The sequence below is a fragment of the Roseimarinus sediminis genome (assembly GCF_050433125.1).
Taxonomy (GTDB): Bacteria; Bacteroidota; Bacteroidia; order Bacteroidales; family Prolixibacteraceae; genus Roseimarinus; species Roseimarinus sediminis.
On sequence record NZ_JBNPXV010000003.1, the window covers coordinates 230,687 to 346,029 of the forward strand.

Here is a 115,343-nt window from a genome sequence, read left to right on the forward strand (position 1 = left end):
GGAGCTTCTTCCGAAAACAATTCAACCCAGCCTCCCACTTCTTCCTGGCTGTCGATAATGCCCTTGCCTGCTCCATAACTCCCTCCAAAAGTGGCAGTACCAGTGCGGGTCTCCTCAATGTAGCGGATGTCGAAGGTGTCCCGTTTGGGAAAATTACAGCCCACATTGGCCAAAACCGAATCGTAAGCTGCTTCGGCAGTTTGCGTTACAATGTTGCCGGTAGGAAAAGGAGTTTCGGCCTTCAGCTTGTCGAGGCTTACCTTGGCTCCCTGCACTCCACCATTCCAGTTATTGGCAGTAATGAGCGGGCTTCCATGTACATAGTTTCCTTCGATGAACCATTGACTCACCGGATTTTGTGTCGAGGCATCCGAAGGATTAATTATGCGGTAGCGCTTATCACTGCTTGTGGCAGGTCCATATTTATAATAGTTGTTCACCATGTTGTGATTTCCGCTTTCACCACCATAGGCACTGTTGAAACCCCAGTTGTAAATTACATTGTTTCTAAAATCGACAATTTCGGTTTCGGCTGTAGTCATATGATAACGTGCACCACAGAAACGCGGATTACGACTGGTATGATGCGCAATCAGGTTATGATGAAACGAAGCATTCATTCCACCCCAGATTCCTCCATAGCCATGATTTCCCTTTTCGTGCTGCGATTTGTACAAACTTTCGGCAATCAGACACCATTGCATGGTAAAATTCTCATTGTCGTAAAACGAAGCACACTCATCGACCGACCAGCTCATGGAACAATGATCGATGATGATGTTCTTCTTTCTCCGACCATTCATCGCATCGTCTTCAACGGCGGGTATTGTATCCCCCAGGCGGGTTCTGATATAACGTATGATTACATTGCTGGCATCGACTGTAAGTGTGTAGTTACGAAGGGTAATCCCGTCGCCGGGAGCTGTTTGTCCTGCAATGGTAAGATTACCGTTTTTGATGCTTAATTTGCTTTTTAACTCAATATTGCCCGACACCCTGAATACCACGGTACGCGCACCACTGGCACTGATGGCAGCACGCAAACTTCCTTCACCACTATCGTTCAGGTTGGTCACTTCAATTACGCGTCCACCGCGGCCGCCGGTAGTGTATGCACCATGTCCTTCGGCACTTGGGAAAGCCAAAGGTTGTGCCCCGGCAAGCAATACGCCGGCAAGCAGAAACAACAAAAGGCTGCCCTTTTTCAAGCACTTGTTCATTTTACTTTTTAAATGTTTGGTCATTATCTGAAATTTTCTGATTAAGTAAGAAACGAATTAACCAATTTTTCAGGAGAAAAAGGGGGCAATATTGACCAAACATAGCAGGCAAATGATCGCGGGGTACAATTCATTGCATTTATAAATAAGAAATGCGGCCAAGAAAATGCCCCACCAAATATTACAAGCTGACAGTCAGCCCCATAAACACATTGCGTGCCTGTCCGGGATAATAATAACGGGGAACACTGCCACCGAACGAAGGTGCATTTACAAGCACCATTGAAGCATAATTGACATTGAAAAGATTATTTACACCCGCAAAAAGTGCAATTTTGGCACGCTGCAGGCGAATAAAATCGTAAGCAATTTTTGCATCCACCAGCTGCCAGGCATCCGCTTGCTCTGTGTTGCCATCGTTCAACCACTGACTGCCGGTAAACCGATAGTGTACATTTGCTTTGAGGGAAGAAAAAGGCTGCCACGCCATTCCTGCATAAACCATTGCTGAAGGAATGCCCGGCAACACATTGCCCGCATAGTCATTTCCATCGTCAACAAAGTCGACAAAACGGTTTCGTCCCAAAGTCAGCGAGCCGTTCAGTTTCAGACTACCGGGAAACGTTTCCTGATCGAGCAGGCGGTATTCACTCTGGAACTCAAGCCCCGAATGATGGCTTCGTCCGGCATTGATCCCGGTAAACTGTTCTTCGGAAATGCGCTTGGTCAGCAACAAATCGCTCAGTACAATGTGGTAGGCACTCAGGTCGAAAAAAAGCCGGCGGCTTGAAAAACGAATTCCGGCATCGTACATCCAGCCTTGTTCGGGTTTCAACTCAGGATTCTTTTCACCATCGGGGAGCAGGGTTTCTTCGAGCGACGGCGCAGAAAATCCATGACCCGCCGAGCCATAAAGATGAAGCCTTTTTGCTACTTCGTAATTGAGTCCCAAACGGGGTGAAAGGATCAAGGGATAAGCATAACTCCCCTCCTGCCCCTCGCCCTGATAGGCATAGGAAATGCGATTGATATTTGCTCCGCCTGACAAATAAAGCCGATCGTTCAAGGTATAATTCATTAACAGTGACAGGTTGAGATAATTACGATTTTCGTCAATATCGTTCACCGTTTGTTCCTGATTGTTTTCAACACGATAGGTACGCCAATTGTATTGTTCGGTAAACAATTCAGTGCCCAGCACAAGGGCCAGATTTTTCCTGTGATAACGCAACTGGTTGCGAAGTCCGAAACGCTTGTTGTCATCGTCAAGGTCGTTGAAGGGACGTCGTTCAAAAGCCTTCGATCCACCGCCAAACAGCGTAGTGCGGTTCGAAAAGTTAGTTCCGATTGACTGATCAACAGTCAAGCCGGCCAGCCATTTTTGCTTTTCTTCGTACCCTCTAACAGCCAGCCAGTTGGAAGCCGCATTTTGCGGTGAATTGCGATACGTTTCAAAATCGAGCGAACTGGGAATCTGCCCATAATCGTTCAGTACCATCAGGGTCAGTTCTACCCTGGTGTTTTCATAGTTGCTCCCGGCAGTAATTAAGGCACTTTGCTTACTGTAGCGGTTGTTTTGCCGGTAACCGTCGGTGCGGGTATCGTGGTACGAAGCGCTCAGCTTTACTTTTCCAGGCGCAAAACCTGAAAATACATTCAGCCTTGAACTGTTAAACGAAGCCCGTTGGTAAGTCACTTTGCCCAAAGAACTGACATCGCCGGTGCTTAGTTTCAATGTTCCTCCCATGCCGGCACCATACAGTGCCGACGAGGGGCCTTTGATAATTTCCATTCGGGAAATCCGCTCAGGATCGATGTCCTCGATGCTGGTTACCCCGTTGCCATCGGTTAGCGGAATGTCGTTCAGATAAGCCCGGATGCGATTGGAAGAATAAGGCGTTCGGCTCCCAATGCCCCGTATTACCAGCCGGTTTGTGCTGTAAGTCCCACTTTGCATGTACACCCCGGGGATGCTGTTGAGCTGCGATGTTAACTGCAGATCGCCATGCCCCTCCAGAGAAGACTGACTGACCACATTGACACTGGCCGGAATTCTGCTGAGTTGACCCTTGAAAAGGGTAGCCGTCACTTCGATTTCCGAAATGCGTACGGTATCCTTCACCCCTTCACCCATCAACCAAACAGGTACGAATGAAACGATGAAAAAAGTAAGAAAGAAAAGTTTCAACATTAAAAAGGTGTTCTGTTTGCTTCGTTTATTCGTTTACAGGAATGAGCCGTACAATTTTTCCGGGTGTTTCAATGGCCACATAAATGTAGCCGTCGGGGCTCATTTTCACATTGCGTACACGTCCGATGTCTTCAACAAGCTGTTCTTTTTTCACTACTTTGTAGCCATCGAGTACCACCCTTTCAACATTTTTAAAACGAAGTGAACCAATCAGAATGTTGTGCTTCCATGCCGGATAACGATCGCCTGTAACGAAGGTCATTCCGCAGGGAGCTATCGAAGGATCCCAGTAAGTTACCGGCTGCTCCATACCTTCTTTCTCTGTGAGTTCGGTAAAAGTGGTGCCATCGTAGTTAATGCCGTACGAAATAACCGGCCATCCATAATTCAATCCGGGTTTGATCAGGTTGAGTTCGTCACCGCCGCGAGGTCCGTGTTCACTTTCCCATATTTCACCCGTTTCGGGGTGCATCACGTTTCCCTGCGGATTGCGGTGACCATAGCTGTAAATTGAAGGCATGGCACCAGGCTCGTTCACAAAAGGATTATCGTCCGGGATGGAACCGTCGTCGTGAATACGGTGAATTTTACCATTGTGGTTGCTCAGACTTTGCGGATTGAACTCGCGGTACCCACGGTCGCCAATTCCAAAATAAAGGTAGCCTTCGCGGTCGAATACCAGTTTGCAACCAAAGTGGTGTGCCTTGTTGGTGTCGGGTTCTCCGTTGAATATTTTTTCAACATCCACCAGCCGGTTCCCGTCAAGGCGGGCACGGATAATGGAGGTATTTCCGCCTTCCTCACCCGCTTCGTCGGCCACGTCGGAAAAGGCAATGTACAGCCAGCCATTTTCACGATAGTCGGGGTGCAACTGAAGGTCGAGCAAACCGCCCTGCCCTTTTGCAAAGATGGGAGGCAAACCGGCAATTTCGATCAGCTCGTTGTTGGTAAAACGGTAAAGTATGCCCGATCGTTCCGAAATGAGCAGGTCGCCATTGGGCAGGAACTCAAGGCCCCAGGGAATATTCAGTCCGCTCACCACGGTATCGACCACATATTTCAAATCGTCCGATTCGTGAATCTGCGGGGCGTTGGCAATCAGGTCTTCGGTCTGGTTCTCGGGGATTCCCTTTTTTACATATTCGGCCAGGGCCTCAATTTCGGCCTCACTGAAGGTTTTCTTAAAGGCTGGCATGCCCATGTCGGGCCGTCCGTCTACGATTGATGAAACAATTGCTTCGTTCGAATTGCCATACATCCATTCCTTCTTTTCAAATTTTTCGAGTTGAATACCATGACAACCGGCACAGTAGTTTTGATAATTGGCTGCAGCACTATTTTCATCCGATCCGTTTTGGCTCGACGAATGGTTGCACGAAAACAGCAAAAAAGAAAATGCCGTTAGCAACAAAGGCAGCATAAATTTTGTAAAAACAGGAGTTCTCATAACACAGCACTTAAGTTTTTTAAGATTGAACATAAAATAAACAAGCAGCATTCGATGATGTTTAAAATGATCTGTTATTCTCTTGTTAAACATTCGTGGAATGTGCCCGCCTTTTGGGCAAAGTTTGGCAAAGTATTTGTGTTAAACACCAAATCAGAACAGCAACTAAAAAATGATGTTATGCAATTCAGAATACTTACTTTATTGATACTCCTTTTTACACTGACTGCAGCACCTGCTCAGAAAGCCCTTGCTTTCGCACAGCAGGATGAATTAAAGCAAAAGCTGAATATTTATCCCAATCCGGCCAACAACAAAGCGAGCGTTCGTTTTGAGCTGGAGAATCCTTCGGAAGTAGTCGTTGAATTTTTCGATTTGAGTGGGAAAAAGGTGAAGGTGATCAAAAAGGAAATCAACGAAGCAGGAAAGCAGAAACTTGATTTCGAAGTAAATGAATTAAACGAAGGTGTTTACCTGTGCAAAATCATCACTGCCGAATGGGTAAAGGCCGAACGATTTTTAATAAGGCGCTAATTTTCCATAAACACAAACATTATTGCACGAAGGCCCGGAATTTCCGGGCTTTTTTATTGCTACATGCCTTCTGGCGCCGAATCCTTTTTTTTCTAACTTTGCAGCTTACCAATATGAAAACAAATGTCAGTTCATAAAGAAATACGGAAAGTAACCACCCATGTTCTTTCTGAAATGAAATTACGCGGGGAAAAGATTTCGATGTTAACCGCCTATGATTTCAGTCTTGCCTACCTGGTCGATCAGGCCGGAGTGGACGTGATTCTGGTGGGCGATTCGGCTTCGAATGTGATGGCCGGCAACGAAACCACCCTTCCCATCACACTCGATCAGATGATTTACCATGGCAAATCGGTTGTTAAAGCCACCAAACGTGCGCTGGTAGTAGTCGATCTGCCTTTCGGAACCTATCAGGGCAACTCGAAGGAAGCGCTGCATTCGGCCATTCGCATCATGAAAGAAACCCATGCCGATGCCGTAAAAATGGAAGGCGGAAAAGAAGTCATTGAATCGGTCAACCGCATACTTTCAGCAGGCATCCCGGTGATGGGGCACCTTGGACTGATGCCGCAGTCGATCCACAAATACGGCACCTATGTGGTGCGTGCCAAGGAAGACGAAGAAGCCAAAAAACTGATCAGCGATGCCAAACTGCTGGAAGAAGCCGGTTGCTTTGGCCTTGTGCTGGAAAAAATTCCGGCCAGTTTGGGTGAAAAAGTGGCCACCGATCTGAAAATTCCGGTCATCGGGATTGGTGCCGGAGGCGATGTCGACGGCCAGGTACTGGTGTTGCACGACATGCTGGGAATAACCCAGGAATTTTCGCCCCGCTTTTTACGCCGCTACCACAACCTGGCTGCTGAAATCAAAGGAGCAGTGGGAGCCTACGTCGATGATGTGAAATCGAGAGATTTTCCCAACGAGAAAGAACAGTATTAGAAAGAATTGAGTCATTAGGAAATAGTCGCAATTAGGGAGTTGGCTCAATACAGCTTCATGAAATTTAAAGCATTTTACACAAGCAATATTCATACGTTGAAACAAAAAAGCCGCAGAAATGAAAATTCTGCGGCTTTTTTGTTTCACCTCACTTCTATTTAGAAGATATGATAAGTGAACGAAAGTGTCAGGCTTTGGCCAAATTCATGGGCTGTTTGATCGATGTTGTAACGATGATTATACGGATTGTAAAGGACTGAAAACGCTCCGTTGAAACGCAGGCGGTCCGACAGGTAATAGTAGCCCGAAAGGCCAAGGCTTGCATTGACATTAAAACCAGCCTCATCATGCTTATGCAGCTCATAAAGTTCAACTTCGGCACCTGCATTTGCCGATAAATAAGTCCGTGTATCGGGGTAATATCCGATTGTATATCTGGCTGAACCCCTCATGGTTCCCTCGTTTGTTTCAGTATAATCGTATTCCTCGTCCTCGTTTTGAATATTATCGTACTGGCTCCAGGCCCGGTTGTATTCTGCAAAAGCATTGATGGTCGACTGCCATTTGATAGAGATCGGATTTTGATAAACATAATCGAGCCTGAGCGCCAGCACTTCGTCAAAATCCCGATAGGCATAGTCAAATTGCTGCTCTTTCTGACGCTTCAATGAATTGATTGAAAACCTTGGATTAAGCGAAAGCAACAGCCGCGATCCTGATGTTCGGTTGGCCATGCCGGCATAAAAATGGTAATCGGCTATGGTGTTAAATGTTTCCACAGAGACATCATCGATGATACCTTCTTCCATTAATAAGGCGGTCAGTTCACGCATCACCATTCGCCGGTAAATTCGGGAGTCGAAATAACGCTGTTCATTCAAACGAATGATTTTGTCGGCCAGTAAAGTAACTTCGCTTTCGCTGATGCTTTTTAAGGTATTGCCTGTTTTCTGCAATTCATCCAGAATATATATTGCTTCAACAGCCCCGCCAATGTGTTCAAGCCGTCCGATACCAAAGCCCAGCTCCAAAGCTGCACTCAGTGGCTGCATAAAACCCGATCTGCGTTGATCTAAGGTTTCTGCAATCATTTCACCATTGGACTCTTGCATGTTCTCCTGGTAGTTAGAATAGTCGCTGCTAATCAAATTGAAATTGCCGCCATAATGTACGAAAGCCTTTCTTTCATTTCGAAGGTAATTGTTGTTGAAATACGAAAAATAAAGCGCACTGGTAAAGCCCTGACTTTTTGAAAGCACATCCTGCGTTTCATCCTGATAATTTCTGTTCCTATTTGAAAAAGACTCAGCTACAGCAAGCTGGCTACTTAACGTTTCAATCTTCTCCCGACTGAACCAAACTTTACGATAAGCGGCATGAAGATTAAAATTGAAATTAAACGAAGTATCCGACAATGGGTTTCCATTGAATTGGTTGGCATAGTCATTTGCGTTGAAAGCTTCCCTAAGGTCAGCATCGAGATCAAGTTGTGCCCTTGAATAATCGGGTGTTTGGTACTTTTTCAGATCAAATGCTATTTCCTGTGCCTTGGTATTTATAACAACACCGCACAAAAGTACAAGCATAAAAATACAGGCTCTCATGTTACAGAAGATTAAATGATTAGTGTTTAATAAAAGGGGAACACATCCATTCGAAATACTAAATGAAGTAAATGTATTCAAAACATACTACGTATCAACCGATCGATTATTAACGCTTTTTGATAAAACAAACACCGTACCAAAATAAACATAATCTTTATTCAATTAGTAATATTCAAGTGTGTGGCAAGCCTGAGTATCATTCCTAAATATAGCTGTGGCTGAAAAACGAAAGGTACTGAAGGCAAATAAGGTTTTAAAAGTCATTGTGTGTTTTCATGTCTCCATGAATAGTCATTAGAAAAAAGTCATTGGTGAGTGATATGCACTGAATACCGGATCGGGAAAGCTTATCCGCAAAAGGTTCAAAAAACAAGCAATGGCAAGCGGAAATAAATACTATCAGCTACAGCAGCTTAGCCCGGGTAGCAAGCCTGCCCAAAACGAAACTTCATTTCAACCGGCTGCTTTTATGCAGCAATGTTTAACTTTGCCAAAAATGTTGAAAACATGCAGGTACTATACGAGGACAACCACATCATTGCCATTAACAAAAGCGGAAACGACCTGGTACAGGGCGACAAAACCGGCGACACGCCCCTGAGCGAGCTGGTTAAGGCGTACATCAAGGAGAAATACAACAAGCCGGGGGCTGTATTTCTGGGGGTTACCCACCGGCTCGACCGCCCCACCAGCGGGGTGTTGTTATTTGCCCGCACCAGCAAGGCTTTGACCCGTTTGAACGGGATGTTTCAGCAGAAAGAAGCCATCCGAAAAATATACTGGGCCGTGGTGGAGCAGCGTCCCGAAACCAACCAGGCCACATTACAGCACTGGATGGTACGCAATAGTAAACAAAACAAGTCGTATGCCTCCGACCTTGAAAAACCCGACAGCAAACTGGCTGTTTTAAACTACCGCTACCTGGGCAGCTCCGATCGCTATCACCTGCTTGAAATTGAACTGATCACCGGGCGGCACCACCAGATAAGGGCCCAGCTGGCGGCCATTGGATGTACGATTAAGGGAGATCTCAAATACGGAGCAAGCCGCTCCAACCCGGGAGGAAGCATTCACCTGCACGCATGCAGCATCGAACTGATTCATCCGGTAACAAAAAACAAGCTGCAAATTACGGCGCCTGTGCCCGACGATCCGCTTTGGAAATTTTTTGAAGCCAACTTTTCCTGAATTGTCGAGTGAAAATGCCTTCTTTAAAGATCGTCCTTTCCGAAGCTCAGTGGTAAGAGGTTGGTAATTCCGTCGATGATGTTGATTCCGTTTTTCCCGTCGAGCAGCAGCCTGATAGGATGCTCAAAACGCAGCTCAGCTTCCAGAATGGCCTGACGGCATGAGCCACAGGGCTTTACCGGTCCTTCCACCTGCCCCTTGCTGTTAAAGGCCGAAATGGCAATGGTTTTCACCTTCGACTGGGGATAATTGGCATTGGCTGCAAACAGGGCTACCCGCTCGGCACACAAACCCGAAGGATAGGCTGCATTTTCCTGATTGTTTCCGGTTACAATTTTACCATTCGACAGTTCAACCACTGCACCCACCAGAAAACCCGAATAAGGAGCCCAGGCATTGTTGGCCACTTCGCGTGCCTTAGCAAGCAGGTAGGCATCATCGTTCGACAATTCATCGATCGATGAAGCCCTTTGATAAGTGATTTCTATTTTATGAAGTTCCATAGTGTACTGTTTTATCGTTCGCTGCGTTGATGCAGAACGCACCTTTCAATTTTTCTTATCGCGTGTTGGCAGGGTGAACCGATGTCCAAGCCCCACATTAGCATCATTCAAAAGTACAACTTTTTTATAGTTATCAACATTTCCCGATGCAGCATGGCATTTTTTTTAAATTTGTTGCCAACAAGCTTGTACAGTACATACTAGTTTAAAGCATTTTTTGTTTATTTATTGAACAACAAATACGAAATATGAAGCAGGTAATACTGATCACCGTTCCCGTTTTATTGATGATTACACTTTTCGCCAACTCACAAACCAAGATGTCGCGAAAAGAATACATCGACACCTACAAAACCATCGCCATACGCGAAATGCACCGAAGCGGCATTCCCGCCAGCATCACCATGGCCCAGGGCTGCCTCGAGTCGGGAAACGGGAACAGTGCACTTGCCCGTAAATCGAACAACCACTTTGGCATAAAGTGCCGGAACGACTGGAAGGGAGCGCGTGTTTATCACCACGACGACAAGCTGAATGAGTGTTTCCGCAAGTACCGCACGGTGGAAGAATCGTACATCGACCACACCGATTTTCTGGTGCAAAATACCCGTTACGGAGCGCTTTTCAGCCTAAGCCACACCGACTATGTAGCATGGGCTAAGGGCCTGAAAGCAGCAGGCTATGCCACCGACCCCAAATATGCCGAACGACTGATTAAAATAATCAAAGACGAACAACTGCACCTGCTCGATGATATCAGCATCGATCAGCTGGCCGAAAGTTACGATACCACAATCACCCGCAACGACGAACTTCCGTTTGCAGGTGCCCGCGATAAAGTAATTAAAAGCATCGAAAGCATCCGGCTCAATCCATTTGCCGACAGGGAAATAAAAAACATCAACGGACTCGATGCCATCACTGCCCGGGCCGACGACACTTACGAAAGCATTGCCCGGGAATTTGAATTGAAAAACTGGGAAGTGCATCACTACAACGATCTTAATCGTGATGAGGTACAACCCAAAGTAAATGAGATTGTTTATCTCGAAAGGAAGCGCTACAATGCCCCCAAAGGCTACGACTTTCATGTGGCAAAGCCGGGGGAAAGCATGTGGAGTATTTCACAAAAATACGGAATGAAACTCAGCAGACTTTACCGCCTCAACCGGATGGAAAAGAATGAACAGGTAAAAACCGGCACCCGGCTTTACCTGCGTCGTAAAAAGCCCAAAGAGTAAAGCTGTTTATTGGCCAAAAGCCTTGTAGTTGGTTATCTGCTGAAAGCCACGAAGAAAATCTTCAGTCTTCATTCGTTTTTTCCCGGCCAGCTGTACTTCTTTAAGCGAAATAAAACCATCGGCGGCTGCAATTTTTAAATCGCCTTTTAAATCGCTTTCAATACGGCCAGGTTCAGGGTGCTCGCTGGTGTTTTCGATTTCAACCTTGTAAATTTTCATGCTGGTTTCTTTCCCTTCTCCATCGGTAAGCCGGGTCCAGGCTGCGGGATACGGACTGAGTCCGCGTACAAGGTTCTTAATTTGAAGACAAGTGCAGTTCCAGTTGATCAGGCAATCGTCTTTGAATATTTTTGGTGCAGGGGTGGGCACTTGTCCCTGTGCAATGAGTTCTTCCTGAGCTTTCATTTCAAGCTTTCCTCCGGCCAGGGCATCCACCGTGCGAACAACAAGGCGGGCGCCAACGTCCATGAGTTGGTCGTGCAGCACTTCCACATTGTCATCGGGGCCAATTTCGACCTTTTCCTGGAAGATGATGTTGCCTGTATCAATTTCGTGTTGCAGTTTGAAGGTAGTCACGCCCGACTCCTTTTCCCCCTTAATGATGGCCCAGTTGAGCGGTGCGGCACCACGGTATTTGGGCAGCAGTGAGGCATGAAGGTTAAAGGTTCCCAGGCGGGGCATGTCCCACACCATTTCGGGGAGCATACGAAAGGCCACCACCACCTGCAAGTCGGCTTTCAATGCAGCCAAAGCTTCAATAAAAGCCGGATCTTTAAGTTTTTCGGGCTGAAGAACAGGCAGACCCTTTTCATCGGCATAACGTTTCACAGCCGACTGGTTCACCTTTTGTCCTCTGCCGGCCGGTTTGTCTGCGGCTGTAACTACCCCAACCACCTGATAGCCTTCGTCGACCAGCTTTTTCAAACTGGCCACCGCAAAGTCGGGTGTTCCCATAAAAACGATCCGTAGTGCTTTTCCATCCATTGTTTTCGGTTTTTCGACAAAGATAAAAGGTTGAAATCAAAGATAGGTCTATTTGTTGCGAAGATTGGTATTCCCTTTCACAGCCCTTGGCTGATAGGGACAATGCATGCAGCCGTTTCCGCAACACCATCCCCTTTCTTTCAGGTATTTTTCGGTCATGATCCGGTATCCCTGCTTACTCATGTAATAATCCACCCCTTCAACCAGTTCGTCCTGGTAGCCATAATCGTCTAAATAAAAAGTCATAGAATTGTTTCAATTTTTTCTGCCAGTTAAACAGCTTAAGCACATAATGGTTTAAAACATCCTGTAAACTCCAACAGTACACAACATTTACAGCTAACTGTCATCTGCCCTCTGCCATATAGCTCTCCTGCTGCACCTTATCGCTTTGTTAATAAAACGCCTTCAAAAAATTCATTTAGCTGATGAATTCCCTTATTTTTGCCTGCTTAAAATAAGATGATCGACAATGCAAACATGGTATGAATGTAAGGTTAAATACCTTAAAATTGATCAAAGTGGTCACGAACGCAAGATAAACGACAATTATCTGCTCGACGCGGTTTCGTTTACCGATGCCGAAACCCGTATTTATCAGCAAATGAACCAGCTCACCAACGGCGAGTTTCAGGTACAAAACATAAAGAAATCGAACATTTCGGAAGTCATTCCAAGTGAAACAGGCGAATGGTGGTACAAGGCAAAAATCAACCTGATTACCATCGATGAAGAAGCCGGGAAGGAAAAGAAAGTGACCAACTACATTCTGGTCATGGCCGACGACATCAACCACGCACTGAAACGGGTCGAGGAAGGTTTGTCGTACATGCTGGTGCCCTACGTGGTCACTTCGATTCAGCTGAGTACCATTGCCGAAGTATTTCCCTACGACTCAGAACTCGAACCGAAAGAGATAAAACGCCAGCCGGCTCCTGTTGAAGAAGAAGAAATTGCACCTCCGGGAGAACTGGAAGATCCTGAAGAAGAAGAATTCCTGTCCGACGAAGAGGAAGACGAAAACGAAGAAACACAGGAACAATAAGCTTACCCATAAATTTAAAAAGGCACCTGATGCGCTTGCATGCGGTGCCTTTTCAAAGCAAACCAACGACCTATGATCGGTCGTTTTTTATTTTCGTTACGATGGGAATTTCCAGATTCCATCGTTGGTCATCCAGGGCTCAATGCTGAGCGACGCTTCCAGATCATCGGCCATGGCTCCCTCGTCGAACTGCCAGAGTGCATCGTCGGTCATCCACGACTCAATATTCATGGGTGCTTCTTCAACTTTCGATGTGGCCAGTAAGGCTTCGGAAAGCTCACTTTTAGCAATTTTTTGGTAGCGGGCAGCAAGCAATACAAAAAGAACCAGCAGGGTTGAAAGGGCAATTTTTAAATTAACAGGTGTTTTCATAACTATTTATTTAAAAGCAAGGTAAAATGTTGTGTTGTGTTTTCAGTTATTAAGACGCTTTCGATGATGATTTGTTACACTACAATTCCTCTCAACTGACCAACAACGGCTATCTGTCGATCAACAAGCGCTCAGCATCGGTAAACGAAGAAAATATTTCATCACTGCTCCCTTCCGATCAATCAATCTTCTATTTCACCATTTCTTATATCTTTGCAGCCTAAAAAATTTGAAAATGGTTTCGGTTGAACAGGTAAAACTAAATTTTGGTGGCTTTGAACTTTTCAGGGATATTTCCTTCATCGTTAATCCACGCGACAGAATTGGTCTCGTAGGTAAAAACGGCGCAGGCAAATCAACGCTTTTGAAAATGATGGCCGGCCTGCAAATGCCGGGAGAAGGGAACATTGTGATTCCTAAAGATCACATCATTGGTTACCTGCCTCAGAGCATGGTGCTCGACAACAGCAAAACAGTATTTGCCGAAGCCGAAGAAGCTTTTGCCGAATTGCTTGCAATGGAAGCTCAAATTGAGCGACTCAACATCGAGATGGCCACCCGTACCGATTATGAAACAGAAAGCTACCACGACCTGATTCAAAAAATAACCGACCTTTCCGATCGTTACAACATGCTTGGAGGTCATTCTTACCATGCCAACATCGAACAAACGCTGATGGGGCTTGGCTTTAGCCGGAACGATTTTGAACGCTCAACCAGCGAGTTCAGTGGAGGCTGGCGCATGCGCATCGAACTGGCCAAACTGCTGTTGCGCCAGCCCGACGTCTTTCTGCTCGATGAGCCAACCAACCACCTCGACATCGAGTCGATTCAATGGCTCGAAGACTTTCTTAAAAATTACAGCGGGGCCATTATTCTGGTTTCGCACGACCGTGCCTTTCTCGACAATGTAACGAACCGCACCATTGAGATTTCGCTGGGAAAAATTTACGATTACAAGGCCAACTATTCAAAGTATGTTGAATTAAGGGCCGAACGACGCGAACAGCAAATCGCCTCGTTCCGCAACCAGCAAAAAATGATTCAGGATACCGAAGACTTCATTGAACGTTTTCGCTACAAGGCCAGCAAAGCAGTGCAGGTGCAGTCGCGGATCAAACAACTCGAGAAAGTCGACCGCATTGAAGTGGACGAAGAAGACCATCAGCGGCTGAATCTGAAGTTCCCCCCGGCACCCCGTTCAGGTAAAATTGTTGTTGAAGCCAAAGAAGTCAGCAAGTCGTACGGCAGTCTCGAAGTATTGAAAAACATTGATCTGTACATCGAACAGGGAGAGAAAATTGCCTTCGTCGGAAAAAACGGAGAAGGAAAAACCACCCTCGCCAGGGTCATTCTGAATGAGCTGGAGCACAGCGGTAAAATGAAGATTGGTCACAATGTTAAAATTGGCTACTTTGCACAAAACCAGGCCGATTTGCTCGATGGCGAACTCAGCGTACTCGAAACCATCGACAAGGTGGCGGTGGGTGAAATCAGAACAAAAATACGCGACATACTTGGGGCTTTCATGTTTTCGGGCGACGATGTTGATAAAAAGGTAAGGGTACTGTCAGGCGGTGAGCGAACCCGTCTGGCCATGGTTCGACTCATGCTCGAACCGGTCAATTTTCTGGTGATGGACGAACCCACCAACCACCTCGACATGCGCTCGAAGGAAATCCTCAAACAGGCACTAAAGGATTTTACAGGCACCATTCTGCTGGTATCGCACGATCGCGAATTCCTCGACGGACTGGTTAACGTGGTGTACGAATTCCGAAACAAGAAGATTGTTCAGCACCTGGGAGGTATTTATGACTTTATCAGAGCACGAAAAATTGAATCACTCAAGGAGCTTGAAAGGCAACAGACCGTTAAATCGAGCGTCGATGCCAAAGATCCGGGAGTGAAAAAAAATGAACTTTCGTTCGAAGAGCAAAAAGAAATCAACCGGCAAATCAAAAAAGCCGAAAAGCTGGTCGAAGAGATGGAAGCCAAAATAGCCGGACTCGAACAACAGATCAGTGAAATGGATCAACAGCTGGCCAATCCGCAAAATGCCAGCGATGAATTGTTCTCCTCGTACGAAAAGGTAAAACACCAGCTCGAACAAACCCTGTACGAATGGGAACTTTCGACCGAAGAACTGGAAGAATGGCAGGGAAAAAAAACCTGGTAGCCATCTGTTCATAAAGCAATCATTCATTTCAAAAACAAAGCAGCCAGCTTGCTGCATTCATTTCAACGAAAAGTATAACTTTGCACCATGGTAAACAGCAATTATATATTTGGCATCAGGGCCGTTATCGAGGCCATCCGATCGGACAAAACCATCGACAAGCTTTTAATCAAAAAAGGCCTGCAGGGAGAACTGTACAAAGAACTTCTTGAACTAATCAAGGAACACAACATGAATATTCAGTCGGTTCCCGAACAAAAGCTCAACCGCATTACGCGAAAAAACCACCAGGGAGTCATTGCCTTTGTATCGCCGGTTCCGTTTTACGATGTCGAAGAAATCATTGCCCAAACTTACGAGCAGGGCGAGAGTCCGTTTTTGCTCTACCTCGACGAAATTACCGATGTCAGGAATTTTGGAGCCATTGTACGCAGTGCTGAGTGCGCCGGCGTTCATGCCATTGTAGTACCCGAAAAAGGGTCGGCACAAATCAATGCCGATGCCATCAAAACCTCGGCAGGTGCCATCAACCATGTACCCATTTGCAAGGTACGCAACGGACGGCTCACCATTCAGAAATTTCAGGAAAATGGAATTAAGATTTTCGCAGCCAGTGAAAAAGCCGTTGACAGCTACCATCAAAGTGACTACCGGGTTCCCTGCGCCATCATTATGGGTTCGGAAGAAAGCGGCATCAGCAACGAGCTGTTAAAGATTGCCGATCAGCTGATTAAAATTCCTGTAAAAGGAAAAATTGAATCACTGAACGTTTCGGTTGCCACCGGAATTTTGCTTTTCGAAGCGCTAAAGCAGCGTTCCGAAGCCTAAATAATAGGCACTTCGCGCTTAAAGGTCTCCTCAAGCGATATAAAGGTCTCGGTACTCGACACGCCTGTAATCCGCTGAATGTTGTCATTCAGCACCACTTTCAGATGTTCGTTGTTCCGGGCATACACTTTTACAAAGATGGCATACTGGCCGGTAGTATAATGGCATTCCACCACTTCGGGAATGTTCTTCAGTTCATTGGCCACGTCCTCGTAGTTCCCGGCCTTGTCAAGAAATACACCAATGTAGGTACAGGTATGAAAATCGACTTTTCGGGGGTCGATGTGATATCCTGACCCGACAATCACCTCCATTTCAATCATTCTGTTAACCCGCTGATGAACAGCAGCCCGTGAAATACCACATTCGCCTGCCACATCCTTGAATGGCATCCTGGCATTTTTGGTGATGATATCCAGTATCTTTAAATCAATCTCGTCGAGTTGGTGTTTTAATGACATTTTTCTTTCGTATTAATCATTCACAAACACAAAATGTGCTTAAGTCGACAAATTTAAGCATTTGTTGTGCATATTCAAGACTTTTTAATCCTCTTGTGATTTAATTTATAAAAATGCCCCATTCATCCTGTCTATATCTTTTTGATATTCCTATCTACCCTCAACTATTTATGTATTATTGCAACATATCGACCTTACAAAAACCACGTCACCCCCACCACAAACACATCTAACTAATTTTTTAATAGTTTTTTCAAACATATACCCATATTTCAAAGACGCTCTATTTTGTATTTTTGTCTACAAAAAATCGATTTAAAATATTATTTTTCTATTTTTGTGCCGCTTTATGTATCTTTTTGAAGTTTTATTGACAAATTATGAAGATTTATGAAAAGTAAAGGAAGTTGGTTCATGATATTGGGCCTTATAGTAATTGCAGCAATTTTGGGAATTGTATTTCCCGGTAGTGGTGAATTTACCGACGATCCCAATTTAAGTACCGGAGATACAGCCTGGATGTTAACCGCAACAGCACTGGTCCTGCTAATGACGCCGGGGCTTGGTTTTTTCTATGGCGGGATGATCCATCCGCGGCACATCATTTCAACCATTCTGCAAAGTTTCATTGCCATGGGAATAGTAAGCATTCTTTGGGTGGTAGTGGGCTTTAGTCTCGCATTTGGCGACAGCCTTGGCGGTGAAGGTGCAGGCATTATCGGAAATCCGGCCACCTTTTTCATGTTCCGGGGCGTACATGGTCAAACCCATACCGACCTCGCCCCTACCATTCCACTGGCGCTCTTTGCCATGTTTCAGTTAAAATTTGCCATCATTACACCGGCGTTGATCACCGGCTCGTTTGCCGGAAGGGTGCGCTTCAGGGCCTACATGCTTTTTATCTGTCTCTTCACCCTTTTCATTTATGCACCACTGGCACACATGACCTGGCACCCCAACGGCTTGTTCCGCAACTGGGGCGTACTCGATTTTGCCGGTGGTACGGTGGTACACATGTCGGCAGGATTTGCAGCCCTGGCCGGAGCCATTTTCCTGGGCAAACGCAAGGACTACAACAAACCCATGCAACCTGCCAATATTTCGTTTGTATTGCTTGGTGCCGGATTGCTCTGGTTCGGATGGTTTGGTTTTAACGCCGGATCGGCACTGGGAGCCAATGCCACAGCCACCCTGGCACTGCTCAATACCAACACCGCCTCGGCAGCAGCCATGCTGGCCTACATCTTTTTCGATGCCGCACGCGGCAAAAAACCATCAGCCATGGGAGCTTCCATCGGCCTCGTCATCGGGCTGGTAGCCATTACCCCGGCCGCCGGCTTTGTCAATGTGGGTTCAAGTATCTTTATTGGGGTAGTGGCAGCCATCATCAGCAACCTGGCCATTAACTACTTTGGGCATCACAAAAACATCGACGACACGCTCGACGTATTTCCGGCACACGGTGTGGGTGGCATCACAGGCATGATACTGACAGCTGTTTTCGCCAGTGGCACAGGGCTTATTTACGGTGAATTCCGCACTTTTGGATTTCACATTCTGGCGCTGATCATTGTGACTATTTTTGCACTCGGAGGATCCTTCCTGCTTTATTGGATCACCGATAAAATAATTGGTATGCGCGTTTCGGCCCACTCCGAAAAAGTGGGACTCGACCTTAGTCAACACGACGAGAGCTATGGTTTTGAATACAAAAAACCGTAGTAATAAAGTTTACATACGATTTATTCCGGTAAAGATATTTCAGCTGTTTTTTACAATGTCAGGAGGCGCGAGCTCCGACTCGCGCATTTTTAAGTATGCAGTCACTCAAACAAGGATGACAACCTTTTCTTTGTCAAAGTGGCAATTGTAATATTAGTTATGTGTTCGGCGAGTTGGAATTGAAAATCGGAGCGAAGCGGAGTTAGCTCGCCGCTCCCGGAAGTCCCATTTTCAACAGCCATACGAGGGTTAAAAACCAGCCCGCCGTTTTCAATCAGACAATTGTTTTCTATTGTGCTCTATTGTTTCTATTGTGATTTTTTTTGAGTGAATAAGTGCTTCAGCGAGTCGGAGCTTGCGCCTCCCAAACTAGCTTTCAACTTTAACCTTTGGAGATGAAGTCGGAGCAACCCGGCACAGATTAAATTGCGACTCCTATGCCTGTCAACATGAAGCCAAACGTAAATCTAATTATTTCTGCGTGACAACTATTTCCATTCACACCCCAAATAGCGCCATTCACTCAGGGAATCACGCAATTCACACAATTTGTTTCACAATCTCTTAAAAGTTAGCTTACCTAGGAGTGGAGAAGCATTCTGGATTGCCAATGGATAAATATTAAAATAAATACCGTATTCAATCAGCCAAAATACAAAACAGGGATTATGTGCCCGGGAAGCAGTCTTTTTCGTAACCATTTACACTGCAAACAGGGGAATATTCTTTGATAATAGTTGGATTGAAAAACGGCCAGTCACCATAAAAAAAGTACACATGAAAAGCTATCAGTTGATAATAATTATTCTAATCATTCTGTCTGCCTGCAAACATCAAAACAGGCAGTTAATAAATCCTGAGACTGCCAGTTATGAAATAAACGATACGATTTATTACCGATATCTAGTTACAAACAAGATGATTAAAGATTCAGCGATGCAAAGCTTTGTTGATTCTTTAAAAAAGCATACACTGATTCAAACACTGAAAACAGCTCGGTTACAATTTTCATCAACGATGTTATTAAAAAGAAAGATTCGCTGATTAGATGTTTCACCTACGATGTACGCATTGGATTGAAGTATCCCGTGCGATCACGGGAATATCCTAAAATTGGCATGTCTGTTCCTGAAAGAGAATTTACTACAATCGATGGTGAGCAAATTAAAATTGGGGGGATACAAGACAAGCCTACTGTTATTAATTTATGGTTTATTCGATGTGGAGGATGTGTTGCAGAAATTCCGGCATTAAACAGACTTTATAAGAAGTATAAAAACAAAATCAATTTTATTGCATTGACTTTTGATGACGAGAAAGAAGTCAGCGTTTTTCTTCAAAAGCAAGCTTTCAATTTCAAACACATTGCCAGTAAAAACCAGAAAGACAAGAAATTAAATATTGAACCTTTCATTAATACAATCGAGAGCTACCCCTACCCGGAAAATATTTTTATCGACCGATTTGGAACGATTCAATATATTGAAGGTGGCCTGGGCAACATGGATAATTTAGACCTGGCCATCAAGCATTTTGAACTGATCATCCAGGATTTGCTCCCCTACAAAACAGACGATGCAAATTCGTTGATAGAGGAAAAATAAACATCGATTGCAGGTTTTTGTACTTTTAAAAGATGGTGTCGATTACGACAAAAAAAATAAGTATTTATGGGTAAACGACTTGTGATGAGTACAGTTGAATTAAGAGACATTATTAAAGAACATCTTTCTCACATCGATGATGCATCCTTTTTGAATGCGATCAAAACGATTATTGAATCAAAACTTTCTGAGGGAGAATATAAATTAAGTGACTTTCAGAAAAAAAGAATTGATTCAGCAAGAAATGAATTAAAAGAAAGAAAGACAATCTCACACAACGACTTACAAAAAGAGATTGACCAATGGATAAATACAAAATAGAATGGTCAATTGCTGCAAAATCTGACTTATTCGACCTTCTGATTTTTATATCCAGAGAAGTAAAAGTGCGACCTATAGTAAAAAATTAAACGCTGAGATTGATAAAGGTATTAAATTGATTTCCCGAAATCCTTTAATTGGGACAAAGACTGATTACGATACCGCTAGAGCTTTAATTACAGGAAATTATCAAATTATCTACGAGATTTTTAATCAACTTCTCTTGATTATCATGATTTGGGATTGTCGGCAGGATCCTGATGACAAAAGAATAGGGAAAAGAATAAAATAACAACTGGCTCTGATAAGCAGCACGCTGAGCAAGGCCTGGTGTCCGGTGAGGAGTACCGTCGTTGTCAGGATTAAACCTCACCTGCCAGCTATCGCCTTCAGGTCGATGTACATTACAAAAACTATTTTATTATGAATAACATTATTTTATCCACATTTGTCCCCCTGCTCTCCCACGTTTAGCTTTAGCGCAACGAGGTGGGAGTCTTCAAAATCAGCATTTTTCAAGTGCCGGTTTTGAACTTCTAAAAATACTGCTAACTTTATTTGCTTTAAACCACTTAACACCAAAACCTGTTTATGAAAGCAAGTACCTTTACCCTGCTGACCCTGCTCGGTCTTCTTAGCTTAGCACTCACTTCGTCGGCCTTTTCTCCGGTTAAGAAATACGGACAATTAAAAGTTGACGGCACACACATCGTTTCAGAAAATGGAGAAATAGTACAACTAACCGGCATGTCATTGTTCTGGAGCCAGTGGATCGGTCAATATTACAACAAAGAATGCATTAGCTGGCTGAAAGAAGACTGGAAATGCTCGGTAGTGAGAGCCGCCATCGCCGTCGATCAGGGAGGTTATGCCAGCCACCCCAAAGACGAATTCCGCAAAGCGCAAAGAGTGATCGATGCTGCCATCGACCAGGGTATCTATGTGATCGTCGATCTTCATACCCATCATGCCGAAGACTATAGCAAAGAGGCCATCGAATTCTTCGGAAAGATTGCAGAAAAATACGGAAAGCATCCTAACATTATTTATGAAATCTACAATGAACCACTAAAAATATCATGGTCAAAAGTCATTAAGCCCTATTCCGAGAAGGTAATAGCCGCCATCAGACAATACGACAAAAACAACATCATTGTTTGTGGCACTCCCTACTGGTCGCAAAGAGTAGACGAAGCTGCAATGGATCCGATCGAAGGCAACAACATTGCCTATACACTTCATTTCTATGCCGGAACCCACGGCGAAGAATTGCGCAAAAGGGGCGACGAGGCAATGGCAAAAGGACTTTGTCTTTTTGTTACCGAATATGGCACCACCGAAGCCAATGGTGATGGAAACGTGTATAAAAAAGAAACCCGCGAATGGTACAACTGGATGGACAAACACCACATCAGCCACTGCAACTGGTCGATTGCCGACAAAAATGAAAGTTCGGCAGCCCTCGTAGAAGGTGCATCGGGAAAAGGTGGATGGAAAATGGAAGACATTAAACCCTCAGGGCAACTGGTTCGTAAAGAACTGATCAGCAAACACCAACAATATTTCGGGCAATAAAAACCCAAATAGCAATACCTCCGTTGAATTGCTTAAGCATCGTGTAATGAGAAAAATGCTTTTACTTGGATTGTGCGCATTGCTGTTCACCAACACCTTTGCACAAAAGGAGCTGAACACCGACGACGAAGAGCGCACCAACTGGGCGTGGCTGCTAAAGCAGTCTTCGGCCTGGTACCAATCGGACGAGGCCGCCCGAATTGGAAACAACATCCTGCTTTTTCAACGCAGCTGGGGAGGTTGGCCAAAAAACATCAACATGGCAAGGCAGCTTAGCGACGAAGAGGTACAGTTGGTGCTTGCTCAGAAGAGCAGGAAAGACGCAACCATCGACAATCGAAGCACCTATACCCATCTGCGCTACCTGGCCAAACTGTGCAGTGCCACAAACAATGCACGCTATCTCGAAGCTTTTAACAAAGGTTTCGACTACCTGATGGAAGCGCAGTACGACAACGGGGGCTGGCCACAATTTTATCCACTGAAGAAAGGCTACTACACCCACATTACCTACAACGACGATGCAATGACCGGCGTGATGAATCTGCTCTACGACATCGTTCGGCTGGCGCCCGAATTTGCACTCATGGACAATAAAAGGCAGGAGCTGGCCGCAAGTTCCTTCAAAAAGGGTCTTGACTGCATTTTAAAAACCCAAATCATAGTGAATGGTGAACCCACCGGTTGGTGCGCCCAACACGATGAACATACCCTGTTGCCAGCTCCGGCCCGTTCGTTCGAACCGGCCAGCATCAGTGGCATGGAAACGGTTACACTGTTAAGGTTTTTGATGAAAATTGAACAGCCCGATGACGCAATCAAAGGGGCCGTTATTTCAGCCTGCAACTGGCTCGATCAGGCGCGCATTACAGGCAAACGACTCATTTACATTCCCGACAGCACTGCTGCCGAAGGCTATGACCGCATACTTAAGGACGACCCCGAAGGACCCGACCTGTGGGCACGCTTTTATTCCATCGAAAACAGCGAGCCCCTTTATGTCGACCGCAGCGGAGAAGTTAAAAAGAACTACAACGACATCTCGTTTGAACGACGTAACAATTACGCTTACATCGAACAATTTGCAAAAGTATTGCTCGAGGAGGAATTGCCGGCATGGAAAAAGCGTCAGCAAATTGATGAATAGATTGCAGTAGCTGCTTATTTTTCAACTTGCCAACTTCTATGAATAAAAGACCTGTTCATTTCAATGTTTCGCTTTAGCGTTTTATCATTTTCCGGGTAAATAGTTGCCGATTCGTATTATTTTTAACAATCATCCTGTAGACATAAATACCCGTATTGCACTGAGCACCCCCCGAAACAGAACCGTTCCAGCTAAGCACATGACTTCCTTCGCTTTGAAAACCGGAATACAGTTCTGTTATTTTTTGCCCCATAAGGTTATATACCGAAATATCAACCCATGCTTTTTCAGCTAGCTCATAATTTATATAAGTTACTTCGTAAAACGGATTGGGATAATTCTGCGACAGGGTAAAACTCTTTTTCTCCTGAAAATCTACTATTTTATTGAATGAAGCCTTGTCGTCTTTTCCGGGCGAACCACCTAAATGAAATGAAGCACGCCAATCGCTATAATCCTTCTGATTACCAATCGGGTTAATATCCACCGGCACCAACGAATAACCTGTACCATCGGCATCTAAAGGCCATGGTGAATTATTCCCGTAAGTGAGATTGAATATTGTATCTCCTGCATTGCTTTCAAGAAGAAGCTGCTCACCACCATTATTAAGGTTACCACTGTACTCACCATCAGGAAGGAAGCCATATCGTTCATAAAAGTGCTCCCAATTGGATGCCAAAACAACAAAACTATCTGCCGGCAACAATGTTTCTGATGGAAAAACAAATTCCACACCATCAGTAAAAGAAGCGCCGCCCATATCAAGGGTGGACGAGCCTGTATTTTTAAGCTCTATAAATTCAAGATCCTTGCCGTCAACAACACCGTCTGCTAATGGATTATAATGAACTTCAGTCACTTTAATGTCTTCAAAATCATCAGCAAAAATGAACGAACCGCTCATCATGGCACTCCATGAACCGTTTGAATAAGTACGGGCTTTGATACAAGCCGTTGTTGTTAAACTTATTGGCTCACTATACATCTGCGCGCCATTGGTAATTGATGAATTAAGCTGATCACCGGTAGCCAAAGATGTTTCACTATGATCATCCTGCTGTTCCCACTTTGCCGGATCCTGTCCGTTGGTGGTATAATAGATCACACCTTCAGCTGATTTCATTGACAAAACATCACCCTTATCAATGTTGTTCTCAGGCGAAAAGGGCTGCTTATTAATAAAAAACTCAGGAGCTTCAATTGATGGATATAAACCGGCTGACCTCAACTGATCCAGTAAAACCTGTGTCCTTTCAGGGAAATAAGTGCTAAGCATAAAATCCCGTTGAGTTAACCAATGGTCGGTATAAGAATACAAATCGAAGGGCCCTGAAGTTTGATAAGGATGAACATCCCTTCGATAGTCGCCCCACCTCGCTGATTCAGCAGTTAAGGCTTTTTCAACTTGTAAGGTTCTGTTGTTCCATCGCTGTAATGCAGCTTCGGGTGTTAATACGCCCCCGTTAAAACAATGGTGTTGAACCCTATCCGAAAAAAGTCGTACAAAGGTTTCATTTTTCCTTAATTGTTGAAAGATTCGACTGGGACATTGGTCGTTATTCTCATTCAGTACATTCTGATCTACGCTTTTTAATATGTGCTCGGCATCCCAACAAAAGAAGTTAAACCCTTGCAAAGGGTTATTTCTGTTTTTTGCTGCCGCCCAGTTGTGATGATCCCAATCGGTATTCCCCCCATAAAAATTAAGCAACATGTAATCAGCAAGGTTCACCACATCAACAAGGTTTTCATATTCAGGGTTGTACGTTCCATCTGGGTTATTCCCCTGAATGCGCTGATAATTAACATCATCTACCACTCCGGAATTAACCACATTCATCAGTTTATTCCAGTTTTCAATAGTGCCATTGGCCACATCCTGATAATCTTTTATCACATCAAAATCTTCAGGTTCGCCCTTCAGGTACGATGCTGCAAAATCACTGTCCATTCGTTCGGAGGGAGCATAAATTCCCCAATAAATTCCATTGATAAAAAGATGCACGTAAGATGAACGACTCGACACATGCCCAATCGCACGTTGTGTATCTTTGATCCAGATATCGCGTTGATATTGGGCTAGTTTTCTTTCGCCATGACTATGATGAATCCATGAAAGTCCAAAACCAGCCCTCAGCACAAGCGAGTTGAACGATGTAGTTGCATCCTCGTCATCAAACAGTGGATATTGTAGTTTTGACGTACCATATTCATTTCGAAAAACCAGTCGAAATGAGTGTTTGGGCGATTTCTCCGGGAGTCTGGAATGACCTCCATGCAAACGTATACCACAATTAAGCTGAATCGATTCTGATTCGCCTAAAGGGATATACTCCATCGATGCCGGACGTTCCCAGCCTTTACCAATACCACTGCCAACGGGAGCCCCAGTATATATGTATATTCCTCCTGAATCGGGATCACTTGAATGGGAAAATAAATAATCAATATCAGCAACCAACGACATAACAGGAAGGCTTTTTAATCCTTCAATTACACTTGCCGCGAATACCGGATCCGACATCATTTCAGGGTCCATTTCATAATCCGCAACAGCCGTTCCGCTAATACCTGAATAGGATCCCCAGTTTACAGGATACCCGGCCGGAGTGTTGCCCTGGTGAATGACATCCCGGGGAAAAATATAGGACTGAGTAATTACGCGGCTGGAATTATTTCCATTGACAACAGCAACTGCGCGGACAATCGTTGTGGAATCAACAGGAATGGGCGAAGTATATAGTAATGCATCTTCAACAGAAGGGGTATTCCCGTTAAGGGTATAAAAAACTTTTGCATCTTCAACTAATGCTTGAATTTCCAGCATAAAAGGCTCATCAAATACACCATGCTTTGTACTAAAAATCGGATCGGGAACCAGCACTTCACCCTCTTTGTTATCACCCCCTGGTGTCGGCACTGCAAGCAGCTGGTATACTCCATCATAATAACCATAGGAAATATCTGATTTTTGTTCCGGGAAGGCAGGATAAAATTCATTTACAATGGTTCCATCAGGATCGACAAGCGCCAAATACTCGCCGCTGGCATTCAATTTAAAATTGGTATGCAACTCACTACCCGCCATTGAACGATCTTTGCCCGATGCGAAGATCAATAAAAAATCATGTGCTTTAATACTGATTTCAGGAAGCTTCCATTGGTGCAGCTGATTTCTGTCATCAGTCAGGTACCAGCCTTCTAGCTCAAGCGATTCACCTTCCGGATTATACAGTTCAATCCAGTCGCTGAAATCACCATCGGCATCCTGAATGATACTGCTGTTTGAAGCCATCAATTCATTGATTCTTACCTGCAATGTTTGACCAGATGATGCCAGTGTAAACATACAGTATAACAAGCTTAAAATTATCCTGAAGCTATTTTTAATTTGTTTAATCATTGGTCGTAAGTTGAGCTATTGCTAGGCCATTACCAGATAAACAGTGTAAGCCATAAAAACAAGCAGCAAAATAGCGGCTTCCCAGCGGTCGAGTTTTTTCCGTTGCCCCGTAAACATGGCCAGAAACAAAAAGAGCGTTCCACCGGCCAGCAGCAACAAATCGGTGTTAAACTTCGGATCAAAGCTGATGGGGCGTACAAAAGAACTTAGTGAAAGCACCAACAGCAGATTAAAGATGTTCGAACCCACCACATTTCCAATGGCGATGTCGCTGTTTTTCTTCAGGGCAGCCACCACCGAGGTCACCAGTTCGGGCAACGAAGTACCGGCAGCCACAATGGTGAGCCCGATGACCTTCTCACTCACCCCGATCAAGCCGGCAATTTTCACTGCATGATCGACCACCAGCTTACCTCCCAGCACCAGCCCTGCCAATCCGGCAATAATCATTCCCCACATTTTATACCTTGACAGACTTGTTGGTGTTGTTTCTTCCTTTTCGCTTCCTCCCGTTTTCAGCTGTCGGTAAATGTAATACAAAAAGGCACTGAACAAGAGCAAAAGCACGAGCCCGTCCCAGCGACTGATTGTTCCGGGAGTCCCGTCGATCAGGCTGCCGCTCAGCAGCAAAAGCAACAAGGCTGCCAGGAGCGAAAGCGGTACTTCCTTCCAAACGGTATTGCTTTGTACCACAAAGGGTGAAATGAGTCCGACCACTCCAAGGATTACAAACAGGTTGAAATTATTGCTGCCAATGAGGTTACCCAGAACAATGTCGGAATGATTGGCCGAGGCGGCAAAGAGGTTCACCACCAGCTCGGGGGCCGATGTTCCAAAAGCAACAATGGTGAGTCCGACCACCAAATCGGAAATCCCATAACGACGTGCCATGGCCGATGAACCATTCACCATCCAGCCGGCTCCTTTAATGAGCAAAACAAAACCTGATAAAATGAAAAGAATGGACAGAAACATATGGATGTATTTAAAATTACCGGGTGAAAGATAGTGCCTTTGGAGAAATAATTGAATGAATAGAACCGATTTTCACGAAGCAGCCAGCCTTTGTGCCAATTCGAAACATAGCGCATGGCAAAAACAAGAAATAAAAAACCGACTAAATGGCAGAAAAATCAGAAAAGTATGACACAAGGCAAGTCGTTTTTCGATCATCGGTGCCAATATTTCATAAAAATATCCCAATCATGTCATGGCACAATGATTGATCACTTGCCCCACATTGATCATTGAAAACATTAAAAAAACATTCAGATATTATGGGAAAAATTATAGGAATTGATTTAGGAACCACCAACTCGTGTGTTTCTGTAATGGAAGGAAATGAACCCGTTGTTATTCCAAACAGCGAAGGTAAACGCACTACCCCGTCCATTGTTGCTTTTGTTGAAAATGGCGAACGCAAAGTGGGTGACCCTGCCAAACGTCAGGCCATCACCAACCCGCATAAAACCATTTATTCTATTAAAAGGTTCATGGGTGAAAACTACCAGAACCTGGCAAAAGAAGTTAAACGGGTGTCGTACGAAGTAGTAAAAGGCGACAACGACACTCCGCGTGTAAAAATCGACGATCGCATGTATTCACCCCAGGAAATTTCGGCCATGACGCTTCAGAAGATGAAGAAAACTGCTGAAGACTATCTTGGACAAGAAGTTACCGAAGCCGTAATTACCGTACCTGCTTACTTTAACGATGCCCAGCGTCAGGCCACCAAAGAAGCCGGTGAAATTGCCGGGCTCACCGTGCGCCGTATCATCAACGAACCGACAGCTGCATCGCTGGCTTATGGTCTCGACAAGATGGATCGCGACATGAAGATTGCCGTATTTGACCTTGGTGGGGGTACCTTCGATATTTCGATCCTCGAACTGGGCGACGGAGTATTTGAAGTAAAATCGACCGACGGTGACACCCACCTGGGTGGTGACGACTTCGATGATGTCATCATCAACTGGCTGGCCGATGAGTTCAAGAGTGACGAAGGAATTGATCTGCGTCAGGATCCCATGGCACTCCAGCGTTTGAAGGAAGCAGCTGAAAAGGCAAAAATCGAATTATCAAGCTCTACTTCGACCGAAATCAATCTTCCCTACATTATGCCGGTGAATGGTATTCCCAAACACCTGGTAAAGACACTGACACGGGCCAAATTTGAGCAACTGGCCGACAAACTGATTCAGGCAACCATTGAGCCTTGTCGTCGTGCCATGAAAAATGCCAACATGAGCAACAGCGACATCGACGAAGTAATTCTCGTAGGTGGATCGACCCGTATTCCTGCAGTTGTCGAAAAAGTAAAGGAATTCTTTGGAAAAGCACCTTCAAAAGGTGTTAACCCCGACGAGGTAGTTGCTGTTGGTGCTGCAATTCAGGGCGGTGTTCTTACCGGCGAAGTAAAAGATGTATTGCTGCTCGACGTAACTCCGCTTTCGCTGGGTATCGAAACCATGGGAAATGTAATGACCCGTTTGATCGAATCGAATACCACCATTCCAACCAAGAAGACAGAAACCTTCTCAACAGCTGCCGACAACCAGCCATCGGTTGAGATTCACGTATTGCAGGGAGAACGCCCCATGGCCAGGGACAATAAAACCATCGGACGCTTCCACCTCGACGGCATTCCGCCGGCACCACGCGGTGTACCACAAATCGAAGTAACTTTCGACATCGATGCCAACGGTATTTTGCATGTTAGTGCCAAAGACAAGGCCACCGGTAAGTCGCAAAGCATTCGTATTGAAGCTTCATCGGGATTGAGTGATGCCGAAATCAAGCGCATGAAGGAAGAAGCCGAAGCCAATGCCGATAGTGACAAGAAAGCCAAAGAGCGCATCGACAAACTGAACCAGGCCGATGCCCTGATCTTCCAGACAGAGAAGCAGCTGAAAGAATTTGGCGACAAACTGCCGGCCGACAAAAAAGGCCCCATTGAAGAAGCACTCAAGAACCTGAAAGATGCCCATGCAAAACAGGACCTCGATGCCATCGACAAAGCGTCGGCTGAGCTGAACAACGTGTTCCAGGCTGCATCGCAGGAAATGTACAATGCCCAGCAACAGGCCGGAGGACAGGGTGCACCACAAGGTGAGCCGCAGGCTGATCCAAACGCCGGCAAAAGCAAAGGCGACGACGGTGAAGTAACCGATGTTGACTTCGAAGAAGTGAAGTAAGCAGCGAGCATTCACACACTATCATATATTCCACACCAGGAACCTTATTAATTAAGAGAGGCTGTCAAAACTGACAGCCTCTCTTTTTTTACCTGAGTAAATAAAAACCGATGCGCATTAAAAAAAATCCTATGCTTATAGGATTGTAAACCGATGCGCATAAAAAATAATTCTCTGCGCATCGGTTTTAAGGTCCATCACCAACAGTTTTAATCACCGGCATTCGAAACTAACTGAAGGCCGAATGAGCCTTGATAATGCACGGAACAAATGGCAAAAATTACTACACACTCTTCTGATATTCCAGCAATTCAAGCATGGTTTTAAGGTCTTTTCCGGGTGTAAAGATCACCTTTGCCCCGGTAATGATGTTTGCATTGACCTCATCGGCGGTAATTTTACCTTCACTTGAAAAACTAACACGTAAACTTCCCAATTCACCCATCCGCACAATGTTACCATTGGCCAGTGAATCTTTCATCACATCGACCATGGCATAAACCACTGCGCGAATGTCAGCACCACTTACGGTACAAATCTTTTCAATAGACTTTGTAAGTCCTGACAATGTCAACTCACCGCTCATAACGGGCGATGCGTAAAACTTTTTTTCTCCGCCACCAGGCACTCCCGGCTGGCCGCGTTCAATTACATTAAATTTGATACTCATAGTTTTTTGGGTTTTAATTATTATATATTCCTGCAGGGGCAAAGTCGTTGGGGCCCGGCCCGAAACAAGGGATGGTTTTCAATATGAGCACAAAGTTACCGACATGCGCCAACGACATTCCATATCATCGACATTCACATCCTGTAATCAAACATGAAATTAAAACATTGTATTGAATTACAGCACACAAGCGACCCGAAAGATGAGCACCATTTCACGAAGGGGCAATTTAAGCAGTCGAAATGTACATTTTTACCAGCTTTATGTAAGCTTTGCTTTTCTTTTGTATCTTGCAAATAAAAAATGCTTGTAGCCTTTGTTCAGAACGCCGCAGTGCTCATCACCCTTTCGGTTTTTTATGGTGTAATCAAATGGTACCGACCAGTAAACAAACACCTTTACCATTTACTTCAGGGAAGTTTGTTTGGAATTATCGCAGTGGCTGCCATGATGATGCCCTATGAGTATGGTGCCGGTATGATTTACGATGGCCGTTCAGTCATCCTCACGCTGGCTGGTTTTTGGGGTGGAGGATACAGTGCTGTTTTTTCGGTGATCATTGCAGGAGCCTATCGTGCTTATTTGGGCGGAGTTGGTATATGGGCCGGCCTGGCCACCATTGTTTTCTGCACCCTGTGTGGTTTTCTCATCAGGCAAACACTCAAGAAAAAGATCGACGAACTTGCTATTTACAGCTTCTGGCTTATTGGCTTTGTGGCCCATCTGGTGATGCTGGCCAGTCAGCTTTTGCTTCCCGCCAATTCACTCAGGGTGATACCAACCATTGCCGTGCCGGTGCTGCTGGTATTTCCCTTAACTTATGCTTTTATCTCCAAACTGATCCAGCTCATTGGCCGCTATATTCATAGTGAACAACGAATCAGAGCGTCTGAAACCTTGTACCGCACTACCTTAATGAGTATTGGCGATGCCGTAATTTGTACCGACCACAGGGGCATCATCTCACAAATGAATGCAGTAGCCGAAACCTTAACAGGCTGGAGCTTTGCTGATGCCAAAGGAAAACCCCTCGATCAGGTCTTTAAAATCATCAATGAAAACGATCGGCAAACGGTTGAAAGCCCCTTCTCGAAGGTGATGAGCAGCGGTTCGATTGTTGGTCTGGCCAATCATACCTTGCTCATCTCCAACCATGGCGAAGAAATACCCATTGCCGACAGCGGTGCTCCCATTAAAAATGAAAAGGGAGAAATTACCGGAGTTGTTTTGGTTTTTCGTAATCAGAGCGAGGAAAGAGCCTATCAAAAACAAATCGCCAAAAGCGAAGCTCTGTTCCGGGAGTTGGTCGAATCGACCGACTCCATTGCATGGGAGTATGACCCGGAAAACGACAAATGGATTTATGTTGCCCCCCAGGCAACTCAAAAGCTGGGCTATTCGCCTGCTGAATGGACCAGTTTGAATTTCTGGAAAGAAAATATTCATCCCGATGAAAGGGAAACGATGGCTAAGCATTTTATGGCCAACATGGCCCCTGGAACTTCTCATTCAATGGAGTATCGCTTCAAACGAAAAGATGGCAGCTACCTTTGGCTTCGCGATGTGGTGTCGGTCGAGATGCAGAACAATAAGGCCGTTAAAATGCGGGGCGTGATGTTCGACATCACTGAACGAAAACGATCAGAGCTTGAGTTAAAGGAAAAAAACACCTTTATCCAAACAGTACTCGACCAGCTGCCCATTGGCATTGCCCTCAATGAAATCGATGCGGGAAATGCCTTCTACATGAACCGAAAATTTGAAGCGATTTATGGCTGGGAGGCATCTGAATTGAAAAACATTCCTTCTTTTTTTGAAAAAGTTTATCCCCAACAGGATTATCGAGAGAAAGTTATAAAAATGATCATGGAAGGAATCGAATCGGGTGATCCGCAAAAAATGCACTGGGAAAACATTATGATTACCCGAAGTGATGGCAGTCAAGGCTATGTAAATGCTGTCAACATACCGCTTCCCGAACAAAACACCATGGTATCAACAGTAGTCGATGTTACCAGCCAAACCCTTGCTGAAAAGGAATTGCAGGAAAGTGAACAACGTTTTCGAAACGCCATTTTGCTGGCCCCCATCCCCATTATGGTGCACGACGAAGATGGCAAAGTAATGAATATCAGCGAAGGATGGAGCCATTTCTCAGGCTATGAACTCAAAGACCTGCCCACGCTGAAAGACTGGACATTAAAGGCTTTAGGCCCCAATGCCCGGGAGTTTGAACAGTTTATGCCTGGAAGCGAAGGCAATGAGACGGCCCTCTTTAACAAAGAATTTGAGATCACCTCACAGTCGGGAGAGCAACGCATATGGAATTTCTACACCACTTCGCTGGGCGAAAACGGAGGAAAGAAAATCAAACTCATTATTGCACCAGACATTACGCAAAGAGTGCGGGCAAAAGAAGAAATAGCAGAACAAAAGAAACTGTTTGAAACCATGTTCAACAGCATCTCCGACGGGGTGGTTATTACGAATGCGAAAAGAGAAATCATTCTGGCCAACCAGGGGATGAAATCGACCTTTGGCTACGAAAACGATGAATTAATTGGTAAGACGACCGAAATACTCTATGCCGACCAGGGACATTACAATGAAACAGGAAACAGTTATTTTAATGAAGAAGCCGGAAGTAAAGAGAACTGGTATATTACCTATTACAAAAATAAACACGGTATCGTCTTTCCGGGAGAGACTTTTGGCGCCAAACTTTTTGACAACAACAACCAATGGATTGGCAATATCGGCATTATGCGAAACATTTCGGAGCGCGAGAAATTGATTTCCGACCTTATTGTTGCCAAGGAAAAGGCAGAAGAAAGCGACCGGCTAAAAACAGCCTTCCTGGCCAACATGAGTCATGAAATTCGAACGCCCATGAATGCCATTATGGGCTTTTCGAGTCTATTGCCTGAAGAAGACGACCGGAAAAAATTGGCCCAATATGCTGCCATTGTTGTTAAAAACTCAGAATACCTGGTTCACCTGATCGATGATGTAATGCTTTATTCAAAACTTCAGACCAATCTGCTTAAGTTCAATCCTGAAAAGTTTGAAATCAACGATTTACTCAGCGACCTGCGGCAACTCTTCAGAACAAAAGAAATAGAAACCGGCAACCAGTTTCTGACCAGCATTGCCAACAAACTAAGCCTTCCGGTTTTCACCGATTACGACAAACTCAAACAACTGTTAAGTAACCTCATTTCGAATGCCTTTAAATACACCTTTAACGGAAGTATTACAATGGGAGTCGAAGAAAATGAGAACCAGCTTCTGTTCTTTGTAAAGGACACAGGAATTGGAATTCCTGAAACAGAAGCAAAGCATGTATTCGATCGTTTTTACCGTGCGCGCAACGTTCAAAAGGGTACTATTGGCGGAACCGGCCTTGGCCTAAGTATTGTTAAGGAACTTGCCACTTTACTTGGAGGTACTGTTTGGTTTGAAAGCAAACAGGATGAAGGAAGCACCTTTTATTTTTCACTGGAGACAAGAAAAGATACTGAAAAGTGATTTATCTCGATTACAATGCCACAACCCCCATTTCCCCGGAGGTTGTAGCCGAAATGCGGCCCTGGTTCGACACGAGTTATGGTAACCCTTCAAGTGCTTATGCCATTGGCCGAACCAGCAAGGATGCCATTTATAAAGCACGTAAGCAGGTCGCGCGTTTGCTCAATGCCAGGCCCGAAGAAATTGTATTTACAAGTGGTGCCACCGAATCAAACAATTTGGCCATTCAGGGTTTTGTACTTGCCAATAAAGAGAAGGGAAAGCACATTATTACTTCGGCTGTCGAACATCCGGCGGTGCTTGAAGTATGCAAACACCTGGCCACCCGGGGCTATGAAATTACCTGCCTTCCGGTTAATGCTTTGGGCCGGGTTGATCCTGCCGATGTTGAAAAGGCCATTCGCCCCGATACGGTACTCATTAGCATCATGCACGCCAATAACGAGGTGGGAACCATTCAAGCCATCAGCGAAATTGCCACCATTGCAAAGAAAAACCGGATTGCTTTCCACACCGATGCGGCTCAATCGCCGGGCAAAATTGAAGTGGACGTACAGCAACTAGGCGTTGACCTGCTCACCATTGCCGGGCATAAAATGTATGCGCCCAAAGGCATTGGCGCCTTGTATATCAGGCAGGGTGTTAAAATTGAAAATTTATTTCATGGCGCAAGTCAGGAAAAGGGCATCCGTCCGGGAACCGAAAATGTGCCTTACATTGTTGGGCTGGGAAAAGCTTGTGAACTGGCACAACAAAACCTTACGGCCAACAGCACACACCTTTCAATGCTCCGTGACCAGCTCCTTCGTGGCTTGCAGGAAAAATTGGGAACCACTGTAAAAGTAAACGCCGAGCTGTCGAGTTGCTTGCCAAATACCCTAAGCGTAGCATTTGAAAAAATCGAAGCACATACCTTGGCTTCAATCATTGAAAAAGAAGTCTGTATCTCCACCGGATCGGCCTGTCATGCCGATTCAATTGAAATATCACCAGTGTTGACAGCCATGAATATCGACAGGTTGACTGCTGCAAGCACGGTTCGTATTTCGCTTGGGAAACCAACTACTGAGGAGGAAATCATAAAGGCCATTGAAATCATTACAAAGGCAGTTAATCAATTAAAGAAATAAATGTATTAACATTGACAAATTTAATATCTATTTTACCGGGAATTTGTTGACTGACCTTGCCGATAACTTTGTCAAACCGGGCGGAGAATCACTTTATATCGACGAGGTACCCAAATAAACCGAAATCGATCGCAACAGCTATATTGCTGCCGACGGGATCGAATATGGATATGCCAATCATATTCCGCTTTGGCTTTTTGGCTTTTTATATTGATCCGTCTTGTTCAAAATCACTAACTTCGCAACATGGAAACTCGAAAAAAACCCAAATTTCATAAGCGTATCTTTTGGGATGTCGATTTTGAGCAACTCGATTATGATACCAAAGCCAATTTCGTGATAGAACGGGTATTTGAACGGGGCGATGTAGACGATATACGTCAGTGCCGCAGGTATTATGGCGATGAGAAAGTAACGGAGGCATTGCTGAATGCAAAATTTCTTCCTTTGCATACCATTTACTTTGCAAGTGCAGTAATAGATAAACCTATTGAAGAATTCAGATGCTACACACTGAGACAATTGAACCCGGAACTTTTTCCGTATTAACAGAACTGATGGGGATTGATGAACTCCAATCTTTTTCTTTGGTTGGTGGTACTGCCCTCGCACTGCGATTTGGTCACCGTAGTTCAATCGATATTGATTTATTTTTACACGAGAAATTTGATATTCCTAAAATTGTTAAAGTACTGGAACGAAATTTTGAAACTCGTTTCTCATACAAACAACAACATACGCAGTTTGGTATTTTTTGCTTTATCGATGAAGTGAAGGTTGATATTGTTTACTATCCACATCTGCCAATTTATCAAATTGAAACCGAACAAAAAATCAGAATGTACAGCGATGCTGATATCGCAGCAATGAAAATTCAAGCGATATTGGGTCGCGGTAAGAAAAAAGACTTTTGGGATCTTTATGAACTTTTACAACGATACTCTTTAAACCAGATCATCGATTGGCACAAACAAAAATATCCAAACCAAATGCTGACCATTAGCATACCCCATGCAATTACCTATTTTGTAGATGCCGATAACAGCGAAACTCCTGTTAGTTTTAAAGGTCAAACCTGGGAAAAAATTAAAAAGGGCATTAGTAAGGTAGTGCGCGATTATCTGAGCTGATCAGTATTTATTACTTCGACCAGGCTAAACGGAGTTGATCATACCTTACCCTTTTCCCAAACAAGCATCAATTCTGCTTACGAGCAGGTCGGTTTCTTCTTCGTCCCTGGTTGTAAGCCCCGCCTCTGGTATTTTCTCCGTTGGCTGCAAAAACCCGCTGTCGGTCTCCCGACTGACTAGAACGTTTTGCTTTCCTCTGATTCGAAGTTTCCCGCGTTTTTGGAGCCGATTCCCTTGAATCACCTTCCTCTTCATGCATAAAAGGATGCTTCTCAATTACAGGTATCTGCTGATCGATGAGCTTTTGAATGGCACGCAGATAAGTGCGCTCTTCGCGGTCGCAAAACGAGACCGACTCACCGCCTGCATTGGCCCGCCCGGTGCGTCCGATACGGTGCACATAGGTTTCGGGAACGTTGGGCAAATCGTAATTGATGACCAACGATAGTCCGGATACGTCGATTCCCCGGGCTGCAATATCGGTTGCTACCAGTACCTTCAATTCCCCTTTCTTAAAACTTCCCAGTGTTTTCTGTCTTTGTGTCTGCGATTTATTGCCATGAATGGCATCGGCCGTTACACCAGCTTTTTTAAGCACCCGCGCTATTTTATCAGCACCATGTTTGGTACGCGAGAAGACCAGCACACTTTCGTAATTTTCCTCTTTCAGTAAATGAACAAGGAGCTTTGGTTTATTGGGTTTGGTAACAAAGTAAGCCAACTGTCCTACCTTTTCGGCTGTTGTTTGTTCGGGATTGATGGTAATCTTTTTAGGATCACCCAGTATTTTGTGTGACAGGGCTACAATTTCAGCCGGCATGGTTGCCGAGAAAAAGAGCGACTGACGTTCGATGGGCAATTTGGCAATCACTTTCCGTATATCGTGTACAAAACCCATATCGAGCATGTGGTCGGCTTCGTCGAGCACAAAATGCTCCACATCGTTCAGGTGAATGAATCCCTGATTAATCAGGTCGAGCAGGCGTCCGGGAGTGGCAACCAATACGTCCACACCACTTTTAAGGGCCATTACCTGGTTGTTTTGTTTTACTCCGCCAAAAATCACGGTGTTTCTAAGACCGGTATAACGGCCATAATGGGTAAAACTCTCTCCAATTTGCAAGGCCAGCTCACGTGTTGGAGTGATTACCAGCGCATTAATTCTGCGCTTTCCTTTTCGTTGATCTATTTTCTGATAAAGCTGCTGCAATATAGGGATTGCAAATGCGGCTGTTTTTCCTGTTCCGGTTTGTGCACATCCCAGCAAATCGTTGCCTTTCAGCAAAATTGGTATCGACTGTTCCTGTATTGGCGTTGGATGAGTATAACCTTGTAGCTCGATGGCTTTTAAGAGGGGATCAATTAATGCTAATTCTTTAAATGTCATGTAAATTGTATAAGGGCGCAAAGATAGGTGAAAACTTTTGATTTATAACATTTTAAAAAAACAGCCCCGAAACCGGGGCCATCACCAAAAATCTTTTGCGCTTAAGTAACTGAATAGCTGACAACAGCATGTTTCAAATCAGCTATTTCTTTTTTCGCTTTTTCTTTTGTTCGTAACGTTCTTCTTCCAGTGCTGCCTTTTTCATTACGGCTTTCCAGTCGTTTTCTTCGTTTCCGCCAAGCAACAAAGTTGCTTTGTAGTCGCCTTTTGCTATTTCAACTTTTTCAATCTCCCTGCCGATGTATTCTTCAATTTCAGCCAACATGGCTTCCTCTTCTTCGCTACAGTACGAAAAGGCAGATCCCTTTTGCATCCCTCTGCCGGTACGGCCAATGCGGTGTACATAGTTTTCAGCCTTGTCGGGCAGGTCGTAATTAACCACCACATCCACATTGGGGATGTCGATTCCACGGGCACTGACATCGGTAGCAATTAAGACTTTTACCTCGCCACTTCTGAACAACTGCATCGAGGTATTCCGCTCTTCCTGTGTTTTTCCGCTGTGAATATTCACCGTATGAATGTTTACCCGTGCCATTGCTTTCATCACCCTTTCGGCCCTTACCTTGGTACGAACAAAAACAAGAATCTTGCTTTCGGGATATTCCTCAATCAAACGCTCAAGAAAGAAACGTTTGTCATCCATGGCAATGTGCGCCACATAGTGCGTAATATTTTTTGATACCAAATTCTCGGGTGCAATCTGAATGCGTATTGGATTGTTCACCAAGGAATAAGCCAGCTTTTTAATTTGCGGATTAATGGTGGCCGAAAAATACAATGTTTGCCGCTTTTTAGGCAGGAAGCGAATCAAATCAGTAATGTCCTTATAAAAACCGCGATCGAGCATCTGGTCGGCTTCATCCAGAATCAACAAGCCTGCGTTTCGCAAATTAAGGTGTTGCTGATGAACCAGGTCGAACAAACGCCCCGGGGTGGCTACCAGTACGTCGATTCCCTTTTGCAGCTTTTCAATTTGTGGATCCTGATCCACTCCCCCAATTAATGCCAGACTTTTAATGCCTGTACCTGTCGATAATTGCTTAAAAACCTGATCGATCTGCAAGGCCAGCTCATGGGTGGGAGCCATCACAACACAACGTATGCCGTCGACCTTCTTTTTTGTGAGACCAAGCAAGTGCAACACCGGAATAACAAAAGCCGCTGTTTTACCAGTACCGGTCTGGGCAATGGCCAGCACATCCTCCCCTTTCAAAACATGAGGTATGGTTTTGAACTGAATATCAGTAGGACGTTTAAATCCGGCAGCCTCAAGGTTCTGCTTTATACGTGGATGAATGGAATAAGCTTCAAACTTCATTGATTCAATTTTAAGCCGCAAAGGTACATTTTATTCTGTGCATGAAATACCCTGTTTCATTTTTCCCGCCTATACCAGCTGCAGCACCGCCACCCAAAACGGAATGGCCAGCAAACAAATGCCATAACTGATGAGCATGATGCTTCCTATGGTCTGCCGATCACCGCCATAAGCCCTCACCTGTAAAATCAACGCGGTTGCAGGTGCAGCTGCCGATTCAATCATTAACATATTTGCCAACAGTGGATTGATCTGCTTCAACCCGGTCAGATAAATCACTGCAAGCACAATCAAAGGCAAAAGCATGTATTTGATTACCGAGAGTTTAATCAAATCCGACAATTTAGGAAACTGTTTTAACGAAATGCTTCCCAGAGTTGCTCCAAGTACAATGTTTGATACAGGAATGGTAGCATCCCCCACCAGGCCCACTGCATCCATCACCATGGAAGGAACAAAGCGATGAAGTCCCAGAAAAACAAGCATCAGGGTTGCCAGCGCCGAAACCAATGGCGGGGTTACAAACTCACGGGCTTTAACCGTCTTAAAGCTGCTGCCTGTAATCAGCACCTTTCCAATACTCCATACAATGGGCATAAAACCAATAAGGTAAAGAAAATTGTAAAGGGTATAGCGATCAAATTCGTCGGGATACATGAACATCCCAATGGGTAAAACCAGATAAATGGCATTCTGCATCGATGCCAGCGGGAAAAGAAATTGCTTTTCGTGTGCCTTTCTAAAATAAAAAAGATAACCCAGGGCAATACCAATGAAGATCATGGTAGCGCTGCTCAGGGGAATCATCCACCAGTAAGCGATTTCTCCAGGACGAAAACTGCTACTTATTTTCGAAAACAGCATCGCAGGCAATAGAATATTCACGGTTACTTTCGACAGGGCTTTAACCTGTTCGTCGCTAATAATCCCTTTCCTTACCAATAACCCGGCACCCACAATAATTATAAAAATACGCCCAACGGCACCCAGCATGGTGCCAAAAGCTTCGGTAAAAACTTCAATCATAGTCGACAAAGATAAACGTTTAGCCTAAATGCCAATCAAACTTCCCCTGCTTGAATAAAGAATGATCACAACCATGGAACCGAACGGGAATTCATTTTTCACTTGTTATGCCATAACAACACATGCATCTTTCCTGATGGAAGGGTGCATTTTTTATTACTGACTAATTACATGGACAAACAATAACTCTGAACCACTGTTATAATTATTGTTAAAAAACAACGCATTCATCCTAGTATTTAAATAGGATTTGTTAACTTTGTATCATTATGTTACAGAAAATGGGAAATATCATCATCGCCCTGTTGATCTTACTATCGTCAACAGGCCTTGTTATATCTCAACATTTCTGCAATGACCAGTTGGTAGAAACAGCCATTAACAGTGAAGCAGAAAGTTGCTGCGACGACGGGAACTGCTGCACAACAAACACGGTGCTCATCCAGCTTGACGAAGATGCTGTTAACCAAACACAACTACAGCTTCCCGCTAGCGAAATCAATCAACTTTTTTTGCCGGTCATCATCGCTTTTCTAAACAATCAGCTAAGTGATGCCCCTGTAAAAGAAATATTGCAGATGGCCGCTCCGCCACCTGCCGAAATAAAAACTTTTTTAGCATTTATTCAAAACTACCGTCTTTGAATACATTCTCATTGTAGTGGCATTGCAAATATTATAGCAATGCCAGATTAATAATGCAATTGTGAATCATTCAAATCGTTCGTATGCTGAATAAAATCATTCGTTTTTTTCTTGAAAACAAACTAGTTACAATCCTGTTCCTCACCGGCCTGGTAGCCTGGGGAGTTGTAACCTCGCCCTTTGGCTGGCAAATCGGGGCATTGCCATCGGATCCTGTTCCGGTGGATGCCATTCCCGATATCGGTGAAAACCAGCAAATAGTTTTTACCGAATGGCCGGGGCGCTCGCCACAGGATATTGAAGACCAGATTTCGTATCCACTCACTACTTATCTGCTGGGAATTCCGGGTGTAAAATCCATCCGCAGTTCATCCATTTTCGGCTTTTCCAGCATCTTTATCATTTTTGAAGAAGACATTGAGTTTTACTGGTCGCGTTCCCGGATACTGGAGAAGCTGGCTTCGTTGCCATCCAATCTTTTGCCGGATGGAGTGCAGCCGGCGCTGGGCCCCGATGCCACCGCGCTCGGACAGGTGTATTGGTACACCATCGAAGGTCGCGACAAAGAGGGCAATCCTACCGGTGGCTGGGACTTGCACGAAATACGTACCGTTCAGGATTTCTATGTAAAATACGGGCTGAATGCTACCGAAGGAGTTTCGGAAGTCGCTTCCATTGGTGGTTTTGTACAGGAATACCAGATTGATGTCAATCCTGATGCCCTGAAGGCCTACAACATTCCACTTCACAAAGTGATGATGGCGGTCCGGAATTCGAACAGGGATGTTGGTGCAAAAACCATCGAAATTAACCAGGCAGAATACCTGGTGCGCGGATTGGGCTACATTAAAAGTGTGGAAGACATTGAAAAAGCCGTTGTGGCCGTTCAGGAGAATGTGCCCATCCGTATTCAGGATATTGGCGTGGTCAATTTAGGCCCATCCACCCGGCGCGGTGCCCTGGACAAAGACGGAGCCGAAGTGGTTGGAGGGGTTGTGGTGGCACGTTACGGAGCCAATCCATTGCAGGTAATCAACAAGGTAAAAGATAAAATCAAAGAGATTTCACCTGGCCTCCCCAAGAAAACGTTGTCCAACGGGGTGGAAAGCCAGCTCACAATCGTTCCGTTTTACGACCGTTCAGGTCTTATTTACGAAACATTGGGAACGCTCGAAGAGGCTATTTCACTGCAAATTCTGATTGTCATCCTTGTGGTTATCGTGATGGTGTACAATTTGCGTGCTTCATTTCTGATTTCCAGTCTATTGCCCATTTCCGTGCTGATGGTTTTTATTGCGATGCGCTATTTTGGTGTCGATGCCAACATTGTGGCTTTATCGGGTATTGCCATTGCAATCGGGACGATGGTCGATTTGGGGGTGATTCTTTCGGAGAACATCATCAAGCATGTTGATGAAGCCCCGCCCGGACAGAAACTGATAACCACCATTTACAACGGCGCTTCCGAAGTAAGTTCTGCAATATTAACTGCGGTTTCAACCACCATTGTAAGTTTTATCCCTGTATTTACCATGCAGGCCGCCGAAGGAAAATTGTTTGGCCCGCTGGCTTTTACCAAAACCTTTGCACTGATTGCAGCACTCATTGTTTCCCTTTTCATTTTGCCCATGCTGGCCCACTGGTTTTTTGGCGCCCGCATTAAAAGCCGCACGATTAGAAAATGGGTGAATAGAATGCTCATTCCTGCTGGAATAATCTTACTGATTTTCGGCCAGACCTGGGCTGGTTTAATCCTGCTGGCTTTTGGATTAGTTGGTGTGTTGAAAGAGTTTAGAGGTGAGAAGCTAGAGACTAGAGATGAGAAGTTAGAAGAAAAAGGCGCTACTTTTTGGAATACCTCAATTCAGGGGAAATTAAAATCATTCACCCAATGGCTACTTGAGCATGCCGAAATCATTATTGTACTTATTGGTGTAATCTGGCTGCTGGCCAAATACTGGCTTCCGCTGGGACCTGCCAAAAGCCTGGTAATGAACGTTGCTTTTGTGGCCTTGCTGGTGATGCTGATTTTAGGGTTCTTCACAATTTTGGAGTATTTCTACAAACCCATACTCAAATGGTGTTTGAACCATAAAGTCACCTTCCTTTTGATTCCTTCCTTCCTGATTCTTTTCGGGGCAACAACATGGATGGGTTTCAACAACATCTTTGGTTTTGTAGCCAAAGGTTTTGATGCCATGGGATGGAATGTCCGTACCACCAAAGTATGGTCAGGATTGAGCCACACCTTTCCCGCCATCGGGAAGGAATTTATGCCTTCGCTCAACGAGGGAAGCTTTTTGCTGATGCCCACTTCCATGCCCCATTCTGGTTTTGAATACAACCGAAAAGTATTAGGACAACTGGATATGCTTATTTCCAACATCCCTGAGGTGGAAATTACCGTGGGAAAATTAGGAAGAGTTGAATCGGCACTCGACCCGGCGCCCATTTCAATGTATGAAAACGTGATTAATTATAAGCCGGAATACCTGCTGAATGAGCGAGGCCATCGGATGCGATTTAAAGTGGACAGGGACAAACGTTTTATTCTCGCTTCGGGAGATACGCTTTCCAACGAGGAAGCATTGAAGCGAGGCGTTTCGCGTGAAGATTTAACTCCCGATGACCGCGGAAACTATTACCGCAACTGGCGGCCTGAAATCAAGTCGCCCGACGACATCTGGAATGAAATTGTAAAAGTGGCTAAAATCCCGGGGGTTACGTCTGCGCCAAAACTTCAGCCCATTGAAACACGGCTGGTGATGCTGCAAACCGGAATGCGCGCCCCCATGGGAATTAAAGTATATGGCCCCGACCTGCCCACCATTGAAGCATTCGGAATGCAACTGGAAGAGGTATTAAAAGAAGTTCCTTCAGTAAAAGCCGAAGCGGTGTTTGCCGACCGGATTGTGGGCAAACCCTACCTGCACCTCAACATCAACCGTGAGAAAATTTCGCGTTATGGCTTAAGCATTGAAGATGTACAGCAAACCATCGAAACAGCCATTGGTGGCATGACAATTACGTCAACAGTGGAAGGTCGTGAACGTTTTCCGGTGAGGGTACGCTATCCACGTGAACTTAGGGACAATCCTGAATCGCTGCAAAGAATCTTAGTTCCAACACCAACAGGCGCACAAATCCCCCTCTCACAGCTTGTTGATTTTGAATATGTAAGAGGTCCACAGGCAATAAAAAGCGAGGAGACTTTTTTGGTGGGGTATGTTTTATTTGATAAAAAAGAGGGGTTCTCCGAAGTAGGAGTAGTCAACGATGCGCAGCGTGCCATTCAGGCCCGGATTGATTCAGGGGAATTAAGCGTTCCGGCAGGAATCAGCTACAAGTTTTCGGGAAGTTACGAGAACCAGGTAAGAGCTGAAAAGCGCCTTTCCATCATTGTGCCGCTGGTTTTGGTCATTGTATTTCTGATTCTCTACTTTCAGTTTAAATCAGTTGCCACTTCACTGATGGTCTTTTCAGGCATTGCCATGGCCTTTAGCGGTGGCTTTATGATGCTTTGGCTTTACGAGCAGGGCTGGTTTATCGATTTTACCCTGTTTGGCACCAACATGCGCGAATTGTTCCAGATGCACACCATTAACCTGAGTGTGGCGGTGTGGGTAGGCTTTATTGCACTGTTTGGCATTGCAACCGACGATGGTGTATTGATGGCCACCTACCTCGACCAGAGTTTTGCCCGGAACAAAACCGATCATCTGAAGGGAATCCGCGCGGCTGTGATTGAAGCCGGACAACGGAGAATCAAACCTGCAGCCATGACCTCGGCAACTACGATTATCGCCTTGCTGCCCATTTTGACCTCAACCGGTCGCGGCTCCGATATCATGATTCCGATGGCCATCCCGGCTTTCGGAGGGATGATTTTTGCCGCCGTTACCTATTTTATTGTGCCGGTGTTATACAGCATGCGGGAAGAGCAAAAACTAAAAAGGAGTCAGTCATGAAGAAATTAATAACTATAATAATCATTCTCATTTCAGGAATAAGTGCTGTGAAGGCACAAACACTGGACAGCTACCTTGAAATGGCGGCCAAAAATAACCCGGGCTTGCAAGCCAAATACAAGGAATTTGAGGCAGCTATGCAGAAAATTCCGCAGGTAAACGCACTGCCCGATCCATCGTTCTCTTTCGGCTACTTCCTTTCACCGGTCGAAACGCGGGTTGGACCGCAACGTGCTAAATTTTCGCTCAGTCAGCTATTTCCATGGTTTGGAACGCTGAAGGCAAAAGGAGATGCTGCAGCTTTAATGGCTGAGGCAAAATACCAGTCATTTCTGGAAGCCCGGAACAAGTTGTATTTTGATGTGTCTGCCGCTTATTACCCGTTGTACGAATTACAACAGATGCAGGAAATCGAGCGGAAAAACATCAAAATCCTGGAATCGTATAAAACCATTGCCACCGGGAAATTCGGGAACGGTGCTGCTCCCATGGTCGATGTGCTGCGCGTGGATATCATGTTGAAAGACGCGCAAACCAACCTCGAAATTCTGAATAAAAAGGAACTCGCGCTGGTTTCCAGATTCAACAACCTGTTAAACCGGAGTGTGGAGTTGGATGTGATTGTGCCCGACACTCTGTTGACTGATTTTGAAATCAGCAGTTCAAAAGATTCGCTGCTGACAAAAAATCCAATGCTTGCCGCGCTGGAACTAAAAACCAGGGCAAGTAAAGTTAACGAAATAGTTGCCCAAAAACAGGGACTGCCAAATATTGGCGTTGGTTTGGATTACGTAGTTGTTGGAGAACCTTTAGGCATGTCGGTTGCCGATGCAGGCAAAGATGTGCTGATGCCGATGGTTTCTCTAAGCATTCCTCTTTTTCGCAAAAAATACGATGCAGCCAAAAAAGAAGCACAGTTCATGCAGGAAAGTTACTTGCTGCAGAAAGAGAATGCGCTCAATTCACTCTCTTCGGAATTCGACCGGACACTGTTCGAAATTTCACAACAACTTGATTTACTGGAATTGTATCGGGAGCAGATTGCCACAACGCAACAATCGCTCAACCTGCTGTTTAGTTCGTATGGCAACTCAGGTAAAGCGTTCGAAGAAGTACTGCGCATGCAACAAAAACTGCTTCAATACGAAAAACTGATGGCTAAAGCCACAGTCGAATATCACACGGCAATGGCCAGATTGGATTATATAACTGCAAAAAATACAAACAATGAACAATAAAAAAACAATTATCACAGCAATTGTCACCCTGGTTGTTGGATTACTATTGGGATGGCTGATTTTCGGCGGTTCGGAAGCTGAACCTGCAGACGAACACCTGCACGATACCGAAGTGGCGGAAGAAACTACGTGGACCTGCTCCATGCACCCGCAGATTCGCCAGTCAGAACCTGGCGACTGCCCTATTTGCGGAATGGATTTGATTCCGCTGGAAAATGAAAATAATGATGAAGGTCTCGATCCAAACGCTATCAGTATGTCGCCGACAGCCATGCAACTGGCAAATATACAAACGGCAATTGTGGGGAATATGGATTCGGTAAAAAAGGTCAGGCTTAACGGAAAAGTGCAGTCCGACGAACGGTTAGTTTACTCGCAGTCGTCGCACATTCCCGGCAGGATAGAAAACCTGATGGTAAATTTTACGGGAGAATATGTACAAAAAGGACAAGTAATCGCTTCAATTTACTCACCCGATTTGGTGACCGCGCAGGAAGAGCTGTTTGAAGCCCAAAATATCGGGGAATCGCAGCCTGCACTATTCCGTGCAGCCCAAGAGAAATTGAAAAACTGGAAACTCACAGAAGAACAAATTCAGCAAATACTGGAATCGGGGGCTGTACAGGAAAACTTTGAAATTCGTGCCGATGTATCAGGTTACGTTGCAGAAAAAATAGTGAACACCGGCGATTATATCAGCCGTGGCCAGGCAATCTATAAAATTGCCGATTTAACGCGTGTATGGATTTTGTTTGATGTATATGAATCGGATATGCCGTGGGTTAATCAGGGCGAAAAAGTTGCATTTACCATTGCTTCTTTGCCCGGAAAAACCTTCGAAGGTGAAATCTCTTTCATCGACCCGGTGATTGATCCAAAAACCCGGGTGGCAAAAGCCCGGGTGGTAGTGGCAAATCCAAACCTGGCATTAAAACCCGAAATGTTTGCATCGGGAGTGGCTGAGGCCCAATTATCCGGCGACAATGAAGCCCTTGTTGTGCCTAAATCGGCCGTAATGTGGACAGGCAAACGCTCGGTGGTTTACATCAAATCGAGTTCCGAACAAGGTGTTAATTTTATAATGCGTGAAGTGACTTTAGGACCTGCTTTGGGCGAAAGCTATGTTATTGAAAGCGGATTGATGGAGGGAGAAGAAATCGCGGTAAACGGAACCTTCAGCATCGATGCTGCCGCGCAGCTGGCCGGCAAACCAAGCATGATGCAGCGCCCCGAAAGCAAAACTATGGAAGTACCACAGCTATTCCGCCAACAAATTACAGAAGTAGCCAGGGCTTACTTCAACATCAAGAATGCACTGGTTAACGACGACCCGGAAACAGCTCAAAAAGCAGCCGGAAAAGTTTCGACAACGATCGAAAATGTGAACATGCAACAGCTCGAAGAAGAAGCCCATCAACGCTGGATGCCCCTGCAGAAAAAGCTGAAGGGAGCTTCTGCAATGATTTCAGCAAACGCTGACATTGAAAAACAGCGGGAGCATTTCAATACCTTGTCCGATGCCATGCTGGAAACCACCGAATCGTTCGGTCTTGAAATCGACAAAACCTACCGGCAGTTCTGTCCTATGGCTTTTGACGATAAAGGTGCCTTTTGGCTTAGTGAATCCGAAGAAGTATTGAATCCCTATTTTGGTGATATGATGCTTCGTTGTGGCGAAGTAAAGCAAACCTACCATAAAGGACAAGCAACTTATTTGAAAGACGATTCAGCCACACAACAAGCTGGATCGCATCATCATTAATCCTAATACTCATTAAAATTACATCAATATGAAAACAAAAATCTTAAGTTTAGTAAGTGTGTTCCTTTTAGGAACAAGTATGGTATTTGCACAGGCAAAAACTGAGAAATTTGAAGTGAAAGGAAATTGTGGTATGTGCGAAAAACGCATCGAAAAAGCTGCCAAAACAGTCGAAGGTGTCAGTCTTGCCGACTGGAACAAAGAAAACAAAATGCTTGAGCTAAGCTTTGATGAATCGAAAACCACCTTACACAAAGTACAAATGGTAATTGCCAAGGCAGGCCACGATACCCCCATGCACAAAGCCAAAGATGAAGTTTACAACAAACTTCCCGACTGCTGCAAATATGATCGCAGCGAAACTAAAAAGGAAATGAAAGGTCATGAAGGCCACAAGCATTAATTAAAAGAAAGGCTGTCTGAGACAAGGCAGCCTTTTTTTTCTGCTGAAAAAACCCAGACATCATTTTTTACCCTTAAAACTTATAATTAACAAGCACTTTCCCCTGCTCGTCCCTTACTATAGCAATGCATAACGCATCGGTTTTTTTAAACGGCAGGATCCAGCGATGTGCGTCACCATTTAAAGGATAGTTGGCCAGCTTTTGTCCATTCAGCTTAAATACTTCCACTTTCGAAAGTTTGCCCCCATAGGCATTTCGGTTTATAGTCAGCGAATTACTTACACCGCTATAGGATAGCGTGACCAATCTCACTTCAGTATTTTCTTCAACCCTGTTAATGCTCTTGCTTGCCTGGCAATCGTTGTAATTTTCATTGAGATAAATCGTTTCACCATTATGTTCGAAACAAACAAACTCCCAAAAATGCTGACCACAGGTAGGCACATTCGTCACCGCAGTCAATAAACCATCTTTCACTCCGCCGATCCCCTCAATCCAGTATTCAAATTCATGATAATACCCTCGTGACTGTTTCACCTTGTATCGTTTACGGTAGCTTTCACCAATCAGCACCGAATCAATTTCAATAATTACAGAAAAATCGTAAGAGAAATCGGTGTGAAAAACGGTATCACCAGCTTCTGTATTGAAATCGTAAAGCAGTACTTCCTGTTCATTGTATTCATTGAATAAAAAACCTCCACCACAATAAAACACTTTTTTTCCTTCTTCTCTTAACAAACCCCAAAACACTTCACTTTGCTGCCCGGCAGACGGAAAACCAGAATAAAGCTTCAAATAGTTGATTCCCTGGCAAGTTGAATCACCATCGAGATAAAATCTTGCGACATAAGGAACTGGTTCTTCTTCCTGGCAGGTCGATTTGATAAAAATATTCCAGTTTGCATTTTCGGTCGGAAAAGCGGTGTACTCCTGAGCCAAAGCAGTTGTAAGTATCAAAAAAGCAAACAGTGAAAGCTGAATTCTTTTCATGGCTTTTGATATTAGTTGATTGAATTTGGGTTCTTTGGATCAAATCTAACAAGTTATCGCCACATAAAAAACATAAAACTCACAAAATTATCTACTTACATAACTGCTTTAAAAATTCATTCAATTCATTATATTTGTGTCCGATGCTCAGGAAAAAAGCAGCCATATTGTTTCTTTTAATCGCCAACTCAGTGATATTGGCACATGCTTTCGTACCCCATCATCATCACTACGAAAAAGTATGTATCGTCACTTCAAACAGTGAATGCGAAGATGAGAACCACCAGAATCACCACAGCGATCATCAAAAAGGACATGACCATCATAAAGGAGAAGAAGCATGCTTGTTGAAAAAAGCATCCGCCATTTTGTCTAATTCTGGTGTTGATAGAAATAATTTTCTTTCGCTTATTCTAATCGATTTACCAGACGAACACGCTGTTCTACCTCAACAAAATCTGATTCCGGAGTTTTTAAAGCACAACTATGAATCTGTAACGCCATTCTACTCAAATAAGTGCGTCAAATCGTTTGGCCTACGTGCCCCTCCCGTCGCCTAAATTCAACTTCCAACATTTTACTGTTCAGGCATAAATGGCAGCCACCGATAATTTGCAGAGCTCCCTTATATGCTGATAAATCGTTTTTCACTACATTAAAAAATACGAACAATGAGATTTCAATATTTCTACGTTGCAGTACTTGCATTTTTACTGGTGCAATGCAACAAACAATACGTGCATGATGGTCATGAAGAAGAAAGCACTATCCTTACAGAGGGAAATGAGCATGAGCATGATGAAGAATCTATACAAATTACTTTCTACAGCAAAAAATTCGAAGTATTTGCCGAAGCAAAAGCTTTTATGGAGGGCCAGCCTTCCTACATTCTTGCACATTTTACGCATCTTGAGAACTTCAAACCACTAACAAATGGAGAAGTTTCTGCAAAGTTGCTAGTGGAAGGAAATGTAGTATCGCAAACGGTAACTTCACCAATTAGGCCGGGCATTTACGAATTTGACATTAAACCCGAAACACCGGGCCATGGCCAGCTAATTTTTACCATCGACACCAGCCAAATCGTTGCTGAAGTTTTCGTGAATGAGCACCAGCATGACAGTGTTGCGCTTCATGAACATGCTGAAGAAGAACACACAGTTTCACAGGGAGATGTTGTGTTTACCAAAGAGCAATCGTGGAAAGTTGAATTTGCAACTGCCCTTCCATATTATGAACCCTTTGGACCGGTTATCAAAACTTCCGGTAAAGTCATGCCTGCTCCCGACGATCAGCTTATTATAGCAGCCAAAACAAACGGGTTTGCAAGTATTAAACGGCAACAATTAATGACTTCGGGAACTGAAGTAACTACAATGCAGGTAGTAATGAACATTGCTGGAAACAACCTGGCCGAAAATAATGCCAGTGTGCGCTATGAAACAGCCAAAAACAATTTCGAAAAAGAAAGTAAAAACTATGAGCGAATAAAGTCTCTTGCAAATCAGCAAATCGTTTCAGAAAAAGAACTTTTGGCCGCAAAGACCAGTTTTCAAAATGCAAAAATTTTGTTTGAAAACCTGAACTCAAATTTCAACAATGAGGGGCAACAGGTCATTGCGCCAGTCACTGGTACAATCAACCAGGTGATGGTTGAGAACGGACAATATGTTGAAGCCGGTCAGCCCTTGTTTTCGATACTCAAAAACAAACGACTGCTAATAAGGGTCGATATACAACCCAAGTATGCCTCGGTCATCGGTTCTTTTAACGATGCCATCATTCGAAACGTGCAAAACAACAAGACTTATACTTTAAACCAATTAAATGGCACGGTGGTTTCGCATGGTCGTTCAATAAACACCGAGAATTTTCTCCTTCCTGTATATCTTGAAGTGGATGCCCAAAGCGATCTGATTTCCGGAAGTTTTACCGAAGTCTATCTGAAAAGTAAGAACGAGCATCCTGTTATCAGCATTCCCAATACATCTATTTTAGAAGAATACGATCATTTTTATGTTTACGTGCAGAAGACACCTGAACTTTTCGAGAAGCGCGCCATCACACCCGGCAGCACCGATGGAATCAAAACTTCCATTATCAGCGGCATCGAATCCCACGAACGAGTAGTCACCAAAGGAGCTTATCTTTTAAAACTTTCTCAATCGACAGGTACGCTTGATGCACATTCTGGTCACGTTCATTAAAAATATAAACCATGTTGGATAGGATAATAAAATTCTCACTCAAAAATAAATACCTCATTCTAATATCAGCTGTTTTGCTGATCGTTGCCGGTGTACAAACTGCCCGTAACATGGATGTTGATGTATTTCCCGATCTCACTGCTCCTACTGTAGTGATTATGACCGATGCACACGGCATGGCATCGGAAGAGGTTGAAAGACTGGTCACCTACCCTATTGAAACCGCCGTAAACGGAGGTACCAGTGTGCGCCGTGTCCGTTCAGCTTCTTCACAAGGTTTTTCATTCGTATGGGTCGATTTCGACTGGGGCACCGACATTTACAAAGCCCGGCAAATTGTTAGCGAGAAGCTGATAACTGTTGCATCGCAAATGCCAATCGGTGTTGGTCAACCAATTTTGGCTCCTCAGTCAAGCGTAATGGGCGAAATCCTATTTATCGGTTTAAAATCGGATTCTACCAGCATGATGGATTTACGAACCATCGCCGAATGGAATATAAAACCATTGATACTGGCAACCAGCGGAGTATCTCAAGTCACAATTATTGGTGGTGATTTTAAGCAATACAAAGTACTGGCCGATCCGCAAAGGATGAAACACTTTGGAGTTGCTTTGCATGAGCTCACCAACACCTGCCAGGGAATAAGCCAGAATGCCACTGGAGGTGTAATACGTCAATATGGCAATGAATTCGTACTAAGAGGCATTGCCCGAACTAACAATCTGGAAGAATTGGGGAATGCCTACATTAAATCATCGGGTGGAAAACCCGTACGCGTTCGGGATGTTGCCGAAGTAGTTATTGGAAGTGCAGTTAAAATGGGCCATGCTTCTCAAAACGCCAGCCCGGCAGTAATCATTTCTGTTTCGAAACAACCCAATATTAACACGCTCAACGTCACACAAAAAATTGAAGATCAACTAAAAGAACTTCAGAAAACACTGCCGCCCGATGTACAACTTGACACCGGAATTTTCAGACAGGCCGATTTTATCAAAACTTCAGTAAACAATGTACAACAAGCGCTTATTGAAGGTGCTGTTTTTGTAGTCGTTATCCTCTTTCTATTTCTGGGAAGCTTTCGAACCACCATTATTTCACTGCTTGCTATACCACTTTCGCTATTAGGTTCGATATTGGTACTGAAAGCGCTCGGACTTAATATCAATACCATGAGTCTGGGTGGGATGGCAATTGCAATAGGATCGCTGGTCGATGATGCCATCATCGATGTAGAAAATGTATATAAAAGATTACGGCAAAACCACCGAAAACCTGTTAAAAAACGAAAATCTGCAATTAAGGTGGTATTTAATGCTTCAAAAGAAATCAGGGCTTCGATACTGAATGCGACCATCATCATCATTGTAGCTTTTCTTCCCCTGTTTTTTCTCTCGGGAATGGAAGGAAGGATGCTAAAACCTCTGGGAATATCCTTCATCGTGTCACTTTTTGTTTCACTTGTTGTGGCCATGACGCTAACTCCCTTGCTGGCCAAAATGCTTCTAAGCAGCGAAAAATATCTGAACAGAAATCATCAGGAGAGATGGCTGGCCCGCCAGCTGGAAAAGGGATATATAAAATCACTTCAATGGGTTTTGCTTCATAAAAAATTAATTCTATTACCAACCATCGCATTATTCATTATTTCATTAGTCACCTTCGCATCGCTGGGTCGTAGTTTTCTTCCAGAGTTCAACGAAGGTGCTCTTACTATTTCGGTGGTAACAAAACCTGGAACTTCGCTCGAAGTCAGCAACGAACTGGGGAACTACATCGAAGAAACACTTCTGGCAATTCCTGAGGTAAAAACAACGGCACGACGAACAGGCCGTGGCGAACTTGACGAGCACTCACAAACGACCAACAGTGCCGAAATCGATGTCAACTACACACTTGATGAACGAACTCAGGAAGTTTTTTTGGCCGACGTACGCGAAACATTGGCTCAAGTTCCCGGAATTGCAAGCACCGTAGGGCAACCACTTGGTCACCGCATCGACCACATGCTATCGGGTACCCGGGCCAATATTGCCATCAAATTATTTGGAACCAACCTGAACGAAATGTATAACATTGGAACCCAAATCAAAGCTTCAATCAGCAATATTGAAGGTTTGGTTGATGTTAATGTTGATCAGCAGGTTGATATTCCGCAGCTGCAAATCAGGGCCAGGCGCGACATGCTTGCAGCCCATAAAATTAGCATAGACCAGTTCAATGAATTTATCGATGTTGCCTTTGGTGGTGAAAAGGTGGCCGATATTTACGAAGGGCAAAAAAACTTCGATCTTGTGGTTCGGCTCAATCAAGATCATACCGAAAGTATCGAAGGCCTTCGATCGGCACTTATTACCACCGACGATGGCAAACAGGTTCCCCTCGAACAGGTAGCCGACATTGTATCGAGTTCGGGCCCGAACTCGATCAAACGAGAAAATGTACAACGTAAAATTGTCATTTCGGCCAATGTCGCCGAACGCGACCTGCGCGGCGTGGTCGAGGATATTCAGCAACAGATTGATGAAAATATCACTTTACCCGAAGGTTACCGGATTGAATATGGCGGTCAGTTCGAAAGTGAAGCAAAAGCTTCAAGCACCCTGATGATGGCTTCCATTATTTCCATTTTATTGATCTTCTTATTACTATATCAGGAATTTAAAAATTTCAGATTGGCTGGTATTATTCTCATAAACCTTCCTCTGGCACTCATAGGGGGAGTATTTTCCATCTTTTTCAACAATGGAATTTTGAGTATACCTGCCATAATCGGTTTTATTACGCTTTTTGGAATTGCAACGCGAAATGGTATTCTCTTAATTTCAAACTACCAGCACCTGCAACAACAAAATAAATCTTTTCAAAAAGTTATCGTAAACGGATCGGCCGACAGGCTAAATGCTATCCTGATGACTGCACTCACAGCAGCACTGGCACTTATCCCCCTGGCCATGAAAAGCGATATGCCCGGTAATGAAATCCAAAGCCCGATGGCCAAAGTTATTTTGGGAGGTTTACTTACTTCAACATTGTTGAATATCTACATCATCCCCATTGTTTACAGCATTTATTTTAAACACTTAAATCAGAAAAAACAAACAAAATGAAGCTAGTAATTATTAACATATGCTTGGTGTTTTGTTTGAGCGAAGCACTTTTGGCTCAGCAAAGCGTCGACGAAGTGCTTAGGATTGTAGAAACTAACAATACAGAACTCATTAAAATAGGCAAACAATTTGAAGCCGGAGTGCTCGCCAATAAAACTTCGCTACTTCCTGAAAATCCCGAAATTGAATTCCATTATCTTTGGGGCAATAATGCTGACGTGGGCACCAGAACTGATTTTAGCATTTCCCAAAGTTTCGATTTTCCGACAAGTTACGTCCACAAAAAAAAGCTTTCAGAATACAAAATAAATCAGGCTAAACTGGAATATTTCAGGCAGAAAAAAGCCATACTTTTTAATGCTAAAAATATATGCATTAAGCTCATTCACAAAAATGCCTTAATCGAAATTTATACTCAGAGTCTTCATCAGGCCGAACAAATCGAAATGGCCGTAAGCCAAAAATTCGAGCAAGGTGCAAGCAACCGTATAGAACTTAACAAAGCAAGTCTTAACCTGCTTAATACCAGAAAAGCTCTTGAAAGTGTCATCATTGAAAAGGAAAAGCTTTTGAATGAACTAAAAACCTTGAATGGAGGCAAGGATATTTTGCTTAACATAGCCGTTTACAGTGTACCTCTTTTGCCACCCGACTTCGAAGCATGGTACAAGCAACAAGCTCAAAACAATCCGCTATTAAACTGGCTTAAAAAGCAGGTTGAAGTAAGTGAAAAAGAAATTCAGCTTCAAAAGGCGATGCGCCTCCCAAAAGTAAGCGTTGGCTATATGAGTGAAGCCATTGTAGGAGAAGAATTTAAAGGGCTGACCTTTGGTGTTTCCATTCCACTTTGGGAAAATAAAAACAAAGTCAATTATGCCAAAATAAATGCCGAAGCCACTGAAAGTGCGCTACAACATTTACAAGTTGAAATGTACAACGAGTTAAAATCACTTCATCAAAAAGCAGTCAAGCTGCAGAATACCGTCAGCGATTACAAACAACTGGTAGAACAATACAGCAATGTGAATTTATTAAAAGAAGCTTATGAGCAAAAACAACTATCGCTGATTGATTACCTTTACGAGCAATCAATTTATTATGAAAGTCTTGAAAATGTGCTTCAATTAGAGAAAGAACTGAACATAACATTTGCCAAACTTTACAGATTTTTGTAAACCTTGCTGTCATTTCCGATTTATGTTTCGAAGTCAGCGAAGTGTAAATTACTCGTTTATTAACCTTTGAGCTTTAAATGATGTACAATTCATTTTCAAACGCCAATTCGCTATATTTGTGCCTCCATTAAATTTTCAGAAAGCTTATAACCATTAATCGATAATAATCATGGCACAATTCGTTTATCAGAAACCTTTTCCAATTCAAAAGGATACGACAAAATACCGACTCCTATCGAAAGACTTCGTTCAAACGGTCGATTTTGAAGGACAAAAAATGCTCAGAGTCGACCCCAAAGGGCTTGAACTAATGGCCCGTGAGGCCTTTGCCGATGTTTCATTCTATCTGCGTCCGGCACACCTTGAAAAGGTGCGCAGCATACTCGATGATCCCGAAGCAACCGATAACGACCGCTTCGTAGCGCACACCATGCTCATTAACCAGGTGGTGGCTGCCGAAGGCGATCTGCCCACCTGCCAGGATACGGGAACTGCCATTGTGGTAGCGAAAAAAGGAGAAAGAGTTTTTACGGGAGTCAACGATGCCGAGTACCTGTCAAAAGGAATCTACGACACTTACCAGGATCGCAACCTGCGCTATTCTCAGGTGGTTCCGTTTTCGATGCTCGAAGAAAAGAACACCGGAAATAACCTTCCCGCACAAATAGACATCTATGCCGAGGAAGGCATGAAATACGAGTTTCTTTTCCTCACAAAAGGAGGCGGGTCGGCCAACAAGACCTTCCTCTATCAACAAACCAAGGCCCTGCTGACCGAAGAAAGTCTAAGTAAATTTGTAAAGGAAAAAATTAAGGATCTGGGTACTTCGGCCTGTCCGCCTTATCACCTGGCACTGGTTATTGGAGGCACTTCGGCCGAGGCGACCATGGCCACTGTAAAGAAAGCATCGGCCGGCTATTACGACCATCTGCCAACCGAAGGCAATGAAGGAGGCCAGGCCTTTCGTGACCTGGAGTGGGAAGAAAAAGTGCTGAAGATTTGTCAGGAAAGCGGCATCGGCGCCCAGTTTGGCGGTAAATACTTTGTTCACGATGTACGTGTGATCCGTCTGCCCCGCCATGCAGCTTCGTGCCCGGTCGGTTTGGGTGTTAGTTGCAGCGCCGACCGTAACATAAAGTCAAAAATTACTGAAGAAGGTATTTTTGTAGAAGAACTCGAAAAAAATCCACGTCGCTTCCTGCCCGAACGGGCACCCGAACTGGCTGCGCCTGTCAACATCGATCTCGATCGCCCCATGAAAGAAATTCTGGCCGAACTTAAAAAGTATCCGGTTAAAACCCGCTTGAATTTGTCGGGAACCTTAATTGTTGCCCGCGACATAGCTCATGCTCAAATCAAAAAAATGATCGAAGAAGGGCAGCCCATGCCCGAATACTTTAAGAAACATCCGGTATACTACGCTGGTCCTGCAAAAACACCTAAAGGTATGGCTTCGGGAAGTTTCGGGCCTACCACCGCAGGACGCATGGATCCTTACGTTGAAGAATTCCAGCGCCTTGGCGGATCAATGATCATGCTGGCCAAAGGAAATCGCTCACAGGCCGTTACCGATGCCTGTAAAAAACATGGTGGCTTTTACCTGGGTTCAATTGGCGGACCCGCTGCCATACTGGCAAAAGAAAGCATCAAGTCGGTTGAAGTGGTCGATTTTGAAGAATTGGGAATGGAAGCCGTACGAAAAATCACGGTCGAGAATTTCCCTGCCTTCATTATTGTTGATGACAAAGGCAATGATTTCTTTGCCGAATTTTCGCACTAAACAAACAAGCCTTATACTAAAAAAAGACGGAGCATGAATTCATGTTCCGTCTTTTTTATTTTTTCCTGCTAAAAGGCATAGCCGATGCTGAATCCGGTTTTTATACCCGGAATCCAAAATGGAAAACGCACATTCAGGTGATCATCGTGCACCGTGGTTTTTGTTTCACTGTACAGAAAGAGATAACCTGAATCGTCAAAAGCTTTTTTGACATCATCCTCAATCTGAGCATAATTGAATCCGTCAATCGATGAACGATAATTGGCATTAATGTTTACACTTTCGGCTCCCATGCCAACAAAATACAAATCAATCGACCAACGCTGGTCTATCAGCCAGTGATAGCCCATCTGAAAGCCTGCACCTATCGACGAAAGCCTTGCATCGATGGTAAAGTTATTGGTTTCAATTTCGTCAGAAAAGTCGACACCATAGTTCCAGTAACGCAGATAAGGACCAATATACAGTCCTGAAATTGCATCCGAAGCGCCAACATAGAAACGAAAGTCGAGGGCAGTATGCCAACCGGTATTAAAGCCTTCGAAAGAGATGCCTCCACTCTCGTTGAACAATTGATCGGTATTGAAAAACCCGATGTTCATATCCCAATAGCCCAGGTTTAAATTCATACTCGACCGCGGTGTAAGTGCACGTTCGTAAGCCAGCGAATAATCGCCATAAGTGATTCCGCTCAGCCCCAGCTTAACAACATTCTCCTGGGCAAAAGAAACCATCGAAGTGACAAACAGTGATAAAAATAAAAGTCTTTTCATTTTGTAGTTTTTTAGCGTTATGCACGACCATATCTTTATGATAGTGCCGTAAACAGGGTATTTAGTTTATTCCGGCACAATTTAGGGATTAGCTCACGATAAAAAAAGTATTGTCATCTAAATAAAACAGATACAACAAAGCAATTTTGGTTTTGTCGCAACAGTAGTTTTTACCCTTTCCGATACAGCCATTGGGCTATTTTTCGACGTCGAAGTCTGTAACTTTTCTCACACAAATTATAACACCTGTTAAAAACATGCCCAAATGAATCGGCTTTTTCAGTAATTATTTACAATTAGCTAAGCTTAAATCTATTGACTAAGATATTTATTTTATGTACATTAAGCATTTCAAAACCAGTACATTTTTTAAGATTCATTTTAAATAAGACATCCACCCTTTGACCTATCCAGATGTTTGCATTTTATCAAATTGCCTTTATAAATTTGAACTAAAAATTAATAAAATGAACACTGTAGAAATTAACAAGCGTTACACTTTACTAACAGAAGACAGCTGCTGCCTAAGTTGTGGTGGAGCGCTTGACAAGAGTGAGGCCCGAATTGGGGAGGTATGCATCGATTTGGGAAGCGGACGGGGTACCGATGTGCTTCGGCTGGCAGAAGCAGTTGGAAATGAAGGTTTTGTTTACGGTGTAGATGCAACTGCATCGATGATTCAAAAGGCAGAAAAAACAGCCGAGAAAATGGGAGTTGAAAATGTAGCTTTTCTACATTCCGACCTTGAAGAGATTAATTTACCGGATGAAACTGCCCATCTGATTATTTCAAACTGCACCCTCAACCATGTTGCCAACAAGGTAAAAGTTTGGAAAGAAATATATCGACTTCTAAAAAATGGTGGCCGCTTTGTGATTAGCGATATTTATTCAATGGAAGAAGTTCCTGCCCAATATGCTAACGACCCTGCCGCTGTGGCTGAATGCTGGGCTGGTGCCATCACCCGTGACGAATACATCAAAATTGTAAAAGCAGTGGGATTCAGGGATTTTGAGATTCTTGAAGAAAGTACTCCCTACGACAAGGGAAAAATTGTTGTGGCCAGCTTTACCATCAGTGCAAGCAAGGATGAGTTCAGCTGCTGTTAATCAGTAATTTTTTTATTCATTTTTAAATAGTTCTTAATATGAGAAGCTTAGTAAAGAAAAGCAAAAAAGAGAACAAGGCTGTAGCACAATGCTGTGCAAAACAATCGAAAATTGTAGCCGGATGTCATGATTAAAGGCGTCCGGCCTTTTTCAAAAACAGTCATTTGAAAAGTCAGTAGTCAGGATGAAAGTATTTTCATTTTTGACTACTGACCAATCTTATCTACAACACCATGGAATTATCAAAATACAACATCCTATCCAAAATCCATCAAAGCAATGAATACTTTGTGGTAAATGCTCTTTCGGGTAGTGCCGATGTGATGGATGAGCGCACCTTTATTCAACTGAAGAATGCTGACAGTGGGGTGGCCGAGTTTACTGAAAAGGGCTATCTGGTTGACCCTGCAGAAGAAAAAAAACGCTTCAGGGAAAAATATTTAAAGTTTCTGGACGACCGGGAAAATGACGAAGTACAGATTTTCTTTGTCACCAACTATTCATGCAACTTCAACTGTTCGTATTGTTACCAGGCCGCATATGAGGAACATCCTCAGAAACTTACCAAAGAAATCATTGATGCCTTTTTTGAGCATGTTAATGCGCGCTTTGCCAATCGTCGGAAATACCTTACACTTTTCGGGGGTGAACCTTTTCTGAATGCCCCTGCACACAAGAAGTTAATTAGCTATTTTATTCAGCAGGCCAGGTCCTTCCAAATCGAGGTGGCCGCTGTAACGAATGCCTATCATCTGGTAGATTATCTCGATGTTTTAAAAGCTGGTACGATCCGCGAAATACAGGTCACACTCGATGGTATTGGAGAAGTACACGACCAACGTCGTCCGCTAAAAGGGGGTGGTGCTACCTTTCAACGCATCGTAGCCGGCATTGACCAACTGCTTGCCAATCAGATTCCCGTCAACCTGCGCATGGTGGTCGATCGTGAAAACATCGACAACCTGCCTGCTTTGGCACAGTTTGCCATCGACAAGGGGTGGACGGCAAGTCCTTTGTTTAAGACCCAATTGGGTCGAAATTACGAACTGCACGAATGTCAGTCCAATCAGCAACGCCTTTATTCGCGCCTCGACTTATACAAGGATTTGTATCGCCTATTGCAGGAACATCCTTACATACAGGAATTTCACAAACCCTCATTTTCCATTTCGAAGTTCCTTTTTGAACATGGCGAAATGCCGGAACCACTCTTCGATGCCTGTACAGGTACCAAAACCGAATGGGCTTTCGATTTTACAGGAAACATTTATGCCTGCACGGCAACTGTTGGAAAAGAAGGCGAAAGCCTGGGTACCTTTTTTCCTGAATCGAAACTTTACAACGATGAAATTGAAACCTGGGAAGAAAGAGACATCCTTTCCATTCCCAAGTGTAGGGACTGCAATCTGGCACTGATTTGCGGAGGCGGATGTGCCTCAATGGCAAAAAACTACAATGGCGAACTGAATTCGCACGACTGTCGTCCGGTAACTGAACTACTTGAGTTGGGAATCGGGCATTATATGAAAACTGAAAGCTAACAGCCCATGGATTGCACCCTATGTAAAAACAGAATCTGTCGGGAAGGAGAAAAATGTGCCATCGTTTCTTTCGACAACGATGAGGTGCTCGCGCGCTACCAGCAGGAACAGCCAATAGTACAGGCTGCCGCCCGCTTGGTCGACAATGGCAGGGCGGGCACCTTGCCACGATTAATGGAAATTGTTGAATTGGCCCATCTGCTGAAAATGCAGAAACTGGCTCTGGCCTATTGCTACGGAATGGAGAACGATGCCCGCTCAGTTGCACAATATTTGCGTAAAGAAGGTTTTACTGTCGAAGCAGCTTCATGTACTGTTGGCGGACTTGCACAGAATCAGATCAATACCGAAAGCAACAATTGCAAGGTAGCCTGTAATCCTATCGGGCAGGCTTTACAGCTCAACCAGCGTCAACCCGACCTGGTAATCACCATGGGATTATGTCTTGGTCACGATTTACTTTTTCAACGAAATATCAAAACCGACACGACAACCCTTCTTGTGAAAGACCGTGTTCATCAACATCAGCCACTCCTGGCGCTTGAAAGTATTAAAAACTAAAAATTGACTAAAAATGAAAGAAATTACAGCCAAAGAATTCGACACTGAAGTAAAAAAAGGGGGCAAAGTGTTGCTCGACTTTTACTCAACCGAATGCCCTCCCTGTGAAGCACTGGCACCCAAACTCGATGGTTTGGATGAATTATTTGGTGATGAAGTCAAATTCCTGAAAATTTTCCGTCAGGGCAATCGTGACCTGGCCGAACAACTGGGTGTAAAAGGCTCTCCCACTCTCCTCTTTTTTGACGAAGGACGTGAAGTTTGTGCCCGCCTGAGTGGTGGCATCAAACGCTCCGAAATCATCAGGGAAATGCGACACATGATCGGCAAAAAAGAAGTCGACACGGTGATCAACAAAGTACAACCAACCATTACCCATACCGATGTTGCCATTCTGGGAGCTGGACCCGGCGGGCTAACAGCCGGGCTTTATCTTTGCCAGGCAAAAATCGACACAACACTTATCGACATTGCCCTGCCGGGAGGAAATGTTTCAACAACGCACATGGTATCCAACTATCCCGGCTTCATCGATCCTCAACCCGGCTACCTGCTTTCGCACAACATGTCGGAGCAAACCAAAAAATGCGGAACCAATTACAAAGTGGCAGTAGATGTTACCCGGGTCGACCTTGAAAAGAAGGAAATCATCATCGACGAACAGGAAACCATCAAGGCTAAGAAAATAATCATTGCAACCGGCACTTCACCCAATAAAATCGGAATCCCGGGAGAGATGGAATTCAAAGGTCAGGGTGTTTCGTATTGCGCTACCTGCGATGCAAAATACTTTGTCGATAAGGAAGTGGTGGTAATCGGCGGCGGAAATTCGGCCATCGAAGAAGCTGATTTCATTTCTAAATTTGCATCAAAAATTACCATCGTTCATCAGTTCGATAAACTGCAGGCCAATAAAACAGCGCAGGAAAAGGCCCTGAACAATCCGAAGATTGAATTCCTTTTTGAACATGAACCAAGGGCTTTCAAAAAGGATGGCAGCAAAATGGTAGTTGAAGTAGAAGCGCTCAAAACAAAGACAATGAAAACGCTCACTACCGATGGGATTTTTGTTTTTATCGGTTTGCGTCCCAATCTCGATTTGTTTGGAAAACAACTTGAGCTTGATCAGTGGGGTTACATTAAAACCAACGAGGACATGCAAACCAACATCGAAGGCGTTTATGCGGTGGGTGATGTAGGAAGTAAAAAGTACCGGCAAATAACTACGGCCATTGCCGATGGAACCATTGCAGCCATCGCCATCACAAAAGAAATCGACTAATAAATCAGAAAATCGCTTTGCAAATTATACTATTGAATGGGAAAGGTTGCCGGCAAGGGCAGCCTTTTTCCATTATTAATCGAAGCGCAATTATTAAACCTGCCACTTATGCCGGCTTTATTTTTTGTATGTTGGCTTTGGGTTTTATTTTTCCATCCTGTGTGCCCCGGTAATAAATGACCAAACCATTCAGAAAATTGCGCAAAATCTGGTCCCCACACGGTTTAAAATTAGGATGATCCTCGCTGCGAAAAAATGCACTCAGCTCAACAGTGTTTATTTTAAAATCGACCAGCGACAAAATCTCGACAATATCGGTATCTCGCAGTTTGAGTGCGACCCTCAGTTTTTTCAAAACATCGTTATTGCTCATAACCTGAATTTTAATAATACGAAGAGGCTGTCTGACAGCTGCAAACAACCTCTCGCCAATGATTTTAAATAACTACAATTCAATATTTTCAATGGCATTTTTGATACGTTGCAGCGTTTCTTTCTTGCCAATCATTTCACAAATCTCGAAAAGGTCGGCTCCCATGGCTGTGCCAACAATGGCCAACCTGAATGCATTCATAACAACACCAAAGCCCCATTGCTTCTCGTTAACAAAGGCTGAAAATGCTTCCTTGGCAGTCAATGCCTCCCATTCACCCTGATAATTCTCCAGAAAATCGTGCACTTCCTGCATCATTTCGGGTACTCCTTCCTTCCACCGTTTTTTTACTGTTTTGGCATCGTATTCAACAGGGGCCATAAAGAAATAATAGCCCTGCTCCCAGATATCGGGTAAAAAAGTGGCCCTTTCCTTCAACATACCAACCACTTTAACAAGGTAATCCATTTCGGCACTGAATCCTTTTTCTTTAAGGAAGACATTGAATGCTTCGGCTAGTTCTTCATCGGCCTTCATCATCATATACTGATGATTGAACCATTTGGTTTTATCCGGGTCGAATTTCGATCCTGACTTTCCAACCCGTGAAAGATCGAAAGCATCGATCAGTTCCTCCATCGAGAAGAGCTCCTGCTCGGTACCCGGATTCCACCCCAACAAAGCGAGCATATTAACAAAAGCTTCGGGAAAATAACCGTCCTGACGGTATCCGCTCGATGTTTCACCCGTTTTAGGATCGGTCCACTGAAGCGGGAAAACAGGGAAACCCATTTTATCGCCGTCGCGCTTGCTCAGTTTGCCTTTGCCCACCGGCTTGAGAATCAATGGCAGGTGCGCAAACTTTGGAGCTTCCCAGCCCAAACGTTCGTACAATAAAACATGCAAAGGCATCGATGGCAGCCATTCTTCTCCCCTGATTACATGGGTAATCTTCATCAGATGATCATCGACCACATTGGCCAGATGGTAAGTTGGCATTCCGTCTGATTTGAACAGAATTTTATCGTCGAGCTGACTGGTGTTGAAAGCGACCCTTCCTCTGATCAGATCGGTATCGCCTACTTCAACATCGACAGGCATTTTAAAGCGAATTACATATAAAGCCTCCTTATCAAGCAAATGTTGTACCTCATCGCTTGTCAGCGAAAGGGAGTTACGCAATTGATTTCGCGTGGCTGCATTGTAAGTAAAGGTTTCACCACGTTGTTCATAGTCGCTGCGCAAGGCATCGAGTTCTTCGGCGGTATCAAAGGCATAGTAAGCGTCCCCGCTTTTTACAAGTCGGTCGGCATATTCAGAATAAAGACGCTTTCGTTCCGACTGCCTGTAAGGACCAAAGGCTCCACCTTCTTTAATTCCCTCATCGATTACAATTCCACACCACTCGAGCGCTTCCATAATGTATTCTTCAGCGCCCGGAACGTAACGGGTTTGATCGGTATCTTCGATGCGTAAAATAAAATCTCCGCCATGCTTACGGGCAAAAAGATAATTGAACAGCGCCGTACGCACACCTCCCATGTGCAAAGGTCCGGTTGGACTAGGGGCAAATCGTACCCGTATTTTCTGATTCGTCATTTCCAATAGTGTTAAAAATATTTTCAAATATACGCTTTCGACGGCTCACCACAAATTGATAGCCTCGGTGAACTTAACTTTATCATCCCCTTCAGCACAGCTTTTCGTGATTTGACAATTTTTACGATGCCGCCTGTTTAAAATTTTATGTAAGCGTTCAAAGTAATTAATACTTTCATACTTAATGTTGAAATTACCCATCTGTTTCACCTTTCACCATCACAATCATAATGTCCACCACACTAAACTGCACGTTTGTAAAAGAATATTAAAATGAACTGGAACAGTAGCCTTTAATGCCGTATTTTTGTAATCCATGAAAAAAACGAAAAACTATGGCTTACTTATTAATTTTATTAGGGGTTTCATTAATAGCAACAGGGGTGGCCTTTGTGTATGAAGCCGGAAGAAATAATTCATTATAAGCTACCCATTTCTGCTAAACAAAACGCCTCTTTAACAGGGGCTTTTTTTTTGCCGTTTAGCTACTATTCACACAAAACATTTCAATTCATTACGCTCATCCAAGATAAATGAACACTGATCACAACTCAGATCAACTTCATAAAAGATAGGCCTTTAAACTGGATTATGAGACTTAATACTCCTATTTTTGTAGGACAATATTAAACTAATACACCATGATTTATCTGTTTATCGCATTAGGAATATTTATGTTGGCCGTGGGTTTGGCTTATTTCAATGAGTCGAAAGAGAAGCACACCTCATAGTGCTTTTATTCTTACCATAGTTACCAATGCCGTTGCATGATATTAGAAAAATGCAACCAAATTTAATCTGTGATAAATCCAATCTATTTAACAAAACGCCTGCAATTGTAAAGCGTTTTTTTTTGCTCTTTTCATTTAAAACAAGGTGCATTTTATCCGGAAATAATAGCATCTCATCCAAAATTAAAATAATTAAGCTAGACTGCGACGTAAAACTTCTGTATTTCGATCTACCCATTGGCATACACCTGCAAAAAATCACTAGTCGGAGAAATACAATTTGCTACTTTTGGTAGAAATCCAAAAAGTAAAATCATGTACGGAAAAATACAAAATGATTTGCATGAGGTGCTCGAATCGTTGAAAGAACAGGGATTATTCAAGACCGAACGCATCATTACCTCGGCGCAGGGTTCACTCATCGAAGTAAATCACGGGCAGAAAGTGCTAAACTTTTGTGCCAATAATTATCTTGGTTTAGCCAACCATCCCGAAGTGGTAAGTGCGGCTCAGGAAACCATGCAACAATGGGGCTTTGGTTTATCCAGTGTTCGCTTTATTTGTGGGACACAGGAAATACACAAACAGCTCGAAAAAAAAGTTTCTGAATTTCTGGGTACCGAAGATACCATATTGTACTGTGCAGCTTTTGATGCCAATGGAGGTGTATTTGAGCCGCTTTTTGATGCTGAAAGTGCCATTATTTCCGACGAACTCAACCATGCCTCCATCATCGACGGGGTTCGTTTATGCAAGGCACAACGTTTTCGTTACAAACATTCCGACATGAATGAACTGGAGCGCTGCCTGAAAGATGCTTCAAAAGCAAAGTACAGGGTCATTGTCACCGACGGCGTTTTTTCAATGGATGGAGATATTGCCAAACTCAATGAAATATGCGACCTGGCAGAGCAATACGATGCCCTGGTATTGGTTGACGACAGCCATGCAACAGGATATATAGGCAAGCATGGCAGAGGCACTCATGAACATTGTGATGTAATGGGACGCGTCGACATCATTACCTCTACTTTTGGGAAAGCATTGGGAGGCGGAAATGGCGGTTTTACCTCAGGCCGTAAAGAAATCATTGAAATGTTGCGTCAACGTTCCCGCCCATACCTTTTTTCAAATACCCTGGCGCCGGCAACTGTAGGAGCAAGTCTGAAAGTACTCGAACTACTTACGCGCTCGAATGCACTTCGGAATAGAACCATCGAGAATGCCCAGCTGTTTCGCAGCAAAATGGAAGCGGCGGGTTTCGATCTGGTAAAAGGTGATACAGCCATTATACCCGTAATGATTTACGATGCTCCGCTGGCCGTAAAGTTTGCCGATCTCCTGCTTCGCGAAGGCATTTATGTTATCGGTTTTGTTTATCCGGTAGTACCCAAAGGAAAAGCACGAATCAGGGTTCAAGTCTCGGCCGCTCACCAAACAAGCGAGATTGAACATGCAGTTGATGCATTTACAAAAATTGGAAAACATTTGGGCATTATATAAAAAGCTCATCAACACTGAATTCGACAAAATCAAAAGTGCATCCGTTAAAAATTGCAAAGAGGGATGCATTTTTTTGTTAAATCTTTTGAACATGTCGATTTAAAATTCGAGATTTGCCCTTGCTTAATTAAAATACATTGCATATGATCACAACTTCGGAGAAAAAGCTTTATAAGGTTTTACGCAACGTTGGTGTAAAACGGCAATTCATCACCTGGGCCGAATCGATTGAAGACCTTTACCTCGATGATTTCGATTTCAACTTGTTGGTTTATTACTTTGAACATGAATTCGAAGTACAGTTAAAGAAAGATGAGATCGAACAGCTCACTTCACTTCCGGCTTTTTACGATTACATTAACGAGAAGATTAAAATGAATTAGTGTAAACCATCAACAATAAGAAACAGCCATCCCCGTCAGATCGAATTTGACGGGGATATTTTTTTTCTGCTTAAATATTCTCATTTTTATAACTTGTAACTAACTATTAAGCGAGGAATCCATGAGGCGCAGTATTTATTTTTCAGTGTTTTTTCTTTTTATATTCATTCAGGGAGTAGCAGCTCAGCAACAACAATCGTTACTTAGCCAACTGGAACGCATTCCGGGAATTGTTTCGCTTGAAGAAAAGGAACATGATGATTTTTTTACCGAAAGTTACCTCATCATGATTGAGCAGCCGCTTGATCATCAGAATCAGGCAGCAGGAACTTTTATCCAAAGAGTATTTCTTTCGCTTAAAACACAATACAGTCCGGTTGTATTCGTAACCGAAGGTTATCATGCATCGTATGCCGAAAAGAAAGGATACATCAATGAATTGAGCAGAATACTTGAGGCCAGTCAGCTGGTTGTTGAACATCGTTATTTTGGAGCGTCACGACCGGAACAAGCCGGTTGGGATTACCTGACTATCGAAAATGCCGTTGCCGACCTGCACCGGATTTATCAGCTTTTCAGTTCAGTTTTTAAGCAAAGCGACTGGATTGCAACCGGCATTAGCAAGGGAGGGCAAAATACCATGGCTTACAAAGCCTTTTACCCCAACGACATGGATTTGTGGGTTGCCTACGTAGGCCCCATCAATTTTTCAGTTGAAGACGAAAGAATGGAGGAATTTATTGAAGAGAACGGAACGGCGCCATGCCGCCAGCGCATCGAAGATTTTCAGCTTTCGGTTTTAAAAAACAGAGCACAAATCCAAACAATGCTTGACAGTTTGATTGATGTAGAAAATTACACTTATAGTATTTCGAATGAAGAGGTGCTCGATTTCAGTGTACTCGAATATTCCTTTGCCTTCTGGCAATGGGGCTGGAGCTGTTCATCGATACCCGGTGAGGACGCACCGGTCAGTTCACTGTTTAAACACTTAGTAGCAGTAAGTGACCCGGGCTACTTTTCGAAAGAGCAAACGGCACCGATTAAACCCTTTTTCATACAAACATTGAAAGAGTTTGGTTATTATGGTTATGCTACCGACAATTTTGAACCCTATCTGACCATAAAGTCAGCCGATGGCTATATCGAAAAGGTTTTTTTGAACGATGAGCCTGCAATGAGTTTTAATAAGAAAAGTGCTAAAAAAATAAGCAAATCCTTAAAAAAGAATGATGAAAATCTGATACTGGTTTACGGTGCCTGGGATCCATGGACCGCAGCTGCTTACATTCCCGGAAAAAGAAGTGATGCAAGGATTTTTATCAAACCGGGTGGTTCACACCGCACCCGCATTAGCAACATGTCGTATGAGCAACGTGCTGAGATTTATAAGTTAATTGAAAATGCGCTTGAAAACGATTAGCGGCCCCGGAGTGCTTCAATTTCATCAATTTCCATAGGCTTTTTCCGCCCCAGCAGTCGATTACTTCGGCGGGTTATCAGATAATCCTGCTCAATGCGTACCCCTCCAAAATTGAGATATGATCGTACTGCCTTGTAATTAATGAATTGATCGAATTTATTTTCAGCCTTCCATAAATAATACAACTCAGGAATAAAATAGATTCCGGGTTCGATGGTTACCACATGTCCGCTTTGTAGTGACTTTGATAAACGCAATGATTTAAGACCGAACTGAGTACTCTTGGCTTCACCCGGATTGTAACCAACATTGAGCTCTCCAAGGTCTTCCATGTCGTGTACATCGAGGCCCATCATGTGGCCAAGGCCCGTTGGAAAAAACAGGGCATGCGCACCGGCTGCTATCGCTTCTTCAGTATTTCCTTTGGTGATTCCCAGTGCTTTTAAACCTTCAAATAAAATGCGACAGGCTTCAAAATGCACCTCCCTAAAAGCGATGCCTGGTTTCAGCATGGCTGCCGTAGCATAATGTGCTTCGAGCACCAACTGGTAAATTTCGCGTTGTTTGCGTCGGAATTTTGCAGATACCGGGAAAGTACTGGTCAGGTCGCCTGCATAGTGCATGGGGGTTTCAGCTCCTGCATCAAGCAAAAATAATTGTCCTTTTTTCAACACATTATGGTACGAATGATTGTGAAGCACCTCCCCTTTTACGGTGGCAATCACAGGAAATGAAGGTTGACCACCTTTGGCAAGCACTGTTTGCGTTACTTTTGCCATTACTTCGGCCTCACTCATTCCGGGTTTTGCAAACTTCATGGCTGCTTCATGCATGTCGACCGACCAATTAACAGCTTTGTCAATTTCAGCAATCTCCTCTTCACTCTTTATTTCGCGTTGTGCAACCACTACGCGAACCAACTCTTCCGACGATTTCAGATTGAACTGATCGGGACGGATGTTCAGCAAACGCAATAGTTTGATCTTATTTTCAGGACGATAAGGTGGAAGAAAATGGATATTACGCCCAGCTGCATTGGCTTCCCGCAAAACGGTATAAAGTTTAACAACCGGTAAGACCTCATAAATACCAATTTTCTCTGCTTCATCCCTCAACGATGCTTTGTTGCCCATCCATACAATTTCATCGGTAGTGAGTTCATCACCAAACAGGGTTTCCTGTCCACTATCGAGGTCAATTACCGCCGAAAGCGATGGTTTATCAATACCAAAGTAATATAGGAACGAACTGTGCTGGCGAAAAGGATAAGGATTATCGGGATAATTCATCGGTGACTCCTCGTTACCCAGAAAAAGAATAATCCCCTTCTGCATCTTTTCTTTCAAATAAGCTCTTCGCTGTATGTACAATTGTTTGTTGAACATGTTAATCGGTCTCTGATGAATCATCAAAAATAAACTATTTCATCTTCTTCGCTTAACAATTTAACAACAAATTACAGGATGGGTCGATAAACACCCCAAAACTAAATTCCAAAGTTTCTGAATCATAGAAGAAATATAAGCGCAATACGCCATCGCTCATTTAAGCTTTATTGCGATAAGTTGTTTTGAAATGTTGCGAAAAGAAGCAATCTTTGTTGATGATTGATCATAAAATTTTATCAGCTATGCCCAGAATACTTGTCATTGACGATGAACGTGCCATCCGTAATACACTGAAAGACATACTTGAATACGAAAAATACCAGGTCGATCTGGCCGAAAATGCCAATCAGGCCCTGGAATTAGTGAAAACCAACGAATATGACATTGCGCTTTGCGATATTAAAATGCCCGACATGGACGGGTTGGAACTGCTTCCCCACTTAATGAATGCACACCCCGACACCCCTGTGGTGATGATTTCGGGGCATGGCAACATCGACACTGCTGTTGAAGCCATCAAAAAAGGAGCCTACGACTTTATTGAGAAACCGCTCGATTTGAACCGCTTGCTGATTACCATCCGAAATGCAATGGACAAATCGAACCTGGTCATCGAAACCAAAAGCCTGCGAAAAAAAGTAAGTCAGAAATATGAAATTGTTGGTGAATCGGACGCCATCAAACAGCTGCTCGACATGAGCGACAAGGTGGCTCCCACCGATGCCCGCGTTCTGATTACAGGCGCCAACGGTACCGGCAAGGAACTAATCGCACGCCGGCTGCACGACCTAAGCAACCGGGTTTCGGGACCCTTTGTTGAAGTAAACTGCGCTGCCATTCCTTCCGAACTGATCGAAAGTGAATTGTTCGGGCACGAGAAGGGTGCTTTTACTTCGGCCAACAAGCAACGAAAAGGAAAATTTGAACAAGCCGAGGGAGGAACGCTTTTCCTTGATGAAATTGGCGACATGAGTCTATCGGCACAAGCTAAAGTACTAAGGGCTTTACAGGAAAATGTAATATCACGGGTAGGTGGTGATAAAAACATCAAGGTGAATGTTCGGGTAATTGCCGCCACCAACAAAGACCTGAAAAAGGAAATAGAGGAAGGACATTTCAGGGAAGACCTTTATCACCGGCTAAGCGTAATTGTATTGAATGTTCCGGCCCTTAACGACCGAACGGAAGACATCCCGATACTTGCTTCCTATTTTATTGAACAAATTTGCACGGAATATGGCATCCCCATCAAAAGCATAAACAACGAGGCACTGGATGCATTGAAAAAGATTAACTGGACCGGTAACATCCGCGAATTCAGGAATGTGATTGAAAGGCTGATTATACTGGGCGACAAAGAAATTACCAGGAGCGACGTTCAGACCTTTGCGGCAGGAAACAAATAAAAACCAACATATTACACCAATTCACCCCTTTAAAAATCTTAAATCCACTATGCTAAACAAGCAAACAATTATTGTTGTACTGCCAGCATACAATGCAGCAAAAACATTGAAAAAAACTTACGATGAAATAGATTTTACCATTGTCGACGATGTAATTCTCGTAGATGACAAAAGTTCAGACAATACGGTTGATATTGCCCGACAACTGGGAATCAGACACATTGTTCAGCACGATGCAAATAAAGGTTACGGAGGCAATCAGAAAAGCTGTTACAACAAGGCCCTTGCGCTCGGTGCCGACATTGTTATAATGCTACATCCTGATTATCAGTATACACCAAAGTTAATCCCGTCGATGAGCCATTTGATTTCAAATGGCTTATACCATGTAGTTTTAGGATCAAGAATACTGGGAAAGGGAGCACTTAAAGGAGGAATGCCCTGGTACAAATATATCGCCAACCGCATTCTTACATTGATTCAAAATATTCTTATGAATGCAAAACTATCGGAATACCATACAGGCTACAGGGCTTTTTCGCGCGAATTACTCGAGACCATCGATTATAATAGCAACTCCGATAATTTCGTATTCGACAATCAAATGCTCGCTCAAATATGTATGGCTGGCTTCGAAATTGGTGAAATTACCTGTCCAACCAAATATTTCGACGATGCATCCAGCATTAATATTAAAAATAGTATCGTATATGGTTGTGGTGTGCTAAAAACATCACTTCTTTATAGGCTGAAAAGATGGAAACTTGCTAATCCTCAAATATTCAGTAAAATTGTTTACAAAAAACACTAAGCAAAACTGCACTTCAATTTTTAAGTAACTTTATAAACTTTTTAAAGATTTGTCAAACCTTAAGAATGTTTTATGATAAACAAAGTCTATCGCCTTCAACTTGTTTTTGTCATAGTACTGCTATTTGTTGCCTTCGTCTACAATTATCATGAAATATTATTTTATCCACCATTTGGAATTCACATTTGGAGACAAAGCGACAGTTTATCAATCACACAAAACTTTTTCAGAGAAAACTTGTCCTTTTTTGCTCCTCAAATTAACTGGACCGGCCCCAATGGTAATCATAAAACAGTTTCTGAATTTCCTCTGATCTATTATTCTGTGGCTCAATTATGGAAGATTATCGGCCAAAAAGAGTTCATCTTCAGACTTATCAATATAGGTATTGTTTTTTCAGGATTGATTTTTCTTTTTAGAATTTTAAAGCAGGAATTGAAAGATAATTACTGGGCAATGTTTGTACCCTTATTTTTGTTCGCTTCTCCTCTACTGACTTTTTACACCAACAATTTCACTGCCGACGCACCTGCCTTAGGATTAATACTTTGCGCTGCCTATTTTTATTATTCTTATCGCAAAAGCAACAAGTTAAGACACATTTCAGCAGCTGTAATACTCGCTTCGTTGGCAGGAATGATTAAGATTACTTCATTAATCCTGTTTGTAGCCGTTTTTTCCTTACTATTACTTGAGTTGCTTATTTCAATCATTAAGAAGAAAAGAATTATCAATGACCAAATACTAAGCGTAGTCCCTTTTTTAATTGTTATCGTTTTAAACCTGATATGGTACACTTATGCAAAACGCTATAACGCGATGAATCTCAATGGGATCTTCTTGCAGGATATTTATCCGATATGGGATTTAAGTGCCGAAAAACGAAAGCTTGTAGCAGATCTCTTGTATTTCAAGCTTCTGCCAACTTTCTATAACAAAATGGCGTTGGCTGTTTTGGGGCTATTATCATTTATTGCCATGGCATTCAATCAAGGAAAACACAAAAGATTTTTATTTACTTACATCATTACGCTCCTGGGTGTTTTTATCTACATAATTCTGTGGTTCAAAGCTTTCGACGTACACGACTATTACCTGACCAACTTGCTGATAATTGTACCTTTAGCACTAAGTGTAATCTTATTAACGCTAAAAGAACGCTTCCCTTTCGCATATAAACACCTTATTACCAAATTGATTGCCACCGCATGTCTTTTACTGTTGATCTGGCAGACATCAATGATTAATCGCATTAAATACGATCCTAATGATCGTTGGCTTACTGCCAATTACTTTATGGATACAAAAGAGGTTGAACTATGGAAATACAAACATCATCATTACCAGAATTACATTTCGGCCTATGAAAGCATTACACCTTATTTACGGGAATTGGGAATTTCACGCAACGATCTGGTCTACAGCACGCCTGATGCAACAATTAATCATACACTTTACCTGATGGATCAAAAAGGGTTTAGTGATTTCGGCTATTCAACGTTCAGTGCAAAAGAGAATATCAACAAACGGATTGACTTATTCATTGAGATGAATGCTAAATATCTCATCGTAAACGATCCGAAAATCCTGTCACGTATTGAATCCCGCTTTCTTGAGAAGAAAATCGGCCAATACAAGAACATTGAAATTTACCAGCTGTTCTGAATAAATTAAGCAAAGATACGCTCCTAGTGCGCAATTCCCGGGTAGAAAAAATCGACGCCGCTTACATATTTCGAGTTTTTCGCCAAACGAAATGGCAGCAGTTGCGTCACCCTTGATGCTTCGTCGTTATATTCGTTATTGTATTTCATTTCGAGCACAAATTTGTCGGGCTCGGTTTTTCGGTTTTCCCATGAAATGCGCCGGTTAAAATGGAAATACTGTAGATCGGAATCAAGGGTAATCCTGAATTTACGATTGAAACTCTCGTAATAGCTGCGTGAATAACAATTTACCAATACCGGCTCAAGCCGTTTAAGCTGCTCCATCACCTCATCGGGCAAATCGCTGAGTGCAGCAACACGCAGCAGCCCTTCACGGTCGAGTGTTTCATTAATTTCGATGGGCTGCAAAGGATATGATCGTTTGATTCCCACCAGCCCTTTCTTGATCTTAATCTCGAGAATTGGCTGATTGGCCTTCCCATTCAATGCACCATACCAACGAATGCGGAATTTAACCCGATTGTCCTTACCATGATGATTATCGGCATAATACAGAAGAAGAGGCGTATCGAGATAAATGTTGTTTACCTGCCTCGAAGCATAGGTCGCACGAAAACATTCGGGATGTGCTTTTAACAGCAAGGCCGTTTTTGGCAGATCGGTCTTCTTACCTACAAATTTTCTTTCAAAACGGTAATTATCGAGTGTGGTATAGTTAGCGGGTTGTTGCATTAATATCCGTTGTTTTCGATAAACGAAACTTTTACTTCTGTTGAAATGGCAGCCAGTTCACGGTGCAATTCTTCCAACTGTTCTGTTTTCTTAACTTCAATCCACCACGAGGCTTCAATCATGCCGGCCGACTCATCATAACGGGTCAGTTTAGCTGCCGGGAGTACTTTATCGATGGCCGCTTTAATGACCGAAAGACGCACTTTGGAAGGATCGTCACTGCTGATATTCAGAAACAGGTTTTGCTTTTCGCTTTTGTTGGTAAGGAAATAGCGTACCCAAACAATCAGCAACAAAACACCAAAGGCCACCACCGTAACCAGGCGCTGATTGGCGCCAAAACCCAGCCCAACAGCAATGCTGAAGAAAAGATAGGAGAGCTCTTCGGGTTCCTTAATGGCTGCCCTGAAACGAACAATCGACAAAGCACCCACTAAACCCAGCGATAAGGCCAGCGATGATTTAACAATTGAAATAATCAGCATGGTAGTAAAAGCAATGATGACAAAGTTGGCTGCAAAAGCTTTTCGCCCCGACAATGAGCGGGCACAATAACTGTAGGTCAACGATAGTATCACCATTAATACGATTAGCAAGGCAGAATTGATCAGGAAATCAACAACCGACACCTGTGCATTTTCAGTGATCAGAAATTTTTGAAATAAGCTCCACTTGTCCATAATGTTTCAAAAAGGGTTTTTAATAAAATCGTTCAGCCACTTTTCGGGCCGATCCTTTGATGGTTTTGTTGTTAAATAACAATACTGACTGCTCTTCAATAAGATGCAGAAACATATTATCTTTAAAATCAGTGTTATTCACCTCGATGCGTGCTGCACCGTATTCTGGTTTTTTAACGTATGCCGACATGCCATAAACGTTGCCATTCACCTTACAATTATTTACAATAACTTTTGAACGGTCTTTTGAGGCAATGGCAATGTTCGCTCCGCTAATACTGGTATTAGTCACTCTCAATGTTGAACCTTCACCTCCACTTACCCCTTTATCGACTGCATCGGTAATAATACATTGATCAATCAGTATCTGGCTTCCTGAGAAATCGATGCCATCGTTTCCGGGACGGGTAAATTCGCAACGTGTAACTGTTCCGGTGCAAAAATCCGAATCGAAAGCATCGGCAAAGGTATCAGTAAATTTGCATCGCTCAACAAAAAAATCACTTCGAACCACATTCAGCGCATCGTCGCAGGCAATATTGTTCATAAATGTAACTTCTTCCATGTCGACATCAGCCTCGTAAAAACACACAGCTGCGGGCGTGAACCAACCGCCAAAGTTCAGGTTGCTTAAAGTACTAAATGTTACATGCTTTAGCTGTGAACGCTCACCAGCCTGAAAAATATTGAAGCCCCTGGCACTATGATCCTCCGAATGAATGAGTACTGGTCGTTCAATGGTTCCTTCTACGTACAGTGGAGAATAAGAAACAAAAGTGGCTGAATCGGTGATATTGATACTTGCACCAGCTTTGACAACTACCTGATATCCTGCCGGTATAATCACATGTCGGTTAATATTTACCCTTCCCTCAAAAATAAGCTGCTTGTTTTTCACTGTGTAAAAATCAGTCTGTGGAAACTTTACCGTAGCCTCCACCTGCTGTCTCGAACTGATACTGCGCGGTGCCGGCCAGGGATTTACCGGCAACAAAATGGTTTTTCCTGCTTCGGGGAAATGAACGGAAATCTCATTATAAGGCTGATCAATTTCAAAACGTGTTGCCTGATAGGGTTCAGCGAAAGGTGCGACCCGAAGCGGCTTTTCAAAGGCATTGTCAAAGATATCACTGCTCATTTTCCCGCTTCTCAGTTCAATTTCATCCCCGAAAAAGTTCTCCACCTCAAGAAAGTAACGGCCATCGCTGCTTCGGTCGAGATAAAGGTTTACCATGCGAACAACCAGTTGATCGTTGTATTTCTTATTTCGGTGCATGGGGTGATAATCCACCGAACGGGTCCTTCGATAAAATGAACTATCGGCCACAGCTTCCTTTAACTGTGGTAAATACCTGCTGATACTGTCGGCAAATGAAAAAAGATGGTCTGGGTTATAATGATAATAAGGAAATTCCTTTTGCAGTTGTTTCTCATCGTAACGCAGGGTCTCTTCCATCGTGGCAAGTTGGGAACGAACAAAGTTTTCGCTTCCCACCTTCGACATCCATTCGACATAGTGTTTCATGAACAAGCGGTCGCGAAAAGGCCAGAATTGAATTGCATCGTAGCTCCGTATAGGACCACTAACTTCCTCGAAAGTACTCAGGTAGGGTTCATAAGCGAAAGGAGTTCCTTCATAATAGCCTCCATCATAAGTAATGGGTTCGAGCCGGCACAATACAGGGTTGTAGTAAAAGCGAATATTGTGCCATGCCAGTCCGTGATGGGCCTGATTCAAGACATTTATTGCAAAAAAAGCTGCCAGCTTATCCACATCGAATATCGATGAAACTTCGGCTTTTCGATACTGAAACTGATGCATGAGTGCTTGTGCTTCGATGAACTCACGCTTCAACAGCGGATCTCCAAGAATGCTGTTCTGTTTAAAGGCCGTAATCATCGCTCCTTCGAAGAAAGGGATGTCGTAGCCTGTATCACTGTCATTATGATTCAGGTTGTTGGTGAGCCAGAACAGGGACTCGTCGAAACGTACAATCGGACCTTCACGTCGATTACTACTCTCAATCAGTTGTTTATCAAAATGCTCTTCCCAGGCGTAAATGCCATTGCTTTTTCCATTTTTATAAAGTGGAATAAAGCCATAACGCGTGGTTAACATATCATGGTTAAAAAGCATTTGATGAAGCACCCATTCATGCTGAAAGTTACGGGTTGGTGGTGTTTGAACAGAAAAGCTCTTCATGCCCCGCCATGCATAATCTGTTTTGGTTTTTATCCGGAAGGAAAGTTTGTCGCCCTGTACATGATCGAGCCAATCGCCCTTTAACCTGATTTTAGCTTCATAATAATCATCGTCGGCAAAAAACAGTGATTCAACATAATCATCATCGCCTACAATCAAAGTTCCTTCTTCGAAAGCCCGGTAACGGGTGGCATCGATGCTTCGCTGTGCCTGTTCATCATAATACAATTTCAAAGCACTGTCAATACTGTATTCAGGATAATCTCTTTCTGTTTTTCTTTCGATATAAAAATTATCGAAATAAACCGAATCGGCACCGTTATTCCATACATAGGCCGAAATGTTCTCTTTAAGATTTGCAGGAGCAAAAAACTCAAGAATTAGTTTTTCCCAGCCATTATCGGCTCGCTCGTACACCTTATCAGATGCCACGTAAAAACCATCGTTGGTGCTGGCCACAATCACTCCTTTATCATTGGTGCTTTTTCGCCATACTGTTAATCTGAAAAACTCATCGGGGCTGCATTGAGGAAACTGAATGGTAAAGCCAAAGGGCCTGTCTTTGGTCAGTTTCACGGAATAAGCGCCTTCCTTTGCCTGCTCATCACTTCGTGCTACGGTGTTTCGAAATAATATCGACGGGTGATAAGCATCGGTAAAATGGTCACCTTCCTTATTAAGGGTTTCGGCCGTACACAGGTACTCCCAGTCTTCACTCAGTAAGTTGACCTTATCAGGCCGACAGGAACTCAATATCAGTAAAAAAAGTAAGACGAGGTATGGTAAGCGAGCAATCATTACTGGTTCAATTTAGGGGCAAAAATAAAATTTTCAGGTAAATAATGGCCATACATCATCATTCAATAACTTTGTTTGTGTTGCTTTATTGCTGAAATCGTACTATTTTTCAAAAAGCATCCAAACAAGTGTATGTTATTTAAAAGAAAAAACGAATTATTCGAAAGTAAAGATTATAATTTGAAACAAATAGTCAAATATCTTTTCTTCTTCTATACCCTCCTTTTGTTTGCGGCATGCAACAAACACAAGGAAAAGGTAGAATATGCCTTCTTTACTGCCGGCCATGTATATGGTAATCCCAATGATTATCAGTATGGGTTCCATCCTCCACTCGACTCAGCCATTTCGTATCTGAACAACTACCCGCAAATGGCGCTGGGAATATTCACAGGCGACGTGGTTCCCCAACCCACCCAAGCCTACTGGGACTCATTGACTCTTGACTTGAACCGAATTAAAGTACCCAGATACATTACGCCCGGAAATCACGACCGTGGTCCAATTTTTAAGAATCGCTTTGGCAATGGCTACGATTCATTTTATCATCACAACGAATTGTTCATCCTGCTCAATCCCGACAACTGGAACATCGAAGGAGAACAGCTCCGTTTTTTAAAACAGACACTTTCGGAGAACAAAGACAGCAGTAACCTGATTTTCATTTTCATGCATGAGTTGATCTGGTGGAGTCCCGAAAACCGTTACAGCGACGTGATCATCAACTGGGCACCACACTACCCGGGCAGCACCAACTATTATGACGACATCGAACCGTTGCTTAAAAGTCTTCCCAATCAGGTCGTTTTGTTCGCGGGCGATGTGGGTTGTGCCGCTGACCGAACTCCCTGCATGTACGATCGAAGCGACAACATTACCCTGATTGCCAGCGGAATGGGAAGCGGTGACCGCGACAATCTGGTAATTACCGAAGTGATGGAAGATGGGAGTTGTCGCTTCAGGCTCATTCACCTCAACGGAAATGAACGGAATGGCATGGGTCAACTCGAAGATTACCAGGTTCCCCTAAATAAAAATGGAAGTTGACTCCTTAAAAAAATGACAGCTTTACATAGAAAATAAGTTGTTTTGAAAAGAACAACTGACATGACTGCTTTCCACTGCGAGCCAGAATTGAAGTCATCAGTTCTGCGCTCTGCACTATTTCTTCTTTCGTTCAAATATGCATTCATCATTCATCTTTTGTCTATCATCTTTTGTCTATCATCTTTTGTCTTTTGTCTATATTTCAAACTTGAATACTTAAACAAAATACCCTCGTCCTTGTTTCTTAAGCAAAAACACAACAAAACCATGGTAAAAATCACAAAGCACTCAGGTATTTATACACTCGAAGCAACACAGCGCCTGCCCATGCCCTTGCACGAAGCCTGGGATTTCTTTTCATCGCCGGCGAACCTGGCCCGTATTACCCCGCCCGAAATGGGATTCAACATCACTTCGGGCAATACTAAAAAAGCTTATGAAGGCCAGATTATCACCTACAAAATAGGGATTCTCCCCTTCGTCAAGTCGAACTGGGTAACAGAGATAACCAGGGTGAGGGAAAACGAAATTTTCATTGATGAACAGCGTTTTGGCCCCTATCGCATGTGGCATCATGAACATTGGTTTACAGCCGATGGCGATGGCACAATGATGTTCGACAAAGTAAGCTACAAAATACCTTTCGGGTGGCTGGGGCAGCTGGTGCATGCGCTTTTCATCAAAAGAAAACTCCGCCAGATTTTCACGTTCCGGCATCATACACTTCGGCGCTTATTTGGATAAGCAGCACAAAAAAACCTACCTTTACACGAAACAAAAGCAGCCAGCATGAACGAAGTAAAACTCTACCAGATTGACGCCTTTGCCGAAACACCCTTTTCCGGCAATCCGGCAGCAGTGGTTATTCTGGACCAATGGCCCGAAAAGCAAACGATGCAAAACATAGCCATGGAGAACAACCTTTCGGAAACGGCCTTTTTGGTTTCCGATGCCGACGGCTATGCCATCAGGTATTTTACCCCGCTTACCGAAGTAGAATTGTGCGGACATGCAACGCTGGCCTCGGCCTATGTGCTTTTTAACATACTGAACGACCCAAAGCCGCTACTTACCTTCACCACAACAAACAGAGGACAGCTTTTTGTAAGCCGGAAGAATGAAATTATTGAACTGGATTTTCCCTGCGACCAGATTGAAAAAACGGTAGCCGGCGAAGAGGTAATCAGCGCAATCGGTCTCCGGCCTATTGAAGCATACAAGGGTATTAGCGACCTGATGTTGGTTTATAATAATGAAGAACAAATAAGAAACATCAGTCCTGATTTTTCACTGTTGAAAAAAATCAATTTAAGAGGAATCATCATTACGGCACCAGGTATGGACTGCGATTTTGTTTCGCGCTTTTTTGCTCCGCACGAGGGAATTGATGAAGATCCGGTAACCGGTTCGGCTCATACCACACTTATTCCATACTGGCATATGCAATTGGGAAAAACAAAAATGACCGCGAAACAGTTATCTAAGCGCGGCGGCACCCTGTATTGTGAGTACGCCGGCAAAAGAGTAAAAATAGGAGGCAAAGCCCTTCACTATCTCACAGGAACCATTAGCGTTTAAACATTAAAAACTTCAAAACAAAAATGAGTCAGCGTAAAAGCGATCACATCAATATGGCAGCCAGCTCGGTACCGGCTTCTTTCATTTCGGATGAAAGATTTTACTACGAACCGCTGCTACATCCCCATCCGACCACAGAAATTACTGTCAATTTTCTGGGAAAAACCATGAGGCACCCGCTTTGGATTTCGAGCATGACAGGCGGTACTGCCGAGGCCGGAGTCATCAATCACCGGCTGGCCGAAGTAAGTGCCGAATTTGGACTGGGCATGGGACTTGGATCGTGCCGTTCACTTTTGCGAAGCGACGAATTTTTCGACGATTTTAACCTGCGCCCCATAATAGGTCAACAGCTTCCTTTTTATGCCAACCTGGGGATAGCCCAGATCGAAAAAATGCTCGACCGGGGTGAGGGTGAGCGCATACACGAACTGGTGAGTCGCCTTGGAGCCGACGGCCTGTTCATTCATGTAAACCCCAGCCAGGAATGGCTCCAGCCTGAAGGCGACCGCTTTCAGCGCCCTGCCATCGAAACCATCGAAGAATTTTCGCAAGTGGTAAATGGCGCCTACCACCTGATTGTGAAAGAAGTGGGTCAGGGCATGGGGCCTAAAAGTCTTGAAAAGCTGCTTGGCATGAACATCGACGGAATTGAGTTCGCTGCTTTTGGCGGAACCAACTTTGCTACCATCGAACTGATGCGCAAACGCGATGGTGAAGCTGCTCACCTTTATCCGCTGGCTACCTTCGGGCACAACGCCAACGAAATGACAGCCATGATTAACCGCATTGTCAGTCAACACCCCGAAATGAACAAGCAATTAATTGTTTCAGGCGGGATCAACAATTTTCTTGATGGCTACTACTACACCGAAAAATCGATGCTACCAGCAGTTTATGGTATGGCAGGTGCCGTATTGAAGCAGGCCAGGGTATCGAAACAGGCACTGGTCAATTTTATCAAAGCCGAAATACAAGGCTATCAGTTTGCAAAAGCCTTCCTTAGCCTCCGAGGATAAAAACAGTGCTGTAGCATGAGAAATTAAACCATTTCAGGTTTGTGATTAAGCGTTTACGATGAAGAACTTATTCAGACTACTTTTATTTCCACTTGCTTTTATCAGATTATTACTGGTTCTGATGGTCTCATTTTTCTTTCTTTTCATCGTTTACATAGAATATCGAATCAGTCTTCGCACCGGGAAATACCATTTCTGGTCGATGCGTAACTGGGGGAAGATAGTTTGTTGGATACTGGGAATTAAAGTTGAACACAATGCACCTCCCACCGGAGGCAAATACATCATCATGCCCAACCATACAAGCTATCTCGACATTTTGCTCATTGCCGCCTATTCGCCTTCGGCCTTTGTCGCCAAAGCCGAATTAAAATCGTGGCCCATTCTTGGGCAAACCCTCAAGGCCGGACACATCATCACCGTGAATCGAAAAGAACTAAGCAGCCTGCTCAACACCATGAAACGCATACGCGAATCGGTTGAAGGCGGCATGCCAGTGACTGTTTTCCCCGAAGGAACCACCAGCAAAGGGCCCGAACTGCTGCCTTTCAAAAACGGCAGCTTTAAAATTGCTGCCGATCTGAAAGTTGACATTGTCCCCTGTGCCATCGTCTACCACGACAAAGGAGATGTATGGATTGGTGATGATACTTTCATCGCTCACTTTTTCAGACAAATGTGGCAGCCGGTAAAAAAGGTTAAACTGTTTTACGGCACTCCGCTTCAATCGGAAGATTACCTACAACTAAAAACAGCTACCAGAAAGTCAATAGAACAACTACTCGAGCTTACACCGAAGAATTAAGCACCGCTATTTCTGAAAATAATAAACCATTTTTTGTGTCGCATGCATTAATAATCGACATAGCTACACATTACCACTCTTATTAATCATTATAAGCTTTGTTAAAACTTTTTGCTTTTTGTTAGCAAAAAACAAGAATTATTAACTTCTTATAATGTTCACATTGTATATTTTTGCCTTCGGATCTCACTTATATCCTTTAATTGTTATAACAGACAGAGACATTGTTTGGCCATCGAAATAAATAAACTACAACAATATTAACCAAACCATGATCGTTTAGAAAGCGAAAAAACTTAAACACTATTTCATATTAATACATTTTATCAAGCCTTTAAACTCTTAAACCAAACATTCAATGCGAAACGTATTTCCCCTCGTGTTCCTGTTTATGTTAATCACATTTGCAGTTCAGGCGCAGCGTTTTACCATCAGTGGCTACATTAGCGATGCCAATTCGGGTGAGCGGCTGCCCAATGCCAACCTTTTTGAAAAAAGCACCCTGCAAGGCACCTCGGCCAACAGCTATGGTTTCTTCAGTATATCGTTACCTGCCGGTGAGCACACACTGGTAACTTCCTACGTTGGTTATGCATCGCAGGAATTTCCGATAAAACTAAGCGGCGATCTCACACTGAACATCGAACTGGAAGCCAATACCGGTCAGCTCGATGAAATAACGGTAGTTGGCAACCAGCAAAACAAGGTAGAAGAAACCCAGATGAGCATGATTGACCTGCCGGTTCAGAAACTACAGAAAGTACCGGTCATTATGGGAGAAGCCGATGTGCTCAAGGTGATTCAGTTGTTGCCCGGAGTTCAGGGCGGTACCGAAGGCACCAGTGGTATTTATGTGCGCGGTGGTGGCCCCGACCAGAACCTTTTTCTGCTCGACGGGGTACCAGTGTACAATGCCGGGCACCTACTGGGCTTCTTCTCGGTTTTCAATCCCGATGCCATCAAAACAGTGAAGCTTTACAAAGGCGGCTTTCCTTCACGCTATGGCGGACGGCTTTCATCGGTAGTCGACATCAGCATGAAAGACGGAAACATGAAAGAGCTAAAAGGAGATTTTTCCATCGGCCTGATCTCATCCAAACTAACACTTGAGGGGCCCATTGTCAAGGACAAAACCTCATTCATGGTATCGGCCCGCCGTACCTACGTTGACGTTTTGGCCAAACCCGTTATCGCCTTTTTCAACAAAACAGAAGACACCAATGTAAAAGCAGGGGCCTATTTTCACGATTATAATCTGAAGCTGAACCACATCTCTTCAGAACGCAGCCGGCTTTACTGGAGTGGTTACCACGGACGCGACCAGGGATATGGTGGCGATGAATACGACAATGGATGGGGTGATAATGAAGTAACCCGTAAATACACCGACCAATTCGGGCTGGGCTGGGGAAATACCATTTCATCGCTGCGCTGGAACTACCTGATTAGCCCTAAACTGTTTAGCAATACAACAGTAACATACAGTCACTACAACTTCGACATGGAATACCTTTACCGCACCGAAGATGTTGTAGAAGAAAAGAAGGAAGAAGAGTATTTTAATTATTCGTCGGGCATCAGAGACCTGACTGCCAAAGCCGATTTCGATTATTTTGCATCTCCCAATCATGCAATAAAATTTGGCCTGGCCTACACCAATCATTATTTTACTCCCGGAGTAACGACGGTTAAGCTCGAAGACACCATGTACGAAGAAGCCAGTATTGACACCACCTTTGGAAACCGGAACATCAGGGCCAACGAACTGGCAGCTTACATTGAAGATGATATCACCATCGGGGCAAAATTGAAGTTGAATGCAGGCCTTCATTTGTCGACCTTCATTGTCGATAACGAAACCTTTGTCAGGCCACAACCCCGTTTGTCGCTGCGCTACAAAGGAGGCGAAAACTGGTCGGTAAAAAGCTCTTATTCGAGAATGGCCCAGCATGTTCACCTCTTAACCACTTCGGGCATTAACCTCCCCACCGATTTGTGGGTACCGGTTACCAAACGTTTCGAACCGCCAATAGCTGATCAGGTGGCGCTGGGAACAGCCATTAACTTCAACCATGGTGTGAATTTCACCCTCGAAGGCTTTTACAAGTCGATGACCAATCTGATTGAGTACAAGGACGGCGCTTCATTTATGGGAAGCGGCACCAACTGGGAAGACAAGGTCGAGAAAGGACGCGGCTGGTCGTACGGAATAGAGGCCATGCTTGAAAAAACCATTGGAAAAACTACAGGTTGGATTGGCTACACCTGGTCGAAAACCGAACGAAAATTTCCCAATATTAATTACGGTCAAACCTTTCCGGCTAAATACGATCGTCGTCACGATGTAAGCATTGTGTTAACCCACAAATTCAACGATCGCTTCGACATTGGAGCCACCTGGGTATATGGAACCGGAAACACCGCGACAGTTGGCTTTTCCCATTATCCGGTGGCACCAATTCCCAACAGTTGGGGATCGGGCAGCAAATTACGCCACTACAGCACACGCAACAACTACCGTTTGCCAGCCTATCAACGAATGGATGTCGGGATGAATTTCCACAAGCAGAAAAAACATGGCGTCCGCACCTGGAGCATTTCAGCTTACAACGCCTATAATCAGAAAAATCCTTTCATTATTTATTGGAAAGAAGACTACAACAATCCGGTGATTATTGAAGATGGGAATTACACCTATTACACTTACGAGAAGAAACTGGTTAAACTCAGCATCTTCCCCATCATTCCTTCTGTTTCCTATTCATTTAAATTTTAAGCCATGCGAAAATATATCTATCTGACCATCCTTTTTGCCCTTGTAGGTTTTGCCTGTACCGAGGAAATCGACTTTGAAAAAAGCCTGATCGACAAACAACTGGTTGTAAATGCCTTCATTACTCCCGATAGTTTATTTAAAGTACAACTATACAACAATGTAAGTATCAATCAGGCAAAGATCGAACCCTTGCGAAATGCGAATATTTTGCTTTTTGAAGATGGAAAGGAAGTAGAAACACTAAGCCCCGATTTCTATCTTACACCAACTTACAATTATAACAATGGTGAATTGGTTTATGATACCATCTATTTTTACTCGGGAAAGAATACCCGTGCCGTGGTGGGAAAAAGCTATGAAATAAAAGCCAGTCACCCCGACTTTGAGGACGCCATTTGCAGTACCACCATTCCTTATCCTGTTCAAATAGAAGGAATCGATACCAGTTCTAATCATGTTAGCAGCGAATATGAAGAAAGGATTGAATTCAAATTCAAACTAAAGTTCACCGACCCGGCAGACACAGAAAACTATTATCGGCTTGTGATTAAAGAAACAATGGGGAAAGAAGGATACACTGTGATAAATGAGGCAGACACTTCTTATTTTATCAACATAAGTTCAAGTAGTTACAGTTATTTCAACTCGAACGATCCGGTTTTCACCTACGAAAACAGCGACGCCAGCAGCCCCATTCTGGGAGGAATCTGGAACGATTATGGGATATTTTCTGATGCCATGATTCAGGGTGAAAACTATGAAGTAAGTTTTAGTCAGTCGACTGGCTACTATGGCTATTGGGGCAACAAGGAAAAACCCAAACTATTAAATAAAGACAGAGGTGAATTTTACTCTTACACCATCTATCTTCAAAGTATTACCCGCGATGCCTATCTGTACATGAAGTCGATCGATGCGCAAAGTTATTACAACGACATTCCCTTTGTTGAACCTGTTACCATTTACTCCAATGTAGAAAATGGGCTGGGAATCTTTGGAAGCTACTCCTCTTCAAGCATCCAGACCACTTTTGGTGAATACCCTATGGAAGGCATTGAATACCGATAACTTTTTTCACTATTTGGACACCAAAGGCAGACTGTCGCTTTTAGCAGGTCTGCCTTTATTTTTCCTGATTCGTTCCAGCATATCACTTAGCAGGAATTCTTCAAAAGTGAAAGGGTCACACAACATTTTCAATTTTCCGGGAACAAAAATGGCTGTTTCGTATCGTTAGTAACAGCCATTTTTCAATATAAACTTTATTTTGCCACAATTGTAATGCTTTGCCCCTTTAGTCCGTGTGAATGCGCGCTCACCGTAAAGGTGCCGCTTACTCCTTTTTCAGCACTTACAATGGCCAGTGCCAGCCCGTTAAAGGCCTTCCTTACAGCCGAAGGAAATTCAGTCATATCGGTAGGATCGCCGTTATCGGTGGCCAGCAACACACCTGTTCCTTCAATCTTTATTTCTATTTCATTATCGGCATCAGGCACCACCCGGCCTTCGGCATCCAGCAATGTTACGGTAATGAATGAAAGATCTTTTCCATCGGAAGCAATGGTGCTGCGATCGGCTTCGAGCTGAAGTGCAACAGGGTCTCCGGTAGTTTCCACCACATCTTCGGCCCAGCTGTTTCCGTTTTTGTACACAAGCACCTTCAGGGTTCCCGGCGCATAACGAACATTGTCCCAGCGAAGCCGGTATTCATATGCTCCTTTTTTCTTTCGCCCCAGCGATTCGCCATTCAGAAAAAGCTCTGCCTCGTCGCCCGAAGTGAAAACATGCACCGGCGTTACCTGGCCTTCTCTTCCGGGCCAGTTCCAGTGTGGCAGGATGTGCGCCATCGGATAATCGGGGCGCCAGTAGCTTTGATACAAATAGAAGCGTTCTTTAGGAAAACCTGCCAGGTCGATCAACCCAAAATACGAACTGCGCGCCAGGTAATAAGGGGTGGGTTCACCCAGATAATCCCAGCCACTCCATACAAAACCACCAGCCACAAAGGGATGCTGATCGAGTGAACGAAACACCTTGTCGGCCGATGAGCCGAAAGGAGCCGTGTACAACTCGTAGGCACTCACATGCAGCTTTACGGGATCGCCGCCGGTAGTATCACTCACCGGCGCACTGATGCCGCTGGTAACAGGAAAGACAAATTCACCCCGGCTGCTCACTGCTGCCGCGTTTTCACTGCTAATAATTAATTTTTCAGGCAATGCTTTGTGAAAATCGGGATACAATGGTTCAGTGTTGATGCCTTTTAAATGAGCATAAGCCGGTGCATTTCGTATGCCTTCACCCTGATAGTTCAGGCTGATCAAATCCATTACGGCAGGCAGGGGCATGTGCGGTTTTGCATAATTAAACGAGGCTGTGGTCGGACGCGTGGGATCTTCATCCTTTGCAATCGTATGCAAACGCTTACCAACTTCAGCTCCTGCTTCACCGGTGTACTGCTCTCCCACTTCATTGCCGATGCTCCATGCAATGACCGAAGGATGATTGCGGTCGCGGCGAATGAACGAGCGGGTATCGGCTTCATACCATTCAGGAAAAATCAGGTGAAAATCGAGTGGTGTTTTCTTTCTTTCCCACACATCAAATATCTCATCGATTACCAGAAAGCCCATTTTATCGGTCAATTCGAGCAACTCAGGAGCTGGTGGATTGTGTGCTATACGGATGGCGTTGGTACCCAGTTCGCGCAATACTTCGAGCTGACGTTCGGCTGCACGGTAATTCCAGGCTGCTCCCAGCGCACCCAGGTCATGATGCTGATTGACTCCTTTCAAAATAATGTGCTCACCATTCACGAAAAGCCCTTTTTCAGGATCGAAGTTTAACGAGCGAATTCCAAACTGTGTTTCGTGTCGATCGGCTATTTCACCATTGGTTTCGAGCCGGCTAACTGCTACATATAAATTAGGTTCCTGATTGGGTAGTGGCCCCCAAAGCTTTGGATTTTCAATACTTCCCTGAATAAAGGCTTTTGCTCTTTGACCCTTCTTTACTTCCACTTTAAGCGGACCAAGCTTTAATACCGGCTTGCCCTTTTTGTTTCCCTTCTCATCCAGTTCAAATATTTCGGTGTAAAGCGTAACTTCTCTTGCTTCCGTTTCGTCGTTAGCGATGTCCACTTCAACATTCACTTTTGCCGAATTAACAGTAACATTGTCGGTGCTAATGCAGGTTCCCCACTGAGCAATGTGCACTTTATTGCAGGTAATGAGCCACACATTGCGGTATATGCCACCACCGGGATACCAGCGTGATGAGTTGGGAGGATTGTCGATGCGAATGGCCAACTGGTTGTCGCCACCAGGTTTCACCCAGGGTGTGAGGTCAAGTTGAAATGAATTATAACCATAAGGCCAGCCTCCCACAAGCTTACCGTTGAACCACACCATGGCGTATGACATGGCTCCATCCACTTCGAGAAAGACCGACTTAGCGGTATCGCTTTCAGAAATGATTATTTTTTTGCGGTACCATGCAACTCCATGGCTAGGCAAACGTCCCATGCCACCGCCCACTTCGGCATCCCAACCTTCGAGAAAGGGACCGGCAATGGCCCAGTCGTGCGGCAAATCGAGCTGCTCCCAGCTACTGTCGTCAAAGTCATTCTGAACAAAGGGAAAATCACTTCCGGGATTTCCTTCCGGACGGGAATAATGAGCGGCACTATCTTTTATGAACTCATTGGCTGTTGGGAGAATCCAGGGCTTCAGCACTTCGCGGTCGACTACCAGCTCAAGGGCTTCGGTGGGACGAGAGTCGGCGTCTTTGTCATCCTTGTAATCGATGTCGCCCGGCTTTACATCATAAATGAGTTCATCGGCAACTGCCATGTTCTCATACCTGAAAAAATGCCAGCCCTCGTTGATCAATTCCCGCTTTCGCGGTGATTCAATACTGGTACTGTTATCCTGCTTACATCCTGGTAGCATGAACAGGGAAAAGAACAGAAGAGTGAGCAAAACAGAAGGGTACACGCGTAAGTTCATCATTGGTGATTTGTTGGTTAGACCAATTTGTATTCAGGGCATTTGTTTTATTATCCAGACCAATTGACCCTGATAAATAACAAAGATAGAATTTTCGGTGAAACATCTTTACGTTAGGCTCTTTACAGCATCTCTTAAAACATTCATTCAACAAACAGGCAGTTGCCCAATCGAACAACTGCCTGTATAATTGACATTTTTACCCTTAAATTACGCCTTCATCCAGGCCAGAGCTGAGTCGAGATCCTGGAAATGTTTATTCACAACCAGGCTACTTCCACTCTTGCTATCGACATTCTTTACAAAGTTGTCGACCGACATTTGTGAGAAAATATACGATGGAACGATGATGGCATGCTTCATTGGGCCATGTTCCTTTGCGTGCGCCAGACAGGCATTGGCACCATGTTCATTTCCTTTTGGATTCAGGCCCTTGTGCAGCCTGGTATCCAGAATAAGATTTTTTGCCCCTTTTTCCACCATCAGATGGAGGGTCTTGTCGAGCAACTCTACAAAAAGATCGAAATCGGTAAACCCGTCCCAGGTTTCGAGGATACACGACAGCTGAGGATAATACGTCAGTCTGAGTCGCGGATGTTCAAAAATTACTTCTTTTTCCATACCACTTTTTACAATTGTTTAAATACATAATAATTTGCTTCCGGCTTCCAATTCAAGAATCGGAATACCAGAATTACCCTGTTTATAAGTGATTCAAATTTTACCCTGTTAATTTGAAGTTCAGGCAAGGTATGAAAAGAAAGGAAACAAACAAATGTTCAATAAGAGATTTTTATGAAACAATTTCTAACGACATGCTTGCACCTACCCGCACGAAGGTCCACACTTATCACTTTTGAATGTACGCATTAAACTAAAAAACAAGGGGCCTTACTTATATTTTCAGACAGCTCCGAAATCCTCTGGCTGCGTAATACGATTCAGCACCATTATGATAAAAGAATACTCTTCCGTAACGCCGGTCTCCAAAAACAGCACCACCGGCAGCCCTCACATCATCAGATGTAAGTACCCAGCTCGAGGTTTTGGTATCAAAATTACCAAGCTGTTGCAAAAACATATATTGTGTTTCGTTCAGCAGTTCAACACCAAACTCATTGGCCATTTTCACAGCACTGCTGCGTGGTTTATTTGCTTTTCGCGATTCGAGTGCAAGTTGGTCATAACACAGGCTTCTTCTTCCTTTAGGGCTCTCCGGTGAACAATCGAAAAAAAGAAATTCATCGTCCGACTGATTGTAAGCAACAACATCGGGTTCTCCACCGCTTTCTTCCATTTGAAGCAGCGACCAGAGTTGATGGGGCATCGAATTTAAACGGTCTTCAATCTTATTCCACTTCATCTCGTTATGCCTGTGCATGTTGTTTTCAAAGCGATGCTTTAAAATCTCCAGCAGGTTTTTTATTTGCGCTTCTGAAAGATTTTTTGCTTGTTTTGTTGCCATGGCTGGTAGTTTTAATAAACAGGATGGATTCATCCCCAAAGTTATCCCCCTTTAAACAAGAAGCACAATCCGATGGTTCAAAAAAAAAATGCTGTCCGGAGAGTTGGTTTTTATGAAAGACATCAACCCTGACACTCCGGACAGCACAATCTAAATTATATTATCAAGCCAATCTTACCAGGTGTATCTTACTCCAAGAGCAGCACCCCAGCCAAAACCGTTGTCATATCCTACAACATCGATCATTGGTCGGGCATCCATACTAATAAGTATCGGGGCTCCCAGTTCATTAAAGTCAAATTCCAAACCCAATGATAGATTCCGGCTACAAACATGTCGTTATAATTTCGATAGCCCTTGAAGCCTAAGTCAAGTTCCAATCGATTGACATCTCCAAAGGCTTGTTGATACGAAATTTCGGCGCCGTTTATATTTCCGTCACCTCCAAAACGCAAACCGATGGCGTGAGGATTTACCTGGGCTAAAGAAGATAAACTAATACTCATAAACACTGTAATGATAATTACCAGCTTTTTCATTTTGTCAAATTTAAGTTCTCCTACTCATATGGATTTTCAGTATCGCCCCGTTTTTTTTGTGGTTTCTGGTCTCCACGCTTAGTTTAACAATGGTCAAAAACGCAGAAAACAATTCATTAAATTATTCCTTGTTTTTGACCAACACCCATTTTCTCATCTTAAACACAACATTTATAGTTATGAAATGTTGAGATAAAGCCCAGATCAACATTCATCGTAATAAACGAGCAGAAAAGAAAAATGTTTTTTAACCCGCATGATGACTTTTTTTTGATGAAAAAATTGGGTTAATTAAGCAATAAAAACGATTCTAAAAGATAGTTGTTTGAACTAACAGGCCCAGGTTAAACGATGAAATAACCGGAAAAAATCCGAGGGTGAAAACTAATGCATACTCTTCATAAAAACGTATCGCATTCATTCTATGTCATCCCCCGTAGCGTTCCTATCTCTGAATGGCGCTCTCCATCCTTTGTACGGCTTGGGCTAAAATTTTTCCTTTCCCTGCGTACTTTAAAGAAGCATCTTCAAATACCTCCCTGTTACAGAGTGCTCGCACTTGACCAAATCTTCGGGCAAGCCCTCAAAAAGCAGTGCTCCTCCACTTTTGCCACCCCCGGGGCCCATGTCGATAATCCAGTCGGCATACTTGACAATGTCGAGGTTATGCTCAATAATAATCACTGTGTTATTATTGTCTACCAGCGATTTTACAATTTTGTAAAAATTATCGATGTCTGACATATGCAGCCCGGTGGTGGGTTCGTCCATAATGTAGATCTTACCTTCTTTTTTAAGCTCAGTAGCTATTTTCAGTCGTTGTGCTTCGCCGCCCGAAAGCGAGCTTAACGATTGTCCCAGTTTTAAATAGCCCAAACCGACCTTTTGCAGCAGCTCTAGATGTTTATTTATTTTGGGAACTTCAAAAAAATTGAAAGCCTGGTTGATGGTCATGTCGAGCACTTCGGCAATGTTATTTCCTTGGTATTTCAATTCCAGCACTTCGGCATGGTAGCGCTTGCCTTCGCATTCATCGCAAAGGGTTTTAACCGAATCGAGGAAATGCAGTTCAAATGTTACCAGGCCCTGTCCGTTACACTTAGGACAGGCTCCTTTCGAGTTGAAGCTGAACAGCGATGCTTCACTTTTTGTAGCAGCAGCAAACGCTTTCCGTATAAAGTCGAACACCCCGATAAACGTAGCAGCGTTGGCGCGCGACGACTTGCCAATGGGCGACTGATCGATTACAATGGCTTCGGGATGCTTCTTTGCAAAGCATTCGTGAATAAGACTGCTTTTACCACTACCTGCAACGCCGGTAACGCAGGTGAGCACACCCTTTGGAATCTTTACCGATACATTTTTCAGGTTGTTGGCCGAAGCATCTTTGATTTCGAAAAACGATGTGACAGTTTTCCGTTTGAATGTTGGCTTTTCTTTCCGATGAAGGTATTCAGCAGTAATGCTTTCTGCAGCAGCCAAACCCGAAGGTTCGCCATTGTACACTACCTTGCCGCCAAACTTTCCGGCACGTGGCCCCATGTCCACAATCCATTCGGCTGCGCGAATAATTTCGGGGTCGTGCTCGACCACGAATACCGAATTGCCTCGCTCTTTCAAACGGAACAGAATGTTCATCAAATTTTCAGTATCGCGCGGATGCAGACCAATGGAAGGCTCATCGAGCACGTACAGCATATCCACCAGGTTGCAGTCCATTTGCTTCGACATTTTTACCCGCTGAGCTTCGCCACCCGAGAGTGTTCCCACCGCCCGATCGAGTGAGAGATATCCCACACCAATTTCAATGAGTTGCTGAAGCAGAAATTGCGCTTTTCGTAAAACCGGACGAGATATTTCGTCGTCGATGGCCTGAACGTAAGGCAGCACATCATTCAATTCCATATTGCATATTTCGGCTATGCTCAAACCGTTAATGTTTACTTTTCGGGCGCGCTCGTTCAGTCGGGTGCCGTCACATTCTCTGCAAAGCTGATAGTTGAAGAATTTAGTATATGCGTTTTTTGCATCATCGGCTGTTTCATCGTCGGCACGCGTGGCAACAGCTTTTTCGAGCTTGCGGGCAATGCCTTCAAAGTTTCGCTTGTACGAAAGCTTTTCTTTGGCGTTTTTGATGGCAAAAGGTTCGGAATACAAAAGCAGCTCCAATTCTTCGATGGAATAATCTTTCAACGGTTTTTCGACATCCACCACATCCAAACTCACCAGTTCTTTCCACATAAACGAGCCCGGTTTATAGTGCGGATGCAGAATGGCTCCATCGCGGATCGACCACTCTCTGTTCAAAAACAAATCGAGATCGATTTTAATTTGCTTGCCAAGGCCCTTGCAATGCGGGCACATGCCTTCGGGGTGATTAAACGAAAAATAAAACGATGGACCGATCAATGGTTTTCCCACGCGCGAAAAAAGCAAACGCAGGTAAGTATTGATCTCGGTTGCAGTTCCTACCGTACTGCGCAGGTTGTTGCCCATTCGTTTCTGATCAATTACGATAGCTGTGGAAAGGTTCTGAATATCATCAACATCGGGGCGCGACAACTTGGGCATGCGGGTGCGGGCAAAGGTTGAAAAGGTTTCGACCAGCTGTCGCTGTGCTTCGGTATAAATGGTGTCGAACAAGAGCGATGATTTCCCCGAACCCGAAACACCGGTGAAAACTACCAGTTTGTGTTTGGGGATATTAATGTCGATGTGTTGCAGATTGTTGGTGTGTGCATTTTTTACAATGATGTGGTCTCTGTTCATGGCTTTTGAATGTTTAATGTTCGGCAAAATTTGCATTTCCTGCTGATGACGAATTGTAAAAAAACGACAAAATTTCGTTGGCCCGCTTGGACACAAAAGGGTTGGATCGCTTCCCGGCACCAACACTTGTTACCATGTTACTCACTTTCTTCTCCAGAAGCCAGGTACCATCGGATTGCTTTTTCGATAGCAGCAGGTTCAACGCATCTTCAACTTTTTGTGAACGAACTTTTTCGCGTTTCAGGAGCCAAAGTATTTCAAGGAAATTGCTTTTGTACATGCACGGAAAACCCAGTTGATCAATGTTGTTGGCCAAAGGTTGTTCAGGGTTTCGCGAGCTAAAGCAAACACGATGCAACAAAACAAAGTCGATGCACCGTCCGATGAGCGATTTTACTTCCGAAGTTCGATCCTTTTCAGCAACAAACGACAAGCCTTTCAGTAATTTAACCACGCCCCAATAGCAGGTATGTTTTCCGTAACAACTGGAGTTTTTACAGTAAATGCTTCGGGGCTCATTGTAATTTCCATCATCGAAACGCTGGTTTTTACTAAAAAAGTTGATGGCCAAAAGACTTTTCTCTGAAAGTGATTGGTTATAGTAGGCATCGAGATAAATGAGGTTTCCGTTAAGACAAGGAATTGGAAAGTGATCGTTGCCAAGCGAATAAATGCCCTGTTCCGTATCGAAAAAGTGGTTTTTTATGATTTCAAGCGTAAGTTTCACCCGTTCATCGTTTGGATCAAGTTCCAAATCGGCCAGTAAAACCAGCGTCCACAATGTTGCCTTAAAATTGGGGACGTAATGCTGATAAACAGGGTAATACTTGTGGTCGACATCCAACATTTTCCAGCACCCGTTGCTTCCCTGCTGTTCAAATATTTTTGATAGGATGATGTCTTTTTTATTCATTTTAACTGTTTTCCTAAAAATAAGATAAGGTTTTGACAACTGTATGTCAGCAGGTATTAAATTCTAATTCGTTTCGCACTTTTCAGTGCAAAAACCACCGAAACAATTGAAGTGATGACAGTTATTCCCAATGCAAGGTAATAGAAACCAGATGAAGAAGTTCCCGCGAGCAGATAACGATTCCCTTCAAGTAGATAGGTGACCGGGTTAGCCCACGACACGGCCAGCAGCCATTTCGATGTGATGAGTTCACGTGGCAGAAAGGTAGTACTTAAGAAAAGTAGTGGGAAAACAGCATTGGTTACAATGGCTGCACTTTGGTGCTGACCGGTGCGCAGCATAATGCCTGCCGAGAAGCCACAAAGGGTGAGCGACCAAAGCAATGAAAGCAGCAAGATGCCCAGCACCGAAAAGAAACCAAACTGAAAGCTCACGCCAAAAAGTGCGGCAATGGCAAGCAGCAATACGGTGAAAAACAACGACGAAAGCGTGTCGGCCAGCATGGGAGCAACAACTAAAATCCACCGAGGGGCCGGGCTAAGGTAAAGCCTCCGGAAGTAGCCCGATTGCATGTCGGCATTCAATGTTTGTCCGGCTCCGGCCGACGAGCCCATAGCCAGCGAAATAATGGCAATGGGAAATACAAACGAAAGGTAACCGCCCGAACCAAAGGCTTCGAGATCACCCACTCCGCCAATTCCGGCATTGTAAACTAACAAGAAAAACAAGCTCATACCAAACCCCATGATAGACGCCGAAGGTTGTTTCACCAGCTTCATTATTCCACGTTCAATTAGTAATACATTTGCAGTTTTCATGTCTTCCCTTTTCAATTATTGGATATTGAATGATTGTTCATCGTTTTAATAAATTGCAGGTAGCTGTCGTCGAGCGATAAATCACCATCGGGGGTTACCATTTTTTTGAATCCGGCAATGCTTCCCGCGTAACAAATTTCGCCCGCAACAATTAGCCCCATTTCTGAAGCGTGTTTATCGGCTTCGTCGAGGTACTGTGTGGTAAGGAAAATGGTAACGCCCTGCGAACTGTTGAGACCCGCAATAATTTCCCAAAAGTTGGCTCTTGCCAAAGGATCCATCCCTACGGTAGGTTCATCTAAAAACAGTATTTGCGGACGGTGTACCAAAGCCAGTGCGCAGTGCAAGCGGCGTTTATTTCCACCCGAAAGTGCAGCAGCCTTTTTGCTTCGCTCGTCTGATAGCTGAAACATTTCAATCAGTTCATCGGCACGATGGATGGCTTCGGCTTTCGACAAACCAAACAATCGACCTTGGAAAACAAGCAGGGTCTCCACCTTTTCGGTAGTATCTATTTCGTTTTCCTGCGACGCTACGCCAATTAGTTGCTGAATTTTTGACGGGCTATTTTCGGGATTGATGCCCGAAATAAGAAAGCTGCCAGCGTCTTTTTCAATCAGGGTTGTCATGATTTTTACGAGAGTCGATTTTCCGGCACCGTTGGGTCCGAGTAAGGTAAAAAACTGCCCTTTGCCGATTTCGAGGCTTACTCCCTTCAACGCCTCTGTGCCGTTGGGGTACTTTTTGAAAAGCTTGTGAATTTGGATTTCTGCTGTCATGATTAATAATACATTTTGAATGATGCAGCAAAAATAGCTTCAGCAGGTGCAGCGAAAATTGTAAAAAAACGACAAAAAACCGCGTACAAACGCAGTTGTGCCGTTTGTTAGACAGGGTTTAATATTTTGGAATTTTAAAATTTTATATCCATTCTAATCTACCGTATAATCCGGGTACCTCTCAACAAATTCTTTGGGTGTATAACCCGAATAACTTTTGAAGTCACGTATAAAGTGCGCCTGGTCGAAATAGCCGTTCCGATAGGCATACTCGGTGAGTCTGATGTGTTTGTGCTGGCTGAAATCTTTCAGGGTCTCCTGAAAACGGATCAGTTTAATGTACTGTTTGGGTGTTTTGCCCAGCCTTGACGAAAATTTTCGCTCCAGGCTTTTGGGAGCAATCGCAAGTTTTTGAGATAAACTATTGGCTGTAATTTGTCCCTTGTGTTGTTTAATCAACTGAATGCCATTGGCAAGCAAGGCATTGTCGTAGTATGGAATTGATGAATAGTTGCTTATCAAAAAATTCTCTATCACTGCAATTTTCGCCTGCACTGTTTTGGCATGAAAAAGCTGCTCCTCAATTTGCCTGATTTCTGCATTAAAAAGATCGGACAAATCAAAACTTTGGTTTTCGAGCTCGGAAAGTGGAAAATTGAAAAAATGGCAGGCACCTGCCGGATAAAACTGAACGAAAACCACACCTGCTTCTCCAAAGGTCGAAACATCGGAATAGGAGTTACTTAAGCCACTAACGATGCTGCGGGGTTGCTGTCTGGTAATATTGTTTTGATGGCATATAACAAAGGGATTGCGGTAATGAAACATAAGCTGAACATTTTCAGTAGGAATTACCCGTTCAACCATGTTGCCTTCAACTGCGTCGGTTTCCATTAGACAATAGTGCCTAACGAAATTTTTAAGGAAACCACCAGCCTGTACAATCTGAAAACGCATGCAGGGACTTTTTTGCAAAAATAAAATTAAAAGCAAAACAAGGCAAGTTCAACAACAACAGGATCTGGAACATCCCTAATGGTTTTCAGTCACATCGCATGCTTTCAAAAGAACAGATATCGAAAATTACAGGGAATTTGGGGTGATTGAGCAGCATTTTGCAATCCAAAATTACCGCACAAAAAAAGCTCACCCCGCAGGATGAGCTTTTTCATTTAAAACAAAAAGCTGCATTATTTTTTTTCGGTTTTTGCACCACAGTCAGCTTTTTTCTCGCCATCACAGCTTGATTTTTTTTCAGCCTTGTCGGCACAAGTGCTTGTTTTAGTCTCACTTTTTGCGGCGCAGTCACCTGCTTTTTTCTCAGCCTTTTTGGTATCGGCTTTCTTCTCTTCACCATCTACCTTAACAATCACAAGCTGATTGTCCATTGCGTTTACAACTGCAGGAGCAAATACGCCTAAAACAAATACTACGAGTAAGGAAAGAATCAATTGCTTTTTCATAACTTTAAAATTATTAATTTGATTTAACTTTTTTCTATTTAGAATGATTCAAAAATATACATTAATAACAAAAGAAAACGTTAATGGATTGTTATTCCATGTTAACGTGTTGTTAAAATAAAGAGATCATCGTCTTTTTCCATAAATTTGTGCCGGATTCAGACCATCGAAGCGCTGAACAATAACAAATATTTTCTTTTTTACGATGCTGCATGAAGAATTTAAAACATCAAAATCTGCTCGCTCTTTTAACCTTTCTGGCACTGATTGCCATTTTGGTAGTGCAGGTCGACTGGCTGTTTAAGGCGGCCCGCTTCAAGGAAATCCATTTTAACCACATGGTTACCAAGGCGCTTATTGAAGCCCGTGAAGACATTGGCCAAAGCGCTTCAACCTGTTCCGACATGAACAACTATCTGTGCGGACGTCCCTGCAAAATTAATGTACGCGAACAGAAGATTGCCGAACTCGACAGCATCATCCGGTCGAAAATGGAGATTTACCACATCGACCTCGACTATACCTTTGAAATTACCGAAACCGACCCCGAAACAGCCAACGACAAATTATTCGGGGCCAGGTTCTATCTACAAAGCCTAAACGGAATGCTCGAGAAAGATGGGATCAAGATTGCACTGAACTTCCCCGAGCGCAATCAGTTTTTGTTATCGCAAATAAGTGGTGCTTCACTACTGGCATTTGTATCGGTTCTATTTGTCATGTTTTCATTTTTGTTTACCTCCCGCATGTTTCGAAAAGAACGCAAAATGCTGCAGCAAACGTCCGATTTCATTAACAACATGGTACACGAATTCCAGACACCGCTGGCCAACATCAGGTTTGCTTCCAGTTTGATCAGGAAGAAAGAAAAAAGCATTGGCGACAGCAAAATCATGGAGTATGTTTCGGTTATTTCGAAAGAAAACGACAAAATGGAGAAGCACGTCGAAGAAATACTTCGTTTATCATGTCAACCCAATGAGCGGGGCGTGGCTCAGCCTGTCAACATTAACCTGCTTGCAGAGCAAACAGCAAAGGCTTTTCAAAGCCGGATTGAAAGTCTTCAGGGACAGCTCACAATCAACCTTCAGGCAAAAAAGGCCACACTGGCGGGTACACCTGAACATTTCAGGCTCATGCTTTCGAACCTGCTCGACAATGCCATCAAGTATTCTCAAAATTCGCCCATGGTTAAAATCACCACCCGCAATGAAAACAAGCAGCTTATTATTGAAGTAAGCGACCAGGGAATAGGTATTGAAAAAAGCGAATACGATCGTATTTTTGAAAAATACTACCGTATATCGACCGGAGATGTGCACAATGTAAAAGGTTTCGGGCTGGGTCTGACCTACGTAAAACAAATGTGCGAACTTTACGGAGGAAGCATTAAGGTGGAAGAGGGTAAACAAAAAGGATCGGTTTTCACAATCAACTTACCTTTAGATGATGAAACGAACTAGGATATTGCTGGTCGAAGATGATACCAGTCTTGGATTTCTGTTGGTCGACTTTCTCGAATCGAACGGATTCGATGTAAAACTTTTCCGCGACGGGCATGCCGGAATAAAAAGCTTCAAGGAAGAAAGCTACGATTTTTGCATACTCGATGTGATGCTGCCCGGCATCGACGGATTTAATCTTGCACAAAGGATCAGAGCCGAAAACAAAACCATTCCGCTTATTTTTCTTACCGCCCGATCGATGAAACACGACAAGCTGAAAGGTTTTAATCTGGGGGTCGACGACTACATTACCAAACCTTTCGACGAAGATGAACTGTTGTGCCGGATCAATGCCATCATTACCCGTTACAACATTCAGCCGCACGAAAACATTCAACGTGATCAGTTTACCATTGGGAAATTTGTTTTCGACTATAAAAACCAGCTCCTGAAACTCGATGATAAAAGCAAACGGCTCACCAAAAAGGAAAGTGAAGTATTGCGCCATCTATGCAGCTCGCCCAACGAAATTGTAACGCGCGACAACATTCTCTATTCGGTTTGGGGCGACAACGACTACTTTAACGGCCGCAGCCTCGATGTTTTCATTGCCAAATTGCGCAAATACCTGAGCGACGACCATGAGGTACAAATCAACAACATCCCCAAGGTGGGTTATGTACTGGAATGCTGAACAAACTTTTGAATAGCTGAAGAAAAAGTAGTAAGCTGTTACAACTTATTTACGGCTGCATCCAATCGCCCGGCAATTGCTTCGATACTGCCTGAGCCGTTCACCTTGATATACTTTCCCTGTTGGTCGTAATAGGCTTTGAGCGGAGCCGTTTTTTCGAGATAAACATTGATTCGATTTTCGATAATGTCAACGCTGCAATCATCGCTTCGCCCCGATGTTTTTCCTCTTTCGAGCAGTCGTTCAATCAGTTCCTGTTTGTCAACATCGAGTGCCAACATGCCAGCCACCTTCTGATTGATGTCCTCCATCAGCTGATCGAGCGCTTTGGCTTGCTGAACCGTTCGCGGGAAACCGTCGAAAATAACGCCCCTGGCTCCGTGATCGAGATTAATCTGATGTTCGATCATGGCAATTACCAGCTGGTCGGGCACCAGTTCTCCCTTATCGATATATTTTGCAGCCTCGATCCCCTGCTCGGTTTGAAGTGCAATTTCTTTGCGCAACAGATCGCCTGTTGACAGGTGCTGAAGCTGATATTTATCCCTGAGCAACAAGGCTTGTGTTCCCTTGCCGGCACCAGGAGGGCCAAATAGTACAATGTTTAACATAGGTAGATGGTATGTTGGTTTGGTTATTCAACAATTTTATAAATATCCAACAAATTCCTTCCCTTCTGATTGTAATCAAGTCCAAACCCGACAATAAATTCGTTGCCTATTTCCATGCCCACATAATCGATTGGCATTTTGTTACCAAACTTTTCAGGTTTGAGCAACATGGTAGCAATTTTTACATCTTTGGGATGATGCTCCTTAAGCATGTTCATGACCTCGACAATGGTGATCCCGGTATCGATAATATCTTCGAGTACCACCAGTGTTCTTCCCTGTATCGGGTCATTCAGTCCGATCAGTTTTTTCACCTGGCCGGTGGTGTCGGTTCCGTCGTACGACGATAGTTTCAGGAAGGTTACTTCGGGCTGTTCAAGATCAATCTCCCGAAACAACTCCGATGTAAACATAAATGAACCATTCAGGATGCAGATAAATAATACATCCTCTCCTTTCAAATCGTTGTTGATCTGTTGCGCAATGTTCTTAACAGCTTCATTAATTTTCTGATAAGGTATGTAAGTTTCAAACTCTTTGTCGTGTAATTTAATTCTTCCCATCATTCAATATTTTACTGAAATATTTTACAAATAACCCATAAATAATTTAAAAACGGAAAACAATTTTGAATGAAAAAGACTTGTCCTGTATGAAAAGTATTTTTTTTGTAATTTCAACCCTTGAATTCAGGACGAAGACAAGCAGGCAAAACACCTCATATTCAACACAAATACTCAATATATGAAAGCAGTTGTAAGTATTATCATGGGCAGCACCAGCGATCTGCCCGTAATGGAAAAAGCAGCCAGGTTGTTAAACGAACTTGAAATTCCGTTCGAGATCAATGCCTTATCGGCTCACCGTACACCGGCCGAAGTTGAAAAATTTGCAAAAGGGGCGCGTGAACGAGGTATTAAGGTGATCATTGCCGCAGCCGGAATGGCAGCCCACCTGCCAGGCGTCATTGCATCGATGACTACCCTGCCCGTAATCGGTGTTCCCATTAAAGCAAGCCTTGAAGGACTCGATGCCCTTTTGGCCATTGTACAAATGCCTCCGGGAATCCCCGTAGCCACTGTAGGGATCAATGCAGCCCAAAATGCCGGCATTTTGGCAGCCCAGATGATCGCAACCGGCGATGAAAGCATGGCTACACGACTGGCCAGTTATAAGGAAAAGCTGAAAGACAAGATTGTGGAAGCCAATAAAGATTTGGCTGAAATTAAATTTAAATACAAAACCAACTGATTCGTGTCGATTTTTTTTGTATTTTAAATGTCAAATCAGGTGTACGTTAACGTACACCTTTTTTATTGACTTATAACCAATTGTCAGCAGGTGCGATTCGTACCCCCCATATTGCCTCTGACGTTGCTATTGTTAGTAAAAAGTGTTTATTCCCTTAACAACGTTTATCCAACGGGAGCACAACCCGCTGGCATGGGAAACGCTTTTGTCTGTCAGTTTGATCTTTTTTCGGTTTTCCACAACCCTGCAGGACTATCAAAACAACCTTATACCGAAGCAGCCTTCTTTTACGAAAACCGCTTTGGAGTGAAGGAGCTTTCGACCCATGGTATCATTGCTGCTTTGCCTTTCCGTCAGACGTGTTTTGCACTTCATTATTACAATACAGGGCCTGCCCAATGGAAAGACTACGGCGCCGGGCTCACTTATGCCATGCCAATGAGTCCTAGACTTTCAGCCGGAGTACAACTTTTCTGGTATGGAAATCGTCTTCCTGAAGAGGCCAGTTCGGCAGGCATTGTATCGTTTGCAGCAGGAGCTATTTTTCAACTTTCAGAAAAAACCCGGGTAGGTGCCCAGGTAAAGAATGCTGCATCGGCAGGCATACCATCTGCTTCAACAGGCGAAAATCTACCGATCGTGCTTAGTGTAGGGGCTCACACGCTCTTTGCTGAGCAATTCAAGTTATCGTATCAAGTGGAATTAAGCCAAAAACAACAGACACAATTACTGGCCGGAGCAGAATGGGAAATCGTTCCCCGCTTTTTCATTCGTGCGGGCATCAATGCTCCATTGGTAAGATTCCATGCTGGTGCTGCTTACCATTGGCGACGTTTCACCTTCGATGTGGCTTTCAACAATCACCACTACCTGGGCACCTCGTCGATGGTAGCTGTGAGTTATCAATTCAAGCGAATATTCACAGACAAAACACCTGCCAAGTGAAAAAGCGCTACCTCCTTTTCATCGTGATGCTGAGCAGCATACAGCTATCGGGGCAACAAAATGATTCTGACGGGCACACTGTGATTGAACAAATTGTTGAAATGTATGCCGAAACCCTTGATGAAACGGCCGACATGAGCATGTTGGTCGAAACCCTTGAAAGCTATCTCCAAAACCCCTTAAACATCAACATCGCCACACAAAATGAATTGGAACAGCTGCCTTTTCTGACGGCCTTTCAAATTCAAAATCTGCTTGAATACCGTAATCAGGTTGGTCAGCTTTACTCCGTTTATGAATTAATGGCCCTTGACGGCTTCAATGCACAACTGGCATCGTTGATGGAACCTTTTCTGCGTTTTGACCCCATTGGTACAACGACAAAACAGTACATTCGAAATGAGCTAAACCTTCGCTATAATCAGGTTCTTGAACAGCGAATGGGTTACCTGCCCGACAGTACGGGAGAAAAAACTTTTGAAGGCAGTGCGCAACAGTTGCTTTTGAAATACAGAGGACAGGCTGGCGATCGATTCATGTGGGGCTTCAGTGCAGAGAATGATGCAGGCGAAGCTTTCTTCACCAAAAGCAACAAGCAGGGTTTCGATTTCTATTCGGCTTATCTTTCCTACCGTGGCAACAAACGACTAAGAACTTTGACTTTAGGCGATTATCAGATCAAAGCTGGTCAGGGGCTGGTGATGTGGAGCAGCTATGCCAGCCGCAAATCGACCGACCTCACCAACAGCAGTGCTACGGGGCAAGGTATTAAAAATTACACGTCGACCGACGAAAATGCTGCACTGCGCGGGCTGGCCTGTGAATGGCAGCTGGGGCCTCTGGGACTGATCGGCTTTTACTCCCAGCGTAAACTGGATGCAAGTCCCGGCGACACTTCCGAAAATGGATCCGTTCTTAATTTCACCTCGCTTGTTACTACTGGTTATCATCGTACCAACAGTGAAATCAACAGCCGCGATCGTATCCGCTCGCAGCTTGCCGGTGGAGTACTTAGCTACCGCCGCAACCGTTTCGAAGCGAGTCTCAACTCGATAATACAATGGTTTGATCATCGCTTACAGACCTCTGACAGACTTTACAATTTGCATTACTTCGCAGGTGATTTTAACTACAACATCAGTAGCGCTTTGCGATGGATCATGCAACGAAACCATGTTTACGGTGAACTGGCCCTCAGCCGCTCAGGTGGTAAAGCCCTGCTGCTTGGTAGCACTTCACAACCCGTCGATGAAGTGTTAATTAACATTGTTTACCGGGATTATGCTGCCAATTATCACAGCATCAACGGCACTTCGTTTGGTGAATGGGATGACACCCGGAACGAACAGGGAATCTACAGTTCATTGTCGTTACAGGCCCTTCCCGGCCTTTCGCTTTCAGCTTATATCGATGTTTACCGATCGTACTGGATGCGTTACAATTCACTGGCGCCTGTCAGGGGAAGAGATCTTGCCTTTCAGGCAAAGTACCAAATACAGCCTGGTTTAGCATGCACTGTAAGAATGAGTTCAAAAAGCAACAATGAAAACGCAGCACTGCCGGGTGCCATAAAAACCGATACAACAAAAAACAGCAGCAAAGGCAGAATCAATCTCGAATGGGAAGTGAACGAAATGCTGAAACTTCGCTTTCGTGCTGAAGGAAGTCTGTATAAAAAGGATACAAAACAAACCCTTGGCGCAATGATTTATACCGATGCTTCCGTTCAAGCCCTGTCGCAACTGAGGTTCACTACCCGCTTTGCCTATTTCAACACCCAGGATTACAACAGTCGTATTTATACTTACGAACACGATGTGCCACAGTCGTTTTACATTCCTGCCTTTTATTCAAGGGGACTCCGCTATTATCTGAACCTTGCCTATGCTCCCCTTCCGCGTATGAAAATATATCTGAAAATAGCACAGGCTTATTATTTCGACGAAAATTTCACAATTGGCTCAGGACCTGCTGAAATTGAGGGCCGGCATCGTACCGACCTGAAAATTCAGCTTAGCTATCGCTTATAGTAAATGAGCATTCGCTTTCTACCTTGTCTTCATTTTTATAAATTTGCACTTCATCAATAAAAAAAACATGACATCATTTGAGGAAATCCGCCCTTATCATAATGAGGAGTTTGCTACATCAATAAAAGCGCTGGTTGAAGATCAACACTTCAGATCAATGGCAGCACAACTGTATCCTCAGCCTGGTATGAGTGAAGTGGTCCTTCAAAAAATGTCGGAGACAAAAAGTGTAGAAGAACTGCAGGAAACTATTATTTATCCCTTGCTCAGAGAGATCGAAAAAAACACCACCGATGGTCTGAGTTACAGCGCCATGGAGCAATTCCACCCCGACGAACGCTATCTGTTTATTTCGAACCACCGCGACATTATACTTGATGCAGCCTTCCTTAATGTGGTAATGCAACAACATGGATTTCGAAAAACAGAGATTGCCATTGGCAACAATCTTTTGATTTTCGACTGGATTGAAAAACTGGTACGACTCAACCGGGCATTTGTTGTAAAGCGCAATCTGGGAGTTCGGGAACAGCTGGAAGCATCGAAAACCCTCTCAGCCTATATCAGGTATGCCATTACACAAAAAGGGGAATCGGTATGGATTGCCCAGCGCGAGGGTCGAACCAAGGATGGTAATGACCAAACACAGCCCGCCCTGCTTAAAATGCTTGGCATGAGCTACGACGGGAAGCTCATCGAAGGTTTCAGAGAACTAAACATTGTACCCATGGCCATTTCGTACGAAATCGAACCTTGTGGAATTTCAAAAGTAGAAGAATTGCTGAAACGAAAATACCAGCCCGATTATACCAAAACAGCCCAGGACGACTTGCGAAGCATGGGCAATGGGGTGATGCAGGCCAAAGGAAGAGTACACTTTTCTTTTGGCAATCCCATGAATATTCGAATTGACGAGTTGACAAAAGGGAAAAATAAAGGAGAGGCCATCAAAGCCATGGTGTCCTATATTGACCAACGAGTTTATGCCAATTACAAACTTTGGCCAAACAATTATATCGCTTTCGACCTGCTGAATAATTCATCGGAACACCAGTCGCATTACAGTGAAGCGGAGAAGGAAAAATTCGTCGCGATGATGAAGCATGAATTGCAAAGCATCCACTTCGATTACAACGAAGCCAGCGAAAAATACCTGTACATGTATGCCACGCCGGTGATCAACTATCAAAAATTTGTTTTGAATGCCTAAAATTACAACCATTATATGGGACTGGAATGGTACCTTGCTCAACGATACCGATGTCTCACTTTCAGTGATTAATCGCTTACTCGACCAACGAAAGCTCCCCTTGCTTAGTCGTGAAACCTATCTCGACGTATTTGGTTTTCCTGTTAAAGATTATTATCAGCGCATTGGTTTCGATTTTGCGCGCGAACCTTTTGAAATCCCGGCCCGGCAATACATCGACCTTTATTACTCAAAAGTTTCGGAAGCCGGCTTGCACAAGGGCGTGCACGACACCTTAAAAGCTTTTGCCCAAAGAGGCTACAAGCAATTAATACTGTCGGCAGCCGAACAAATAAAGTTGCTTGAATTTCTGATCAACTTTGAATTAGATGATTATTTCGAACAGGTTAGCGGACTCAATAATCATTATGCCAGCTCGAAAACCGAATTGGGGATTAAACTATTGAAAGAAACCGGAATCGACCCTGAAACTGCTGTTCTGATTGGCGATACCACTCACGATTATGACGTAGCCAAGGCCATGGGCTGCCAGTGTATTTTGCTGGCCAACGGACATCAATCGGCTCAAAAATTACGGAATACGGGAGCTATCGTGCTTGAAAACATCTCACAGCTCCCACAGGTGCTTTAGAATGACAACCCCATATTAAAACCCAGCAAATAATTCATATCGTCCTGAACTACGACCACTTCGGCTTTTGGTCCGACATGGATCTTTTCACTGATATTCACTTGATAGTTTGTTGAAAAACCAAGTGAGTAGAGCGTTTGTGCCCGCCCGCGATAATTTTTGAAAACCAGGCCCGGGTTAATGGAAACAAAGAGCCCGCGGTACAACCTGAAAGAGGTGATCAGATGCACGGTATTATGAAAGTGTTCGTCAAAAATGGCATTGTATCCGGCACCAATTGCAAAAAATCCAGAGACATTCCGCTTGTAATACAGGCTGAGTTGTGGCGAAAAGGTAGCTTCGTATTTCAGGTACGAAATATTCGTTGAGTAACCCAATTCATAAATTGGATCTTTATAGCTTTGAAAGTTGTTGGTTCGGCGCACCTTTCCAATGCCCATAACCTGCGATACCGAAATGATTAAAAAGAAAATTAAAAAAGCGCTTAACCTCATTACCAGAAATGTCGTTTAATTGTGAGGCGAAAATAGAATTTATCGTTTGAATTTGGCAAAAGAAAAGAAGAAAAGTGAGCGTAAAAAAGAGATACTATTTTATCTCTTTTTTATATCTCTAACCAGAAGCTGCATTGAGGTACGTCCTCTGAATTCATTTTCAACAATCGAATAACAAATGTCGAATGGCAGTCCCGATTCGATGAGCGGAAACTTATCAGCCTGTGAAAAGGCAATGCCCGGGAAACGCTTCGAGGAACCGTTGGGTTCAACCAGATCGAGTTTCAGATGTTCTCCGTTTTTCCCTACCACTCTGCTTGTTCCGGCATCAAAAACATCTTCGGTGATAAATACCGGAGTCATGTTGTGAGGTCCGTAAGGCTCGAATTGCTTCAATATACGGGTAAACTTTGGTGTGATTTCGCTGAGTTGCAGTTTGGCATCTACGTCGATGGTCTGAACCTGCTGGCTTTTGGTGATATTTTGCCGGACAAACTCTTCAAAACGGGATTCAAAGCGCTTGATATTTTCAATTTTCATGGTCAGTCCGGCGGCATACATGTGCCCTCCATACGATTCAAGCAAATCGCTGCAATAATCGATGGCTTCATACAAATCGAAGTTCTTTACTGAGCGGGCCGAACCGGTGGCCATGCCGTTGCTTTCGGTTAAAATGACGGTGGGACGGTAATACACGTCGGTAAGTCGTGAGGCCACAATCCCAACGACACCCTTATGCCAGTCGCGATTATAAAGCACCGTTGATTTTCGGGCTGTGAGCTCTTCACTGTTTGCAATCAAATCGAGTGCTTCCTGAGTAATGTCGCGATCGAGCGACTTCCGGATTTCGTTGAACGAATTAATTTCCTCACCCATGCGATTGGCCGCTTCCTGATCTTCACAAATGAGCAGTTCAACCGATTTCTTACCATGCTCAATACGTCCGGCTGCATTGAGCCGAGGACCTATTTTAAATACAATGTCGTTAATGCTTATTTCGGTTGAAGCAATGCCCGAATTGTTAATCAATGTTTTAAGTCCGGTACTGGGATTACTGTTTAGTTTCTTGAGCCCGTAATAGGCCAGCACCCGGTTTTCGCCCACAACAGGAACGATGTCCGATGCGATGCTAACCACCACCAGGTCGAGCAGGTCGTAAAGTTTGGGTATGGGTTTGTCGTAGCGAATACAATAAGCGAGCAAAAATTTAAAACCCACTCCGCAGCCCGACAATTCCTTGAAAGGATAAGTACAATCGGGACGTTTGGGATCGAGTACCGCCACTGCATCGGGCATTCGATCACCCGGATTATGATGGTCACAAATAATATAATCGAGGTGGCGGGTGCGGGCGTAGGCAATTTTTTCGATGGCTTTGATCCCGCAGTCGATAACAATTACGAGGGTATAATGATTGTCGGCAGCAAATTCGATCGACTTGGGTGATATACCATAACCCTCGGAATAGCGGTCGGGGATGTAAAAATCGAGTTGTTCGATGTAATCCTTCAGAAATAGGTACAACATCGACACAGAAGTAGTACCGTCTACATCGTAGTCGCCATATATCAGCACTTTTTCTTGTCGTTCAATTGCCAGATGTAATCGTTCAACGGCTTTGTCCATATCCTTCATCAGGAACGGATCGTGTAAATCTGCAAGCCGTGGACGGAAAAAAGCTTTTGCCTCTTCGAAAGTATGAACATTGCGTTGTGCCAAAAGATTGGCCACCGTCATATCTACATTAAGCTCTGCCGACAAGTGCTTTACATCGTTTCTGTCTCCCGGATCTTTTACTTTCCAGACCTTTTCGTTATTCATTTGTAATGTATTGCACCATGAAGTTTCAAAGATAGCAAATCCCCTCTCAACTAAAAACTATTTTAAATTACCAGCACAAAGTTTGTAAGTCGCTGATGGTAGTTCACTAAAAACCAGCGTTTAAAAATGAAACTTTTATTATTCATTCTCCTATTTTCACGACAATTGACAAGGCTTTACACCATGCGCACGGCAGCGTTTGTGGCAGGGATAGGAGCGGCATCCTTTTGCCGGCGAAGCAAGGCAAAAGATAGAGCGGATAGCCCGGCTGCCACCCTAAAAAATATTATAACAGTTCTGCCGTAACATTGCTTTTTTGAGCTGCTGTTCAGGGCTTCATAATTCACAATTCTTCTTATCTTTGCACAAATTTTTTTGAAAACAATTCACAACATGAGTATCAGAGAATTGAGTGAACAGGAGATAATCAGGAGAAGCTCCCTGCAAAAACTGCGCGAACTGGGCATCGATCCCTACCCCGCTGCTGAGTACGAAATCACCCATCATACAAGCCAGATAAAACAGGTATTCGACCCCGAAAAGGACAATCTGCCTGCCGTTTCGCTGGCCGGCCGTATCATGAGTCGCCGTATAATGGGCAAGGCTTCGTTTTTTGAATTGCAGGACGAGGCCGGTCGCATACAAGTTTATGTAAACCGCGATGAAATATGCCCCGGTGATGACAAGACCCTGTACAACGAGGTATTCAGAAAGTTGCTCGACATGGGCGATTTTATTGGTGTGAAAGGCTTTGTTTTTAAAACACAGATGGGTGAAACCACCATTCACGTAAAGGAATTTACCGTTTTAAGCAAATCGATCAGGCCACTGCCCATTGTGAAAGAGAAAGACGGAAAAACCTACGATGCCTTCTCCGATCCCGAGATGCGCTACCGCCAGCGTTATGTCGACCTGATTGTGAATCCGAAGGTGCGCGAGCATTTTAAGAAACGCACCATTATTATGAACACCATGCGTGAGTTGTTCAACAGCCGTGGCTACCTCGAGGTGGAAACCCCGATTTTACAGCCCATTCCGGGCGGTGCTGCTGCGCGTCCCTTTATTACACACCACAACGCACTCGACATTCCGTTATACATGCGCATTGCCAACGAGCTCTATCTGAAGCGCCTGATTGTTGGCGGCTACGAAGGGGTGTACGAGTTTTCGAAAGACTTCCGCAACGAAGGCATGGACCGCACCCACAATCCTGAGTTTACAGTGATGGAAATTTATGTGGCCTACAAGGATTATCACTGGATGATGAACTTCACCGAGGAAATGATCGAGAAGGTGGCACTGGCACTGCACGGCAGCACTAAAGTTCAGGTTGGCGACAAGGAAATCGACTTTAAGCGGCCATTTAAACGCATCAGCATGCTCGATTCGATTAAGGAACATACCGGCATCGATATAAGCGGAATGGATGAAAACCAGCTGCGCGAAGTATGCAAAAAACTTGAGATTGAAGTTGACGAAACCATGGGCAAAGGAAAGCTCATTGATGAAATATTTGGTGAGAAATGCGAAGGCAACTACATACAGCCCACCTTTATTACCGATTATCCAAAAGAAATGTCGCCACTTTGCAAAAAGCACCGTGACAATCCGGAACTGACCGAGCGTTTCGAACTGATGGTGAATGGCAAGGAATTGTGCAATGCTTATTCTGAGCTGAACGACCCCATTGATCAGCTGGAACGTTTTCAGGAACAACTCAACCTGTCGCAAAAAGGCGACGACGAAGCCATGTTTATCGACATGGATTTTGTACGGGCACTGGAATACGGCATGCCGCCCACATCGGGAATGGGAATTGGAATCGACCGGCTGGTGATGCTGATGACCAATCAGAGCTCGATTCAGGATGTATTGTTCTTCCCGCAAATGAAGCCTGAAAAGAAAGCACCTGAACTGAGTGAAGAAGAAAAAAATGTTTTGAAGTTGCTTAAAGAAGAAAGCCCGGTAGCACTTGAGGCATTGAAAGAACGATCGGGGCTGAGCAACAAGAAATGGGACAAGGCCATCAAGGGCTTGAGCCGAAATAAACTGGCCAAGGTCGAAAATGACGAAAATGGTCTAATGGTTCATCTGGTATAACACAAGCAAAACAATGATACAATCCGCTATTTTTTTTTATAGCGGATTTTTTTTTCCAATTTCATTATCCGCTTGGCTAAGCCCAAATTTTAAAATGGTTTTTCAAATTTTAATCATTTAATCAAAGAAATCAGGTATTTCAACAGGTCGCTGCATTCTTTCCTAAAAAGACAAAGTGATTTCTCAAAGCGAGGCATCTTTGCAATTAAAGAGTTTCTTATATTTATTCCCTCTTACCGAGCTAAAAACCAAATCAACCAAGCGAAAACAACTGCCTAAAAAAGGGCAGAACCGGGTATTAATGCGATACATTTGAACATGAAGAAAAAGGGATTATTCAACTACACTGGCACGCTGCCTGTGTTGATACTTTTGTTATTAGCGATCGGTGGGAAGGCTCAAATGTTGCCACTCAGTGAACAAGCACTCTTAAGCAGTTCAGAAAACATCGTCAGGGGCAAGGTACTAAGTTCACAAGCCCGATGGGTAAACAACAATGAAGCCATCTATACCTTCACAAAAATAGTTGTTGATGATGAGCTAATGGGACAATACCACCGTGGTGATACGGTGACCATTGCAGTACCCGGGGGCTACGATCCGGTATCAACAATCGGGATGGAGGTATCGCATCAGGCAGAATTTGAGCCAGGCGAAGAAACCATTGTTTTTCTCAATGAAGCCAGGGGGCAACTCGATGCCATCGATTACCGTTTTCTTCAACACGAGCCGGGACTCCCCGATAAAATAATGCGTGTAAATGGTTATTACCAGGGAAAGCGTACTATTTATTTCGATAAAAAAACCCAAACAACCATGGTTACTCTGCCCAACCAGAATAAAACCATTCCTTTACAAAACTACCAGAAGCAACTAACTGAAGAACTAAAAAAATACCAGGACAAAGTGCAAAAAAAATAATTGCCCTACATGAAAAACTACTACCTAAACTCCGTGACGCTCTTGTCAATTTTCGTCCTTCTGTTTAACCAGCAGGCCAGCGCCTATCATCTTTCAGGACAAAGCTGGCCATCGGCTGCCTATAATTTCTATATCAATCCCATTGGGGTCGATAACGGCATCGATTATTCGATTTACAACACCACCATCATCAATGCCACCAAGGAATGGGAACAAATCGGCACCTCATCCATCCAGCTTAATTTTGAAGGAACAACAAGCGTTACCGAATGGGGAGGCAGCTGGCCCCCCGACTATCAGAACACCATTACCTGGAAGACCAACGACTGGAGTGGCAACGTGATCGGGGTATCAACCAAGTGGTTTGTCGGCGATGAAATTGTCGATTCCGACATTAAACTGAATACGGCCTTTGCAGGCGACTCGCGTCTGCCCCTGCTGGTGACGCACGAGGTTGGGCATAGCCTGGGGATCAATCATACCCGCGAAGCCAACCAATCCTACACCAGCGAAGAATACAATGCCATTATGTACTACCTGCTTCACAATCAAAACGAAATGAACCAGGAAGACTGGTGTGCCATTACTGCCCTTTATCCGTCCGGTGCAAACTGTGCCCCCGACAAGAGTGAAGGTTATCATGCCTGTGAACCTTGTTGTTCGGGTGAAACAAGCAACACTGTAGCTGTTACCATCAGTAACAACAACAAAACCTACAACGGCAATGCGCAGTCGGTTACGGTCACCACCGATCCTGCCGGTATTGCCCATACGGTGAGTTACACCAATGCATCGGCCCAAACAGTAAATACACCAACAAATGCAGGATGGTACACAGTTACCGTTACCATTACCGAAACAGGATACGAAAACAACGGCCCCTTCGAAGGCAGTATGACCATTAACAAAAAAAGCTTAACAGTTAGTGCCAACAATCAAACAACCGACTATGGTTCGGCTGAACCTAGCTATACTCTCAGTTATTCAGGTTTTGTGACAGGAGAAGCAAGCGACGACCTTGCAGTGCTGCCGGTGGCCACGGTTGCCGGCAGCTGGCCGCTCTTACCCGGCTCCTATCCCATTGTTACCAGCGGAGGAAGCGATGAAAATTACAGTTTCAGCTACCAGAACGGAACACTCACTGTCAACCAACTAATAGTAAGTGCCGTAACAATTAGTGACACCCTGCAAAGTTACGATGGCACTGCAAAAACAGTCAATGCCGGCACCATCCCCGAAGGCGTGAGCCATGTGCTTCAATACTCTCAAAATGGAAATACCATTGAACAGCCACTCAATGCAGGTGTTTACGATGTTATACTTACCATTGACGAAACCGGCTATGCAAGCTCCCAATTCATCTCAAAACTCAAAATTGACAAAGCCAGCCTCACCGTACAGGCTCACGACACCAGCATGGTATTTGGAGATGATGAACCCGAATTTCGTATTTCATTCACAGGTTTTGTTGCAACAGATGACCAAAGCCAGATTGATGAGCTGCCACTGGCCACTGTAGAAGGAAGTCGTCCGCTTTTGCCAGGGGAATACAGCATTCAGCTTAATGGTGGTACCGATAACAATTACAACTTTGAACTGATCGCGGGTAAGCTCACTGTGGAAAGTAATCAGGCCATGATTGCCATCGAAGATACCATCAAAAGTTATACAGGCCTTCCATTGGAAGCAACGGTTCGAACCCATCCTGCAGACATCGGCTATCTGGTCAGTTATTTCGATGAAGAAGGAAAGGCAGTTACAAATCCGCTTAAGCCTGGCAGGTACACCATCGAAGTCGTTGTAACAGAGCCCGGCTATGAAAACTTGTCGGCACGGCGTGAATTCATTGTTCGCAAAGCTGAATTGCAGGTAAGGGCCAACGATCAGTCGTTCAACTATTCATCGCCGCTGCCCGTATTTTCGCTGAGCTATTCCGGCTTTGTGAATAATGAAAATGAAAATTCGCTAACAGAGGCTCCCACTGCATTCATCAATGAAAACATACCACTTTTACCCGGAGCTTATACCATTTTTGTTTCAGGTGGAAGTTCTGAATTGTACAGCTTTGTTTATCAGAACGGTACATTGACGGTTTTGCCCCTCGAAATCGAGGCATTGATGGTTTCAGACACCATTCAGGCTTACAACGGAGCAGAACAAAGCATTTCCGTAAGCACTGCACCCGAAAATATTGACTTTGAGCTTGTTTTTGACAAGGGTTCAAAGCCCGTTAATGCAGGTGTCTACCCCTACACCATCACCATAACAGAACCCGGTTATCGCGCTGCTACGTTCAGCAGACGCTTTATCATTGAAAAAGCTCCCCTTTACGTCGGCGGCGACAATCTCACCATCATTTACGGTGATGCCCTGCCTGAGCTACTTCCAGCATATTCGGGATGGATTGGCAATGAAGGCCCGGAAGCATTAAGTGAAATACCACAGATCGAAACGCTTCCCAACTGGCCACTGGATGCCGGAAACTATGAGTTTACCTTCAGTGGAGCTGAAGCCATTAACTATGAAATCATCTATGATACTTTCGTGATGACTGTAAGTCGTGCCCCATTGACGATAACAGCCAATGATCACGAAATATTTTATGGTGATCCGCTTCCCAATTTAAGCTATACAAGCGATGGTTGGAAATACAACGACGACGAAACCGTATTCTTAAGTCAGCCAGCGTTAAATGTAGAAGGAACGCCACCCTATGAAATCGGAAAACACAGCATTGTTATTTCGGGAGCGAGTGCTGTCAACTATTCGTGTATTTTTCAAAACGGCACCCTTACGGTGAAAGACCATGGAACAGTGGCTGTGCAGTTAAACAATCAACAGTTCACCTACAACGGGCTTGAGCAATACCCCGAAATCAACACCATACCGCCGGGAATCGCCTTTCAGACTTCCTATGCTGAAAGTCCCCTCGATGCAGGTTCATACGAGGTGGTAGTCAGCATCGAAGAAGCCGGATATCCTGAACAAAGCTACACACTGGGTTT

Annotated in this window: 93 protein-coding genes (2 of these 93 running past the window's edge); 56 read left to right on the plus strand and 37 right to left on the minus strand. The window is 43.9% G+C overall.

Features of this window, described 5'->3' with window-relative positions; translation table 11 throughout:
• From FHS86_RS05600 to FHS86_RS05610, 3 genes are all read right to left on the minus strand, one after another.
• Window positions 1-1,220, minus strand: partial view of a T9SS type A sorting domain-containing protein gene (locus FHS86_RS05600; protein ID WP_429411985.1) — the 5' portion only. 433 nt of this gene lie to the left of the window's left edge; the window shows 1,220 of its 1,653 coding nt (coding positions 1-1,220); the start codon lies at window positions 1,218-1,220; its stop codon lies beyond the left edge, outside the window.
• Between the two features lie 181 nt (window positions 1,221-1,401).
• Window positions 1,402-3,411: a TonB-dependent receptor gene (locus tag FHS86_RS05605; RefSeq protein WP_429411986.1), complete on the minus strand. Its 2,010-nt coding sequence runs from the start codon at window positions 3,409-3,411 to the stop codon at window positions 1,402-1,404.
• 25 nt (window positions 3,412-3,436) lie between these two features.
• On the minus strand, window positions 3,437-4,858 hold the full coding sequence (locus FHS86_RS05610) for a PQQ-dependent sugar dehydrogenase (protein ID WP_429411987.1): 1,422 nt from the start codon (window positions 4,856-4,858) through the stop codon (window positions 3,437-3,439).
• Window positions 4,859-5,038: 180 nt separating this feature from the next.
• Between FHS86_RS05610 and FHS86_RS05615 the strand changes: the two genes are divergently transcribed.
• Both FHS86_RS05615 and panB read left to right on the plus strand, forming a co-directional pair.
• Window positions 5,039-5,392, plus strand: coding sequence for a T9SS type A sorting domain-containing protein (locus tag FHS86_RS05615; protein ID WP_429411989.1), 354 nt, complete (start codon window positions 5,039-5,041; stop codon window positions 5,390-5,392).
• Window positions 5,393-5,515: 123 nt separating this feature from the next.
• Window positions 5,516-6,331, plus strand: coding sequence for a 3-methyl-2-oxobutanoate hydroxymethyltransferase (panB, locus tag FHS86_RS05620; protein ID WP_429411990.1), 816 nt, complete (start codon window positions 5,516-5,518; stop codon window positions 6,329-6,331).
• A 158-nt stretch (window positions 6,332-6,489) separates the two neighbouring features.
• On the opposite strand, the gene FHS86_RS05625 is transcribed toward panB, so the two are convergent.
• Complete coding sequence (locus FHS86_RS05625) at window positions 6,490-7,935, minus strand: hypothetical protein (RefSeq protein WP_429411991.1); 1,446 nt, start codon at window positions 7,933-7,935, stop codon at window positions 6,490-6,492.
• A 510-nt stretch (window positions 7,936-8,445) separates the two neighbouring features.
• Here FHS86_RS05625 and FHS86_RS05630 point away from each other — a divergent pair.
• Entirely contained in the window at window positions 8,446-9,126 is a 681-nt protein-coding gene (locus FHS86_RS05630) for an RluA family pseudouridine synthase (protein ID WP_429411992.1), read from the plus strand.
• A gap of 23 nt (window positions 9,127-9,149) precedes the next feature.
• On the opposite strand, the gene FHS86_RS05635 is transcribed toward FHS86_RS05630, so the two are convergent.
• Window positions 9,150-9,629 carry a cytidine deaminase gene (locus FHS86_RS05635; protein WP_429411993.1) on the minus strand — a complete coding sequence of 160 codons (480 nt, stop codon included), beginning with the start codon at window positions 9,627-9,629 and terminating at the stop codon, window positions 9,150-9,152.
• A 248-nt stretch (window positions 9,630-9,877) separates the two neighbouring features.
• Here FHS86_RS05635 and FHS86_RS05640 point away from each other — a divergent pair, with 248 nt between their 5' ends.
• The gene (locus tag FHS86_RS05640; RefSeq protein WP_429411994.1) at window positions 9,878-10,870 is read left to right on the plus strand and encodes a glucosaminidase domain-containing protein; all 993 of its coding nucleotides are present in this window, start codon (window positions 9,878-9,880) and stop codon (window positions 10,868-10,870) included.
• Window positions 10,871-10,876: 6 nt separating this feature from the next.
• On the opposite strand, the gene fmt is transcribed toward FHS86_RS05640, so the two are convergent.
• On the minus strand, window positions 10,877-11,854 hold the full coding sequence (gene fmt, locus FHS86_RS05645) for a methionyl-tRNA formyltransferase (RefSeq protein WP_429411995.1): 978 nt from the start codon (window positions 11,852-11,854) through the stop codon (window positions 10,877-10,879).
• A gap of 48 nt (window positions 11,855-11,902) precedes the next feature.
• Window positions 11,903-12,100, minus strand: coding sequence for a DUF5522 domain-containing protein (locus FHS86_RS05650; RefSeq protein ID WP_429411996.1), 198 nt, complete (start codon window positions 12,098-12,100; stop codon window positions 11,903-11,905).
• Window positions 12,101-12,326: 226 nt separating this feature from the next.
• Here FHS86_RS05650 and FHS86_RS05655 point away from each other — a divergent pair, with 226 nt between their 5' ends.
• Window positions 12,327-12,899: a DUF4494 domain-containing protein gene (locus tag FHS86_RS05655; RefSeq protein WP_429411997.1), complete on the plus strand. Its 573-nt coding sequence runs from the start codon at window positions 12,327-12,329 to the stop codon at window positions 12,897-12,899.
• Between the two features lie 96 nt (window positions 12,900-12,995).
• Here the strand turns inward: FHS86_RS05655 and FHS86_RS05660 are convergent, their stop codons facing one another.
• Window positions 12,996-13,271, minus strand: coding sequence for a hypothetical protein (locus tag FHS86_RS05660; protein ID WP_429411998.1), 276 nt, complete (start codon window positions 13,269-13,271; stop codon window positions 12,996-12,998).
• Between the two features lie 235 nt (window positions 13,272-13,506).
• On the opposite strand from FHS86_RS05660, the gene FHS86_RS05665 reads away from it, so the two are divergent.
• Together FHS86_RS05665 and rlmB are read left to right on the plus strand one after the other, a co-directional pair.
• Window positions 13,507-15,450: an ABC-F family ATP-binding cassette domain-containing protein gene (locus FHS86_RS05665; protein ID WP_429411999.1), complete on the plus strand. Its 1,944-nt coding sequence runs from the start codon at window positions 13,507-13,509 to the stop codon at window positions 15,448-15,450.
• An 87-nt stretch (window positions 15,451-15,537) separates the two neighbouring features.
• Window positions 15,538-16,278, plus strand: a complete 741-nt coding sequence (gene rlmB, locus FHS86_RS05670; RefSeq protein ID WP_429412000.1) for a 23S rRNA (guanosine(2251)-2'-O)-methyltransferase RlmB — start codon at window positions 15,538-15,540, stop codon at window positions 16,276-16,278.
• Here rlmB and FHS86_RS05675 read toward each other — a convergent pair.
• A complete protein-coding gene (locus FHS86_RS05675) occupies window positions 16,275-16,739 on the minus strand; it encodes an Lrp/AsnC family transcriptional regulator (RefSeq protein WP_429412001.1) in 465 nt (154 codons plus the stop codon). The two genes, rlmB and FHS86_RS05675, sit on opposite strands and share 4 nt — an antisense overlap.
• Window positions 16,740-17,129: 390 nt before the next feature.
• Here FHS86_RS05675 and FHS86_RS05680 point away from each other — a divergent pair, with 390 nt between their 5' ends.
• From FHS86_RS05680 to pelA, 7 genes are all read left to right on the plus strand, one after another.
• The gene (locus FHS86_RS05680; RefSeq protein ID WP_429412002.1) at window positions 17,130-18,461 is read left to right on the plus strand and encodes an ammonium transporter; all 1,332 of its coding nucleotides are present in this window, start codon (window positions 17,130-17,132) and stop codon (window positions 18,459-18,461) included.
• 777 nt (window positions 18,462-19,238) lie between these two features.
• Window positions 19,239-19,505 carry a hypothetical protein gene (locus FHS86_RS05685; RefSeq protein ID WP_429412003.1) on the plus strand — a complete coding sequence of 89 codons (267 nt, stop codon included), beginning with the start codon at window positions 19,239-19,241 and terminating at the stop codon, window positions 19,503-19,505.
• Window positions 19,506-19,579: 74 nt separating this feature from the next.
• Entirely contained in the window at window positions 19,580-20,065 is a 486-nt protein-coding gene (locus tag FHS86_RS05690; RefSeq protein WP_429412004.1) for a TlpA family protein disulfide reductase, read from the plus strand.
• 84 nt (window positions 20,066-20,149) lie between these two features.
• Window positions 20,150-20,386, plus strand: coding sequence for a hypothetical protein (locus FHS86_RS05695; protein WP_429412005.1), 237 nt, complete (start codon window positions 20,150-20,152; stop codon window positions 20,384-20,386).
• 49 nt (window positions 20,387-20,435) lie between these two features.
• Window positions 20,436-20,678, plus strand: a complete 243-nt coding sequence (locus tag FHS86_RS05700; RefSeq protein ID WP_429412108.1) for a type II toxin-antitoxin system RelE/ParE family toxin — start codon at window positions 20,436-20,438, stop codon at window positions 20,676-20,678.
• Between the two features lie 299 nt (window positions 20,679-20,977).
• Window positions 20,978-21,961 (plus strand): glycoside hydrolase family 5 protein, encoded by a 984-nt coding sequence (locus tag FHS86_RS05705; protein ID WP_429412006.1) that lies wholly within the window; start codon window positions 20,978-20,980, stop codon window positions 21,959-21,961.
• 46 nt (window positions 21,962-22,007) lie between these two features.
• Complete coding sequence (gene pelA / locus FHS86_RS05710; protein WP_429412007.1) at window positions 22,008-23,108, plus strand: pectate lyase; 1,101 nt, start codon at window positions 22,008-22,010, stop codon at window positions 23,106-23,108.
• A gap of 73 nt (window positions 23,109-23,181) precedes the next feature.
• Here pelA and FHS86_RS05715 read toward each other — a convergent pair whose 3' ends face one another.
• Window positions 23,182-26,460 (minus strand): lamin tail domain-containing protein, encoded by a 3,279-nt coding sequence (locus FHS86_RS05715; protein ID WP_429412008.1) that lies wholly within the window; start codon window positions 26,458-26,460, stop codon window positions 23,182-23,184.
• A 75-nt stretch (window positions 26,461-26,535) separates the two neighbouring features.
• Window positions 26,536-27,489 (minus strand): calcium/sodium antiporter, encoded by a 954-nt coding sequence (locus FHS86_RS05720; protein WP_429412009.1) that lies wholly within the window; start codon window positions 27,487-27,489, stop codon window positions 26,536-26,538.
• 302 nt (window positions 27,490-27,791) lie between these two features.
• Here FHS86_RS05720 and dnaK point away from each other — a divergent pair, with 302 nt between their 5' ends.
• Window positions 27,792-29,708 carry a molecular chaperone DnaK gene (dnaK, locus tag FHS86_RS05725; RefSeq protein ID WP_429412010.1) on the plus strand — a complete coding sequence of 639 codons (1,917 nt, stop codon included), beginning with the start codon at window positions 27,792-27,794 and terminating at the stop codon, window positions 29,706-29,708.
• A 283-nt stretch (window positions 29,709-29,991) separates the two neighbouring features.
• Here the strand turns inward: dnaK and FHS86_RS05730 are convergent, their stop codons facing one another.
• Window positions 29,992-30,378 (minus strand): HU family DNA-binding protein, encoded by a 387-nt coding sequence (locus FHS86_RS05730; RefSeq protein ID WP_429412011.1) that lies wholly within the window; start codon window positions 30,376-30,378, stop codon window positions 29,992-29,994.
• A 303-nt stretch (window positions 30,379-30,681) separates the two neighbouring features.
• On the opposite strand from FHS86_RS05730, the gene FHS86_RS05735 reads away from it, so the two are divergent.
• From FHS86_RS05735 to FHS86_RS05750, 4 genes are all read left to right on the plus strand, one after another.
• The gene (locus tag FHS86_RS05735; RefSeq protein ID WP_429412012.1) at window positions 30,682-33,906 is read left to right on the plus strand and encodes a PAS domain S-box protein; all 3,225 of its coding nucleotides are present in this window, start codon (window positions 30,682-30,684) and stop codon (window positions 33,904-33,906) included.
• Window positions 33,903-35,036, plus strand: coding sequence for a cysteine desulfurase family protein (locus FHS86_RS05740; RefSeq protein WP_429412013.1), 1,134 nt, complete (start codon window positions 33,903-33,905; stop codon window positions 35,034-35,036). The genes FHS86_RS05735 and FHS86_RS05740 overlap by 4 nt, the downstream gene beginning before the upstream one ends.
• A gap of 246 nt (window positions 35,037-35,282) precedes the next feature.
• Entirely contained in the window at window positions 35,283-35,585 is a 303-nt protein-coding gene (locus FHS86_RS05745) for a DUF6922 domain-containing protein (protein WP_429412014.1), read from the plus strand.
• An 8-nt stretch (window positions 35,586-35,593) separates the two neighbouring features.
• A complete protein-coding gene (locus FHS86_RS05750; RefSeq protein WP_429412015.1) occupies window positions 35,594-36,166 on the plus strand; it encodes a nucleotidyl transferase AbiEii/AbiGii toxin family protein in 573 nt (190 codons plus the stop codon).
• A gap of 67 nt (window positions 36,167-36,233) precedes the next feature.
• On the opposite strand, the gene FHS86_RS05755 is transcribed toward FHS86_RS05750, so the two are convergent.
• The 3 genes from FHS86_RS05755 to FHS86_RS05765 all read right to left on the minus strand — a co-directional run bounded on the left by FHS86_RS05755 (window position 36,234) and on the right by FHS86_RS05765 (window position 39,960).
• Window positions 36,234-37,553 (minus strand): DEAD/DEAH box helicase, encoded by a 1,320-nt coding sequence (locus FHS86_RS05755; protein WP_429412016.1) that lies wholly within the window; start codon window positions 37,551-37,553, stop codon window positions 36,234-36,236.
• A 142-nt stretch (window positions 37,554-37,695) separates the two neighbouring features.
• The gene (locus tag FHS86_RS05760) at window positions 37,696-38,934 is read right to left on the minus strand and encodes a DEAD/DEAH box helicase (protein ID WP_429412017.1); all 1,239 of its coding nucleotides are present in this window, start codon (window positions 38,932-38,934) and stop codon (window positions 37,696-37,698) included.
• 69 nt (window positions 38,935-39,003) lie between these two features.
• Complete coding sequence (locus FHS86_RS05765) at window positions 39,004-39,960, minus strand: AEC family transporter (protein ID WP_429412018.1); 957 nt, start codon at window positions 39,958-39,960, stop codon at window positions 39,004-39,006.
• Window positions 39,961-40,229: 269 nt separating this feature from the next.
• Here FHS86_RS05765 and FHS86_RS05770 point away from each other — a divergent pair, with 269 nt between their 5' ends.
• The 5 genes from FHS86_RS05770 (at window position 40,230) to FHS86_RS05790 (ending at window position 47,975) form a co-directional block, all read left to right on the plus strand.
• On the plus strand, window positions 40,230-40,604 hold the full coding sequence (locus FHS86_RS05770; RefSeq protein WP_429412019.1) for an HYC_CC_PP family protein: 375 nt from the start codon (window positions 40,230-40,232) through the stop codon (window positions 40,602-40,604).
• Window positions 40,605-40,687: 83 nt separating this feature from the next.
• Window positions 40,688-44,572, plus strand: a complete 3,885-nt coding sequence (locus tag FHS86_RS05775; protein ID WP_429412020.1) for an efflux RND transporter permease subunit — start codon at window positions 40,688-40,690, stop codon at window positions 44,570-44,572.
• Window positions 44,569-45,810 carry a TolC family protein gene (locus tag FHS86_RS05780; RefSeq protein ID WP_429412021.1) on the plus strand — a complete coding sequence of 414 codons (1,242 nt, stop codon included), beginning with the start codon at window positions 44,569-44,571 and terminating at the stop codon, window positions 45,808-45,810. Before FHS86_RS05775 ends, FHS86_RS05780 begins: the two co-directional genes overlap by 4 nt.
• On the plus strand, window positions 45,800-47,572 hold the full coding sequence (locus FHS86_RS05785; RefSeq protein WP_429412022.1) for an efflux RND transporter periplasmic adaptor subunit: 1,773 nt from the start codon (window positions 45,800-45,802) through the stop codon (window positions 47,570-47,572). Before FHS86_RS05780 ends, FHS86_RS05785 begins: the two co-directional genes overlap by 11 nt.
• A gap of 28 nt (window positions 47,573-47,600) precedes the next feature.
• Window positions 47,601-47,975 carry a heavy-metal-associated domain-containing protein gene (locus tag FHS86_RS05790; RefSeq protein WP_429412023.1) on the plus strand — a complete coding sequence of 125 codons (375 nt, stop codon included), beginning with the start codon at window positions 47,601-47,603 and terminating at the stop codon, window positions 47,973-47,975.
• A gap of 73 nt (window positions 47,976-48,048) precedes the next feature.
• On the opposite strand, the gene FHS86_RS05795 is transcribed toward FHS86_RS05790, so the two are convergent.
• Window positions 48,049-48,969 carry a hypothetical protein gene (locus FHS86_RS05795; protein ID WP_429412025.1) on the minus strand — a complete coding sequence of 307 codons (921 nt, stop codon included), beginning with the start codon at window positions 48,967-48,969 and terminating at the stop codon, window positions 48,049-48,051.
• A 143-nt stretch (window positions 48,970-49,112) separates the two neighbouring features.
• On the opposite strand from FHS86_RS05795, the gene FHS86_RS05800 reads away from it, so the two are divergent.
• The 5 genes from FHS86_RS05800 (at window position 49,113) to FHS86_RS05820 (ending at window position 57,244) form a co-directional block, all read left to right on the plus strand.
• Complete coding sequence (locus FHS86_RS05800; protein ID WP_429412026.1) at window positions 49,113-49,529, plus strand: DUF6769 family protein; 417 nt, start codon at window positions 49,113-49,115, stop codon at window positions 49,527-49,529.
• A 111-nt stretch (window positions 49,530-49,640) separates the two neighbouring features.
• Window positions 49,641-51,176, plus strand: a complete 1,536-nt coding sequence (locus FHS86_RS05805; RefSeq protein ID WP_429412027.1) for an efflux RND transporter periplasmic adaptor subunit — start codon at window positions 49,641-49,643, stop codon at window positions 51,174-51,176.
• 11 nt (window positions 51,177-51,187) lie between these two features.
• Window positions 51,188-54,289, plus strand: coding sequence for an efflux RND transporter permease subunit (locus tag FHS86_RS05810; RefSeq protein ID WP_429412028.1), 3,102 nt, complete (start codon window positions 51,188-51,190; stop codon window positions 54,287-54,289).
• Window positions 54,286-55,464, plus strand: coding sequence for a TolC family protein (locus FHS86_RS05815; protein WP_429412029.1), 1,179 nt, complete (start codon window positions 54,286-54,288; stop codon window positions 55,462-55,464). The genes FHS86_RS05810 and FHS86_RS05815 overlap by 4 nt, the downstream gene beginning before the upstream one ends.
• A gap of 169 nt (window positions 55,465-55,633) precedes the next feature.
• Window positions 55,634-57,244: a fumarate hydratase gene (locus tag FHS86_RS05820; RefSeq protein ID WP_429412030.1), complete on the plus strand. Its 1,611-nt coding sequence runs from the start codon at window positions 55,634-55,636 to the stop codon at window positions 57,242-57,244.
• Between the two features lie 68 nt (window positions 57,245-57,312).
• Here the strand turns inward: FHS86_RS05820 and FHS86_RS05825 are convergent, their stop codons facing one another.
• Window positions 57,313-58,017, minus strand: a complete 705-nt coding sequence (locus tag FHS86_RS05825) for a DUF3575 domain-containing protein (protein ID WP_429412031.1) — start codon at window positions 58,015-58,017, stop codon at window positions 57,313-57,315.
• A gap of 467 nt (window positions 58,018-58,484) precedes the next feature.
• On the opposite strand from FHS86_RS05825, the gene FHS86_RS05830 reads away from it, so the two are divergent.
• The 4 genes from FHS86_RS05830 to FHS86_RS05845 all read left to right on the plus strand — a co-directional run bounded on the left by FHS86_RS05830 (window position 58,485) and on the right by FHS86_RS05845 (window position 62,510).
• Window positions 58,485-59,126, plus strand: a complete 642-nt coding sequence (locus tag FHS86_RS05830; RefSeq protein ID WP_429412032.1) for a methyltransferase domain-containing protein — start codon at window positions 58,485-58,487, stop codon at window positions 59,124-59,126.
• 233 nt (window positions 59,127-59,359) lie between these two features.
• A complete protein-coding gene (locus tag FHS86_RS05835; RefSeq protein WP_429412033.1) occupies window positions 59,360-60,667 on the plus strand; it encodes a radical SAM protein in 1,308 nt (435 codons plus the stop codon).
• Between the two features lie 6 nt (window positions 60,668-60,673).
• The gene (locus tag FHS86_RS05840) at window positions 60,674-61,228 is read left to right on the plus strand and encodes a DUF1847 domain-containing protein (RefSeq protein ID WP_429412034.1); all 555 of its coding nucleotides are present in this window, start codon (window positions 60,674-60,676) and stop codon (window positions 61,226-61,228) included.
• A gap of 13 nt (window positions 61,229-61,241) precedes the next feature.
• A complete protein-coding gene (locus FHS86_RS05845; RefSeq protein WP_429412035.1) occupies window positions 61,242-62,510 on the plus strand; it encodes an FAD-dependent oxidoreductase in 1,269 nt (422 codons plus the stop codon).
• Between the two features lie 106 nt (window positions 62,511-62,616).
• Here the strand turns inward: FHS86_RS05845 and FHS86_RS05850 are convergent, their stop codons facing one another.
• Both FHS86_RS05850 and gltX read right to left on the minus strand, forming a co-directional pair.
• A complete protein-coding gene (locus FHS86_RS05850) occupies window positions 62,617-62,883 on the minus strand; it encodes a DUF1456 family protein (protein WP_429412036.1) in 267 nt (88 codons plus the stop codon).
• Between the two features lie 72 nt (window positions 62,884-62,955).
• The gene (gene gltX / locus FHS86_RS05855; RefSeq protein ID WP_429412037.1) at window positions 62,956-64,482 is read right to left on the minus strand and encodes a glutamate--tRNA ligase; all 1,527 of its coding nucleotides are present in this window, start codon (window positions 64,480-64,482) and stop codon (window positions 62,956-62,958) included.
• Window positions 64,483-65,528: 1,046 nt separating this feature from the next.
• Here gltX and kbl point away from each other — a divergent pair.
• The 3 genes from kbl (at window position 65,529) to FHS86_RS05870 (ending at window position 68,522) form a co-directional block, all read left to right on the plus strand.
• The gene (gene kbl / locus FHS86_RS05860; protein WP_429412038.1) at window positions 65,529-66,716 is read left to right on the plus strand and encodes a glycine C-acetyltransferase; all 1,188 of its coding nucleotides are present in this window, start codon (window positions 65,529-65,531) and stop codon (window positions 66,714-66,716) included.
• Between the two features lie 143 nt (window positions 66,717-66,859).
• Entirely contained in the window at window positions 66,860-67,099 is a 240-nt protein-coding gene (locus FHS86_RS05865) for a hypothetical protein (protein WP_429412039.1), read from the plus strand.
• A 121-nt stretch (window positions 67,100-67,220) separates the two neighbouring features.
• The gene (locus tag FHS86_RS05870) at window positions 67,221-68,522 is read left to right on the plus strand and encodes a S28 family serine protease (RefSeq protein WP_429412040.1); all 1,302 of its coding nucleotides are present in this window, start codon (window positions 67,221-67,223) and stop codon (window positions 68,520-68,522) included.
• Here FHS86_RS05870 and FHS86_RS05875 read toward each other — a convergent pair.
• Window positions 68,519-69,931 (minus strand): aminopeptidase P family protein, encoded by a 1,413-nt coding sequence (locus tag FHS86_RS05875; protein WP_429412041.1) that lies wholly within the window; start codon window positions 69,929-69,931, stop codon window positions 68,519-68,521. The two genes, FHS86_RS05870 and FHS86_RS05875, sit on opposite strands and share 4 nt — an antisense overlap.
• Before the next feature lie 221 nt (window positions 69,932-70,152).
• On the opposite strand from FHS86_RS05875, the gene FHS86_RS05880 reads away from it, so the two are divergent.
• From FHS86_RS05880 to FHS86_RS05890, 3 genes are all read left to right on the plus strand, one after another.
• Window positions 70,153-71,316 carry a sigma-54-dependent transcriptional regulator gene (locus tag FHS86_RS05880; protein WP_429412042.1) on the plus strand — a complete coding sequence of 388 codons (1,164 nt, stop codon included), beginning with the start codon at window positions 70,153-70,155 and terminating at the stop codon, window positions 71,314-71,316.
• Window positions 71,317-71,365: 49 nt separating this feature from the next.
• Window positions 71,366-72,127: a glycosyltransferase family 2 protein gene (locus FHS86_RS05885; protein ID WP_429412043.1), complete on the plus strand. Its 762-nt coding sequence runs from the start codon at window positions 71,366-71,368 to the stop codon at window positions 72,125-72,127.
• 72 nt (window positions 72,128-72,199) lie between these two features.
• Window positions 72,200-73,792 (plus strand): ArnT family glycosyltransferase, encoded by a 1,593-nt coding sequence (locus tag FHS86_RS05890; RefSeq protein ID WP_429412044.1) that lies wholly within the window; start codon window positions 72,200-72,202, stop codon window positions 73,790-73,792.
• A gap of 23 nt (window positions 73,793-73,815) precedes the next feature.
• Here the strand turns inward: FHS86_RS05890 and FHS86_RS05895 are convergent, their stop codons facing one another.
• The 3 genes from FHS86_RS05895 to FHS86_RS05905 are packed head-to-tail and all read right to left on the minus strand — an operon-like array spanning window position 73,816 to window position 78,207.
• Window positions 73,816-74,526, minus strand: coding sequence for a polyphosphate polymerase domain-containing protein (locus tag FHS86_RS05895; RefSeq protein WP_429412045.1), 711 nt, complete (start codon window positions 74,524-74,526; stop codon window positions 73,816-73,818).
• Window positions 74,526-75,206 carry a DUF4956 domain-containing protein gene (locus FHS86_RS05900; protein ID WP_429412046.1) on the minus strand — a complete coding sequence of 227 codons (681 nt, stop codon included), beginning with the start codon at window positions 75,204-75,206 and terminating at the stop codon, window positions 74,526-74,528. Before FHS86_RS05900 ends, FHS86_RS05895 begins: the two co-directional genes overlap by 1 nt.
• Window positions 75,207-75,225: 19 nt before the next feature.
• Window positions 75,226-78,207 (minus strand): right-handed parallel beta-helix repeat-containing protein, encoded by a 2,982-nt coding sequence (locus FHS86_RS05905; protein ID WP_429412047.1) that lies wholly within the window; start codon window positions 78,205-78,207, stop codon window positions 75,226-75,228.
• Window positions 78,208-78,387: 180 nt separating this feature from the next.
• Here FHS86_RS05905 and FHS86_RS05910 point away from each other — a divergent pair, with 180 nt between their 5' ends.
• The 7 genes from FHS86_RS05910 to FHS86_RS05940 all read left to right on the plus strand — a co-directional run bounded on the left by FHS86_RS05910 (window position 78,388) and on the right by FHS86_RS05940 (window position 86,500).
• Window positions 78,388-79,254: a metallophosphoesterase family protein gene (locus FHS86_RS05910; RefSeq protein ID WP_429412048.1), complete on the plus strand. Its 867-nt coding sequence runs from the start codon at window positions 78,388-78,390 to the stop codon at window positions 79,252-79,254.
• Window positions 79,255-79,521: 267 nt separating this feature from the next.
• A complete protein-coding gene (locus tag FHS86_RS05915) occupies window positions 79,522-79,998 on the plus strand; it encodes an SRPBCC family protein (protein ID WP_429412049.1) in 477 nt (158 codons plus the stop codon).
• A gap of 45 nt (window positions 79,999-80,043) precedes the next feature.
• Window positions 80,044-80,832 carry a PhzF family phenazine biosynthesis protein gene (locus tag FHS86_RS05920; protein ID WP_429412050.1) on the plus strand — a complete coding sequence of 263 codons (789 nt, stop codon included), beginning with the start codon at window positions 80,044-80,046 and terminating at the stop codon, window positions 80,830-80,832.
• Between the two features lie 23 nt (window positions 80,833-80,855).
• On the plus strand, window positions 80,856-81,851 hold the full coding sequence (locus FHS86_RS05925) for a beta/alpha barrel domain-containing protein (protein ID WP_429412051.1): 996 nt from the start codon (window positions 80,856-80,858) through the stop codon (window positions 81,849-81,851).
• 58 nt (window positions 81,852-81,909) lie between these two features.
• The gene (locus FHS86_RS05930; RefSeq protein WP_429412052.1) at window positions 81,910-82,656 is read left to right on the plus strand and encodes a lysophospholipid acyltransferase family protein; all 747 of its coding nucleotides are present in this window, start codon (window positions 81,910-81,912) and stop codon (window positions 82,654-82,656) included.
• Between the two features lie 358 nt (window positions 82,657-83,014).
• Window positions 83,015-85,432: a TonB-dependent receptor gene (locus FHS86_RS05935; protein WP_429412053.1), complete on the plus strand. Its 2,418-nt coding sequence runs from the start codon at window positions 83,015-83,017 to the stop codon at window positions 85,430-85,432.
• 3 nt (window positions 85,433-85,435) lie between these two features.
• A complete protein-coding gene (locus tag FHS86_RS05940) occupies window positions 85,436-86,500 on the plus strand; it encodes a DUF4249 domain-containing protein (RefSeq protein WP_429412054.1) in 1,065 nt (354 codons plus the stop codon).
• A 194-nt stretch (window positions 86,501-86,694) separates the two neighbouring features.
• Here FHS86_RS05940 and galB read toward each other — a convergent pair whose 3' ends face one another.
• The 10 genes from galB to FHS86_RS05990 form a co-directional block, all read right to left on the minus strand.
• Window positions 86,695-89,442 carry a beta-galactosidase GalB gene (gene galB, locus FHS86_RS05945; protein WP_429412055.1) on the minus strand — a complete coding sequence of 916 codons (2,748 nt, stop codon included), beginning with the start codon at window positions 89,440-89,442 and terminating at the stop codon, window positions 86,695-86,697.
• Window positions 89,443-89,649: 207 nt separating this feature from the next.
• Window positions 89,650-90,060 carry a hypothetical protein gene (locus FHS86_RS05950; RefSeq protein WP_429412056.1) on the minus strand — a complete coding sequence of 137 codons (411 nt, stop codon included), beginning with the start codon at window positions 90,058-90,060 and terminating at the stop codon, window positions 89,650-89,652.
• 274 nt (window positions 90,061-90,334) lie between these two features.
• Window positions 90,335-90,904 carry a DUF4256 domain-containing protein gene (locus tag FHS86_RS05955; RefSeq protein ID WP_429412057.1) on the minus strand — a complete coding sequence of 190 codons (570 nt, stop codon included), beginning with the start codon at window positions 90,902-90,904 and terminating at the stop codon, window positions 90,335-90,337.
• Between the two features lie 242 nt (window positions 90,905-91,146).
• Window positions 91,147-91,443 carry a hypothetical protein gene (locus FHS86_RS05960; RefSeq protein ID WP_429412059.1) on the minus strand — a complete coding sequence of 99 codons (297 nt, stop codon included), beginning with the start codon at window positions 91,441-91,443 and terminating at the stop codon, window positions 91,147-91,149.
• 513 nt (window positions 91,444-91,956) lie between these two features.
• Window positions 91,957-94,212, minus strand: coding sequence for an ATP-binding cassette domain-containing protein (locus FHS86_RS05965; protein ID WP_429412061.1), 2,256 nt, complete (start codon window positions 94,210-94,212; stop codon window positions 91,957-91,959).
• Between the two features lie 13 nt (window positions 94,213-94,225).
• Window positions 94,226-95,125 carry a hypothetical protein gene (locus FHS86_RS05970; protein WP_429412062.1) on the minus strand — a complete coding sequence of 300 codons (900 nt, stop codon included), beginning with the start codon at window positions 95,123-95,125 and terminating at the stop codon, window positions 94,226-94,228.
• A 56-nt stretch (window positions 95,126-95,181) separates the two neighbouring features.
• Window positions 95,182-95,943, minus strand: a complete 762-nt coding sequence (locus FHS86_RS05975) for an ABC transporter permease (protein WP_429412063.1) — start codon at window positions 95,941-95,943, stop codon at window positions 95,182-95,184.
• Between the two features lie 11 nt (window positions 95,944-95,954).
• Complete coding sequence (locus FHS86_RS05980) at window positions 95,955-96,722, minus strand: ABC transporter ATP-binding protein (protein ID WP_429412064.1); 768 nt, start codon at window positions 96,720-96,722, stop codon at window positions 95,955-95,957.
• A gap of 153 nt (window positions 96,723-96,875) precedes the next feature.
• The gene (locus FHS86_RS05985) at window positions 96,876-97,679 is read right to left on the minus strand and encodes a DUF6597 domain-containing transcriptional factor (RefSeq protein ID WP_429412065.1); all 804 of its coding nucleotides are present in this window, start codon (window positions 97,677-97,679) and stop codon (window positions 96,876-96,878) included.
• Window positions 97,680-97,912: 233 nt separating this feature from the next.
• Window positions 97,913-98,185 carry a hypothetical protein gene (locus FHS86_RS05990; protein ID WP_429412066.1) on the minus strand — a complete coding sequence of 91 codons (273 nt, stop codon included), beginning with the start codon at window positions 98,183-98,185 and terminating at the stop codon, window positions 97,913-97,915.
• A gap of 212 nt (window positions 98,186-98,397) precedes the next feature.
• Here FHS86_RS05990 and FHS86_RS05995 point away from each other — a divergent pair, with 212 nt between their 5' ends.
• On the plus strand, window positions 98,398-99,648 hold the full coding sequence (locus FHS86_RS05995) for a sensor histidine kinase (protein ID WP_429412067.1): 1,251 nt from the start codon (window positions 98,398-98,400) through the stop codon (window positions 99,646-99,648).
• Window positions 99,632-100,324, plus strand: a complete 693-nt coding sequence (locus tag FHS86_RS06000; RefSeq protein ID WP_429412068.1) for a response regulator transcription factor — start codon at window positions 99,632-99,634, stop codon at window positions 100,322-100,324. Before FHS86_RS05995 ends, FHS86_RS06000 begins: the two co-directional genes overlap by 17 nt.
• Window positions 100,325-100,362: 38 nt before the next feature.
• Here FHS86_RS06000 and FHS86_RS06005 read toward each other — a convergent pair whose 3' ends face one another.
• Window positions 100,363-100,935 (minus strand): adenylate kinase, encoded by a 573-nt coding sequence (locus tag FHS86_RS06005; RefSeq protein ID WP_429412069.1) that lies wholly within the window; start codon window positions 100,933-100,935, stop codon window positions 100,363-100,365.
• 23 nt (window positions 100,936-100,958) lie between these two features.
• On the minus strand, window positions 100,959-101,498 hold the full coding sequence (hpt, locus tag FHS86_RS06010; RefSeq protein WP_429412070.1) for a hypoxanthine phosphoribosyltransferase: 540 nt from the start codon (window positions 101,496-101,498) through the stop codon (window positions 100,959-100,961).
• Window positions 101,499-101,679: 181 nt separating this feature from the next.
• Between hpt and purE the strand changes: the two genes are divergently transcribed.
• The 5 genes from purE (at window position 101,680) to FHS86_RS06035 (ending at window position 107,002) form a co-directional block, all read left to right on the plus strand.
• Entirely contained in the window at window positions 101,680-102,186 is a 507-nt protein-coding gene (purE, locus tag FHS86_RS06015) for a 5-(carboxyamino)imidazole ribonucleotide mutase (protein WP_429412071.1), read from the plus strand.
• Between the two features lie 192 nt (window positions 102,187-102,378).
• A complete protein-coding gene (locus FHS86_RS06020; protein ID WP_429412072.1) occupies window positions 102,379-103,131 on the plus strand; it encodes a PorV/PorQ family protein in 753 nt (250 codons plus the stop codon).
• Window positions 103,128-105,161 carry a ComEA family DNA-binding protein gene (locus tag FHS86_RS06025; RefSeq protein ID WP_429412073.1) on the plus strand — a complete coding sequence of 678 codons (2,034 nt, stop codon included), beginning with the start codon at window positions 103,128-103,130 and terminating at the stop codon, window positions 105,159-105,161. Before FHS86_RS06020 ends, FHS86_RS06025 begins: the two co-directional genes overlap by 4 nt.
• Before the next feature lie 67 nt (window positions 105,162-105,228).
• Window positions 105,229-106,371: a 1-acyl-sn-glycerol-3-phosphate acyltransferase gene (locus FHS86_RS06030; RefSeq protein ID WP_429412074.1), complete on the plus strand. Its 1,143-nt coding sequence runs from the start codon at window positions 105,229-105,231 to the stop codon at window positions 106,369-106,371.
• Complete coding sequence (locus tag FHS86_RS06035) at window positions 106,364-107,002, plus strand: HAD family hydrolase (RefSeq protein WP_429412075.1); 639 nt, start codon at window positions 106,364-106,366, stop codon at window positions 107,000-107,002. Before FHS86_RS06030 ends, FHS86_RS06035 begins: the two co-directional genes overlap by 8 nt.
• Here the strand turns inward: FHS86_RS06035 and FHS86_RS06040 are convergent.
• Both FHS86_RS06040 and recJ read right to left on the minus strand, forming a co-directional pair.
• Window positions 106,999-107,496, minus strand: a complete 498-nt coding sequence (locus FHS86_RS06040; RefSeq protein ID WP_429412076.1) for a hypothetical protein — start codon at window positions 107,494-107,496, stop codon at window positions 106,999-107,001. The genes FHS86_RS06035 and FHS86_RS06040 overlap by 4 nt on opposite strands.
• A gap of 99 nt (window positions 107,497-107,595) precedes the next feature.
• Window positions 107,596-109,317, minus strand: coding sequence for a single-stranded-DNA-specific exonuclease RecJ (gene recJ / locus FHS86_RS06045; RefSeq protein WP_429412077.1), 1,722 nt, complete (start codon window positions 109,315-109,317; stop codon window positions 107,596-107,598).
• Between the two features lie 393 nt (window positions 109,318-109,710).
• On the opposite strand from recJ, the gene lysS reads away from it, so the two are divergent.
• The 3 genes from lysS to FHS86_RS06060 all read left to right on the plus strand — a co-directional run.
• Complete coding sequence (gene lysS, locus FHS86_RS06050; protein WP_429412078.1) at window positions 109,711-111,417, plus strand: lysine--tRNA ligase; 1,707 nt, start codon at window positions 109,711-109,713, stop codon at window positions 111,415-111,417.
• Between the two features lie 318 nt (window positions 111,418-111,735).
• Window positions 111,736-112,338: a hypothetical protein gene (locus tag FHS86_RS06055; RefSeq protein ID WP_429412079.1), complete on the plus strand. Its 603-nt coding sequence runs from the start codon at window positions 111,736-111,738 to the stop codon at window positions 112,336-112,338.
• A gap of 9 nt (window positions 112,339-112,347) precedes the next feature.
• On the plus strand, window positions 112,348-115,343 hold the 5' portion of the coding sequence (locus tag FHS86_RS06060) for an MBG domain-containing protein (protein WP_429412080.1). It continues 775 nt past the right edge of the window; the window shows 2,996 of its 3,771 coding nt (coding positions 1-2,996); the start codon lies at window positions 112,348-112,350; its stop codon lies beyond the right edge, outside the window.

What these genes read in the sequence shown, in the direction of transcription:
- FHS86_RS05605 (WP_429411986.1), bottom strand. Translation starts at nt 3,411, where the DNA reads ATGTTGAAACTTTTCTTTCTTACTTTTTTCATCGTTTCATTCGTACCT.
- FHS86_RS05610 (WP_429411987.1), bottom strand. Translation starts at nt 4,858, where the DNA reads ATGAGAACTCCTGTTTTTACAAAATTTATGCTGCCTTTGTTGCTAACG.
- FHS86_RS05615 (WP_429411989.1), top strand. Translation starts at nt 5,039, where the DNA reads ATGCAATTCAGAATACTTACTTTATTGATACTCCTTTTTACACTGACT.
- panB (WP_429411990.1), top strand. Translation starts at nt 5,516, where the DNA reads ATGTCAGTTCATAAAGAAATACGGAAAGTAACCACCCATGTTCTTTCT.
- FHS86_RS05625 (WP_429411991.1), bottom strand. Translation starts at nt 7,935, where the DNA reads ATGAGAGCCTGTATTTTTATGCTTGTACTTTTGTGCGGTGTTGTTATA.
- FHS86_RS05630 (WP_429411992.1), top strand. Translation starts at nt 8,446, where the DNA reads ATGCAGGTACTATACGAGGACAACCACATCATTGCCATTAACAAAAGC.
- FHS86_RS05635 (WP_429411993.1), bottom strand. Translation starts at nt 9,629, where the DNA reads ATGGAACTTCATAAAATAGAAATCACTTATCAAAGGGCTTCATCGATC.
- FHS86_RS05640 (WP_429411994.1), top strand. Translation starts at nt 9,878, where the DNA reads ATGAAGCAGGTAATACTGATCACCGTTCCCGTTTTATTGATGATTACA.
- fmt (WP_429411995.1), bottom strand. Translation starts at nt 11,854, where the DNA reads ATGGATGGAAAAGCACTACGGATCGTTTTTATGGGAACACCCGACTTT.
- FHS86_RS05650 (WP_429411996.1), bottom strand. Translation starts at nt 12,100, where the DNA reads ATGACTTTTTATTTAGACGATTATGGCTACCAGGACGAACTGGTTGAA.
- FHS86_RS05655 (WP_429411997.1), top strand. Translation starts at nt 12,327, where the DNA reads ATGCAAACATGGTATGAATGTAAGGTTAAATACCTTAAAATTGATCAA.
- FHS86_RS05660 (WP_429411998.1), bottom strand. Translation starts at nt 13,271, where the DNA reads ATGAAAACACCTGTTAATTTAAAAATTGCCCTTTCAACCCTGCTGGTT.
- FHS86_RS05665 (WP_429411999.1), top strand. Translation starts at nt 13,507, where the DNA reads ATGGTTTCGGTTGAACAGGTAAAACTAAATTTTGGTGGCTTTGAACTT.
- rlmB (WP_429412000.1), top strand. Translation starts at nt 15,538, where the DNA reads ATGGTAAACAGCAATTATATATTTGGCATCAGGGCCGTTATCGAGGCC.
- FHS86_RS05675 (WP_429412001.1), bottom strand. Translation starts at nt 16,739, where the DNA reads ATGTCATTAAAACACCAACTCGACGAGATTGATTTAAAGATACTGGAT.
- FHS86_RS05680 (WP_429412002.1), top strand. Translation starts at nt 17,130, where the DNA reads ATGAAAAGTAAAGGAAGTTGGTTCATGATATTGGGCCTTATAGTAATT.
- FHS86_RS05685 (WP_429412003.1), top strand. Translation starts at nt 19,239, where the DNA reads ATGAAAAGCTATCAGTTGATAATAATTATTCTAATCATTCTGTCTGCC.
- FHS86_RS05690 (WP_429412004.1), top strand. Translation starts at nt 19,580, where the DNA reads ATGTCTGTTCCTGAAAGAGAATTTACTACAATCGATGGTGAGCAAATT.
- FHS86_RS05695 (WP_429412005.1), top strand. Translation starts at nt 20,150, where the DNA reads ATGAGTACAGTTGAATTAAGAGACATTATTAAAGAACATCTTTCTCAC.
- FHS86_RS05705 (WP_429412006.1), top strand. Translation starts at nt 20,978, where the DNA reads ATGAAAGCAAGTACCTTTACCCTGCTGACCCTGCTCGGTCTTCTTAGC.
- pelA (WP_429412007.1), top strand. Translation starts at nt 22,008, where the DNA reads ATGAGAAAAATGCTTTTACTTGGATTGTGCGCATTGCTGTTCACCAAC.
- FHS86_RS05715 (WP_429412008.1), bottom strand. Translation starts at nt 26,460, where the DNA reads ATGTTTACACTGGCATCATCTGGTCAAACATTGCAGGTAAGAATCAAT.
- FHS86_RS05720 (WP_429412009.1), bottom strand. Translation starts at nt 27,489, where the DNA reads ATGTTTCTGTCCATTCTTTTCATTTTATCAGGTTTTGTTTTGCTCATT.
- dnaK (WP_429412010.1), top strand. Translation starts at nt 27,792, where the DNA reads ATGGGAAAAATTATAGGAATTGATTTAGGAACCACCAACTCGTGTGTT.
- FHS86_RS05730 (WP_429412011.1), bottom strand. Translation starts at nt 30,378, where the DNA reads ATGAGTATCAAATTTAATGTAATTGAACGCGGCCAGCCGGGAGTGCCT.
- FHS86_RS05735 (WP_429412012.1), top strand. Translation starts at nt 30,682, where the DNA reads ATGCTTGTAGCCTTTGTTCAGAACGCCGCAGTGCTCATCACCCTTTCG.
- FHS86_RS05745 (WP_429412014.1), top strand. Translation starts at nt 35,283, where the DNA reads ATGGAAACTCGAAAAAAACCCAAATTTCATAAGCGTATCTTTTGGGAT.
- FHS86_RS05750 (WP_429412015.1), top strand. Translation starts at nt 35,594, where the DNA reads ATGGGGATTGATGAACTCCAATCTTTTTCTTTGGTTGGTGGTACTGCC.
- FHS86_RS05755 (WP_429412016.1), bottom strand. Translation starts at nt 37,553, where the DNA reads ATGACATTTAAAGAATTAGCATTAATTGATCCCCTCTTAAAAGCCATC.
- FHS86_RS05760 (WP_429412017.1), bottom strand. Translation starts at nt 38,934, where the DNA reads ATGAAGTTTGAAGCTTATTCCATTCATCCACGTATAAAGCAGAACCTT.
- FHS86_RS05765 (WP_429412018.1), bottom strand. Translation starts at nt 39,960, where the DNA reads ATGATTGAAGTTTTTACCGAAGCTTTTGGCACCATGCTGGGTGCCGTT.
- FHS86_RS05770 (WP_429412019.1), top strand. Translation starts at nt 40,230, where the DNA reads ATGTTACAGAAAATGGGAAATATCATCATCGCCCTGTTGATCTTACTA.
- FHS86_RS05775 (WP_429412020.1), top strand. Translation starts at nt 40,688, where the DNA reads ATGCTGAATAAAATCATTCGTTTTTTTCTTGAAAACAAACTAGTTACA.
- FHS86_RS05780 (WP_429412021.1), top strand. Translation starts at nt 44,569, where the DNA reads ATGAAGAAATTAATAACTATAATAATCATTCTCATTTCAGGAATAAGT.
- FHS86_RS05785 (WP_429412022.1), top strand. Translation starts at nt 45,800, where the DNA reads ATGAACAATAAAAAAACAATTATCACAGCAATTGTCACCCTGGTTGTT.
- FHS86_RS05790 (WP_429412023.1), top strand. Translation starts at nt 47,601, where the DNA reads ATGAAAACAAAAATCTTAAGTTTAGTAAGTGTGTTCCTTTTAGGAACA.
- FHS86_RS05795 (WP_429412025.1), bottom strand. Translation starts at nt 48,969, where the DNA reads ATGAAAAGAATTCAGCTTTCACTGTTTGCTTTTTTGATACTTACAACT.
- FHS86_RS05800 (WP_429412026.1), top strand. Translation starts at nt 49,113, where the DNA reads ATGCTCAGGAAAAAAGCAGCCATATTGTTTCTTTTAATCGCCAACTCA.
- FHS86_RS05805 (WP_429412027.1), top strand. Translation starts at nt 49,641, where the DNA reads ATGAGATTTCAATATTTCTACGTTGCAGTACTTGCATTTTTACTGGTG.
- FHS86_RS05810 (WP_429412028.1), top strand. Translation starts at nt 51,188, where the DNA reads ATGTTGGATAGGATAATAAAATTCTCACTCAAAAATAAATACCTCATT.
- FHS86_RS05815 (WP_429412029.1), top strand. Translation starts at nt 54,286, where the DNA reads ATGAAGCTAGTAATTATTAACATATGCTTGGTGTTTTGTTTGAGCGAA.
- FHS86_RS05820 (WP_429412030.1), top strand. Translation starts at nt 55,634, where the DNA reads ATGGCACAATTCGTTTATCAGAAACCTTTTCCAATTCAAAAGGATACG.
- FHS86_RS05825 (WP_429412031.1), bottom strand. Translation starts at nt 58,017, where the DNA reads ATGAAAAGACTTTTATTTTTATCACTGTTTGTCACTTCGATGGTTTCT.
- FHS86_RS05830 (WP_429412032.1), top strand. Translation starts at nt 58,485, where the DNA reads ATGAACACTGTAGAAATTAACAAGCGTTACACTTTACTAACAGAAGAC.
- FHS86_RS05835 (WP_429412033.1), top strand. Translation starts at nt 59,360, where the DNA reads ATGGAATTATCAAAATACAACATCCTATCCAAAATCCATCAAAGCAAT.
- FHS86_RS05840 (WP_429412034.1), top strand. Translation starts at nt 60,674, where the DNA reads ATGGATTGCACCCTATGTAAAAACAGAATCTGTCGGGAAGGAGAAAAA.
- FHS86_RS05845 (WP_429412035.1), top strand. Translation starts at nt 61,242, where the DNA reads ATGAAAGAAATTACAGCCAAAGAATTCGACACTGAAGTAAAAAAAGGG.
- FHS86_RS05850 (WP_429412036.1), bottom strand. Translation starts at nt 62,883, where the DNA reads ATGAGCAATAACGATGTTTTGAAAAAACTGAGGGTCGCACTCAAACTG.
- gltX (WP_429412037.1), bottom strand. Translation starts at nt 64,482, where the DNA reads ATGACGAATCAGAAAATACGGGTACGATTTGCCCCTAGTCCAACCGGA.
- kbl (WP_429412038.1), top strand. Translation starts at nt 65,529, where the DNA reads ATGTACGGAAAAATACAAAATGATTTGCATGAGGTGCTCGAATCGTTG.
- FHS86_RS05865 (WP_429412039.1), top strand. Translation starts at nt 66,860, where the DNA reads ATGATCACAACTTCGGAGAAAAAGCTTTATAAGGTTTTACGCAACGTT.
- FHS86_RS05870 (WP_429412040.1), top strand. Translation starts at nt 67,221, where the DNA reads ATGAGGCGCAGTATTTATTTTTCAGTGTTTTTTCTTTTTATATTCATT.
- FHS86_RS05875 (WP_429412041.1), bottom strand. Translation starts at nt 69,931, where the DNA reads ATGATTCATCAGAGACCGATTAACATGTTCAACAAACAATTGTACATA.
- FHS86_RS05880 (WP_429412042.1), top strand. Translation starts at nt 70,153, where the DNA reads ATGCCCAGAATACTTGTCATTGACGATGAACGTGCCATCCGTAATACA.
- FHS86_RS05885 (WP_429412043.1), top strand. Translation starts at nt 71,366, where the DNA reads ATGCTAAACAAGCAAACAATTATTGTTGTACTGCCAGCATACAATGCA.
- FHS86_RS05890 (WP_429412044.1), top strand. Translation starts at nt 72,200, where the DNA reads ATGATAAACAAAGTCTATCGCCTTCAACTTGTTTTTGTCATAGTACTG.
- FHS86_RS05895 (WP_429412045.1), bottom strand. Translation starts at nt 74,526, where the DNA reads ATGCAACAACCCGCTAACTATACCACACTCGATAATTACCGTTTTGAA.
- FHS86_RS05900 (WP_429412046.1), bottom strand. Translation starts at nt 75,206, where the DNA reads ATGGACAAGTGGAGCTTATTTCAAAAATTTCTGATCACTGAAAATGCA.
- FHS86_RS05905 (WP_429412047.1), bottom strand. Translation starts at nt 78,207, where the DNA reads ATGATTGCTCGCTTACCATACCTCGTCTTACTTTTTTTACTGATATTG.
- FHS86_RS05915 (WP_429412049.1), top strand. Translation starts at nt 79,522, where the DNA reads ATGGTAAAAATCACAAAGCACTCAGGTATTTATACACTCGAAGCAACA.
- FHS86_RS05920 (WP_429412050.1), top strand. Translation starts at nt 80,044, where the DNA reads ATGAACGAAGTAAAACTCTACCAGATTGACGCCTTTGCCGAAACACCC.
- FHS86_RS05925 (WP_429412051.1), top strand. Translation starts at nt 80,856, where the DNA reads ATGAGTCAGCGTAAAAGCGATCACATCAATATGGCAGCCAGCTCGGTA.
- FHS86_RS05930 (WP_429412052.1), top strand. Translation starts at nt 81,910, where the DNA reads ATGAAGAACTTATTCAGACTACTTTTATTTCCACTTGCTTTTATCAGA.
- FHS86_RS05935 (WP_429412053.1), top strand. Translation starts at nt 83,015, where the DNA reads ATGCGAAACGTATTTCCCCTCGTGTTCCTGTTTATGTTAATCACATTT.
- FHS86_RS05940 (WP_429412054.1), top strand. Translation starts at nt 85,436, where the DNA reads ATGCGAAAATATATCTATCTGACCATCCTTTTTGCCCTTGTAGGTTTT.
- galB (WP_429412055.1), bottom strand. Translation starts at nt 89,442, where the DNA reads ATGATGAACTTACGCGTGTACCCTTCTGTTTTGCTCACTCTTCTGTTC.
- FHS86_RS05950 (WP_429412056.1), bottom strand. Translation starts at nt 90,060, where the DNA reads ATGGAAAAAGAAGTAATTTTTGAACATCCGCGACTCAGACTGACGTAT.
- FHS86_RS05955 (WP_429412057.1), bottom strand. Translation starts at nt 90,904, where the DNA reads ATGGCAACAAAACAAGCAAAAAATCTTTCAGAAGCGCAAATAAAAAAC.
- FHS86_RS05960 (WP_429412059.1), bottom strand. Translation starts at nt 91,443, where the DNA reads ATGAAAAAGCTGGTAATTATCATTACAGTGTTTATGAGTATTAGTTTA.
- FHS86_RS05965 (WP_429412061.1), bottom strand. Translation starts at nt 94,212, where the DNA reads ATGAACAGAGACCACATCATTGTAAAAAATGCACACACCAACAATCTG.
- FHS86_RS05970 (WP_429412062.1), bottom strand. Translation starts at nt 95,125, where the DNA reads ATGAATAAAAAAGACATCATCCTATCAAAAATATTTGAACAGCAGGGA.
- FHS86_RS05975 (WP_429412063.1), bottom strand. Translation starts at nt 95,943, where the DNA reads ATGAAAACTGCAAATGTATTACTAATTGAACGTGGAATAATGAAGCTG.
- FHS86_RS05980 (WP_429412064.1), bottom strand. Translation starts at nt 96,722, where the DNA reads ATGACAGCAGAAATCCAAATTCACAAGCTTTTCAAAAAGTACCCCAAC.
- FHS86_RS05985 (WP_429412065.1), bottom strand. Translation starts at nt 97,679, where the DNA reads ATGCGTTTTCAGATTGTACAGGCTGGTGGTTTCCTTAAAAATTTCGTT.
- FHS86_RS05990 (WP_429412066.1), bottom strand. Translation starts at nt 98,185, where the DNA reads ATGAAAAAGCAATTGATTCTTTCCTTACTCGTAGTATTTGTTTTAGGC.
- FHS86_RS05995 (WP_429412067.1), top strand. Translation starts at nt 98,398, where the DNA reads ATGAAGAATTTAAAACATCAAAATCTGCTCGCTCTTTTAACCTTTCTG.
- FHS86_RS06000 (WP_429412068.1), top strand. Translation starts at nt 99,632, where the DNA reads ATGATGAAACGAACTAGGATATTGCTGGTCGAAGATGATACCAGTCTT.
- FHS86_RS06005 (WP_429412069.1), bottom strand. Translation starts at nt 100,935, where the DNA reads ATGTTAAACATTGTACTATTTGGCCCTCCTGGTGCCGGCAAGGGAACA.
- hpt (WP_429412070.1), bottom strand. Translation starts at nt 101,498, where the DNA reads ATGGGAAGAATTAAATTACACGACAAAGAGTTTGAAACTTACATACCT.
- purE (WP_429412071.1), top strand. Translation starts at nt 101,680, where the DNA reads ATGAAAGCAGTTGTAAGTATTATCATGGGCAGCACCAGCGATCTGCCC.
- FHS86_RS06020 (WP_429412072.1), top strand. Translation starts at nt 102,379, where the DNA reads ATGGGAAACGCTTTTGTCTGTCAGTTTGATCTTTTTTCGGTTTTCCAC.
- FHS86_RS06030 (WP_429412074.1), top strand. Translation starts at nt 105,229, where the DNA reads ATGACATCATTTGAGGAAATCCGCCCTTATCATAATGAGGAGTTTGCT.
- FHS86_RS06035 (WP_429412075.1), top strand. Translation starts at nt 106,364, where the DNA reads ATGCCTAAAATTACAACCATTATATGGGACTGGAATGGTACCTTGCTC.
- FHS86_RS06040 (WP_429412076.1), bottom strand. Translation starts at nt 107,496, where the DNA reads ATGAGGTTAAGCGCTTTTTTAATTTTCTTTTTAATCATTTCGGTATCG.
- recJ (WP_429412077.1), bottom strand. Translation starts at nt 109,317, where the DNA reads ATGAATAACGAAAAGGTCTGGAAAGTAAAAGATCCGGGAGACAGAAAC.
- lysS (WP_429412078.1), top strand. Translation starts at nt 109,711, where the DNA reads ATGAGTATCAGAGAATTGAGTGAACAGGAGATAATCAGGAGAAGCTCC.
- FHS86_RS06055 (WP_429412079.1), top strand. Translation starts at nt 111,736, where the DNA reads ATGAAGAAAAAGGGATTATTCAACTACACTGGCACGCTGCCTGTGTTG.